This window comes from Cellulosimicrobium cellulans (assembly GCF_016907755.1).
Classification (GTDB): Bacteria; Actinomycetota; Actinomycetes; order Actinomycetales; family Cellulomonadaceae; genus Cellulosimicrobium; species Cellulosimicrobium cellulans_D.
The window spans coordinates 744,339-859,681 of record NZ_JAFBCN010000001.1 but is presented as its reverse complement, the minus strand read 5'-3'; the positions used below and the strand labels follow the sequence as shown (position 1 = coordinate 859,681).

Genomic DNA, 115,343 nt, shown 5'->3' with positions numbered 1-115,343 from the left:
CGCGACGCCGGCCTACCCCCGCAGAGGCAGCGTGAGGGTCGGGACGTCGCCCGGCTCACCGCGGTCGACCACGCGGACCGGGACGCCCCAGTCCTGCTGCGCGAGGTGGCACGCAGGGAAGACGTCCGGGTCGGGCTCGCCTTCCGGGCCGAGCGGGACGACGTCGCACGACGCCGCCCGCGCGGTCACGTGGAGCACGCCCTCGCGGACCTCCGGGTTGATGACGAGGTCGCGCCCGAGCTCGACGCCCGTCCCCTCCCCGGACAGCAGCAGCTCGGGCGGCGTCGCGCTCACGCGCAGCTCCGTCGACGGACCGAACCGGTCGTCGAGCTTCTGCCCCGGCGCCGGGACGAACGGCACGTCGAGCCACAGCGGCCCTGCCCCGATGTCGGTGACGGGCCGCTGGGTGCGGTGCGCGCCGCCGTCGAGCACCTCGCCCGCGAGCGACGCGGGGAGCGCGACGCGGGTCAGCCGGTGCGCGGCGGACTCGACCACGAGCAGGTGGGCCTGGGGCTCGCCGTCCGGCCCCTCGCCCACCTGCACGACGACGCCGCTCGGCTCCGCGAGGCCCGTCGCCAGGGTCGTGACCTCGCCGGCGAGACGAGTCCCGGAGGTGTCGTCCCCGACGCTCCCGGCCTCCCCGGCCGCGGGCGCGAACCGGCGCAGCGCGCCGTCGTAGGTGTCCGCGACGACGACGCTCCCGTCGGGCAGGGTCGCGACCCCGAGCGGGTGCTGCATCAGCGCCTGCTCGGCCGGGCCGTCGCGGTGGCCGAAGTCGAACAGCCCCTGCCCGACGGCGGTGCGCACCTCGACGCCCCCGCCGGGCGCCGGGGTCACGCGGCGCAGCGCGGACGTCTCCGAGTCCGCGACCCAGATCGCCCGGTCCGCACCGACGGCCAGCCCGGACGGCTGGGCGAACCAGGCCGACGCACCGGGCCCGTCTTCCAGCCCCTCGTTCATGGTCCCGGCGAGGTGCGTCATCGATCCCTGCTCGCCGTCGAACGCCCACAGCGTGTGGTTCCCCGCCATCGCCACGACGAACGCCGCGAGGTCCTGCGACCAGGCCACGTCCCAGGGTGACGAGAGGCGCACGTCGAGCGGCGCGTACTGCCCGCCCGCCTCGGCCGGACCGTGGCTCGTGACATCGGCACCCCGTCGACCCTCCCGCAGCACGACGTTCTCGACCCCGCCGACCATGAACTGCTCGCCCGTCCCCGCGACGGTCGTCACGTGGCCGTCGGCGAGGCGCACGCCGCGCAGGACGTGGTTCGCCGTGTCCGCGACGACGACGTCGTACTCGAGCCACGACCGCAGCTCGACAGGGACGAGGCACAGCCCGTTCGGCTCGGCGAACCGCGCGTCGTCGGGGCCGCCGTCGGCGAGCCCGCGCTCGCCGGACCCGATGCGCCGGACGAGCGTCTCGCCGTCGGGCAGGAGCTCGGCGAGCGCGTGGTGCCCGGCGTCCGCGACGAGGAGGTTGCCGCCGGGCAGCTCGATCGCCTTCGCGGGGAAGCGCAGCGTGCCCGACGTCGGCGCGGGCGGCACGTACGGGCCGTCGCCGCGGTGCAGCGCGCCCTTCGCCTCGTGCTCGGCGACGAGCTCGTCGACCAGGGCGGCGATCGCGGACGCGTGCCCCTCCCCCGCCATCTGCGCGACGACGTAGCCCTCGGGGTCGATGACGACGAGGGTCGGCCAGGCGCGCGCGGCGTAGGCCGACCAGGTGACGAGCTCGGGGTCGTCGAGGACGGGGTGATGCACCTCGTACCGCTCGACGGCGGCCGCGAGCGCCACCGGGTCCGCCTCGTGCTCGAACTTGGGCGAGTGCACGCCCACGATGACCAGCACGTCGCGGTGGGCCTCTTCGAGCTCGCGCAGCTCGTCGAGGACGTGCAGGCAGTTCACGCAGCAGAAGGTCCAGAAGTCGAGGATCACGACCTTCCCGCGCAGGTCCGCGAGGGTGACGGTCCGGCCGCCGGTGTTGAGCCAGCCACGCCCGACGAGCTCGGACGCGCGGACGCGGGGAAGTCGTTCGGTGGTCACACCCCCATTGTCGCGCGACCTCCGACCCTTGACCCACATACCCCTGGTGGGTATATTCGCCATCGTTCGATACCCCGCCGGGGTATCCGGGACGAGGAGGAACGCGATGAGCATCGTCGAGATCGAGTACCAGGTGACCGGCATGACCTGCGGGCACTGCGAGATGTCGGTGCGCGAAGAGGTCGGGCAGGTGCCCGGCGTGACCGCGATCGACGTCAGCGCCACCACCGGTCGGCTCGTCGTCACGGCCGACCAGCCCCTCGACGACGCCACGGTCGTGGCCGCGGTCGACGAGGCCGGGTACCAGGCGGTGCGGGTGCCATGAGAGCCCCCGCCCGGATCGGGCTGTACGCCGCGGGGCTCGGCGTCGTGTTCGTCGCCTCCGCAGCGGTCGCCGGGGCCGTCGTCCCCGAGGGAGCAGCCCCGGCACCGGCCGCCTCGCACGCCCCCGACCAGCACGTCGCCACGAGCGACGACCCCGAGCAGGAGAGCACGAGAGGAACGGACATGACGCGCGGACTGTCCCTGGAGCAGGACGGGTACACGCTGGGCCAGATCACGGCTCCCGGGAGCGTGGGCGAGGCCGGAGAGCTGGCCTTCACCCTGACCGACCCCGACGGCGGTCCCGTCACGGAGTTCGACGTCGCGCACGAGCAGCGTCTGCACCTCGTCGTCGTGCGCTCCGACGGCGCGCACTTCCGGCACGTCCATCCCGTGATGGACGCGGACGGGCGCTGGTCGATCCCGTGGGCCTGGGACGCCGCCGGGACGTACCGCGTCTACGCCGACGCCGCGCCCAGCGCGGGCGACGCCGTCACGCTGACCCGCACGGTCGACGTCGCGGGCGACCTCGCCCCGGCCCGCGACGCCGAGGTCTCCACCACCGCGTCGGTCGACGGGTACGACGTCGCGCTCGACGGGCAGCTCGAGGCCGGCACGGTCTCCCGGCTGACCGTCGAGGTCACCCGCGACGACGAGCCCGTCACGACGCTCGAGCCCTACCTCGGTGCCTACGGGCACCTCGTCGCGCTGCGCGACGGCGACCTCGCCTACCTGCACGCGCACCCCGAGGGCGCCGAGCCGGAGTCGGGGCAGACGTCGGGCCCGACCGTGTCGTTCGGCGTCGAGGCGCCGACCCCGGGCCGCTACCTGCTGTACCTCGACTTCCAGGTGGAGGGCGAGGTGCGCACCGCGGCGTTCGTCGTCGAGGCGGCGCCCGACAGCGGCCCCGCCCCCGCGTCACAGGACGCCCCCGCGACCGGTCACGACCCGGCGTCGCACGACCACTGATCACCCGTGAGCCCGGCAGCACGCCGCCGGGCCGGAAGGAGGACCTCATGACGGCACCGGCCGCCCCGACCCCGGGGACGTTCGTGGAGCTCGAGATCGGCGGGATGACGTGCGCCTCGTGCGCCATGCGGATCGAGAAGAAGCTCAACCGGCTCGAGGGCGTCACCGCGACCGTGAACTACGCGACGGAGAAGGCGAAGGTCACCGTCCCGGAGGGCGTCGACGCCGCCACGCTCATCGCCGAGGTCGAGAAGACGGGGTACACCGCCCAGCTCCCCCGCGTCGAGGACCCCGACGTCCCGGCAGCGGACGAGGCGGACGACGCCGACCCGGAGCTCACCGCGCTGCGGCAGCGCCTGGTCGGGGCCGTGGTGCTCTCGGTCCCGGTCATCGCGATGGCGATGGTCCCCGCGCTGCAGTTCACGTACTGGCAGTGGGCCAGCCTCGTGCTCGCCGCGCCCGTCGTGGTGTGGGCGGCCTGGCCGTTCCACCGCGCCGCGTGGACCAACCTGCGCCACGGCGCGGCGACGATGGACACCCTCATCTCCGTGGGGACCAGCGCCGCGTTCCTGTGGTCCCTCTACGCGCTGTTCCTCGGCACGGCCGGGGAGCCCGGCATGACGCACCCGTTCACGCTGTCCGTCGCCCCCACCGACGGCGCCGGGAACATCTACCTGGAGGTCGCGGCAGGCGTCACGACCTTCATCCTCGCCGGCCGCTACTTCGAGAAGCGGTCCAAGCGGCAGGCCGGCGCCGCGCTGCGGGCCCTGCTCGAGCTCGGGGCCAAGGACGTCGCGGTGCTGCGCGACGGCGCCGAGACCCGCGTCCCGATCACCGAGCTCGCCGTGGGCGACGAGTTCGTCGTGCGCCCCGGCGAGAAGATCGCCACGGACGGCACGGTCGTGGCCGGCACGTCCGCCGTCGACGCCTCGATGCTCACAGGCGAGTCCGTGCCCGTCGAGGTGGGCGAGGGCGACGCCGTCACCGGCGCGACCGTCAACGCGGGCGGGCGGCTGGTCGTGCGCGCGACGCGCGTCGGCGGCGACACGCAGCTCGCGCAGATGGCCCGGCTCGTCGAGGACGCCCAGTCCGGCAAGGCCCAGGTCCAGCGGCTGGCCGACCGCGTCTCGGCCGTCTTCGTCCCCGTCGCCATCGCGATCGCCGTCGGCACCCTCGGCGCGTGGCTCGGTGCGGGCGCGCCCGCCTCGGCCGCGTTCACCGCCGCGGTCGCGGTGCTCATCATCGCGTGCCCGTGCGCCCTCGGCCTCGCCACCCCGACGGCGCTGCTCGTCGGGACGGGGCGCGGCGCCCAGATGGGCGTCCTCATCAAGGGCCCCGAGGTGCTGGAGTCCACCCGCACCGTGGACACCGTGGTGCTCGACAAGACGGGCACCGTGACCACGGGCGTCATGACGCTGACCGACGTCGTCACCGGCCCCGGGGTCGACCGCGCCGAGCTCCTGCGCCTCGCCGGGGCGCTCGAGGACGCGTCCGAGCACCCGGTCGCCCGGGCGATCGCCCGGGGCGCCGCCCAGGAGGTGGGCCCGCTCCCCGCGCCCACGGAGTTCACCAACGTCGAGGGCAAGGGCGTGCAGGGCGTCGTCGACGGGCACGCCGTCCTCGTCGGCCGCGAGTCCCTCCTCGCCGAGTGGGCGCAGCACCTCCCGCGCGAGCTCGCCGACGCCAAGGCCCGCGCCGAGGAGCAGGGTGGCACGGCCGTCGTCGTCGGCTGGGACGGGCGCGCCCGCGGCGTCCTCGTGGTGGCCGACGCGGTCAAGCCCACGAGCGCCGAGGCGATCCGCCAGCTCCGCGCGCTCGGCCTCACCCCGGTGCTCCTCACCGGGGACAACGCGACCGTCGCCCGCCGGATCGCGGCCGAGGTCGGCATCGACGAGGTCATCGCCGAGGTCCTGCCGCGCGACAAGGTCGACGTCGTCAGCCGGCTCCAGGGCGAGGGCAAGGTCGTCGCGATGGTCGGCGACGGCGTGAACGACGCCGCGGCCCTCGCCCAGGCGGACCTGGGCCTCGCCATGGGGACGGGCACGGACGTCGCGATCGAGGCCGCCGACATCACGCTCGTGCGGGGCGACCTGCGCTCGGCTGCCGACGCGATCCGCCTCGCGCGGCGGACGCTCGGCACGATCAAGGTGAACCTGTTCTGGGCCTTCGCCTACAACGTCGCCGCGATCCCGCTGGCCGCGCTGGGCCTGCTCAACCCCATGCTCGCGGGCGCCGCGATGGCGTTCTCCAGCGTGTTCGTCGTGGGCAACAGCCTGCGCCTGCGGTCGTTCCGGAGCCGGGCCACGAGCCCGGACCCGACGGCCACCACCCTGACCGCGCCGGCGGCACGGCTCGCCGGCGTCTGACCGCACCGACCCTCAGGAGGACCCGCATGTGCCACCCCCAGGACGACGCCCCGTCGCACGTGGACGCCGAGCCGGCCGACGCCTGTCACGCCCACACCGCACCCCGGGTGGGCTCCGTGCCCGACGACGACGTCGCCGAGTGCCCCGTCATGCCCGGCAGCACGACCGTGAAGGCGCACGCCGAGGCGGCCGGGCTCGTCCGTGACCACGAGGGCGTCCGTTACTGGCTGTGCTGCTCGTCGTGCGGCCCGCGCTTCGACGCCGACCCGGCCCGCTACGCCCCCGCCTCGTGACCTGGTGACGACGGTGACGACGGTGACCCGGTGACGCACTGACCTCGGCCCGGTGCCGCCCTCGAGGGTGCGGCGCCGGGCCGCTGCCCGTGCGACGACCGGCACTGCCGCTCGGGCCGGGCTCGGGCTGGAGAGTGGCGGGGCTCAGACGCGCGACGCCGTGACGTCCCCGACGACGCGGACCTCGACCTCGACGCCGTCGACGGTCTCCGGGACGTCGACGTCGTCCGAGGTCACGTTCACGCGCAGCAGCCAGTCGTCGACGACCTCCTGTGCCCGCGGACCACGTACCGGCGCGCCCGACGCGTCGGCGCGGGCGATGCCGACGCCGGTCACACCGTCGAGGCCCGCCAGCTCGTCGCGGAGCGCGGCCTTGGCCTCGCGGGCTCGTTCGAGCGTCGCCACGGCGAACCACCTCCCGACCTCATTGTGCGCCCGTCGGAGCGTTCGCGGCAGGGCCAGGAGTCCTCGTCAGGCGATGTCACCCGAGCAGCGTCGCGCCCAGCCGCTCGAGCACGGTCCCGATCGGGTTGCAGTACGTGAGGCCCGTGCCGTTCGCGCCGCCCGTCTCCGACCCCGCGAACAGCAGCCCCAGCGCGACCCCGTCCTCCCGGTACACGAGCGACCCCGAGTCGCCGCCGCGCGAGAACGGCCCGTCGCCCGTCGACTCGACCTCGATCTGGTCGTCGAACCGCAGCGCGCCCAGGCCGTCGCCGTAGCCCACCACGACGTCGTCGAGCTCGATGGCCGTGACGCGACCTGACGTGACGCCGGTGGTGCGTCCGGACTTGCCGACCACCTCGCCGCCCAACGCGACCGCCGTGTCCGTGACCCGGCCGACGGGGTACTCCGGGTCCACCGCCGGGTCGTCGAGGAGCGCGACGGCGGCATCGACGGTCTGCGTGACGCCCGCCTCCAGCGGGACGAGCGCGGCGAGGGTCCCGACGCGGTCGTCGGGCGCGCTGCCGCCGTCGGCGGGGCCGGGCTGCACGACGACGTCCCCGACCCGCGCGGACGGCGACCCCGCGAGCACGTGCCAGTTCGAGAGCGCGTAGACCGACGCGACGTCCGCGCCCTCCACGGGCGGCTCGCCGAGGCGCACGAACGCGCCGAGCGTCCCGGCGGTGACGTCCACGTGGGCGATCGAGACGCCCGGACGCAGCGGCCGCACCCGCCCGGTCTCGCCGGTCGCGTACGCCGTGACGACCGGCGGCCGCAGGCCCGGCCCGCTCTCGCTCGCGCCGCCCCGACCGGCGGCGCCGGCGAGCGGGCGGATCCGCCCCGTCCGTCGCACGTCGACGGTGTCCCCCGCCTCCGAGGCGACCTTGCGCGCGATGCTGCGCGCGGTCGGCACCCCGAGCCGGTACCGGACCGCGATGGCGTACCCGCCGTCGTCGTGCGGGGCGAGGCCGATCGCGAGGGTGGGCGCGCGCACGACCTCCGCGGCGTCGGGCACGTCGCGCGCCTCGATCGCCGTGTCCGACCGGCCCGCCAGCCCCGACCGCTCCGCGAGCTCGCGCGCGTAGTCCGCGAGCTGCGACTTGATCTCCCGTGCCTTCTGCTGGTCCATCGGTGCACCGTCCCCTCGCCCGACGGGCGGCTCCCGCCGTCCGCGTCCTGCCGAGCGAGTCTGACGGCAGCCGCCCACACCCGCACCGCGCCACGCCGACGACCCGTCAGGCGCGCAGGAGCTGCTCCACGCGGACCGACCGGCGGCGGGCGACGACGAGCGTCGTCACCGCCACGGACGCGAGACCCCAGAGCACGAGTGCGACGGCGTCGCCCGCGCCCCCGGCCGCGCCCGGGTCGACGATCGACGTGAGGAGGCGGAGCGCCGAGCCCACGGGCAGCAGGTCGCGCAGGCTCGTGAGCGCGGCCGGGACGGTCGCAACGATGCCGGTGGCGACGAGGAGCACCGCGACGAGCAGGCTGATCGCCCGCCCCACGTTCCCGAGCAGCGCGGCGAGCGCCTGGTTGAGCGCGACGAAGACCACCGAGGCGAGCGCCCCGACCGCGAGCAATCCGACCCAGCCGCCCACGCTCGCCCCCTCGACCGCGGCGAGGACGCCGCCGATCACGAGGCCGGTCGCGGCCGCGATCCCCGCCGGCAGCGCGAGCGCTGCCAGGGCGAGCCGACCCGCGGTCCGCGTCGACCCGAGCAGCTTGGCGGGCACGGGCGGGAACGCGACGAAGACCGCGAGCGCGCCGAGCCACAGCGCGAGGACGGCGAACAGCGGGCCGGTCGACCCGGTGCCGAGGTCCTCGACGCCGGGCGCGGCCACCGGGTCCGCGACGACCGCCGAGAGGTTCTCGCGCTCGGCGTCCGTGTACGACGGGATCTGCTCCGTCGCGTCGCCGAGGCCCTGCGCCAGCTCGGTCGTGCCGTCCGCGAGCTGCCCGACGCCGCCCGCGAGGTCACCCGCACCCGTCGCCAGGTCCTGGGTCCCGGTCGCGAGCTGGTCCGCGCCCGACCCGAGCGCCCCGACGCCTGTCGCGAGCCCGTCCGCCCCCGTCGACAGCTCGCCGGCGCCGCCGGAGAGCTGCGCGGCGCCGTCGGCCACCTGGTCCGCGCCGGTCGCGAGCTGCCCGAGACCGGCCGAGAGGTCGCGTGCTCCTCCGGCGACGCCCGTCGCGCCGGTGGCGGCCTGCGCCGCCCCGCCGGCGAGCCGGTCCGCACCCTGCGCGGCCTGGTCTACCCCGGCCGCGAGGGCGTAGAGCCCGGTGGGCCCGTTCGCGCCCGACGGCGCCCCGGCCAGGGCGGCGTTCCCCGCCGCGACCTCGGCCGCACCGACCGCGAGCGGCCGCAGCGCGGCGAGCTGCTGGTCGAGCGCGACGCACGCGGGCGACGTCGGGTCCGCCGCGCACCCCGCCTGGACCTTCTGCTGCTCGAGCCCGGCGACGACCTGCGCGAGCCCGCCCGCGACGTCGCGCGAACCCGTCGCGAGCCGGGTCCCGAGCGCCGGGAGCGACGTGGACCCTCCGCCCGGGAGGGGGACGGCCGAGATCGAGTCGTCGAGCGTGCGGAGCCCGCCCGCAAGGTCGGACGCGCCGCCCGAGACGCCCGCGACGCCGTCGGCCAGTCCCTGGGCGCCGGTCGCGAGCGAGCCCGCGCCGGACGCGGACTGCGCGACCCCGTCCGCGACCTGCCGCGACCCGGTGGCGACGCCCCGCGCCCCGGTCGCGAGGTCGCCCGCGCCGGACGCGAGCCGGTCCGCGCCCGAGCCGAGCTCGCCGACGCCGGACGCGAGCGCCCCGGCACCGGTCGCGAGCTCGCCCGCGCCGGACGCGAGCTGCGTCGCCCCGTCGCTCGCCTGGGACGCGCCGTCGGCGAGCTGGTCGGCGCCGTCCGCGGCCTCGCCGAGCTGCTCGTTCAGGGTCGTGAAGCCGACAAGCACGCCGTCCACGTAGTTCTCGGTGAGCGTCGTGCCGAGCACGGACGTCGCGGTGGTCGTGACGATGCGCGCGAGCGCCTCGTCCACGACGCGCCCCCCGGGCGCCGTCTCGACGGTCAGCGTGGCCTGGGTCGCGTCGGACGCGTCGCCGCTGAACGACGTGGCCGCCGCGGAGAAGTCCTCGGGGATCGTCACGACGGCCGAGTACGTGCCGTCGGCCAGCCCGGACGCGGCGTCGGCGGCGTCGGTGATGACCCAGTCGTAGTTCGTCGTGCCGGGGTCGGGCTGGACGGCGACGGGCCCGGTGTCCGTCGAGGCGGCACCGCCGCTCACCAGCCCGGCCGTGAGCTGGCGACCCAGCGGGACGGTCTGGCCCTCGACCTCGACGGGCTCGTCGAGGTTGACGATCGCGGCCTTCACCGTGTCGAGCCGCTCCTGCGGGTCCCACAGCGCCCACAGCAGCAGGCCGAGCACCGCGAGCGGCAGCGCGACGGCGGCGGCCACGGTCCACGCGCGCCGGGCGTCGACGCGGCGCGTCCGGGAGGCGGCGGGCGGCGGCACGTCCGGGGTGATCGGGTCGGTCTGCGCCGTGTCGGGCGGGAAGACGCTCATGCGGGCACCTCCTCGGTGCGCGGGCCGACGGCGGACGCCGGGTCGGCGGGGGCGGGCACCGCGTGGGTGGGGTCGGGGGCGTGCAGGTCGAGCACCTGGGTCCCGGGTGGCGCGAGGTCGGTGGGTGCGGGCCCGACGGCGCCCAGGACGACCGCCGTGCCGCGCTCGGTGGCCTGCGCGAGCACCTCGGCCAGCGCCGCACGCTCCGCGGGGGACGTGACGGCGTCGGTTCCCACGACGGCGAGCAGCCGCGGGCCCTCGCGCAGCAGCGCGGCGACGCTCGACGCCGCGGGCACGCGGTGCGCGGCGGGCGCGGGGGCGTCGCCGGGCAGGGCCGCGACGTCGGCCGCGAGGTCGACGAGCGCGACCCGCCGGCGCACGCTCAGCGCGCGCTCGGGCAGGACGAGGCCCGTCACCTTGAGCGCGCCGGAGGCCGGCCTGAGCCGTCCCGCGAGCGCCAGCACGACCCCCGACACCGCCGCGGGCGACCTGCCGTGCACGACGAGCGACCCGCCGTCGGGCACGCGCACCGTGACCTGGTCCGCGAGGGGGCCCTGTGCCCCGGCGACCACGAGGTCGTGCGCGACGACCGCGTCCGTGCTGCCCGGCTCCGGCCAGTCCGCGAGCGCGAGCTCCTTGGACAGCCCCTCGCCCTCGACGTCGAACGACGGCAGCACCCGGTCGAGCCAGCGCGGCATCCACCACGCCTTGTCGCCGAGCATCGCCAGCACGGCGGGCACGAGCGTCATGCGCACGACGAACGCGTCGACGAGCACGCCCACGGCGAGTCCCAGCGCGATGGGCTTGAGGCTCATGTCGCCCTCGGGCACGAACGCCACGAACACCGCGAACATGATGACCGCCGCCGCGGTGACGACCTTCGCCGACGCCTGGAACCCCGTGAAGATCGACCGCCGCGCCTTCCCGGAGTGGACGTAGTCCTCCCGGATGCGCGCCACGAGGAACACCTCGTAGTCCATCGCGAGGCCGAACAGCACGCCCATGAGCACGATCGGCATGAACGAGATGACCGGGCCCAGGCGGGTGACGTTCAGCGCGTCCGCGAGGAACCCGTGCTCGAACACGAGCGTCACGACGCCGAACGCCGCGCCCACCGAGAACAGGTAGCCGAGCGTCGCCTTGATCGGCACCGCGATCGACCGGAACACCATCGTCAGCAGCACGAGCGACAGGCCCACGACGACGAACGCGAACGGCAGCAGCGCCGCCCCGAGCTTCGCCGAGACGTCGATCCCCACCGCCGTGAAGCCCGTGACCGCGAGGTCCACGCCGTACGCGTCGAGGAAGTGGTCGTGCTGCGCGCGGATCTCCGTGACGAGGTCCTTGGTCTCCGCCGAGTCCGGCGCGCCCGTCGGCACGACCTGCACGATGCCCGTGTCCGCGGTGAGGTTGGGCGTCGCGAGCGGGACGTCCGCCACGCCCGGCAGGCCCGCGATCTCGTCGCCCAGGTCGTTCATGAGCCCGACCGGGTCCGTCGACGTGACGATCGTGCCCGTGACGATGAGCGGCCCGTTGAAGCCGGGGCCGAAGTGCTCCGACACCAGGTCGTACGTCACGCGCGCCTGGTTGTCCTCGGGCAGCGTCCCCGCGTCGGGCAGCGCGAGCTGCAGGTCCCGCGCCGGCAGCGTCAGCAGCACGATCGCCGCGACGACGAGCCCGATCGTCAGCAGCGGGACCCGCGTGACGGTCCGCACCCACCCCGCGAAGAACCGGTTCCGGTGCGCTGTGGTCTCCGTCGAGTTCAAGGCGGCTGTGGTCGGGTCCGCGGCGGCTGCGCCCGAGGTGCTCGGGCTACCATCCGCATCGCTCGTTCCTCGCGATGCTCCCGGCTCTCGGTCGCGATCCTCCTGCGTTCGCAAGCTCACTCCGGAGTCTCGCTCGATCAGGCCCACCACGCCCTTCGCATCCTCGGGCGCAGCCGCCGCTCGTCCGGCCCGTCGCCCGGGCGGCTCGGTCGCCCCGGCCGACCCTCCGCCGTCCGCTCCCGCAACCGCACGCCGTCGCCCACGTCCACGACGACGCGGGGCCTTCGGGCGGAGCCGCTCGCCCGCGAACCCCAGCATGGCGGGCAGCAGCGTGATCGAGACCAGGACGGCGAGTCCGACGCCGACGGCGGCGGCGACGCCCATGACGGTGAGGAACGGGATGCCGGCGACGCCGAGGCCGACGAGCGCGATCATCACGGTGAGGCCGGCGAAGATGACGGCGGAGCCCGCCGTCGCGACGGAGCGGGCGGCGGCCTCCTCGACGCTCAGCCCGCTCGCGAGCTCGTCGCGGTGCCGCGACACGATGAACAGCGCGTAGTCGATGCCGACGGCGAGGCCGAGCATGACCGCGAGCATCGGCGTCGTGGAGTTGATCTGCGCGACGGCGGTCGCGGCGAACAGCAGGCCCATGGTGACGCCGACGCCCATCACGGCGTTGAGGAGCGGCAGCCCGGCGGCGACGAACGAGCCGAACGTGAGCACGAGCACGACCAGCGCGACGAGGAGGCCGAGGGCCTCGGTGACGGTGAGCGTGGGGAACTCGGTGCTGAAGAGCTGTCCGCCGAGCGCGGCCTGGGCGCCGTCGGGCAGGGCGGCGGCCAGGTCGTCGACGACGTCGCCGAGCGCGTCCTTCGTGGCGTCGGAGACCTCGCTCTGCCCCTCGTCGAGCTGGATCGTCATGAGCGTCGCGACGTCGTCGTCGCTGATCGACGCGGTCATGGTGTCGTCGTAGGGCGAGGTGACGGCGGCGACGCCGGCGACGTCGCCGAGCGCGGTGACGGCGTCCTCCACGGGTGCGCGGACGGCGTCGTCCTCGATGGTGGAACCGTCGGGTGCGACCACGATGACCTGGGCGGACGCGCCGCTGACCTGCGGGAACGTGGCGGCGAGGCGGTCCAGGGCGGCCTGGGACTCGGTGCCGGGGATCGTCACCTCGTCGTCGAGGCCCTGGCCGACGAGGCCGGCGAGCGCCCCCGCGAGGACGAGGATCCCGATCCATGCGGCGAGGACGAGCCGGCGCGCCCCGACCGCCCAGCGGCCGAGCGAGTACAGCGCTGAGGACACGAGCGGCCTCCTGGGGAGAGTGCAGACGGATTTCAGGATACGCCGCTGTATCCGATGCGCGACCGTATCGGATACACTCATGTATCGCAAGGCCGCCCGGTGCGGACGGCCCGTCCGACAGTGGGAGCATGTCCGGCGTGACCACCGACCTCGACCCGACCCGAGTCGATCGCGGCACGGAGAGCGAGACCCCGCTCTCCCCCCGCCGCGAGCGCACCCGCGAGCGCCTGCTGGACGCCGCCTACGGGCTGTTCGCCGAGCACGGCATCAACGGCACGTCGATCGAGGCCGTCTGCGAGGCGGCGGGCTTCACCCGCGGCGCCTTCTACTCGAACTTCGACACCAAGGAGTCGCTGTTCCTCGCCCTCACCGAGCGCGAGATCCGGATGCGGATGCGGAGCCTCGAGGCTGCCGTCGAGCACCTGCCGGACGACCCGGTGCGGGACGGGGTCATCGCCCCCGAGGCCATCGCGACGATCGTCGCGGCCGTCATGGCGGACCCCCGCGACGAGCGCCGGTGGTGCCTCATGAGCGCGGAGCTCGAGCTGCTCGCGCTGCGCGACCCGCAGGTCGCAGAGCGGTTCGCCGACCAGGAGGAGTCGTTCCGCACGGAGCTGGCCGACATCCTCACCCGCGTGCTCACGAGCGTCGGGATGCGCTTCGCCATCGACGCCGCCGCGGCCACGCGCGTGCTCATCAGCGCCTACACGTCCGCGGCCAGGGACGCGTTCCTCGCGCCCGACGGCGACGAGGCCGCGCAGCGCGCGCAGGCCGCGGACTGGCTGCCTGCGCTCGTCGGGCGGCTCGTCGAACCGGACCCCGGCGCGGCCTGACGCATCCCGCCGACGCCGCGCGACCCTGTGGGTGGCGCACGTCACACTGGCGCCATGACACTCACCTTCAGCGGCGCCGTGGTCGACTGCGCCGACCCCGCCGTCGTGGCGGACTTCTGGCAGGCCGCGCTCGGCTGGACGGGGCGCGAGACCGGACCGCACGGCGAGGCCGTGCTCTACCCGCGCGACGGCGAGACGGTGCTCGGCCCGCCGAGCCTCGTCTTCCAGCGGGTCCCCGAGGGCAAGGCCGTCAAGAACCGCGTGCACCTCGACTTCTCGTCGTCCGCCCAGGCCGCGGACGTCGCGCGGCTCGAGGGGCTCGGCGCGCGCCGCGTCGACGTCGGCCAGGGCGAGCAGGAGACGTTCGTCGTGATGGCGGACGTCGAGGGCAACGAGTTCTGCGTGCTGCGCGGGGACTGACGGTCCGCCGGCGACGTCACGCCGGGTCGGGGTCGTAGACCGCCGCCGCGCCGGCGGGCGGCTCGCCGACGTCCTCGACCGGGCGGGGCGCGTACGTCTGGGCCGTGAGGTCGGCGCGCTCGACGCGTTCGAGGCGGAACCAGCGGATCGCCTCGCGCGACCGGCACCACGCGACGAGGTACCAGCGCCCCTCGGTGTGCGCGAGCAGCACGGGCTCGACCCGGCGCGCCGAGGTCGCGCCCCGGCCGTCCCGGTAGCGGATCGCGAGCACGCGCGCCCCGGCCAGCGACTGCTCGACGGCGCGCAGCACCCCGAGGTGCGAGCGGGCGCGCCCGACGACGTCCCCGCCGCCGTCCGCGCCGTGCGACGTGCCGTCGTCACCGGGCGGCGCGGAGCTCGCCTCGTGCCGCACCCACACGCGCGCGGCGAGGGCCTCGGCCCGCGCGCGGTCGCCGGTCGCGAGCGCGTCCCACACCTTGCCCCGCGCGGCGAGCGCGTCGACCGCGAACGGGCTGCCCGGCGGGAGCGTCGCGAGCGCGACCGCGACGGCGACGGCCTGCCCGGGCGTGAAGTTCACCGGGGGCAGGGAGGCGCTCGGATCGAGCACGTAGCCGCCGCCGGGTCCCGCCTGCGCCCAGATCGTCAACCCGGCCTGCTGCAGCGCGGCGACGTCGCGCTTGATCGTCCGCTCGCTCACCTCGAGCGCTGCCGCGAGGCGCGGACCCGTCGTGCCGGTGCGCCCGGCCCGCCGCAGCTCCTCCGCGATCGCATAGAGACGCTCCGTCCTGTTCATCGGACGATGGTGACAGACAGGTGTCACCGATGCCCTGCGAGGGTGGGTCCATGAGCAACCACGACCCGAGCCAGCCCCTCCACGTCGTCCTCGTCCCCGGCTTCTGGCTGGGCGCCTGGGCGTGGGACGACGTCGTCCCCCACCTCGAGGCCGCCGGCCTCGTCCCGCACGCCGTCACGCTCCCGGGCATGGACCCGGGCGCGACCGCACAGGACCGCGCCCACGTCACGCGCGACGACCACGTGGACACGGTCGCGCGGCTCGTCGAAGGGCTCGACGGACGGGTCGTGCTCGTCGGCCACAGCGGCGGCGGGCCGGTCGTGCAGCAGGTCGCCGACCGCGACCCGGCCCGGATCGAGCGGATCGTGTACGTCGACACCGGCCCCCTCGTCGACGGTGCCGCGCTCTCCCCCGACCTCCCGGCAGAGGCGGCGGACCTCCCGCTGCCGGACTGGGAGGCGCTGGCCGAGGGCGGGTCGAGCCTCGACGGGCTGGACGACGCGGCGCTCGCGCGGTTCCGCGAGCGCGCGGTGCCGACGCCCGGCCCGGTCGCGCGTGGCCCGGTGCGCGTGACGAACCCGGCACGCCTGCGGGTCCCCGCGACCGCGGTCTGCTCGTCGATCCCTTCCGCGGTGCTCGCCGAGCTGGCAAACCCCGGCCCGCCGCTGCACACCGAGCTCGGCGAGCTCACCGACCTCACCTACGTCGACCTGCCCACCGGGCACTGGCCGATGTTCTCGCGCCCGCGCGACCTCGCGGCCGTCCTGGTCGACGCGGTCTCCTGACCGGCGCTCCTCGCAGCACGGTGCCCGTCGCGGGCCGGCCGCACGGTACGTGTCGTGCGGCCGGCCCGTGCGACCGGCATCACACGTTCTCCGGAAAAAAGTCACCGAACTCGCGTCACAGACGGGGACTTGTGCCGTCTTGTCGGGTGGAAGCGGTCACCAGGCCGCCCGAAGACCGACCGACGACGAGACGGACCATGCACGACACCCTGCCCTCCGCCCCCTCGCGCACCGAGGTGCGCACGGCCCTGCTCTGGGCCCTCGAGCACGACCGCGACGCCCTGCTGGAGCACCGCGAGACGACCCAGCACTGCGCGTGGGCCGCGGCCCGGGGTGCGGCCGACCGGCGCCTCGTGCGCCGCTGGCGCGCGGCGTTCGCCCCGCTCCCGTCCAGCGTCGCCTGACGCGAGACCCCCGGACCCGGACCGCACGCGCGCATCCGTCCGGGGGCACGCGGACGAACCCCGGACGAGAGGGCACGTCCGCCCCCTCGGGAGGAGGTCCCCATGTTCGCGTCGCTCGCCGCCGGATCCGGCGGGACGATCGGTGTCTCGGGGATCGGGAACGGCATGTCGCAGTGGTTCCTGATCTTCGGCGCGCTCATCATCACCGCGATCCTCGTCGGCTCGATCTACGAGCTCGGCAAGGCCGTGCACGACCGGCACGTCCACCAGCGCCGTCCGGTGCACCGCTGACGCCCGCCTGAGCACGGCCGCCCGCGCACCGTCACCACCGCCCCGAGCCCCCGCACCGCGCACCCGACCTCGCGTCCCGCGCCGCGGCGTCGGACACTGGGAGGAGGACGACGAGGACCGGTGACGCGATGGTCGGGACCGTGGCACGTGTCCCCCGCGCCGCGCAGGGCGCGAGGCGGGTCGAGCGCGCGCTCGACGGCGTCGCCGACGACGGCCGCGGGCTCGACCTTCCCGCCACGTACTCCCGCTGGGCCCCGCTCGTCCGGGCCGTCGTCGCGCGGCGCCTCGGCGACCCGTCCGACGCCGACGACGCGACCCAGCTCGTGTTCCTCGCCGCGTGGCGCTCGCGCGACCGGTTCGACCCGGCGCGGGGCGAGGTGCCCGTGTGGCTCCTGGGCATCGCGCGCCACGTCGCCGCCGACCTCCTCACGGCGCGGGCGCGCGAGGCCCGACGGCGCGAGGCCGCATCGCGGGGCCGTCCCGTGACGGCCGTCCCCGACCCGGCCGACGACGTCGCCGCGCGGGTCGACATGGAGGGGGCGCTGCGACGCCTGGCCCCCGAGCGGCGCCGGGTGGTGCGCCTGGTGTACGCGCAGGGCCGCACCCACGCCCAGGTCGCGGCCGAGACCGGCCTCCCCCTCGGCACGGTCAAGAGCCACGCGCGCCGCGGCCTGGCCCAGCTCCGCGCCAACCCCTGACCCGCCGAGAACGACGTTGCTGTCGGAATACGGCCGATGACGACAGCAACGTCGTGCTCGACAGCGCGGCACGTCGTTCTGGTCGGGCTGCAGATGTTCGTCACGTCGCCGCCGTGTGATGTGATCCAGATCACACAGATCCATGCCCGAGGCGTGTCGGGAGCGGGCCGTCGGTTCCGACCTCCCCGTGACGGCGCCGACGGGGCGCCGACCGACGAAAGGGAACGACCATGAGGTACATGCTGGTGAAGACGTACACCCAGGCGGCGCACTGCGACCTCCCGATCCACGAGTGGGCGCCGGAGGACATCGAGGCGCACATCGCGTTCCAGCGGGCGCTCGGCGAGCAGCTCGCGGCGTCGGGCGAGCTCGTCGACGCCCAGGGCCTGGCCGGGCCGGACCAGGCCGTCGTCGTCGTGTCCGACGGCCGCGCGGCCCCCGTCGTCACCGACGGCCCGTTCCCCGAGTCGAAGGAGTTCCTCGCGGGCTACTGGATCGTCGACGTCGACAGCCAGGACCGCGCGGTCGAGATCGCGGCGCAGGCGTCGGCCGCACCTGGCCCTGGAGGCGCCCCGATCGGCGAGTACATCGAGGTCCGCCAGGTCATGAGCGCACCCGCGTCCGAGCAGTGACCACCACGTCCCCCGAGCCGGTCGACGACCTGCTGCGGGACCTCCGGCCGCGCGTCCTCGGCCTCCTGGTCAGGCGCTGCGGCGACCTCGCCGACGCCGAGGACGCGCTGCAGGAGGCGCTGCTCGCGGCCGCGACCCGCTGGCCGGTGGACGGGCTCCCCGACGACCCGCGGGCCTGGCTCGCGCGCGTCGCGGAGCGCCGGCTCGTGGACACGGTCCGGGCCGACGTCGCGCGGCGCCGTCGGGAGGAGACGACGGCGCGGCGCGACCCGACGTCGGCGCGGCTCGCCCCGGCCGGGCTCACGGGCGCGGCCGGGGCCTCGCCGGCACCGGACGCGCCCGACGGGGTGCCGGGAGAGTGCGCCGACGGAGCGGGACCGGGCGACGTCGACGACTCGCTCACCCTCTTCTTCCTGTGCTGCCACCCCGACCTGCCGCCCGCCAGCGCCGTCGCGCTGACGCTGCGGACCGTCGGCGGGCTCACGACGGCGGAGATCGCCCGCGCGTTCGGCGTCCCCGAGGCGACCATGACGCAGCGCATCACGCGTGCGAAGCGCAGACTCGCCGCGCTCGACCGCCCGTTCGCGACACCGGGGCCCGGCGAGTGGGACGCGCGGCTCGCCGCCGTCCTGCGCGTGCTCTACGTCGTGTTCACCGAGGGTCACACCGCGACCTCGGGACCGTCACTGCGGCGCGCGGACCTGTCCGGCGAGGCGATCCGGCTGGCCCGCACGGTGCACACGCTGCTGCCGGACGACCCGGAGGTCGGCGGCCTGCTCGCGCTCATGCTCCTCACGGACGCCCGGCGCGACACCCGGACCGGTCCACGCGGCGAGCTCGTGCCGCTCGCCGAGCAGGACCGTTCCCGCTGGGACCGCACGGAGATCGTCGAGGGCGTCCGGATCGTCACCGCGACGCTCCCCCACGGGCTCGTCGGGTCGTACCAGGTGCAGGCGGCGGTCGCGGCGCTGCACGCGCAGGCGCCGAGCACGGACGCGACGGACTGGGAACGGGTCCTCGCGCTGTACTCGGTGCTGGAGCGCCTCGACCCGAGCCCGCACGTCACGCTCAACCGGGCGGTCGCGGTCGCGATGGTCGACGGCCCCCGCGCGGGCCTCGCCCTCCTCGCCGGCCTCGACGACGCCCTCGCGACGAGCCACCGCCTGCCCGCCGTGCGCGCGCACCTGCTGGAGCGGGCGGGAGAGACGCGCGCCGCCGTCGGGCAGTACGTGGCCGCCGCCGCGGCGACGCCGAGCCCCGCGGAGCGCGACTACCTCACGCTGCGCGCAGCCCGCCTCCGCACCCTCCCCTGACGCGTCCCCCAACACGTCCCCCTCAGGGCGTCGACCACGAGGTTGCTGTCGTCATCGAGCCGATATCGACAGCAACCCCGTGCTCGAGAGCGCGTGGACCCGTGCTCAGCCGAGCGTCGTCGGCAGCTCGGCGTCGCCCTCGCCCGGCGTGGCACCGAGCACGTGCTCGGCGAGGAACGCATGCACCACCTGGTACCAGACCTTCGCGTGCTGCGGCTGGAGGACCCAGTGGTTCTCGTCCGGGTAGAACAGGAACCGGTGGATCGTCTCGCCGTCGGCCCCGGCGGGCAGGCCCGACGACTCGAGCAGCTCGTACCAGAGCCGCAGCCCCTCGCCGATCGGGACGCGGTAGTCCTTGTCGCCGTGGATCACGAGCATCGGGGTCACGATGTCGCCCACGAACCGGTGCGGGCTGTTGTCGAGCGCCATCTCCGGCGTCATCTCGCGCGCCCAGTAGTACGCGTGGTCCGTCGTCGGGCCGAACTGGTCCAGCGCCCACAGGCTCGCGTGCGTGACGATCGCGCGGAAGCGGTCCGTGTGGCCCGCGACCCAGTTGGCCATGTACCCGCCGAACGACCCGCCCATCGCGGCCGTGCGCGACGCGTCGACCTCCGGACGCGCCTCCACCGCGTCGGTGATCGCGAGCAGGTCGGTGTACGGGGCCTTGCCCCACGCGCCCCACCCGCGCTGCACGAAGTCCTGCCCGTACCCCGTCGACAGCGCCGGGTCCGGCAGCAGCACCGCGTACCCGCGCGCGACCATCAGCCACGGGTTCCAGCGCCAGCTCCACGCGTTCCACGACCCGAGCGGGCCGCCGTGGATCCACAGCAGCAGCGGCGCCGGGTTCTCCGCCGACGCACCGTGCGGCAGGGCGAGCCAGCCGCGCACGCGCACGTCGTCCGCCGCGGCGGTCTCGACGTCGACGAGCGTGCCCGGGAGGTCGGGCGTCGCGACCGGGCCGCGCAGCGGCGTCGCGGGCACCGGGGTGCGGCCGCCCGCCTCGCCGGAGCCGAGGAACGCCCCGACGTCGATGCGCACCGGGTGCGACGGCTCGAGGTAGCTCGTGCGCAGCGCGTAGGCCGTGCGTCCGTCGGGCGCGACCTGCACGTCCGTGAAGACGGCGTCGGCGCTCGTCACGCGCTCGGCGGTGCCGTTCTCCGTCGCGCCGTCCGGGGAGAAGGCGACGAGGAAGACCGGCCCGCGGCCGTCGTCGTCGGCCGTGACGAGCAGGCCCGAGCCGTCGGGGAGCCAGCGCAGCGACGTCGGCCAGCGGTCCCAGTGCGGCACGAGCGTGCGCGGGGTCGCGTGGTTCTCGGCGCGCGTCGTCGCGGAGTCGTCGTGCACGGCGGGGACGTCCGCGGTCGACACCCCGGCCGGCCCGTCCGGCGCGTGCAGCGGCACGACGGCGAGGCTCTCCTCCGGCGCCTGGTGCGGCGTCGAGATCGTCTCGCGCACGAACGCGACCCACGCGCCGTCGGGCGAGATGCGCGGCCAGTGCGCCTCCGCGCTCGGCTCGTCGACGAGCGTGCGCCGTGCGCCCGTCGCGGTGTCGATCGCGACGAGCGTGTTGCGCACCTGCGGCCCGGGGCCGGCGACCTGCCAGGTCGTGACGAGGGTCGTGCCGTCGGCGGACAGGTCCGCGGAGTGGTCGTGCAGCGCACGGCCCGGGGCGCTCCCCTGCCCGACGCCGCGGGTCACGTCGTGCAGGTCGAGGAGCCGGGGGTCGTGGGCGGCTGCCTCCCGTCCGGCATCCTCGGCGGAGGACCCGGCCGGGTCCGGGAGCGGGTGCGCGGGCTCGTCCACGAGCGCCGTGAGGTCGCCGACGAACCGGTGCGCCTCGTCCGGGCCGCGGTCGTGGTCCCACTGGCGCACCGGGTACGCGCTGTGCAGGATCGCCGCGACCTTGGCGTCCTTGCGCGCGGACCGGAGCTCGGCGTCGTGCGCGAGGTCGCGCGCGCTCGGCAGCACCGACGCCGCGACCGAGACCACCGGCGCGTCCGTCGCGGCGAGCGGGCCGCTCACGCCCGCGGGCGCCGTTGCGACGACGCGCGCCTCGCCGCCCCCGGCCGGGAGCAGCCACAGCGCGGCCTTCGGGTCGTCGTCGGACCCGCCGTCCGGGTCGGGCCGTGCCGACGTGAACAGGACGTCACCCGCCCCCGTGAACGTCGCGCTCGACTCCCCCTTGGTGCTGCGCGTGAGCCGACGCGCCGGGGCCTCCCCCGCCGGGTCGACCTCCCACAGCGCGGTCCGGTACCCGGTGCGCTGCGGGTCGAGCGTCTGCACGGTCGTGACCAGGCGCGCCCCGTCGGGCGAGAGCGCGAGCCCCCCGACCCGAGGGATCGCGAGGTAGTGGTCGAGATCGTGGAACGGGGTCTCGGAGGGGCCGGAGATACCGGGCGTGGCGGCGTCGTTACTCACCCGTACGTCCTATCACGGCAGCGCCCCCCACCCCGACCTTGCCGAACACGAGGTTGCTGGCGTTCTGGGGCCCAGAACGCCAGCAACCTCGTCCTCGACACCGCGCAAGGTCGTGGTCGGGGCGCCCGCGCGCACCGAGGGCTCGGGCTGTCGTCCCCGGGGTACGCGGAACGGGGCCGTCCACAGGGCCCCGTTCCGTGATCGCTGTCCACAGCCTGCGCACCCCGCCGGTGCGCGGCCGGGCAGGCCTCTGGTCAGATCCGGAGGTGCGCACACTGACCACCGTCCCGACCGAGCTCCTCGTCCTCGCCGAGCATCAGGCGGGGCTCGTCTCCGCCTCCCAGTGCGACGCGCACGGGGTGAACGCGAACCGCCGCTCACGACTCGTCGACCAGGGCCGCTGGCGCCGACCCACGCGAGGGGTGTTCGAGGCGATGCCGGGGCTGGTCGCGCCATCGGACCCCCGGGTGCACGACCACCTTCGGCTCCGGGCCGCCTGGCTCGCGCTCCTCGCGTACGGACCCGAGGCGATCGCCGTCGGCCCGTGCGCGCTCGTCCTTCTCGGTGTCCAGGGGATCAGCACGCGCGTCGTGCCGCAGGCGACGCTCCCCGGGGCGCGGGGAGCGCTGCCGCGCGACGGGATCCGGCTGCGCCAGTTCGACGACGGGATGACCGTCGTCCAGGTCGCCGGCCGATTCGTCGCGAGCCCCGACTGGGCGCTGGCCCAGGCGGTCCCGGAGATGGGCCGGCGACGTGCCGTCGCGGCGATGGACAGCGCCGGCCACCTCGGGCTCCTCGACGCCGACGGCCTGGCTCGCGCCCACGACCTCGCCCGGGGGCGGCGGGGTGTCGCGCGGACGCACGCCTGGTGGGCCGAGTCGGACGCGCGGTCCGAGTCACCGCTCGAGACGTTCGCTCGCCTGGAGTGCGCGGACGTCGGGCTGGCACCCGACGACCTCCAGGTCGACGTGGTCGACGACGGCACGTTCGTCGGGCGCGGAGATCTCGGGTGGCGGCTGCCCCGGGGGCGGTGGCTGATCGGCGAGATGGACGGGACGGACGTCCACGGCTCGCCCGACGCGCTCCTGCGCGACCGCTCGCGTCAGAACGCGCTCGTGAGCCACGGCGGGGTGGAGGTTCTTCGCTTCACCGGTCGGGACCTGATGCAGCCCGGGACGAGCCGGCCGGGTCGCATGACGACGTCGCTGCGTCGCCACCTCGCACGAGCACGAGGCTCCGCGCTGTCGAACACGGGGTTGCTGTCGTGATCGGTCCGATAACGACAGCAAGGTCGTGTTCGGCGGGGAGGGGGGTCAGTCGTCGCGCTTCGACATCTCGGCGAGCATGGCGTTGTACTCCTGGAGCTCGGCGTCGCCGTCGCGGTCGGCCTGGCGGTCGCTCCGCCGGGCCTCGCGCTCGTCGGAGCGCGTCCACATGACCGCGACGACGATCGCGAGGATCAGCGTCGGGAGCTCGCCGATGCCCCAGGCCACGCCGCCGCCGCGCTGCTGGTCGGCGATCGCGCTCGGGCCCCACTCGCGGCCGAGCAGACCGAACCACTCCGGCACGAGCAGCACCTCGCCCGACGTCAGCGCGACGCCGAAGAACGCGTGGAACGCCATGGTCGCGAAGAGCAGGAGCAGCCGCTGCGGGTAGGGCGGGCGGTGCGGTCCGGGGTCGATCCCGACGAGCGCGTTGGCGAACAGGTACCCCGCGAGCGTGAAGTGCGCGAGCATCGCGAGGTGCCCGGCGTACGTCGTCAGGGCGTACTCGAACGCGGGCGTGTAGTAGAAGACGATCATCGAGCCGGCGAAGTTCACCGCGGCGACGATCGGGTTGGCGAAGAACTGGCCCACGCGCGACGTCACGATCGCGAGCACCCACTCGCGCGGCCCGCGCGACCCGTCCTTGCGCGGCGGCACGGCGCGCAGGAGCAGCGTCACGGGCGCTGCGAGCACGAGGAAGATCGGCACGACCATCGCGAGGATCATGTGCTGGACCATGTGCGCGCTGAACAGCACGTGGCCGTACATGGCCGGTCCGCCCGAGGTCACCCAGAAGAGGATGAGGATCCCGACGCACCAGGACACGGTGCGCCCTACGGACCACGAGTCGCCGCGCTTCGCGAGGCGGCGCACCCAGCGCAGGTAGACGACGAGCGCCGCGACGCACGCGAACGCGGGCAGCAGGTCCCAGCGCCACTCGGTGAACCAGCGCGCGAGCGTCGGCTCGGGCGGCAGCGCGTGCCCGGTCACCTGATACGCGGCGGAGGTGTCGAGCGGCTCCTCCTGCGGCACCGGCGGCGCGGTCGACCCGAGCGCGACGGCGACCCCGGACACCGCGCCCATGATCGCGAGCTCGACCGCGACGAGGCGCCAGAACAGCCAGCGCGTACCCTCGGCGGCGGCGCCCTTCGCGCCCGTGGGCGACGACGTCGCCGCCTTGCTCGACAAGCCGTTCGACGAGACCTTCGCCGCGGGCTTCGAGGAACCCTTCGACGACGCACCGCCGGCGCCCGGCCGCGCGACCGCCGTCGGGCCGGAGAGCCGCCGCACGACGAGCTCGCGGTGCGCGAACCCGACGGCACCGAGGACCAGCAGCAGGGCGAGCTTGGTGAGCAGGAGGATGCCGTAGTCGGTGGTCAGGCCCGCGAGCGTGTCGACGCGCAGGCTCGCGTTCGCGATGCCGGAGACGGCGACGGCGACGTAGCACCACAGCGCGATCGCGGAGTACCGCGCGACCGACGACGCGAAGTCGGCGCGTCCCAGCCCGCCGCGCACGCGCACGACGGCGAGCGTCCCCAGGCCGCCGACCCACAGCGCCGCCCCGGCCAGGTGGAGGAACATCGAGGAGACGGCGAGCTCGTGGCTCACGGCGCCCGCGGCGTGGCCCGTGTTCGCCTGCATCGCGATCGCGACGAGCGCGAGGGCAGCCGTCCACATCGCGCCCGTGGCACCGCGCACCGCGAGCGCGGCCGCGGACGTCAGCGCCGCGACGACGATGATCGCGAGGTAGTTGCGGCCCAGGCTGACCTGCGAGACGAAGAGGCCGAGCTGGTCGCCGAACGTCGGGCCCGTGATCGGCGTGCTCGAGATCGAGGAGTAGCGCAGCACGACCTGCACGACCGACAGCACGGCCCACGTCGCCGCCGCCGCGCCCGCGACCCCGAGCGCCTTGCGCACCGGCGTCCCGGCGGGCAGCACGCACGCCGCGAGGACGAGCGAGCCGAGCGTCAGCGCGACGGCGAGCTCGGTGAGGACCGTGACGACGGGCGTGCCGAGGCGCGCGAGCGCGCCGGGGTCGGGGAAGCCGGCCGGGACGGTGAACGCGGCCGAGAACGCGCCGGCGGCGAGCACCGCGACGACCGCGACGACGACGGCGAACGGTCCGGCGAGGACGAGCCACCACGGGTTCGCGGGTCGGGCGTCCGACGGCGCGCGGCGCAGGGCAGTCGTGGTCACCGGACCAGGGTAGCGAGCGCGCGGACCCCTCCGGTCATCGCCTGTGGACGACGGCGGTCACGACGCCCGCCCACCGCGTCAGGGCCGGGGCAGCCGGGCCATCCCGTAGACCCGCGTCGCGCGCACCCGCAGCACCTGGCGGCGGTCGGCGACCATCGCGCGCCGGAACTCCTCCCAGTCGGGGTGCTCGCTCCCGGAGGCGGCCCGGAACGTCTCGACGAGCTCGTCGGCGGCGGCGTCGTGCGGGTCCAGCGCGACGGCGCTCAGCTCGGCGTCGCCCTCGACGACGGCGTAGCTCCAGAAGTCCTCAGCGCTCACCTGGAGCGAGACGCGTGGGTCGCGCGCGGCGTTGCGCGTCTTGGCGCGGTCCGCGGTGACCGAGACGCGCGCGACGCCGGCGTCGGGGTCCCAGGCGTAGAGGACGTTGGAGAGCTGGGGGCGACCGTTCTTCTTGACCGTCGCGAGCACGCCCTGGTGGCGCGCGGCGAGGAGCGCGAGGAGCGCGGGCTCGCCGAGCCGGTCGGGGGCGGGGGCGGCGTCCGGGGCGGGTGCTCCCGCGGTGGTGGTGTCGGTCGTCCCGACGGCGTCGTGGCTCATGCCAGCCCAACCTCGCGGCGCCCTCGCGACATTCCCGACATGCCCGCGGACGGTCCCGGAGACGAGGCCGCGCGGAGACGGGGTGGGGACCTCTCCCCACCCGGGCCTGTGGACGACGCCCGGTCCGGCGACGGTCGCGCTGGCATACTGGGCCGGGTTCGCCGGGGGCTCGCGACGCTCCGTCCACCCCTCCGGCCGCGCACGGGACCACACACCCGCACGACCACGCACGACCCGGAGGACGATCGATGGCCGCAGGGCACGGCAGCATCTCGACGCAGGACCTCGACCGCGCGAGCCACCTGCTCAAGCGCGTCGGCCAGGTCTTCGACCAGCGCGTCGTCGGCCAGGACGCGCTGCGCACGGCGCTAGTCAGCTCCCTCCTCGCGGGCGGCCACATCCTGCTCGAGTCGGTGCCGGGGCTCGCCAAGACGACGGCGGCGCAGACGCTCGCGGCCGCGGTCGACGGCTCGTTCCACCGCATCCAGTGCACGCCGGACCTCATGCCGAACGACATCGTCGGCACGCAGATCTTCAACTACGCGACCGGCGAGTTCACGACCCAGCTCGGCCCCGTGCACGCCAACGTCGTGCTGCTCGACGAGATCAACCGCTCCTCGGCCAAGACGCAGTCGGCGATGCTCGAGGCGATGCAGGAGAAGCAGACGTCCATCGGCGGGGAGAACTTCGCGCTGCCCGACCCGTTCATGGTGCTCGCGACGCAGAACCCCATCGAGGAGGAGGGCACCTACGTGCTGCCCGAGGCCCAGATGGACCGCTTCCTCATGAAGGAGGTGCTCACCTACCCGACGCCGCCGCAGGAGCTCGAGATCCTGCAGCGCATCGCGACCGGGCAGATGACGCAGCCCCTCACCGCGCAGCCGATCTCGCTCGACGACGTCCGCTTCCTGCGCGGCCTCGTCGACGACGTGTACGTGGACGACTCGATCAAGCGGTACGTCGTCGACCTCATCAACACGACGCGGCTGTCCGGCCCGCGCCCGATCCCCGGGCTCGACCGCCACGTGCGCGTGGGCGCGTCGCCGCGCGGCGGCATCGCGCTCATGCGCGTGGGCCAGGCGCTCGCGATCCTCGCGGGCCGCGCGTACGTCATCCCGGACGACATCAAGGCCGTGCGCTACTCGGTCCTGCGGCACCGCCTCGTGCGCACGTTCGACGCGCTCGCCAACAACGTCCCGCCGGAGCAGCTCGTGGACGCCGTGTTCGACGCCGTCCCCACGCCCTGAGCGACCCCTCACCCTCTCGAGAGAGCACCACGTGCCCGACGTCTCCCGTCTCGCCCAGGTCCGGGCCCGGCTCGACCTGCCGGTCGCGCGCCGGGCGTCCGGCCTGCTCGAGGGACGGCACCGGTCGGTCTTCAAGGGGCACGGCCAGGACTTCGACGACCTGCACCTGTACGCGCCCGGCGAGGACGTCGGCGACATCGACTGGAAGTCGTCCGCGCGCGCGGGGCTGCCGATCATCCGCCGGTTCGTGCGCGAGTCGAACCTCAACCTCGTGCTCGTGGTCGACACCGGGCGCACGATGGGCGCGACCGCCCCGAGCGGCGAGACCAAGGCGGAGGTCGCGAGCTTCTGCTGCGCGCTCGTCGCCTACCTCGCGCGCGACCGCGGCGACCGGGTCGCGCTCGTCGCGGGCGACGCCCGGCGGCTCGTCCAGCTCCCGCCCCGCGCGAGCACGCAGGACCTCGAGGTGCTGCTGCGCACGGTGGAGGACCTGTGGCGTCCCGACGCGCCCGCGAGCGACCTGGGTCGGCCGCTGGACCGCGCCCGGTCCGCGTTCCGACGCCGTTCGCTGATCGTGGTCGTGACGGACGAGGCGCGGCCCGAGGCCGAGCACGAGCAGCTCCTGCGGTCGCTGCGCGTGCGCCACGAGGTCATGGTCGTCCAGGTCGCGGACCTCTCGCCCGTGAGCGCGGGCGTCGGGCCGCACGCCACGGGCGAGGTCGCGGACGTCGACGGGACGCTGCGCCTGCCGGCGTTCCTGCGCGGCCGGGCCGCGCTCGCCGAGCCCGCCGCCCAGGCCCTCGCCGCGCGGCGGGCCGAGGTGGCGGAGCGGCTGCGCGCGCTCCAGGTCGAGGGCGTGCTCGTCGAGGGGTCGGACGACGTCGTGCAGCGGTTCGTCGAGCTCCTGGGGAGGCAGAAGCGTGCCCGTCGATGAGCTCGTCGACCCCGTGGGCTACTCGGGGTGGTGGACCGTCCTGGGGATCGTGGCGATCCTCGCGGCGGCCGCCGTCGTGTTCCTCGTGATCTGGCTGACGCGCGCGAGCGCGGCGGAGAAGGCCGTGCCGCCCGTCGCGCCCCTGCTCCCCACCGGCCCCTACGACCCGTACGCCTCGCTGCGCGCCGAGTACGAGCGGCGGCTCGACGCCGTCGCGGAGCGGTTCCGCGCGGGCGAGCTCGACGAGCGGGCGCTGCACCTCGCGCTCTCGGCCGAGATGCGCGGCTTCGCGACCGGTCGGCTCGGGCAGGACGCGTCGTCCATGACACTCTCCGAGATCCAGCAGATCGGCGAGGCGGGGCGGCTCACCCAGGTCATCGCGCGGTACTACCGGCCGTCGTTCGCGGACCACGACAACGACCCCGCGGCGCGCGCGACCGACGCCGAGGACTCGATCGACCGCGCCCGATCGGTGGTGCGCGGATGGTGAGGCACGCGCTCGCGACGAGCGCCGTCGTGCCCGGACCCCAGGGCGCGTCGATCCTGTGGCCGTGGCTGTGGGTCGTGCTCGTCGCCGCCGTCCTCGCCGCGGGCGCGGTCGCCTGGTGGCTCGCCCGGCACCGCCGGAGGCGTGACGCCGACGCCGGCGTGCTGTGGGTCGCGAACTCCGAGTACCTCGCGCGCGTGCCGGCGTTCGCCGCGTGGGTGCGGCGCTACCGCGTGCTGCAGGGGCTCACGGCGGCGGGGCTGCTCGTCGCGGTCGTCGGCGCCGGGGCGGTGGCGGCGCGCCCGGTCGAGACGGACGTCGTGGTCGACCGCCTCGGCACGCGCGACATCGTGCTGTGCCTGGACGTGTCGGGCTCGATGATCGAGTACGACGGCGCCGTGCTCAAGGTGTTCCAGGAGCTCGTGGACAGCTTCGAGGGCGAGCGGATCGCGCTGTCGATCTTCAACTCGTCGTCGCGCACGGTCTTCCCCCTCACGGACGACTACACGCTCGTGCAGGAGGAGCTCCAGGGCGGCATCGACGCGCTCGACAAGGACCCGTCCACCTTCGACTACACGGGCGGGTCGGACGACGCGGAGATCCTCGAGTACGCGCAGTTCACCGCCGGGACGACGGCGAACCTCTCCGGGGCGAGCCTCATCGGCGACGGGCTCGCGAGCTGCGCGCTCCAGTTCGACGCGGAGGACACCGAGCGCTCGCGCTCGATCATCCTCGCGACCGACAACTACGTGTCCGGCGAGCCGATCTACACGCTCCCCCAGGCGGCCGACCTCGTCGCGTCGCGCGACATCACGCTGCACGGGATCTTCGGCGGCTCGCAGCGCTACGAGGGCACCCCGGAGGAGAGCGAGTACCGCAGCACGGTCGAGGACGGCGGCGGCCTCTACTTCCTCGCCGACGACCCGGCCGCGGTGCAGGGCATGGTCGACGACGTCGTCGCGCAGCAGGCGGTCGAGCTCGACGCGTCGCCCGAGGTGATCGTCACGGACCGGCCCGCGGGCTGGTTCCTCGTCGCGGTCCTCGGCGTCGCGCTGCTGCTCGTCGTCGCGTGGCGGGTGAAGGAGTGACGCGATGACTCTCGGAGGAGTGACGCTGCAGCCGCTCGTGCCCGTGTGGGCGCTCGCGCTGCTCGTCCTGCCCCTGCTCGGCCTGGCCGTGTGGCAGGCGGTCGTGGCCGGACGCCCCGGGCCCGACGGCGCCCCGCGCCCGGGTGCCCCGCGCGCGGCCTGGCTGCGCCGCGCCGGAGCGGTGGTCCTGCTCGGGATCATCGGGCTCGCGCCGTCGGTCGCGTCGACGGACCGCGACACGTCGGTCGCGAACGTCGACATGTTCTTCGTCGTCGACCGCACCGGGTCCATGGCGGCCGAGGACTACGGGCCCGAGGGAGGCCAGGAGCGGCTCGACGGCGTGCGGCACGACATCAGGAGCCTCACCGAGGCGATCCCGGGCGCCCGGTACTCGATCATCTCGTTCGACTCGCAGGCCTCGCGCCAGCTCCCCCTGACGACCGACGCGCGCGCGATCACGTCGTGGGCGGACACGTTCCACCGCGAGATCACGCGGTACTCGCAGGGCTCGCTCACGGACCGGCCCCTCGACGAGCTGCGCTCCGCGCTCCAGGGGTCCGCCGAGCAGCACCCGGCGAACGTGCGCCTCGTCTTCTTCCTCACCGACGGCGAGCAGACGGCGGAGGGCGAGCCGCGGTCGTTCGCCGACCTGGCGCCGCTCGTCGACGGCGGCGCCGTGCTCGGCTACGGCACGGCCGAGGGCGGCCGCATGAAGGAGTACGACCCGGACGTCGAGCCCGAGGAGGCGGAGTACATCATCGACTGGTCGCAGCCGAGCCAGGACGGCGAGCCCGTGGAGGCGCTGTCCGTGCTCGACGAGGAGTCGCTCACCGCGCTCGCCGACCAGCTCGGCGTGCCCTACGTGCACCGGCAGGAGCCGTCGGAGACGGCGTCGCTCGTCGCGGGCGTCGACCCGCAGCAGGTCGCGGCGGACGGCCGGCGCGACGTCACGGCGTACCGCCCGGTCGTCTGGCCGTTCGCGCTCGCGCTCGTCGCGCTGCTCGGCCTCGAGGCGTGGTTCTGGTCGCGCTCGGCCAGCCGCTCGCTCGTGCGCCCGACGACGGCCCGGGCGTCGGCGACCGGCGGACCCGCGCCCGGCCCGGGCGCAGGGGAACCGGGGGCGCACGGCGACGGCGACCGGTCGCCGTCGGGCACCCCCACGGCGGACCGGGTGGAGGTGCGTCGATGACCTGGCCCTCTCCCCCGACGCCCCCGACGGGGCGGCGGAAGCCGCGCCCGACGGGTGTCGCGGCGCTGCGCGCCGCGCGGCTGCGCCGGCGCACCTGGTGGCTCGTCGGGACGCTGCCCGTCGTGCTCGCGCTCGTCGTCCTCGGGGTCAAGCTGGCGCTCCTCGCGCCGATCGCCGCGACGGCCAAGGACCGCTACGAGGCCGGGGAGGCGACGACCGCGGCGGACTACTACGGGATCCAGCGGACCTTCAACATCGTCGAGCCGTGGAAGGCGCACTTCAACCACGGGACCGCGCTCGCGCGCTCCGAGGACTCGTGGGCGCTGTACGACGCGATCACGTCCCTCGACCGCGCGTACGACCTCGCGGAGCACGAGACGCCCGAGGAACGCTGCATGATCCAGACGAACCTGTCGCTCGCCTACGAGATCCAGGGCGACGGCGACATGGAGTACGCGGACGGCAAGGCGGCGGAGCTCGCGCTCGTCGAGGAGGCCATCGCCGCCCGCGACGCGGGGCTGCCGTACGACGAGGAGGTCCTCGACCCGTACGGCGACGGGAGCGAGGAGCCCGACCCGGAGGAGCTGCGCCAGGACGTCCAGGACTGGTACGAGTACGCCGAGCAGGAGTACGCGACCGCCGAGCAGGTCCGCGGCTGGCCCGACTGCGGGGAGTCCGAGCAGACCCCTGAGCAGGAGCAGCAGAACGAGGCCGCGCAGCAGCGCCTCCAGGACAAGCAGCAGCAGGCGCAGGACTCCCAGCCTGAGAACCAGGGCGGCGGCGACACCCAGGAGGGCGAGGGCTCCGAGGGCGACGAGCAGTCCGAGGCCTCGGGAGGCGAGGGCTCCGAGGGCGGGGACCAGCAGAGCCAGGCCGAGCGCGAGGAGCAGCAGCGCCAGGAGGAGCTCCAGCAGCAGGGCTCGGAGGCGCGCGACGAGCAGGAGCGCCTCGAGCAGGAGTACCGCGACCTCTACGGCGACCAGCCCGGCACCGGGACCGACCCGGGCGACGGCAGCGGGAGCGGCACCAAGAACTGGTGACCACCCGGCCGCACCCGTGCCGCCCGCGCCCACGCCACCCGGTGCGGCGGGCCGGCGCCCGCCCGGGCGGACGTCACCCCGCGGCGGCGAGCCGGAGGTGGACGGGCGCGCGCAGACCGAGGTTCTCGCGCAGCGTCGTGCCGGGGTAGCGGGTGCGGTACACGCCCCGTTCCTGGAGCTCGGGCACCAGCCGGTCGACGACGTCGTCGAACCCGTCCGGGACCGACTGCGGCGTGAGGTTGATGCCGTCGAGCTCCCCGGCCCGCACCGCCGCCGCCAGCCGGTCCGCGACCGACGACGGCGTCCCGACGAACGCGGCCGCGGCGTGCAGCGAGTCGACGAGGCCGCGCACGGTCAGTCCCTGCTCGGCGCTGAGGCGGCGCCACGCGGCCGCGGTCTCCACGGGGTTGTCGCGGCTGTTGACGACGCCGTGGGTGCGCGTCTGCTCGGCCGAGACGGGATCCACGTCGGGCAGCGGGCCGTCGGGGTCGAGCCACGAGAGGTCGCGCCCCCACACCGCCTCGACCACCGCGACGACCATGCGGTCCGTCCAGGTCCGGCGGTGGAACCACTCCGCCTTCTCCCGCGCCTCCGCCGCGGTGTCTCCCAGGGTGATGCTCGCCGCGGGGAAGATCCGCAGGTCGTCCGCGGGGCGTCCGTGCGCGACGAGCCGACGGCGCAGGTCGGCGGCGAACGCGGCCGCCGCCTCGGGCTCGAGGTACCGCGAGAAGATGCCCTCGGCGTGCCGGGCGGCGAAGTCGCGGCCCTCGTCGGACTCGCCCGCCTGGAAGATCACGGGAGCACCCTGCGCCGACGGGGGCAGGGTCGCGGTCGCGACGACGTCGTGGTGCGTGCCCGTGCGGCGCACCGTCACCCCGCGGTCGGCGTCCCACAGGGCGTGGACGAGCGCGAGGTGCTCCTCGGCCGAGCGGTAGCGCTCGGAGCGCGGCAGGTAGCCGCCGCGACGGAAGTTCGCCCCGGTCCAGGCGTCGTTCGTCGTGACGACGTTCCAGCCCGCGCGCCCGCCGCTGAGCCGGTCGACCGTGGCGACCCGCGCCGCGAGGTCCGCCGGGGCGGCGAACGTCGTGTTGAGCGTGGCGACGAACCCGAGGTGCTGCGTGCGGGCGGCGAGGTGCGCGAAGAGGACGAGCTGGTCCGGGCGCCCGGTCACGACCGTGTCGTTGACCCGCCCGAGGTGCTCGCGCAACCGCTGGCTGTCGCCGAGGAACATGGCCGAGAACAGCCCGCGCTCGGCCGCGCGAGCGAGCGCGGCATAGGTCTCGGCGTCGTAGTAGGTCGTCGGGTCGGCGACGGACGTCCAGTCGTAGTGCGGGCCGAACGGGAAGAACGCCGCGAGGTGCAGCTCGCGGCGGGGCCTGCCGGTGGCCGAGGGGGCCGTCGGTGCGCTCATCGTCGTGCTCCGATCGTCGTGGCGGCGTGGCCGGTCCGGCCCACCGGGCGCTCCAGCCCGAGCTGGTCGCGCAGCGTCCTGCCAGGGCCGGGCGGCGGGGCGGTCAGTCCCCGTGCACGGAGCGTCTCCAGGACCTGCCCGACGGCGGCCCCCGCCTCGTCCGACCGGTCCGGCACGAGGCGGACGACCAGCGGGGAGGGGCGCGTCCGCTCGTCCGGTGCGACGAGGGACGCGTCCGCCCCGGCGACGCGGCCGACGACCTCGACGGCACGATCCGGCTCGCCGGTGACCGCGACGTCGACGAGCACGGGCCCACCGGCGAGGTCGACGACCGCCGGTTCGCCGACCACGGTGACGTCGCGGGCCCCCGCAGGGAGCCACCGCGCCTCGGCGAGGACCGGGACCTGGCCCTGCGGAGGCCGTGGCAGGAGCGCCGGGCCCTTGACGGCGAACCGCTGCCCGACGAAGTCGACGTGGCGGACCCGCTCGGCGTCGAGGAAGCGGCCGGTCGCACGGTCGGCGACGAGCGCGCCGTCGGCCCACGAGTCCCAGAGGAGCCGGGCGGCCTCGACCACCTCGGCCACGTCCTGCGCGAGCGCGGACGCGTCGTCGAACCCGACGGGCTCGGTGCCGTGCGCGCGGGCGTGGGCGGCGTCGTCGACCATGTCGAGCCACCACCCGGCGCGGCCGCGGGAGACGCGGTCGAGGCTGGAGAGCTGGTTGGACAGGTGGAACGGCTCCGCGTGCACGGGGTTGACGACGGCGACGAGCCCGACGCGCTCGGTCCACGCCGCCGCGAAGGCGGCGGCCTCGACGGCGGTGAGCCCGCCGTCCGACCCGGGCGCGAAGGTCAGCGCGTGCACGCCCGCGCCCTCCAGCGCGGCGACGCGCGCCCGCAGGCTCTCGGCGTCGTCGTGCTCCCCCGTGTCGACGTGCACTGCCACCAGCACGTCCGTGACCGGCACTTCCGTGACCATCTGCTCCCCCGTCCGAGGCCTGTGGATCAGGACGCGCCGCGGGAGACGACCACCCTGCGAGACGGTGGCCGGGACCCGCGAACGCGCCGGATGGTAGCCCGTACCCTCGGCGACCGTGACCACACCTGAGGATCTGTCCATCCTTCGAGCGCTCCACTCGACGCCGTCGCGCCGCTACCTCTCGCCGGACGCGGTGCCGGACGACGTGCTCGACGCGATCCTCGACGCTGCGGTCCGCGGCCCCAGCGGGGGCAACCGCCAGCAGTGGGCCTGGGTCGTCGTGACGGACCCGGCCACCAAGGCGCAGATCGCCGAGTGGTACCGCGAGGGGTGGCGCGCCGCGTACGGGGACCGCCGCGACGCCGTCCTCGGGGCCGCGACCGACGACGCGGGCGTGAGCGACGCGGGCTTCCGCGCCGTCGAGCACCTGGCCCTGCACCTGGAGGAGGCGCCGGTGTGGGTCGTGCCGGTGCTGCGGAACGCGGCGGGATCGACGGACCCCCGGCTCGGCGCCTCGATCTACGGCGCGGTGCAGAACCTCGTGCTCGCCGCCCGGGCCTACGGGCTCGGGACGACGCTCACGACCTTCCACACGGTCCGCGAGCGCGACGTCGCCGCGCTCCTCGGCCTGCCCGGCGACGCGCTGACGATGGGCCTGGTCCCGCTCGGCTACCCGGCGCGCGGGCGCTGGTCCGAGCCGCGCCGTCGGCCCCTCGCGGAGGTCGTCCACCGGGACCGGTGGGAGGGCTGAGCGCACCTGGAAGAGGCGCGCGCCCGCGAGCGTTCGCCCGGGAGGACACGCACGGCCGGACGACCGTGACGACGGCACTGACGACGACACGCACCCGGGCGACCGGGCGAGGAGGAGCACGATGACCGCGACGAGCACGACGCCCGACGCCACCGGCGTCGACGACGCCGCCCTGGACAACCCGTCGTGGAGCGCCCTCACCGGCGCCCACGCGCACCTCGCCGAGGGCGACGACCTCGCGCGCCGCTACCCGGCCGACGTCTCGCCCATCACGGGCGTGCGCTCGTGGGACGAGCCCGGGGTGTGGGACGCGATCGCGACGCTCGTCGGGCCGGGCGGACGCTTCTCGGCGCCGCCCCAGGGCGTCGACCTGCCGACGGGCTGGACGCTCGAGGCCCGCGTGGAGGGGGTCCAGCTCGTCGAGACCGGGCGTCTGGTCACCCGTCCCGACCCGGAGGCCGTCGTGCTCGGCGCGGCCGACGTGCCGGACATGCTCGCGCTCGTCGAGCGCAGCCGCCCCGGGCCGTTCGAGGCGCGCACCTACCTGCTCGGGCGCTACGTCGGGTTCCGGGACGACGCCGGCCGGCTCGTCGCGATGGCGGGCGAGCGCCTGCACCCCGCGGGCTGGACGGAGATCAGCGCCGTGACGACCGACGCCGCGCACCGGGGACGCGGCCTCGCGTCGCGCCTCGTCCGCGACGTCGCGTTCCACGTGCAGGAGCGGGGCGACCGAGCGTTCCTGCACGCCGCGGCCGAGAACACTGTCGCGATCGGCGTGTACGAGCGGCTGGGGTTCGCGCTGCGCCGGCGCACGAGCTTCGGGTCGCTGCTCGCGCCGGCCTGACGTCCGGCGCTCAGTCCTCGATCCCCTCCACGAGCAGGGTCCGCGGGCCCGGGCCCTCGTCGGCGAGCGCGTCGTGCGGGTTGACGAGGACGCACCTGCGCAGCGACAGGCACCCGCAGCCGATGCAGTCCGTGAGGTGGTCGCGCAGGCGCGTGAGCTGCTCGATGCGCGCGTCGAGGTCGGCGTGCCACCCCGCCGAGAGGCGGTGCCAGTCCTTGGCGGTGGGCGTCCGGTCGCCAGGCAGCGTCGCGAGCGCGGCGCGGATGCGCGCGAGCGGGATGCCGACGCGCTGGGACGCGCGCACGAACGCGACCCGGCGCAGCGTCTCGCGCGCGAAGCGCCGCTGGTTGCCGGGGGTCCGGCGGCTCGTGATGAGCCCCTCGCGCTCGTAGAAGTGCAGCGCGGACACCGCGACGCCGCTGCGCGCGGCGAGCTGGCCGACGGTGAGCTCGTCGCTCGGGGACGGGACGTCGTCGGGCACGCGGGCTCCTCGGCGGACCGGCTGCGACGGTGGTCCGCCGCAGATGCTTGACCTCAACATTTGTTGAGGTTCGAGACTAGCAGGGCGCGCCCGGACCGGGTCGCGTGCCGCCGCTCCGGCGCGGCCCCGTCGCCACAGAAGGAGCCCCCGTGGACGCCATCCGCCTGCACGCGTTCGGACCACCCGAGAACCTCGTCCTCGACCAGGTCCCCGACCCCGTCCCCGGGCCGGGCGAGGTCCTCGTCGCAGTCCGGGCGCACGGCGTCCACCTGCTCGACACGACCCTGCGCCGGGGCGAGGCCGCGGGCGGCCCCCTCCCGCTGCCCGCCCTGCCCACGATCCCGGGACGCGAGGTCGCCGGGGTCGTGGACGTCGTCGGGCCCGGGGTCGACGCCGCGTGGCGCGGCCGCCGCGTCGCCGCCCACCTGGGTGCCACCCCCGACGGCGGCGGGTACGCGCGGCTCGCCGTCGTCCCCGTCGGTGCGCTGCACCGCGTCCCCGACCACGTCACCGCGCCCGACGCGCTCGCCATGATCGGGACCGGCCGCACCGCCGTCGGCATCCTCGACCTCGCCGAGATCACCGCGTCCGACACCGTGGTCGTCACGGCCGCAGCCGGCGGTCTCGGCACGCTCCTCGTGCAGAGCGCGCTCGCGGCCGGGGCACGCGTCGTCGGGCTCGCGGGCGGTCCCGAGAAGGTCGCGCTCGTGCGCTCGCTCGCCCGGGAGCCGCATGCCGAGCGGCTCGTCGTGATCGACTACCGGGCCGACGCCTGGCTCGACGCGGCGCGGGCCGTCGTCGGGCAGCACGCCCCCGACGGGGCGACCGTCCTGCTCGACGGCGTGGGTGGCGACCCGGGGACGGCCGCGGCCACGCTCGTCGCGCCGGGCGGGCGGCTCGTGCTCTTCGGATGGTCGTCGGGCGAGGGCAACCGCGCGGCGGACGACCCCGGCGACGGCGGCCCCGAGGTGCGGTGGGCCGTCGGGCCACAGGCACGCCCGTGGGGCGACCTCTTCACCCTGCAGGAGCGCGCGCTCGCGCTCGCCGCAGACGGGACGTGGCACGTCGTCACGCACCAGGTGCCTCTCGCCGAGGCCGCCCGCGCGCACCGCGAGCTCGAGGAGCGCGCGACGACCGGGAAGGTCGTGCTCGTATGACGCGCGCCCACGGCTCGGCGACCTCCGCCCCCGCCGGCGCGGACACGCTCCCGCCCGCGCCCGGACCCGACGCCGCGCCGCCGCACGACGACGCGCCCCTCGTCCCCGAGGACCGTCCCCCCACCCTGCCGGCCGCGACCCAGCGGGTCGTCATGTCCGGGATGTTCGCGCTCGTGCTCCTCGGGGCGTTCGAGGCGCTGGCCGTCGCGACCGCCATGCCCACGGTCGCGTCCGCGCTCGACGGCCTCTCCCTCTACGCCGTCGCCTTCGCCGGGACCATCGCGGCGAGCGTGGTCGGGATGGTCGTCGGCGGCCGCTGGGGCGACCGTTCGGGTCCGGCGGCGCCGCTGCTCGTCGGCGTCGGCCTGTTCCTCGTCGGTCTGCTCGTCGCGGGGCTCGCACCCACCATGGAGGTGTTCGTCGCCGGGCGCGTGCTCCAGGGGCTCGGCTCCGGGACCTACCTCGTGGCGCTGTACGTCCTCGTGGCGCGCGTCTACCCCGAGGACCGGCGGCCCCGCGTCTTCGCCGCGTTCGCCGCGGCGTGGATGGTCCCGTCGATCGTCGGCCCCGCGATCGCCGGGATCGTCGTGCAACACGCAGGCTGGCGCTGGGTCTTCCTCGCCGTGCCGGTCCTCGCCATCCCTGCGCTCGCCCTCATGTGGCCCGGTCTGCGAGCCGTGTCCGCGGCGGCCGCGCCCCGGGAGGCGACCGGCGCCGCGCCCGCCGACCGGGCGACCGGTCGCGCGCCCCTGTGGTGGGCGGTCGTCGCGGCGGCAGGGGTCGGGCTCCTGCACGTCGCGGGCCAGCACGACGGGCTGCTGCTCGCCGTGCTGCTCGTCGTCGCGCTCGGCGTGATCGCCGCCGCCGTCCCCCGCCTGCTCCCGCGCGGGACCACCCGCGCGGCGTCGGGACTGCCCGCGGTGATCGCGATCGGCGCGCTCATCGGCGCGGCCTTCACGGGGACCGAGGTGCTGCTGCCGCTCCTCCTGTCGCACGAGCGCGGCCTGTCCCCCGCCGCGGCGGGCGCGGTGCTGACGTTCGGGGCGGTCGGGTGGTCGGCTGCCGCCTGGGTGCGCGGGCACGCACGCTGGGCCTGGCCGCACGTCGCGTACGTGCGGCTCGGGACGGCGCTCATCACCCTCGGCGTCGGCGGCGTCATGCTGCTGGCCCTGCCCGGCGTGCCGACGATCGTCGGCATGCTCGCCTGGACGGTCGCCGGCACGGGGATGGGCTTCGTCAGCCCCACGGTCTCGGTCCTCACCCTGGAGCTGTCCGCGGTGCGGCAGCAGGGCGCCAACAGCTCGGCCCTCCAGGTCGCGAACGCCCTGGCCGCCGCCGTGGCGCTCGCGATCACCGGCTCCCTGCTGTGGGCGCTGCGCGACGCGCTGGGCCTCGGCGCCTACGTCGTGTGCTTCGGGATCACCGCCGCGGTCGCGCTCACGGCGTTCCTCGTCGCGCCCCGAACCCGACCGGCCCCGGCGGGGTAGGACGCGGGTCGCCGACGCAGGCCAGGGCCCTGCTCGGGCGACCCGGGTCCTCCCTCAGCGGGCGAGGGTGGACGCGGCGGCGGCGTAGCGGTCGAGGACGATCGCCGTGAGGCGGGGGTCGGGCGCGAGCGGGGCGGTGACGACGTCGCCGCCCGCCTCGAGGACGCGGTCGTAGAAGAAGCCCGGCGCGAGCAGGTAGGCCGCGACGACGACGCGCCCGCCGGGGGCGAGGTCGGCGCGGGCGGTGGCGACGGCGTCGGGCACGGAGGGCTGCGCCATGGCGCCGTAGCCCACCGTGACGGGGTGGGGGACGCGCTCGCGGAGCCGGGCGGCGAGCTCCTCGACGTCGCGCGCGGCGCCGGGGCGGCTGGACCCCGCGGCGGCGAGCACGACGGCGTCGCCCGGGCGCACGCCGGCCTCGGCGAGCCGCTCGGCGAGGAGGTCGGCGAGCCGCGGGTCGGGACCCAGCGGCGAACCCGCCGCCGCACGACCGCTGCCGGGGCCGCGGTCCTCGACCGCCGCCGCGACGTCGACGCTCACGTGGAACCCGGCGGACAGCAGGAGCGGCACGACGACCGCGTCGCCCGGCTGCGCGCCGTCCGCCGCGGAGCCGTCCGCGACGCCCGCCGCGGAACCGTGCGGGTCGCCTACGGCCGCGGTCGGGGAGACGACCGACGTCACGACGTCCGCGACCTCGGGTTGCTGCACGTCGACGAACGCCTCGCGGACGTCGAGGTCGGGGCGCGCGGCGCGCACGTCCTCGAGGAGCGCGCGGATCACGTCGCGCCCCGTGAGGTCGCTCGTGCCGTGCGAGCAGCCGATCAGCACGGGCGCGGCGCCGGGCCTCCCGCCGTCCGCAGCCCTCGAACCGGGGTCGGACGACGCCCTCGGGCCGGACGGCGCCCCCGAAGGAAAGGCCAGGATCTCCGCGCTCATGCGAGCTCCAATCGGTATCCGCGCTTGACGACGGTCCTGACGAGGTCGCGCCGCCCGGTCGCCTCGCGCAGGCGGGCCACGGCGACCTCGGCCGCGTGGGGGTCGCGCGAGTCGCCGGGCAGGACGTCGAGCACGTCGTCGCGCGTGACGACCTCGCCGCGGCGCGCGGCGAGGAGGCGCAGCACCTCGAGGCTGCTGGGCGAGAGGGGCAGCACCTCGCCGTCGAGCACGGCAACGCGCGAGCGGATCTGGAGCGCGCCGGCGACGGTCGCGAGCGCGACGGTCTCGGCCTGCTCGTAGTGCGCGACGAGCGTGCGCACGAGGGCACCGAGCCGCCCGCGCTCGGGCTGGAGCGGCGTGACCCCGCGGTGCTCCAGCGGCTTCGCGGTGATCGGCCCGACGGCCGCCGCGACCATGGACCCGTCCTGGAACCGCGACACGACGAGCCGCCCGACACCGTGCTCCTCCGCCGCGCTCAGCCACGCCTCGGCGCCGGGCGCGGAGGTGAACACGACGGCGTCGATCTCGCCGACCGCCGCGGCCTCGACGGACGCGCGCAGCGCCTCGGGGTCGGGCGGCGGCCCCCACCGGTAGACGACGAGGCTCGCGACCTCGGCACCGGCCTCGGCGAAGACGACGTCGAGGCCGTCTGCCCCGGCGCCGTGGTGCTGGACGGCGATGCGCAGCCCGGCGACGCCCTCGCCGAGCAGCACGTCGGCGATCTCGGCCGACGTCTCGGACTCGGCGACCCAGTCGGCCGTGAGCCCGGCGGCCTGGATCGCGCCGCGCGCCTTGGGCCCGCGCGCGACGATCCGCGCGTCGGCGAGGACCTCGAGCAGGCGGTCGGCGAGGCCGTGCGCGTCGGCGGCCTCGACCCAGGAGCGGAAGCCGATGCCGGTGGTGACGACGACGACGTCCGGCGGGTGCTCGACGAGGTCGCGCGTCCCCGCGAGGAGCTGCTCGTCGTCGGCGTGCGGGATCATGCTCAGCGCGGGCGCGTGACGGACCTCGGCACCCCGGCGCTGGAGGGCGGCGGCGAGCTCGCTCTTGCGGCGGTCCGCGGTGACGAGCACCGTGCAGCCGGCCATGACCTGGCCGAGGGCGGGTCGGTCGCCGCCGGTGTCGGACGCGAGATCGACCCGAGCGTCCGAGATCGACCTTCCGGGTGTCGACGTCGCGACGCGCGGGTCGATCTCGGTGCTGCCGGTGCCGGTCACGCGACCGTCGCCGGGTCGAGCCGTCCCTCGGCGGCGACGTCCCCCACCACGATGATCGCCGGGGCCCGGACCCCGACCTGGGCGGCGCGCTCCACGACCTCGCCGAGCGGGGCCCGCGTGACGCGCTGGCGCGGCGTCGAGCCGCTCTCCACGATCGCGACGGGCAGCGCGGGGTCGGCCCCGGCGCCGAGCGCCTGGGCCGTGATGCGTGCGAGCTGCGAGACACCCATGAGGACCACCAGCGTAGCCGTGCGGTCGCGCACCCCGGCGAGCGCGGCGTCGTCGAGGCCGTCGTGCCCGCTGATCACGTGGAACGCGGCGACCGTCCCCCGGTGCGTGAGCGGGATGCCCGCGAGCGCCGGCACGCTTAGCGCGCTCGACACGCCCGGCACGACGTCCACCGGGACGCCTGCCTCCCGGCACGCGATGACCTCCTCGCCGCCGCGCCCGTAGACGAACGGGTCGCCGCCCTTGAGCCGCACGACCCGCCGCCCGCGCTGCGCCTGCTCCACGAGGATCGCGTTGATCTCGTGCTGCGGGACGGGGTGGTTCCCGGGCGTCTTGCCGACGTCGATGACCTCCACGCCCGGCGCGAGCTCGTCGAGCACGTCGACCGGTCCGAGCCGGTCGGCGACGACGACGTCCGCCTCCGCGAGCGCCCGGCGCCCCCGGACGGTGAGCAGGTCGACGGCGCCCGGTCCGCCACCGACGAGCGTCACGCTCCCGAGCCCGCCGGACGCCGGGCGGTGGCGCCGCTGGTCGGCGCCACCGGAGCGCAGGTGCTCGGCGATCGCGTCGCGGACGGCGCGGGCGCGCCGCGGGTCCGCACCGCCGTCGCGCCGCCGATCCGCAACGCCGTCAGCGGCTCGTCGCTCCCGCGCGCGACGGTCTGCTGACAGGCGCGCCGGGGGGACGTCCGTGACGACCCCGACGAGCACGTCACCGCTGTGGGTCGTCGCGGGGGTGCGCGCGGTGCCCTCGTGCGCGGCTCCGGCGTTGACGCACCAGGTGCGTCGGGCCGCGGCCCACGCGGCGACGTCGCGGTTGGTCCCCGAGTCGTCGGTGGCGGCGAGCACGAGCCACGCGTCCGCGACGTCGGACTCGCGCACCTCGCGCGGCGCCCAGGTGACGCCCCCTCCGCGGAGTGCGGGGTCGCTGTCGTCCCGAGGACGGATCGACGACAGATACCCCGCACCCAGCGAGGCGGCGACGAGGTCGCGCAGGTCCTCGCAGACCTGGGGCGCGACGACGCGGACGTGCGCGCCGTCGTCGGCCATCGCCCGGGCGCGGCGGGCCGCGACGGGGCCACCGCCCGCGACCAGGACCGTGCGCCCGGCGAGGTCGAGGCCGAGCAGCGTGGTCACGCCGCACCGTCCGTGGCCTCGACGCCGGCGGAGGGGCGGCGGGCCCCCACGTGCACGACGCCGTCGCGCACCTCCGCGGGCCACGTCACCAGGTCCGGGGCGAGGCCCTGGACGGGCACGTACCCGGCGGCCTCGAGGCAGCGGCCGGTCGCGAGGTCGAAGACCTGCTTGTACATGGGCCCCGCGACCGTGGGCACGCCGCCGCGCGTCCCGACGATGCCGCGCGACATGACGTTCGCGCCGGAGTACGGGTCGCGCTGCTGCACGACGCGCACCGTGTCGTCCGGGAGGCGGAACAGCGCGACCTGCACGCCGCCCACGAGGGCGGCGGCACCGCGCTCGACGAGGAGCTCGCGCAGGAGGCACACGCGCTCCCACTCCGTGGTCTCCGCCGCCACCGGGCCGGCCTGCTCTGCTGACACGACGCTCATCGACGGACCTCCAGGGTCGTGCCGGCGATCACCACGGGGCCGGCGGGGACGGTGGCGAGACCCGCGGCGCGGGCCTCCTCCAGGGCGGCGCGCTCGTCCGTCGTCGCGGGCCGGATCTGGCCGCGCTCGGTGACGTACGCGAGGTCGGGGTCCGGCTCGGCGGGCGCGTTGACGAACGAGCCGAAGCGGCGCAGCTTCTCCGGGTCCTCCAGGACCGCGCGCCACTCGTCCTCGTAGTCGCCGACGTGGCGGGCCATCGCGGCGTCGAGGTCCGCGCCGAGGCCGAGCGAGTCCTCGACGATCACCTCGCGGATCGCGTCGAGACCACCCTCGTAGTCCTCGACCCACGTGGCCGTGCGCTGCAGGCGGTCCGCCGTGCGGACGTAGTACATGAGGAAGCGGTCGATGGTGCGGACGAGCGCCTCGTCGTCCAGGTCCTCGGCGAGGAGCTGCGCGTGCCGGGGCGTGAACCCGCCGTTGCCGCCCACGTACACGTTCCAGCCCTTGTCCGTCGCGATGACGCCGACGTCCTTGCCGCGCGCCTCCGCGCACTCGCGCGCGCACCCGGAGACCCCGAGCTTGATCTTGTGCGGCGAGCGCAGCCCGCGGTAGCGCAGCTCGAGCTCGACGGCCATGCCGACCGAGTCCTGCACGCCGAACCGGCACCACGTGGACCCGACGCACGACTTCACCGTGCGCAGCGACTTGCCGTACGCGTGCCCGGACTCGAACCCGTGCTCGACGAGCCGGCGCCAGATGTGCGGGAGCTGCTCGATGCGCGCGCCGAACATGTCGATGCGCTGGCCGCCGGTGATCTTCGTGTAGAGCCCGAAGTCCTTGGCGACCTGGCCGATGACGAGCAGGCCGTCGGGCGTGATCTCGCCGCCGGGGATGCGCGGGACGACGGAGTACGTGCCGTCCTTCTGCATGTTCGCCATGACGTGGTCGTTGGTGTCCTGCAGCGTCGCCTGCTCGCCGTCGAGGATGTGCCCGTTGCCGAGCGACGCGAGGATCGACGCGATCGTGGGCTTGCAGATGTCGCAGCCGCGCCCGGCGTCACGGACGAGCACGGCGCCCTGCGTGTCGGTGACCGGTTCGGGAACCCGACCGAACCGCCCCACGATCTCGCTGAACGTGTGCAGGTCCGCGACGCGCACGGCGTCGAAGAGCTGCGCGCGCGAGAGGTCGAAGTGCTCGCACAGCGCGTTCGAGACCTCGACGCCCGCCCGGGCGAGCTCGGTCGTCGTGATCTTCTTGACGAGCGGGAGGCACGACCCGCAGCTCGTCCCGGCCTTGGTGCACGCCTTGACGCCCGCGAGGTCGGTGCACCCGTGCTCCGTCACCGCGCCGCGGATCGTGCCCGCGCTGACGTTGTTGCACGAGCAGACCGTGGCGTCGTCGGGCAGCTCGAGGCTCGGCGCCCCGCCCCCGGACCCCTCGGGGAGCAGGAACAGCCCCGGGTCGCCCGGCAGCTCGGTGCCCAGCATCGGCCGCAGCGACGCGTACGGCGCCGCGTCGCCCACGAACACGCCGCCCAGAAGCGTGCGCGCGTCGTCGGACAGGACGAGCTTCTTGTAGACGCCCGCGACGGGGTCCGCCCACACGAGCTCCATCGCGCCCTCGGTGCGGCCGAACGCGTCGCCGAAGCTCGCGACGTCGACCCCCTGGAGCTTGAGCTTGGTCGCCGTGTCCGCGCCGGGGAACGTCGCCTCGCCGCCGAGCAGGCGGTCCGCGACGACCTCCGCCATGGCGTAGCCCGGGGCGACGAGGCCGATGCAGCGACCCTCGATGCACGCGACCTCGCCGATCGCCCAGACGTGCGGGTCCTCGGTGCGGCACGCGAGGTCCACGACCGCCCCGCCGCGCTCGCCGACCTCCAGGCCCGCCGCACGCGCGAGCTCGTCGCGCGGCCGCACGCCCGTCGCCATGACGACGACGTCCACGTCGAGCCGCCCGCCGTCGACGAAGTCCAGCCGGCCCACGTGGCCCGTCTTGCGGGAGACCTTCATCTCCTTGGTCCCGGTGCTGCAGCGCACCGCGATGCCCATGCCGTTGATGAGGCGCTTGAGCGCCTCGCCGCCGCCCAGGTCGATCTGCGCGTCCATCAGGTGCGTGCCGAACTGGATGACCGTGGCCTGCGCGCCGAGCGCCTTGAGCGCGCCCGCGGCCTCCAGGCCCAGGAGCCCGCCGCCGATGACGGCGCCGCGCACGGGCCGCTCCCAGCCGCCCTCCGTCGTGGCGTCGCGGCGCTTCTCCTCGACCCAGCCCCGCAGCGCCGCGACGTCGTCGATCGTGCGGTAGACGAACACGCCGGGCAGCTCGTTGCCGGGGATCGGGGGGCGCGCGGCGTTCGACCCGGTCGCGAGGACGAGCTCGTCGTACGCGTGCACGCGCCCGAGCCGGTCGGTGACGGTCTTCGCGTCGCGGTCGATCGACGTCACCGCGCAGTCGCGGTGCAGCGTGACCAGCGGGTCGTCCCACAGCGCCGGGTCGCCGAGCGTGAGCTCGTCGGCGTCGCGGGCCGAGAAGTAGCTCGTCAGGGCGACGCGGTCGTAGGGCTTGCGCGGCTCCTCGGCAAAGAGCGAGACGCGCCACACGCCGCCGGTGTCGCGCGCGCGCAACGCCTCGACGAGCCGCTGCGCGACCATGCCGCCACCGACGACGACGAGGTGCCGGGGCGCACCGGGTGCCGGGGCGGGGGCGGGATCGGTCTGAGGTCCGGTCACGGCGGGCTCCTGGGGGGCGTCGGGGCGGGTCGGTCACCGTCCGCGGGGTACGACGAGAGCGAGGAGAGTTCCCGGGAAGGTGCTGACGACGCTACGGACGGGCGGTTTCGCGACCGTGCCCCGTCCGTTGCCCGTCCGTAACGGTGTTCTCACCCGGACCCGCACCCCCGTGTGAGGTCGGCGGAGCGGTGCGAGATCGGCAGGGCTTGCCGACCTCACGCGCCGAGGCCGGCGCGCGCCGGAGTCGCCTCGGCCTGCGGCTGGTCCGGGTCGGCGTGCGCGAGCCAGTCGACCAGCCCGCACACGACGTCCTTGCAGCCGCCGCAGCCCGTCGTCGCGCGCGTGGCCCGCGCGACGTCGTCCACGCTGCGGGCGCCGTCGTGCCAGCACCCGACGACGTCGCCCTTGGTCACGCCGTTGCACGTGCAGACGGTCGTGCGGTCGGGCATGTGGGTCGGGGACGACGCCGGCGCGGGGGCCTGCGCGACCGGGCGCAGCAGCAGGTGGGCGGGGTCCGCGGGGACCGGGACCCGACGGGTGTACGTCGCCGTGAGGTCGGCGCCCACCTCGGGCGCGCCGACGCAGGTCGCGCCCACGAGCAGCCCGTCCGCGACCACGACCTCGACGTGCCGACCCGACGCGGGGTCGCTCAGCGTCACGGAGCGGTGCGCGGGGTCGGGCGCCCGGCGCTCGCCGCACACGCCCATCGTCACGATCTCCAGCCCCGCCGCCTTCACGCGCACGACGTCGGTCCCGGCCCGCGGGCGCTCGTCCGCACCGGGGTTCCCGGGCCCAGCAGGACGCGGACGACCCGTGGACCCGGGTCGCGCAAGGCGGGCGGCGCCCCCGGGACGGTCCTGCGCCGACGGCCCGGGCGACTCCCCGACCGGGCGTGCGACGACGTTCATGGCGAGGCGGAACGCCATGCTCGGCCGACCGGCGTCCGCCCCGAGGCGGACTCGCGGTCGGACCGGCGCCGCCCCCTGCGCGGCGCCCGGCCTCCCGGCGTCGCCCCGGTGGATCGTGACCGCGAGCCGCTCCGCGAGGTGGTCCGCGAGCCGGCGCGACTGGTCCCAGCCCTGCGCGATCAGCCCGGTGCCGCCCTCGGGCGGCTGCGCGCAGTCGCCGATCGCGAACACCTGCGGGTCGTCGGGGCTCGCCAGGTCGGGCCCGACGACGACCCCCCGGTCGACCGTGAGGCCCGCCGCGCGCGCGAGCCCGGCCTCGGGCACGGTGCCGCACGCGAGCACGAGCAGGTCGGCCTCGAGCTCGACAAGGCGCGTCGCGTCGACCGCCGCCCCGGCGCCACCACCCGGGCGGGCCGGCGGGCCGGCGGGCGCCCCGCCGTCGGGCACGCGGAGCGTCACGCCGCGCACGGAGCCCGCTCCGACGACGACGCGCTCGGTGCGCGCGCGGGTCCAGGTCCGCACGCCGAGCCCCGCGAGGCCCCGCGCGACGACGCCGCCTGCAGCACCGTCGAGCTGGCGGTCCATGACGCTCCCGCCCCCGTGCACGAGGCTCACCGCGACGCCACGACGTGCGAGCCCGCACGCGACCTCGAGCCCGAGCACGCCCGCCCCGACGACCACGGCGTGCCGGGCGTTGAGCGACGCCGCGACGATCTCGCGCGCGTCGTCGAGCGTGCGCAGCGCGTGCGCGCCGCGGGGCAGGCCGCCCGGGAGGTCCCTCAGGCCCGGCAGGTCGGGGACCCGCGCGGCCGCACCGGTCGCGAGGACGACGACGTCGTACGGGTGCGCGCCCTCGCCCGTGACGACGCGGCGCGCGGTGCGGTCGATCGCGATGGCCTCGGTGCCGCGCCGGACGGTCACGCGCGCGTCGTCGGTGCCGGGCAGCCCGATCGCCGCGACGTCGACCTTGCCCGCCACGACCTCGCTGAGCAGCACGCGGTTGTACGGCTCGTACTCCTCGGCCCCGAGCACGGTGACATCGACGGCCGCCGTCCCCGCAGAGGCCCCGCACCGCGCCACGAGGTCGCTCGCGAACCGCGACCCGACCATGCCGTTGCCGACCACGACGACCCGCGTCATGCGCCCACCTCCTGCACCTCGGGCGCGCGCCGCACGTCCACGGCGCACACCTTGAACTCGGGCATGCCCGAGACGGGGTCGGTCGCGTCGGTCGTGACGCGGTTGACGCTGCCCTCCCCGCTCCAGTGGAAGGGCATGAAGACGGTGTCCGGCCGGATCCGGTCGGTCCACCGCGCGACCGCCTCGATCGCGCCGCGGCGTGTCGTGAGACGGGCGCGGTCGCCGTCGCCGACCCCGAGCCGCACGCCCAGGACCGGGTGCAGCTCGACGAACGGCGCCGGCACGAGCCGGTCGAGCTCGGGCACGCGGCGTGTCTGCGCGCCCGACTGGTAGTGCTGCAGCACGCGGCCGGTGACGAGGTAGAGCGGGGCGTCGGGGCGCACGTCGTCGCTCGGCCCGACGTGGTCGACCGCGACCATCCGCGCCCGCCCGTCCGGGGTCGCGAACCGGTCGAGGAACAGCCGCGGTGTCCCCGGGTGCGGCACGCCGGCCTGCCCCGCGTCGGACGCGCCCGACGGGACGGGCCAGAAGAGCCCCGGACCGCCGTCGTCCTCGTCCGCGTCGAGACGCGCGTGGCTCAACCCCGAGTAGTCGGCCACGCCGCCCGCGGACGCGCGCGCGAGCTCGTCGAAGACGACGGCGGGATCCGTCGGGAAGGAGACCGACGAGCCCAGGCGACGCGCGAGCTCCGCGAGGATCCACAGCTCCGAGCGCGCCTCGCCGGGCGCGTCGACGGCACGACGGCGCCGGATGACGCGCCCCTCGAGCGACGTCATGGTGCCCTCCTCCTCGGCCCACTGCGTCACGGGCAGCACGACGTCGGCGAGGAGCGCCGTCTCCGACGGCACGAGGTCGCACACCACGAGCAGGTCGAGGGCGCGCAGGTTCGCGGTCACCCGGTCCGCGTCCGGCGCGCTGACCACGACGTTCGACCCGTGCACGAGCAGCGCGCGCGGGCGCCCGTCCTCGGCGGAGGTGGTGCCCGCGCCGCCCGGTCCTGGCCGGGCGCCGAGCGAGCGCAGCAGCTCGACGGCGGGCATCCCCGGGCCGGGGATCGTCGCCGGGTCCACGCCCCAGACGCCCGCGACGTGCGCGCGTGCCGCCGGGTCGTCGATCTTGCGGTAGCCCGGGAGCTGGTCGGCCTTCTGCCCGTGCTCGCGCCCGCCCTGACCGTTCCCCTGGCCGGTGATCGCGCCGTACCCGGAGCCGACGCGGCCCGGCAGCCCGAGCGCGAGCGCGAGGTTGATCGCCGCCGTCACCGTCGCGGTGCCCTGCGACGACTGCTCGACGCCGCGCCCGGTGAGCACGTACGCGCCCGCGCCGCCGTGGGCGGGCGACGCGGCCGCGAGCAGCCGCGCGACGTGCCGCAGCCTCTCGGCCGGGACCCCGCATACCGTCTCCGCGCGCTCGGGCCACCAGGCCGTGACGGAGCGCCGGACGTCGTCGAACCCCGTCGTCCGCCCGTCCAGGTACGCGGCGTCCGCGAGCCCCTCCGTGACCACGACGTGCAGCAGCGCGAGCAGCACGACGAGGTCGGTGCCGGGCACGGGCTGGAGGTGCACGCCCTGGTCGCCCACCGGCCCCGCACCCGGAGGCGGGACCACGCGACCGGGCGAGCGTCCGTCGTCGGGCACGCTGGCGCGTTGCCCGACGACGTCCCCCGGCTCGCCCGTGAGCGCCGCCGTCGCGCTGCGGCGCGGGTCCACGACGACGAGCCCGCCGCGCGAGCGCACGCCCGCGAGGTGCTGGACCGACGGCGGCATGGTCTCCGCGAGGTTCGAGCCGAGCAGGAGCACCGCGTCCGCGCCGCCGAGGTCGGCGAGGGGGAACGGGAACCCGCGGTCGGCGCCGAACGCGCGGTTCGCGCCCGCCGCCGCCGAAGCCATGCAGAAGCGCCCGTTGTAGTCGATGTTCGCGGTGCGCAGCACGGTGCGCGCGAACTTGCCGAGCGCGTACGCCTTCTCGTTCGTCAGGCCGCCACCGCCGAAGATCGCGACCGCGTCCCGGCCGTGCCCGGCCTGGACGCGCGCGATCCCTGCGGTCACGACGTCCAGCGCCTCGTCCCACGACGCCGGGCGGAGCTCGCCGTCGGCCCCGCGCAGCAGCGGGGTCGTGATCCGGTCGGTCGCGCGGAGGACCGTCGCGCTCGTCCAGCCCTTCTGGCACAGCCCGCCCCGGTTGGTCGGGAAGTCGCGCGGGGCGACGGTGACCGGGATCGGTCCCGCGCCAGGTGTCAGGGACATGCCGCACTGCAACGCGCAGTAGGGGCAGTGCGTGTCCACGCTCAGATCCCGGCCGACGCGAGCGCCGACCCCTTGCGCAGGTACACGGCCCAGGCGACGACCGCCATGACCGCGTACATCCCGATGAACGTCCACAGGGCGGGGACGAGCGAGCCCGCGAGGCTCGTCGAGGCGGCGAAGCCGCGCGGGATGAGGAAGCCGCCGAACGCCCCGATCGCCCCCGCGATCCCGATGCACCCGGCCGCGGCCTTGCGGGCGCGGGCCCGGGCCTCGTCGAGCGCCGCCGCGTCGACCGCCGTCGGTCCGTCGAGCGCGCCGCCCGGGACGGCGCTCGCCTGGAAGACGGCCGGGATCATGCGGTACGTCGAGCCGTTGCCGATGCCCGTCGCGACGAACAGGACGAGGAACGACGCGAAGAACAGGCCGAAGCTGTGCGACTGCAGCGCCTGGATCGCGCCGAACGCCCCGAGCGCCATCACGCCGTACGAGGCGATCGTGACGCGCGTCCCACCCACCCGGTCCGCGATGACGCCGCCGAGGGGCCGCGTCACCGAGCCGACGAGCGCGCCGAGGAACGCGATCGAGAGCGTCACCTCGGGGAACTGGCCCTTGAGCAGCATGGGGAACGCCCCGGCGTACCCGATGAACGACCCGAACGTCCCGATGTAGAGGAACGAGATGATCCACGTGTGCTTGTTCCGCGTCGCGGCGGCGAACGACTTCGGGTCCGCCTTCGCGGTGGACAGGTTGTCCATGAACCGCCACGCGAGGAACGCCGCGAGCAGGATGAACGGGATCATCATGAGACCCGCGCGCTCGAGCGCGACCCCCGCCCCGGCGACGATGACGAGCGGCACCGCGAGCTGGACGACCGCCGTCCCCAGGTTGCCGCCCGCGGCGTTGAGGCCCAGCGCCTTGCCCTTCTCCCGCTCCGGGTAGAAGAACGAGATGTTCGCCATCGACGAGGCGAAGTTGCCGCCGCCGAAGCCCGCGAGCGCCGCGACCGCGAGCATGACGCCGAACGGCGTCCCCGGGTCCTGCACCGCGACCGCGAGCGCCGCCGTCGGGAGCAGGAGCAGGAGCGCCGAGACCACGGTCCAGTTGCGGCCGCCGAACAGCGGCACCGCGAACGTGTACGGGATGCGCAGCGTCGCGCCGACGAGGCTCGGCACGGCGATGAGCCAGAACTGCTGGTCGACCGTGAACGTGAACCCGGCGGCGGGGAGCTGCGGCACGACGATCGACCACAGCGCCCAGACCGCGAAGCCGAGGAACTCCGCGAACACCGAGATCCACAGGTTGCGCGTCGCGACCTTCCGGCCGCCGTCGCGCCAGAACGTCGGGTCCTCCGGGTCCCAGCGGTCGATCCAGCGTCCCGAGCGGTGGGTCGGGGCGGTCGCCGTGCGGCCGGCCGTCGAGGCGGCGGTCGGCACGACGGCGGTCGCGGCCCCGGGCGCGGAGGCCGCGACGGTCGAGGTGGTCGACGTGCCGGAGGGGTGCTCTGCGGACTGCTCACCCTCGTGGGTGGTGGGGCTCGTGGGCGCGGACATGGCGGCTCCTTCAGCAGGTCCCGGTCAGTACCGAGGACGCTAGGAACGCCGTGTTTCCCCCGCGCGCGGCCGTCGTTAAGCCCGTGTGAGGTCTTCCGCACACTCGCACCCCACGACCTGTGAGCGCCCGCCGCCGCGAGGGAGAGCCCCGGTCGCGCGAGGGAGAGCCCTGGTCGCGCGACCAGGGCTCTCCCTCGGCGGTCGGTCAGCCCCAGACGAGGCCGCGGGCCGGGTCCTCGAGCACCTTCGCGACGTCGGCCAGCACGCGCGCGCCGAGCTCGCCGTCGACGAGGCGGTGGTCGAAGCTCAGGGCGAGCTGCGTGACCCAGCGCTTCTTGATCTTGCCCTTGTGGACCCAGGGCTGCTCGCGGATCGCGCCGAACGCGAGGATCGCGGCCTCGCCCGGGTTGAGGATCGGCGTGCCGGTGTCGATGCCGAACACGCCCACGTTCGTGATCGTGATGGTGCCGTCGGCCATGTCGGAGGGCGACGTGCGGCCCGCCCGCGCGGTCGCGGTGAGGTCCGCGATCTCGCCCGCGAGGCCGTGCAGGTCGAGGCGGTGCGCGTCCTTGATGTTCGGCACGACGAGCCCGCGCGGCGTCGCCGCCGCGATCCCCAGGTTCACGTAGTGCTTGTAGACGATCTCCTGCGCGGCGTCGTCCCAGCTCGCGTTGATCTCCGGGTGGCGGCGCACGGCGAGGAGCAGCGCCTTGGCGGTGACGAGCAGCGGGGTGACGCGCACGTCGGTGAACTCGCGGTCCTCGCGCAGGGTGTGCACGAGCCGCATGGTCTTGGTGACGTCGACGGTGTGGAAGACGGTGACGTGCGGGGCGGTGAACGCGCTCGTGACCATCGCCTCGGCCGTGCGCTTGCGCACCGACTTCACGGGCACGCGCGTCTGGCGCCCGTCGGGGGTGACGGCGCCGGTCGCGAGCCACGGCTGGTCGTCGTCGGCGTACGTCGCCAGCGGCTTCGCCTTCGCCTGCTCGTGGTACGCCTGCACGTCCTCGCGCGTGACGATCCCGCCCGGCCCGGTGCCGGCGACGCTCGCGAGGTCGACACCGAGGTCCTTCGCGAGCTTGCGCACCGGCGGCTTGGCGAGCACGGGCAGGTGCACGTGCCCCACGGCGCCGCTCGCCGTCGAGCCGTCAGCACCTCGTCGTGCGATACCGCGAGCATCTGCTGACAGTTCTGCAGGCCGGGAGTTGTCAGCGACTGGTCGCGCCATGCCGCGAGCATCCGCTGACGACTCCGCGGGGGCGCCGCGGCGACGACGGCGGGCCGTGCCCGGCTCGACGGTGCCGTAGCCGACGAGCACCGAGCCGGACCCGCCCGCCGCCGCCGGTGCGTCGGACACCGCGGGCGCCGCGGCGTCGTCGGCGACAGGACCTGCCGCGGGCGAGGCGGGCGCCGAGGGCGCGCCCTCGCCGTCGGGCACCACGCCGGCGGGCGCGCTCGGCGCCGGCGCCGCACCGGACGGGTCGGTGTCCACGACGATGATCGGCACGCCGACCTCGACCGTCGTCCCCTCGGGCGCGAGGATCTCCGTGACGACGCCCGTGTACGGCGACGGGAGCTCGACGAGCGACTTGGCCGTCTCGATCTCGACGATCGTCTGGTTGACCGTCACGGCGTCGCCGACGGCGACGTGCCACTGCACGATCTCGGCCTCGGTGAGGCCCTCGCCCGCGTCGGGGAGGTTGAACTTCTCGAAGGTGGGCACTGCGTGGTCCTCCTGGTGGTCCCGGTCGGCGCTGTCGAGGTCGCTACGGTCGCGTCAGAACGCGAACGCGCGGTCGACGGCGTCGAGCACGCGGTCGAGGCTCGGCAGGTAGTCGTGCTCGATCTTGGCGACGGGGTACGGGGTGTGGAAGCCGCCGACGCGCAGCACCGGCGCCTCGAGCGAGTAGAAGCACTCCTCCGTCACCCGCGCCGCGACCTCGGCGCCGGAGCCCAGGTAGGTCGGGGCCTCGTGCACGACGACGCAGCGCCCGGTCCGGCGCACGGACTCCACCACGGTCGCGGTGTCGAGCGGGGAGATGCTGCGCAGGTCCACGACCTCGATGCTGCGGCCCTCCTGCTCGGCCGCCGCGGCGACGCGCAGGGCGGTCGCGACCGTCGGGCCGTAGGCGACGAGCGTGAGGTCGGTGCCCGCGCGCACGACGCGGGCGCGGTCGAGCACGGTCGCGCCCTCGCCGCGCCCGGTGGTCTCGACGGGACCCTTCTCCCAGTAGCGGCCCTTGGGCTCGAAGAACAGCACCGGGTCGGGCGAGGCGATGGCCTCCTGGATCATCGTGAACGCGTCCTGCGGCGTGGACGGCGACACGACGCGCAGGCCGGCGGTGTGCGCGAACAGCGCCTCCGGGCTCTCGCTGTGGTGCTCGACGGCGCCGATCCCGCCGCCGTACGGCACGCGGATCACGACGGGCACCTGCAGCGTCCCGCCCGAGCGGTAGCCCATCTTCGCGAGCTGCGTCGTGATCTGGTCGTACGCGGGGAAGATGAAGCCGTCGAACTGGATCTCGCACACGGGCCGGTAGCCGCGCAGCGCGAGGCCGATCGCGGTGCCGAGGATGCCCGACTCCGCGAGCGGGGTGTCGACCACCCGGTCCTCGCCGAAGTCCTTCTGCAGCCCGTCCGTCACGCGGAACACGCCGCCGAGCGCGCCGATGTCCTCGCCCATGAGCAGGACCTTCGGATCGGTCTCGAGCGACCGGCGCAGGCCCTCGTTGATCGCGCGGGCGAGGGTCAGGGTCTTGTTGTCGCTCATCGGGCCACCTCCGCGGCCGGCTGCTCGAAGGACTGCTGGTAGTCGGCGAACCACGCCTTCTCGCGCTCGACCACGGCGTTCGGGGTCGCGTACACGTGGTCGAACATGGTCGACGGGTCGGGCGCGGCCAGCGCGCGGACCTCGTCGCGCAGCCGCTCGCCGAGCGCGTCGGCCTCGGCCGCGACGTCGGCGGCGAACGCGTCGTCCCACGCGTCCTCGGCGCGGAGCAGGTTCTCGAGCCGGTCGATCGGGTCGCGACGGCGCCAGTACTCCTCCTGGGCCCGCGAGCGGTACTTGGTCGGGTCGTCCGACGTCGTGTGCGCGCCCATGCGGTACGTGAACGCCTCGACGAACGTCGGGCCGCCACCGGTGCGCGCCCGCTCGAGCGCCTCCGCCGTCACGGCGTAGCACGCGAGGACGTCGTTGCCGTCGACCCGCACGCTCGGGACGCCGAACCCGCCACCGCGGCGGTAGAGCGGCACGCGGGACTGCTTGGTCGTCGGCTCGGAGATGGCCCACTGGTTGTTCTGGCAGAAGAACACGACGGGCGCGTTGTTCACCGCGGCGAACACGAGCGCCTCGTTGACGTCGCCCTGCGACGTCGCCCCGTCGCCGAAGTACGTGACGACGGCCGCGTCGCGCTCCGGGTCGCCCGACCCGACGAGGCCGTCGCGCTGGACGCCCATCGCGTACCCGGTCGCGTGCAGCGTGTGCGACCCGATGACGAGCGTGTACAGGTGCACGTTGTGCTCCGTCGGGTCCCACCCGCCGTGGTCGACGCCGCGGAAGAGGCGCAGGCGCGCCGTCGGGTCGATGCCGCGCACGTGCGAGACGCCGTGCTCGCGGTAGGACGGGAAGACGTAGTCCTGCGGGGCGAGCGCGCGGCCGGAGCCGATCTGCGCGGCCTCCTGGCCCTTCGACTGCGCGAACAGGCCGAGCTCGCCCTGCCGCTGGAGCGACGTCGCCTCGTCGTCGAAGCGGCGCGTGAGCACCATGTCGCGGTAGAGGCCGCGCAGGGCGGCGGCGTCGAGGTGGGCGACGCGCTCGCGGTAGCCGTCCGTCTCGGGGGTCGTGACGCGGGCGCCGGCCGGCGTCACGAGCTGGAGCAGGGGGGCGTCGTCGGGACCGCCGGCGACGTCGGGGAGGTCGGGGGGCGTGCTCGCGCCGTCCCGCGCGGTGGTGCTCGCGTCGTTCTCGGTCACGCGACTCTCCTTCGGTGCGGCCCGGCCGTGCGGCCGGCCCGCTCGGGGGCAGGAGGCGCCCGATCGGGGCGCCGTCGGAACCTACGTCTCCGTAGCCTACGCAAGCGTAGGCTACGACACCGTAGGTTCGGCTGCCGACGTGTCGCCCAACATCCGTCGCGGCGGGCTGTAGGGAACCTCCAATCCCCACCGGACGGCCCCCGCGCCGGCGGGGGCCCGCCCTACCGCGGGTACGCGCCGCCCGCGCGCAGCGCGTCGCGCTCGCGCAGCACGGGCCAGCGCGAGAACGCGAAGACCAGGAACATGACGACGTTGAGGATCGGCACGAGGCCGACGAGGATCCACCAGCCCGAGTAGCCGGCCTTCTGGATGATCCGGATGTAGGCGATGAAGAAGATCACCGCCACCGCGAGGTAGACGACCAGCGCGGCGGTGCCGAAGGCCCACCCGTACTCGTCCACGAACTGGTCGTACTCGACGTTGTCCATGAACGCGAGTGTTCTCGCGCCGTCGGCGCCCGGCAACAGGGACCGCTCGGCACCGGTCCGGGACGGACGGCCTCAGAGCCAGGTGGCGCTCACCCGGAGGAAGAGGTCCGTCGCCTCCGGCTCCCCGACGCTCACGCGCAGGCCCTCGCCCGCGAACGGACGCACGATCGCCCCGCCGGCGCGCGCCTCCTCGGCGCGCTGCATGGTCCGCTCGCCCAGGTCGAACCACACGAAGTTCGCCTGCGACTCCGGCAGCACCCAGCCCTGGTCGCGCAGGCCCTCGACGAGGCGCGCACGGTCGGCGACGAGGTGCTCGACCCGCTGCAGCAGCTCGTCGCGCGCCGCGAGCGACGCGATGGCTGCGCGCTGCGCGACGTGGGAGACGCCGAACGGCGTCGACACCGCGCGGATCCCTGCCGCGAGCCGCGGGCGTGCGACGGCGTAGCCCACGCGCAGGCCGGCCAGGCCGTACGCCTTGGAGAAGGTCCGCAGCAGGACGACGTTCGGGTGCTGCGCGTACACGGCGAGGCCGTCCGGCGCCTCGGGGTCGCGCACGAACTCGAGGTACGCCTCGTCGAGCACGACCAGCACGTCCGACGGCACGGCCGCGAGGAACGTCTCGAGCTCCTCGCGGTGCACGACCGGGCCGGTCGGGTTGTTGGGCGTGCACACCAGCACGACGCGCGTGCGCCCGGTGATCGCCGCGGCCATCGCGGGCAGGTCGAGCCGACCGACGTCCGCCCCCGTCCGCAGCGGCACCTGGACCGACGTCCCGCCCGCGACCGCGACCGCGATCGGGTACGCCTCGAACGAGCGCCACGGGTACACGACCTCGTCGCCCGGCTCGACGACGGTCTGCAGCACGTGCGCGAGCACCGCGACCGAGCCGTTGCCCACGACGACCTCGTCGGCGTCGACGCCCAGGTCGTCCGCGAGCGCCTCGGTGAGCTCGGTCGCGTACATGTCCGGGTAGCGGTTCACGTCCGCGGCGGCGTCGGCGATCGCCGCGACGACCGACGGCAGCGGCGGGTACGGGTTCTCGTTGGAGGAGAGCTTGAACGCCGCCGCGCCCGGGGCGACGCGGGCCCCGGGGACGTAGGCCGGCAGCGCGGCGACGGCGGGACGCAAGGGGACGCGGGGTTCGTGGGCCACGGTCCTCGATCATGCCACCTGCCCGTGCGGATCCCCGCGGCGCACCGGCCCGCACCGTGCCTGCGCCCGGTCCGGATGGCAGGATGCCCGGTATGAGCTTCGTCGTCCGCGTCCTCGTCACCGGCCTCGCGATCTGGCTCACGAGCCTGTTCATCGACGAGCACTTCCAGATCGTCGGCTCCGACACCGCCGGCGGACAGGTCGTCATCATCCTCGTGGTGGCGCTGCTCTACTCGCTGGTGAACGCCGTCATCAAGCCGATCGTGCAGATCTTGTCCATCCCTCTCTACATCCTCACGCTGGGGCTGTTCTCGCTCGTCGTCAACGCGCTGATGCTCATGCTCACCGCGTGGATCACGGAGCAGACGGACTGGGGCATCCGCATCGTCGGCGGGTTCTGGTGGGCCCTGCTCGCGGCCCTCATCATCGGGCTCATCAACTTCGCGGTGTCCGCCGTCGTGCCGAAGGCCCAGGAGCGCTGACCCCGGCCACCCCGGTCCGCGAGGGCCGGCGTCGCTACCGAGCGTCATCGTCGCCTCCCCCGCCGTCCGGGCCCGGCGCGGTGAGATCACCGGGCCCCGGAGCACCCGTGGCCGGGATCCCCGGCAGCCCGGGCGACGGCGACCCCGGCGTCGGTATCCCCGGCAACGGCACCCCGGGCGCGCCCGGGAACGGCGTGCCCGGCGCCCACGGGAGCGTGAGCGACCGCGGCACCGCCAGGTCCCCGATGCAGACCGTGGTGTCCGGGTCGGGCACCAGCCGCGCCTCGTAGACGAGGGGCTCCGCCGCCTCCCCGTCGAGCAGCCGCTCTATGTCGTCCAGGTGCTCCTCGAGCCCCCGGTCGCCCACCTCGACCGCGGTGTCCAGCACCTCCTGGTGGAAGTGCACGCTGTGCGGGACCTCGAGCGGGGGGCCGCCGTCCGGTGCCGGCAGGACGCCGGTGACCGTGACCCTGTCGGGCGTCGCGGGGTTCTCGGCGCCGTCGGCGTCCGAGACGCCCTCACCCTGCGTCTCGATGTGCGTGGCCTTGATCCCCGGCGGGAGGCCGTGGTTGGACACGGGGGACCCCGCGGTCATGACATGGCGCACGCTGTACGTGCCGACGCTCGCCGCCGCGACCGTCGTCGCGACCATGCCGCCCTGGCTGTGCCCGACGAGCACGACGTCGTCGCCCGGCCCGATCCCGGCCTGCCGCATCGCCTCCATCGTGGCGCGCACGCTGTCGGCCTGGGCCCGCACCGCGAGGTCGTCGTCCGCGAGGTCGTAGTTGGACGTCATGTTGAAGACGGTGCGGAGGTTGGTCCTCGAGATCTGCGTGCCGGGGATGGCGACGACCCAGGTCGGCGTCCCGTCGTCCTTGACGATCTTCTGGATGCTCAGCGTCGAGTCCGTGTCGAGCGCCGACACCGCGCCGAGGGCCGAGCGCATGTCGGTGGGCGTCGGCAGCGCGCGGCCCGTGCCGACCAGTCGGACCTCGGGATCGGGGAGGAACCGGTCCCGCAACGGCTGCATGAACCCGCGCAGCACGGACGCGGCGTTGCCGGCGGTAGGCATCTGGTACCAGGCGCGGTCGTCGTCGGCCAGACCGATCACGCGGCTCAGCGCGCGGATCGTGGCAGCGTGGAACGCCCCTCCGGTGGAGGCGAACGCGCCCGGCGAAGGCCGACCGAGGAGGAGGGAGCGCAGGAACCCGACGGATCCCGCGCTCAGGACGAGGCCGAGCCCGGCCGCGGCGGCCCCGGTCGGGCTCATGCCGCCCCCGACCAGCAGCGCGAGGTCCTGCCACAGGGCAGCCGCGGCAGCGTCCCCGTCGTCGTACACACGGACAGCCTGGTGCAGTCGCGCCGCGAGGAAGCGCAGGCCTCCCGCCTGCTGCTCCGCGACACCGATCGCGAGGTCGAACGCCTCGAGCGCGGCGGCGCGCGCGGCGCGTACCTCGGCCGACCAGCACGGCGTGGCGTGAACGTTCCAGCCCGTCGTGGCCAGGAGCGGGGCCGGCGCCGCGAAGCGACCCCCGAACGACGTGGGGCTCGCGGTCGCGACCTCCACGGAGTCCCGCGCGTCCCGGAGCGCGGCCACGGTCGCGGCGACGAGATCCGCCCGGGCGCCCAGGGCCACCGCCTGCGCGACGACCGCCGCCGTCTCGACCGTGGTCGCCTCCGTGCCACCGCGCACCACGACCACGGGTGCCGGGCGGGGGCCGCTCACGGCACGCCCGCCGCGGCGAGCTCGGCTCGGATCCGCGTCACCTCGGCCTCGGCGAGGACGGTGAGCGCGTCGAGGCGCAGCAGGCAGCTGTCGAGCAGCATGCCGAGCCGGAGCAGCCCGGCGCGCCGCTCGGTCGCGGCGTCGTCGTACGACGCGCGCGCACGGCCCGCCCACGGGAGGTCCGGCGCGACGAGCGCGGCACCCGCCCGCGCGACGTCGTCCTGAGCGGTGAGGACCCGGGTCCGGGCGAGCGACACGCCGAACGGCGCGGCGACGCACGGCGGGGGCGGCGGCGACGAGGAGGACATGGCGAGGACCGTACGCAGCGGCGCGCACCGCCCGTCCCGATCGAGGACGACCTGTGGACGGGCCGCTCGAACGAGGGTCCTGGGGACGGCCACGACCCGCCCGACACCGACAGGTCGCTCGCCCGCCCGGGACCGCATGCCCGTACTGCGGGAGGCGCGGGCCGCCGTCGGGCACGCGTGGGAGAATCAGGGGCGTGCCCGAGAACCCTGCCGCAGACGCCCCTGCCCGCGTGTCGCTCGCCGAGGTGACCCCGCCGATCGCGCTCGGCCCGCTCGACGGTCGCTACCGCGCCGCGGTCGCCCCGCTCGTCGACCACCTCAGCGAGGCCGCGCTCAACCGCGAGCGCCTCCACGTGGAGGTCGAGTGGCTGATCACGCTGTGCAACGGCGTCCAGGCGGTCGACGAGAACGCGGTCCGCCCGGTCGTGCCGGGCGCCCCCCAGCTCTCCGACGCGGAGGTCGCGTACCTGCGTCAGATCCCCGCGACGTTCGGCGGCGAGGAGATCGCCGAGCTCGCCGCGATCGAGCGCGAGACGGTGCACGACGTCAAGGCCGTCGAGTACTTCGTCAAGCGCCGCCTCGCCGCCGCCCCCGAGTCCCTGGGCGGGGAGACCGTGCTGCCCGGCGTCGGCGAGCTCGTGCACTTCGCGTGCACGAGCGAGGACGTCAACAACCTGTCGTACGCGCTCATGGTGCGCGGCGCCGTCGAGCGGGTGTGGCTGCCCGCCGCGACGGCGCTCGCCGACCAGCTCGCGGACATGGCGCGCGACCTCGCCGACGTGCCGATGCTCTCGCGCACGCACGGCCAGCCCGCGACGCCGACGACGCTCGGCAAGGAGCTCGCCGTCCTCGCGCACCGCCTGCGCCGCCAGCTCCGCCGCATCGGCGCCGCGGAGTACCTGGGCAAGCTCAACGGCGCGACGGGCACCTACGGCGCGCACACCGTCGCGGTCCCGGGCGTGGACTGGCCGTCGGTCTCGAAGCACTTCGTCGAGGGCCTGGGGCTCACGTGGAACCCGCTGACGACGCAGATCGAGTCGCACGACTGGCAGGCCGAGCTGTACGCCGACGTCGCGCGGTTCAACCGCATCCTCCACAACCTCGCGACCGACGTGTGGACCTACATCTCCCTCGGGTTCTTCACGCAGATCCCCGTCCCCGGCGCCACCGGGTCGTCGACCATGCCGCACAAGGTCAACCCGATCCGGTTCGAGAACGCCGAGGCGAACCTCGAGATCTCCTCCGCGCTGCTCGACACGCTCGGCGCGACGCTCGTCACCTCACGCCTCCAGCGCGACCTCACGGACTCGACGACGCAGCGCAACGTCGGCCCCGCGTTCGGCCACTCGCTCCTCGCGATCGACAACGTGCGCCGCGGCCTCAAGGCCCTCGCCGCGAACGCCGACCTCATGGCGGCGGACCTCGACGAGAACTGGGAGGTGCTCGGCGAGCCCATCCAGTCCGCCATGCGCGCGGCGTCGGTCGCGGGCGTCCCCGGCATGGAGAACCCTTACGAGCGGCTCAAGGACCTCACGCGCGGCCAGCGCGTCGACGCCGCGCGCCTGCGCGAGTTCGTCGCCGGCCTCGGCCTGCCCGACGACGTCGCGCAGCGCCTCGCGAACCTCACCCCGGCCACCTACACGGGCCTGGCGGCCGACTTGGTGTCGGCCTACCTGGACTGACAAGACCAGCGCCGAACACGGGGTTGCTGTCGTTATCCGGCCGATAACGACAGCAACCCCGTTGTCGTCCGCGGGCAAGGTCGTGCTCGACGACGCGGGTCAGACGGCGGTCGGCTCGCCCGGGTGCGGCGCGCCCGGCCCCGGCGCCGCTCCCGTCGCGGCGAGCAGCGCGCGGTGCGAGGCCCGCGCCTCGGAGAGCTCGTCGAGACGGTTGACGGCCCAGCGCAGCACGAGCGTCACGGCGGTCGTGAGCCCGAGCAGCGCGAGGACGTTGCCGAGGTCCGCCGTCTGGAGGCTCACGGTGCCGGACCAGAAGAAGGACGAGCGGCTCAGCAGGATCGCGAGCGCGAGCCCGCCGAGCACCGGGACCGCCTGCCGGGTCCGGCGCCACAGCAGGGCGGCGCCGAGGAGCAGGACGACCGGTGCGGCGAGCGCGGGGAGCGTCCACGAGCTCAGGGCGACGCCCGACCACCACGGCACGCCCAGATGCGCCGCGTCGGAGAAGGCCGCGGCGACGAAGGCGCCGAGGACGAGCGCCATGGCGCCGGCCGTCGCCGCCCGGAGCGCCACCGGCTCGGCGCCGACCCAGCACGTCCGTCGCGCGGCGAGCACTCCCGCGTACGCGACGAGCGCGAGAACCCACGGTGCGTCGAGGTACGCGGCATAGGCGCTGCCCGCCGCGACCGACACGACGAGCGCCGCCACACCCGCCCCGGCGGCGAGCACCGCGACCACGAGGCCGACGCGTCGCGCGCCGACGAGAGCGAGTGCGACCGCTACGACCCACAGGGCCCACATCAGCGCGGTCGGGACGGTCGCCACGAGCGGCGCGTGGCCGTCCGGGCCCAGCATCGCCCGGACGATCGCGGCAGCGAACGCGAGGACCCGCGCCGCCATGATCGCGAGCACGGCCGGGAGCAGCACGAACAGCAGCCCGGTCGCCGCCCGTCGTCGGCGCGGCGTCGACCCCAGCGGCGCGAGCAGCCACTCGCGGGCTGCGGCACGCACCAGGTCCGCCCGCTCGGCGCGGGTCGGGCGCGACTGCCCCGGCTGCGCGCCGTCGAGCAGGTGGCCGAGCATCTCGGCCTCGTGCGCCCGCCGGTAGGTGTACGGGAAGAGCCGCAGGAGGCGGCGGTAGTCCCGCACGAGCACGGGAGGGACCAGCGGGTCCGCGACCGAGGCCGGGGCGTCTGCCGCGGTCATGCGGCGACCGCCGTGCCCGAGCCCGACGCGGCCAGGAGCGCGCGGTGCGCGGCCCGCGACGCGGCGAGCTCGTCGAGGCGGTTGACCACCCACCGGGCCACGAGCGTGACGAGGGCCGACAGCGCGACCACCCCGAGCACGTTGCCCAGGTTCACGACCGTGGTGTCGAGCGCGCCCGACCAGAAGACGTCCGAACCGCTGAGGAACAGTGCGGTGAAGACCCCGGCCAGCACGGGAGCGGCCTGCCGCACGGGGCGGACCGCCACCAGCAGCACCGCCACCCCCACGAGGATCACGACCTCCGCCGCCAGCGTGAAGGGGTAGGCCGGGGCGGTGACCCAGACGCCCTCGTCCGCGACGGTCGTCGCACTTCGTGGCACGGAGACCGCGAGCGACACCGCCGTCAGCCAGAGCGCGGCGACACCCGCGCGCGCCCCCAGGACGGGCCCCGTCTGCCGCGCCCGAGCGGCGACGGCCCCGAGGGAAGCCAGGAGGGCGACGACCCACCCGACCTCCCGGAACGCGTCGAACGCGCGCTCCGCCGCGACGAGCGAGCCGACCGCGACGACGCCCGCCGCGGCGGCGAGCGCGGCGAGCACGAGCCCTGTCCGTCGCAGGCGCGCGGCCAGGGCCACGACCGACCCGGCCCACAGCAGCCAGGCCGGGGCGAGGGGCACCGCGACGAGCGCCGTCGCGACGGCCAGCCACACCGGCGCCACCTCCCGCGCCGGCTCGTTCCCCAGAGCGAGGCCGACGCGCAGGAGGTCCTGCGACGCGGGAGCGGCGAGCACCGCCGTCAGCGCGACGAGCACGACGACGGCCGCCGCGGCACGCTGCCGCTCGCTCGGGCCCAGGGGCGCGAGGGTCCACTCGCGTGCGGCGGCGCGCAGCAGGTCCCACCGCTCGGCGCGGGTCGGGCGCGACTGCCCTGGCCGGGTGCCGTCGAGCAGGTGGCCGAGCATCTCGGCCTCGTGCGCCCGCCGGTACGTGTACGGGAAGAGCCGCAGGAGGCGGCGGTAGTCCCGCACGAGCACCGGGGTGACGAGCACCGTCGCTCCGGGCTCCGCCGTCGGGCTCGCTGCGGCCGGCACGTCGGTCCCGTCGCCCGCGGCACGGGGGCGGCGCTCGCGGTCCGCGCTCATGCCAGCACCGCCCCGCCGTCGGCGAGGCCTCCCGCGACGCCGCGGGCGGGGCGTGCCGCGGCGCCGTCGCGCACCACCGCGGACGCGCGACGGCGGGCACCGAGGCGTTCGAGCGCGCGGCGCGCCTGGGCCTCGGCGCGCTCGGCCTCGGCGGCGAGGCGCGAGCCGCCCTCGGTGGTGAGCCGGTAGTAGCGGCGCAGGCGCGAGTCGACGACCTCCTCGTGGTCCACCTCGACGAGCCCGGCGGCGACGAGCCGGTCGATCGCGCCGTAGAGCGTCCCGGCGCGCAGCGTCACGCGGCCGTCGGAGCTGGACTCGACGTCCTGCGCGATGCCGTACCCGTGCAGGGGCCCGGCCGCGAGCGCGGACAGGACGAGGAACGCGGGTTCCTGGAGAGGTTTGGATGCCATGGCGACGAACATACCCTTGTCACGAAGCCATGGCACCCGACGCGCCGGGACGAAACGTTTCGCACCCTGATCACGGCTCCCCGCCGGTCCCTACCGTGGTGACGTCCTGACCCCGAGGCGACGGAGCCCCGATCATGAGAGTCCACTCCCCCACCCGTCCCGGACGGCACCGTGCCGCGCCGCTCGTCGCCGCGCTCGCGACCCTCGCGACGCTGGGCGCCACGGCGACCGTCGGCGCGGCGCTCGCGACGTCCAGCGCGGCCGCGCCCTCCGCTGCGTGCACGGTCGACTACCGCATCACGAGCTCGTGGTCGGGCGGCTTCCAGGCCGACGTCACCGTCACGAACCTGGGCGCCCCGCGCTCGGGCTGGGAGCTGGCCTGGGACCTGCCGACGGGCGAGGGCATCAGCCAGCTCTGGAACGGCACGCTCGCGCGCGACGGCGGCCGGATCACCGTGGGCGACGTCGGCTGGAACGCGTCGCTCGCCACGGGCGGCAGCGCCTCCTTCGGCCTCGTGGGCACGGCCGCGGCCGCCCCGGCCGTGCCCGCGAGCTTCACGCTCGACGGCGTCGCGTGCGGCGGCGACGCCCCGCCCGACCCCACCGACCCGCCGGACCCCACCGACCCGCCCGAGACGCCGGACGACGTGACGTTCCACGTGGACGAGACGAACCAGGCGTGGGAGGCCTGGCAGGCGGCGTCGGGCACGGACCGGGACCTGCTCGCGAAGATCGCGCTCACGCCGCAGTCGACGTGGGTCACCGACGCGGACGCGCAGGTGTCGCGCGCGAAGGTCGCCGCGTTCACGAGCGCGGCCGCGGCCGAGGGCGCGACGCCGCTCCTGACGATCTACGCGATCCCCGGCCGCGACTGCGGCTCGCACTCGGGCGGCGGCACCGCCGAGGCGGCGTACCGGAGCTGGGTCCAGACGGTCGCGTCGGGCATCGTCGGCGAGCCGTGGGTCGTCCTCGAGCCCGACGCCCTCGCCCAGCTCGGCGACTGCTCCGGCCAGGGTGACCGCGTGGGCATGCTGCGCGACGCGGCGCGCATCCTGACCGACGCCGGAGCACGCGTCTACGTCGACGCGGGCCACTCCGCGTGGCTGAGCCCGGCGACCGCCGCGGCCCGCCTCCAGCAGGTGGGCCTCGACGACGCCGTCGGGTTCGCGCTCAACACGTCGAACTACCGCACGACGGCCGAGTCGCGAGCGTACGGCGAGCAGGTCGCGGCGCTGCTCGGCGGGGACGTGTCGTTCGTCGTCGACACGTCGCGCAACGGCAACGGGAGCGACGGCGAGTGGTGCAACCCGCGGGGTCGCGCGCTCGGCGACCAGCCGGGCGCGGTCGACGACGGCACGCACCTCGACGCCCTGCTGTGGGTCAAGCTGCCGGGCGAGAGCGACGGGTCGTGCAACGGCGGGCCGCCCGCCGGACAGTGGTGGCAGGAGGTCGCGCTCGAGCTGGCGCGCAACGCGTCCTGGTGACCCGACGCCGTCGAGCATGACCCTGCTCGCCCTCGAGCACGACATTGCTGCCGTTATCGCCCGGATAACGGCAGCAATGTCGTGTTCGGCGTCAGACCGGGCGGGAACGGGCCGCGACGAGCAGGGTTCGCCGGTTGGTGTGACGATCGTCTGTGCCGGGTCCCGCCCGGCACGATCGTCCTTCGCCGGAACTGGGGCCGCGCGAGGGGCAGGCCCGACGGCGCGTGGCTCGCTGGGTGCGCCACGCGCCGTCGGGGGTCCTCGCCGTCGTGTCGTCGGCGCCCGGGCGGCGCCGCGGAGACCGCACGCCGGAGATGGCACAGTGGGGGCGTGACGTCGCACGACCTTCCCCGCACCGACCCGCCCGCCCCCGAGCCCGCCGCGCTGCCGCCGCTGCGCACCGTCGGCTGGGTGAACGTCCGCGACGGGCGCCTGCTCGCCGTCCGCACGACCGGCAAGGACCGCTTCTTCATGCCGGGCGGCAAGGTCGAGCCCGGCGAGTCGGACGCCGAGGCGCTGGTGCGCGAGATCCACGAGGAGCTGGGCGTGCGCCTCGACCCGACGTCGGTCCGGCCCGCATTCGTCGCCGAGGCACCCGGGCACGGCCTCGGCGGTCGGGTCGTGCGCATGCACTGCCTGTACGCCGAGCCGGTCCCCGGGTCCCCCGAGCCGGCGCCGAACGCCGAGATCGCCGAGCTCGCGTGGCTCACGCCGGCCGACGCGCACCGCGTCCCGCCGGCCGGCCGGATCGTCCTCGACCGGCTCGCCGGGGTCCTCTCCGCCTGATCGCGAGCAGCGTCCCGCCGCGGACGCCGGCTCCTCATGGGGACCTCGCCCCATGGTCCGGGCAAGACGCGACGGCGCCCGCCCGCGTACGCTCCGGGGGCACGATCCGCAGCGACAGAGGGACGACCATGGGGTTCTACGGTGCCGACATCGGCGAGCTGCGCGCGCTCGCGCAGAGCCTCACGACGGCGTCCGAGGCGCTGACCACGACGCGCAGCACGCTCGACTCGACCGTGAGCGGCTCCCGCTGGGCCGGACCCGACGGCGACGAGCTCCGCGGCCGCTGGTCCGCCGAGCTGGGCCCCGCGCTGGCCGCCGCGACCGCGACGCTGCGGGACGCGGCGGACAAGGTGCGCAAGAACGCCGACCAGCAGGAGAGCGCCAGCTCCGACGGCACGGGCGGCCCGGGCGGGGGCGGCAGCGGCGGTCCCGGCGGCGGACCCGGCTCCGGCGGTGGCCCCGGCGGGGGCGGCGGGTCCGGCTCGGGCGACGAGAGCCCGGGTGGACCGAAGGTCACGGTGAAGGGCGACCACGAGTCCGGCACGGACAACGGGAGCCTGGGCAACCCCGCGACCGAGGGCACCGACGCGAAGGTCGGGATCGGGGTGACCCACGACCCGGAGAGCGGCGAGACCACGTACTCGGGCAGCGGCTCGCTCTCCGACTGGATGAAGACGACGAACGGGTCGAAGATCTCGTTCGGCGTCAACGGCGGCGCGGAGTACACGGTCGGGGAGAAGTCGGAGGACGGCTTCACCACGTACACGTCCAAGTCCGACGTCTCGATCGGCGTCGAGGGCGGCGTCGACAAGGGCGGCACGGGCGTCAGCGGCGGGTACACGACCGGCGTCACGTCCGCGTACACGGTCAAGGTGCCCAACGACGCGGGCGTCACCGACCCCGGGAGCATCAACCCGTTCGACCCGCGGAGCATGCCGGTCGGCTCGTCCGTCACGATGGACGGCGGCAGCTACGCGGAGACCGAGCTCAACGCGGCGTTCCGCCACATCGCCGTCGAGTCGTCCGTGAAGGACGCGAGCGGCGTGACGAGCCTTATCGAGCGCACGGGCGACGACACGGTGCGCGTGACCGCGGGCCCCACCGAGGCCATCGCGAACCACGCAGGCCTCGGCCTCGACTTCGACGCCGTGAAGGTCATGCTCGGCAACACGACGTCGCTCGACGGCGCGTCGCTGCGCAGCGCGGAGTTCGACCTGTCGACGCCGGAGGGCCAGGCCGCGTACGACACGTACCTCGTCACGGGCGAGATCCCCGCCGACCCGTCGACCGGGATCTCCGGGACGACGAAGATCGAGCGCGTCGAGTTCGACTCGACGTCGACCGTCGGCTTCGACACCCCCGTCGGCGGGGCCGAGTGGGAGATCGGCAAGAACACGGGCTCGCTCGTCGCGACGACCAACCCCGACGGCAGCACCGAGCAGCTCCTCACCGCGACGTACGGCGACCGCGGCGACTTCCGCATGTCGCAGGCGTTCGACGCGTCGGGGACGGAGGACGTGTCCGCGCGCACGTACTCGTTCGACGTCACCGCGGACGACATGTCCTCGCAGTACTTCAACACGAAGGACTTCTCGGGCTTCTCCCCGTCGAGCGAGGTGTCGTCCGGGCAGCAGGTGACGATGACCCTCACGGAGTCCCAGATGAACCGCCTCGCGGACAGCGTGCGCACGGCGGTCGAGAACGACAGCCTGGGCATGCAGACGCGCATGATCGTCACGGACTACGACATGAAGCCGCTCACGGACCCGTACCAGCTCGCGACCAGCCTCGCCCGCGCGGCGGACTCCGACCTCGAGCTCGTCATGATGATCTCCGAGATCAACGCCGCGGGCGACGGCTCCGCGACCGACCGCTCGGCCGCCCGGTTCCCCGGCACCGTCACGGTCGGGAACTGATCGACCGCGAGGTCCGGGCACCGGGGCCTCCCGGCGGCGTAGGGTCGCGGGGTGGGTGCCGCGCCGTTCCTCGCCGCGACGCTGCCGGTCCTGGACCTCGCGGTCGCGTCGGTCGCCGCCGTGCGCGACGCCGCGGCCCGCGCGGGCGGGTTCGACGCCGGCCCGCCCCCTGACCCCGAGCGCGTCGCCGCGGCGTTCGCGAGCGACCGGCTGCTCCGCGTCGACGGCGCCCCGGTGGACGGCTTCGCCCCGCTCTCGGGCTTCTTCCGGACCGCGGACGGCTGGGTTCGCACGCACGCGAACTACCCGCACCACCGCGCGCGGCTGCTCACCCTCCTCGACCTGCCCGCGTCGGCGGACGGGACGGCGACGCGCGGCGCCGTCGTCGCCGCCCTCGCCACGCAGTCGGCCCAGGACGTCGAGGACCGCGCGGCACGGTGTGGCGCGATCGCCGTGCGCGTCCGCACCGAGGACGCGTGGCGCGCGTCCGCGCCCGGCCGGGCGACGGCGTCGGACCCACCGGTGCGCACGGTCGTGCGCGAGGACGCCGCGCCCGCGCGCCCGCTCGGGTCCGGGCCGCGCCCGCTCGCCGGGCTCCGGGTGCTCGACCTCACGCGTGTCATCGCGGGCCCGGTCGCGACGCGTACGCTCGCCCTGCTCGGCGCGGACGTGCTGCGCGTCGACCCGCCGGGGCTGCCGGAGATCGAGGTCCAGCACCTCGACACGGGACAGGGCAAGCGGTCGGCGCTGCTCGACCTCGCGACGCGCGACGGCCTCGCCCGCGCCCAGGGCCTGCTCGACGAGGCCGACGTGCTGGTGACCGGCTACCGCCCGGGCGCGATCGAGGCGTTCGGCCTGAGGCTCCCGTCCGGTGCCGTGCACGCGCGCGTCAGCGCGTGGGGCGACGACGGCCCGTGGGCCGGGCGGCGCGGCTTCGACTCGATCGTCCAGGCGGTGAGCGGGATCGCGCTCGTGGAGGGGTCGCGGGACGGCACCGCGTGCGCTCCCGAGGACGCCGCGCCCGGCGCCCTGCCCGCCCAGGCGCTCGACCACGCGACGGGCTACCTCGTCGCGGCCGCGGTGGTCGAGGCGCTCACCGACCGCACGACCGACGGCCGCGGGCGCGAGGTCGACGGCGCGCTCGCCCGGACCGCCCGCGCCCTGCTCGCCGCACCGGGCCGCGACCCCGCGCACGCCGCGCCGCACGTGCCCGGGGCGGGCTGCGTCGTCGACCACCCCGCGCGCCTGGACGGACGGGACGTCGCGGCGACGACGACGCGCCCCGCGCTCGACCGTCTCGCGGGCGCTCCGCTCGACGACTACCCCGCCCCGGCCCGGCCGTGGGGTGCGGACGCGCCGCGGTGGGCGGCGTGAGAGTCGAGCCCGAGGTCGCGGTCCGCCGCCTGCGGCGGGCGCGCGCCTACATGGACGTGACGTTCCGTCAGCCGCCGACCGCCGCTCGTACGGCGTCGAGGCCGTGCTCGCCGACGACTCGGGCGACGGGTTCAGCCCCACGGAAGGCCCCACGTCCCGGCCCCGCTGACCGGGCTACTGCTTGGCCATCGCGATCCGCATCCGTTCCTCCGGGCTCACGAGGTGGTCGTGGCTGTCCGTGCCGACGTCGAGCACGACGCGGTGCAGGCGCCCGGTGAAGCGGCTCGTGCGCGTCGTGTAGTCCGGGGAGACGCAGGTCCCGGACTCGTAGCCGATGTCCGTGGTCTCGTCGGCCGAGAACACCATGGGCTGGGTCGCCTCGACCCGGCCCCGGCCCACCGGGGCGTCGTCGTGGAAGAGGGTGACGTCCCCGCCCTTGGCGAGCCCTCCGCCGTCGTACGCGAACTCCATGCGGATGGCGTGGCTCCCGGCGGGGACCGGCTCGTCCGCGACGGCGGTGAACAGCTGGATCCCGAGGACGTTGTAGGTGAAGGTGAGCCGGCCCTCGTGCACGTACAGGCTCCAGCCGCCGAACCGGCCGCCCTGGGCGATGATCACGCCCTCGGCGCCGGTGCTCGGCACCTCGACGTCCGCCGAGACGGAGAACGACCGGTTCTTCATGCTCACGACGCTGTTCTCCGACAGTCGTCCCATGCCCGGGTAGAAGACCTGCGACGTCCCCCGGATGAGCGTCGGTCGACCGGCCATCGACGGTTCGAGGCGCTCCGACGTCCGATCGTCCATCGGGAGGACGTTGTACTTCGTGGCCTCGATGAGCCACAGGCGCTGGAGCCTCGCGAGGACGTCCGGGTGCTCGGCGGCGAGGTCGTGCGCCTGGCTGAAGTCGCGGGACCCGTCGTAGAGCTCCCACACGTCGTCGTCGAACGCAGGGAGCTCGCCGCCGACCATCACCCACGGCGTGCGGTGCTTGGTGACGGCGCTCCAGCCCCGGTGGTAGATCCCGCGGTTGGCGAACATCTCGAAGTACTGCAGGTCGTGCCGCTCCGGGGCGTCGGCCTCGTCGAGCGCGTACAGCATGCTCGTCCCCTCCATCGGCGACTGCTGCACCCCGTTGACCACCGTCGGCTCGGGCAGACCCGCCGCCTCGAGGATGGTCGGCGCGATGTCGACGACGTGGGTGAACTGCGAGCGCAGGCCACCCTTCTCGGCGATGCGGCTCGGCCAGTGCACGATCGTCCCGTTGCGGGTGCCGCCCCAGTGCGACGCGACCTGCTTGGTCCACTGGAAGGGCGTGTCCATCGCCCACGCCCACCCGACGGCGTAGTGGTTGTACGAGCTGGGCGAGCCGAGCTCGTCCATCTTCGAGCGCATGAAGTCCGGCGTCTCGAGGGCGGCCATGCCGTTGAAGTTCGCCATCTCGTTGAACGCGCCGTTGAGCGTCCCCTCGGCCGACGCACCGTTGTCGCCGACGATGTAGTACACGAGCGTGTCGTCGAGGACTCCCAGCTCCTCGAGCGTGTCGATCAGTCGTCCCACGTGGTGGTCGGTGTGCTCGAGAAACCCGGCGTAGACCTCCATCTGACGCGCGAGCACGGGCTTGAGCTCGTCCGGCATGTCGTCCCACGCGGGGATCTCGTCGTGCCGCACGGTGAGCTCGGCGTCCTGCGGGACGACGCCCAGCTCCTTCTGCCGCGCGAACGTGTGCTCGCGCTGGACGTCCCACCCGTCGTCGAACGCGCCGCGGTACTTCTCGACCCACTCAGGAGGCACGTGGTGCGGGGCGTGGGTCGCGCCCGGGGCGAGGTAGACGAAGAAGGGCCGGTCCGGCATGAGCGCCTTCTGCTGGCGTACCCACACCGTGGCGTGGTCCACGAGGTCCTCGGTGAGGTGGTACCCCTCCTCGGGCGTCGCCGGCGGCTCGACCGGGGTCGTGCCGTCGTACAGCGCCGGGTCCCACTGGTTGTTCTCGCCACCGATGAACCCGTAGAACGTCTCGAAGCCACCGCCACCCGTGGGCCAGGCGTCGAACGGGCCCAGCGGCGACGACTGCCACACCGGAACCTCGTGGCACTTGCCGAACTGCGCCGTCGAGTATCCGTTGAGCCGCAGTGTCAGCGCGAGGGGCGCCTTGGTGTTGGGTCGCACCGAGCTGTTGCCCGGCGCCGAGGTCGCGGTCTCCGTGATGCTGCCCATGCCGACCGAGTGGTGGTTGCGACCGGTGAGCAGCGCCTGCCGCGTCGGAGCGCACAGCGCCGTGGTGTGGAAGCGGTTGAAGCGGAGCCCGCCCGCGGCAAGACGCTCTGCCGTCGGCGTGCTGCAGGGCCCGCCGAACGCGCTCGACGCGCCGAAGCCGACGTCGTCGAGGAGGATCACGACGACGTTGGGTGCACCCTCCGGCGGCAGCAGCGGCTCGATCGGGGGGTAGGAGGTCTCGGGGTCCTTCGCGTCGTACGTGGTGAGGCCGCTCGGCGGCCGGTCCGGGATCGGGAGCATCGCGCGGGCGTGCCGGTCGGGGCGCATGGGCCCTCCACTCGGTCGGGTCGGACGGACGCCTCCGACGCTAGGGGCGCGGTCGCCGTCCCACATCACCCAGATGGAGTGAGAGGTCGGCCCCGGACCGGACGTCCGACACCGAGGACCTCAGCTGTGGTCGAGGCGGCGCAGGATCGCGCCCTCGCGCAGCGCCCACGGGCAGATCTCGACCTCGTCGACGCCGAGCGCGCGCATCGTCTCGACGGCGACGACACCGCCCGCGACGATCTGGAACGTGCGCTCCGGCGTGATGCCGGGCAGGGCGGTGCGCCCCTCCGCCGTGATGCGCGCGAGCCGCGGCACCCAGTCGGCGAGCTGCGAGCGGCGCATGCGCCACCGGTCGTCCGGGCCGACGGACTCGGTCTGCATGCCCGCGAGGCGCGCGAGCGAGCGGAACGTCTTGGACGTGGCCACGACGTGGTCGGGCGCGGGCAGCGCCCGGAAGGCCTCGACGGTGGGGGCGAGCGTCGCGCGCACGTGCTCGCGCAGTGCCTCGACGTGCTCGGGGGCGGGCGGGTCGTCGGGCAGGAACGCCATCGTCATGCGCCCGGCGCCGAGCGGCACGGAGGCCGCGAGGTCGGGCTCCTCGTCGACGCCGGACGCGATCTCGAGCGAGCCGCCGCCGATGTCGAGGACGAGGAGGCGGCCCGCGGCCCAGCCGTGCCACCGCCGCGCGGCGAGGAACGTCAGGCGCGACTCGTCCTCGCCGGAGAGCACGCGCACCGGCTGGCCGACGCGCTCGCCGATCGCGGCGAGCACCTCGGGCCCGTTGGTCGCGTCGCGCAGGGCCGACGTCGCCATGGGCAGCATCTCGTCGACGCCGGACTCACGGGCGAGCGCCATCGCGTCGTCGACCGCCGTGAGCATCGCGGCGACGCCCTCGGGCGACAGCGACCCGTCGGGCTGGAGGTAGCGCATGATGCGCACGACGGTCCGCGCGCCCGCCGCCTGCACGGGGCGCGCCGCGTACGCGGCGTCCACGACGGCGAGGTGCACGGTGTTCGAGCCGATGTCGAGGACGCCCAGGCGCGTGGTGGTGCTCACGCGCCGAGCCTAGCGGCGAGGGCCGCCGTCGGGCGGGTTGCCCGACGACGGCCCTCGTGCGGGAGCGCGCGCTCCCTGTCGCGACCGGACCGCGGGTCAGCCGCAGTCGAGCGCCTCGTACGCGGCGTCGACGTGGGACACCGTGCCGTCCGCGGCGACGACGGTCACGGTCGCCGTGCCCGCCTCGACGGACGTGGTGCGCGTCGTGAACGACTGGTAGGCGTTCTTGCCCGGCTGGACGTGCCGGACCGTGCGCTCGCCGAACGGCGTCGTGAGGGTGACGTCGACGGGCTCGTCGGCCGTGCTGGTCGCGCGGACCGCGACGAACGCCCGGCCCCCGAGGCAGCGCGCGCTCGCCTCGACGGTCACCGGCGCGGGCGGGGCCGCCGCGGAGACCGACGGGATGCGGTCGGCCGCCCCGGTGCCCCACGTGAGGCCCGCGCTCGTGTCGGCGAGGTCGAAGTCGAGCGTGCCGCCGTCCTGGAGCGCCGCGACGTCGAGCCAGGCCGCGGTGTGCGCGGCGCCGTCGACCTCGAGGCCCGCGACGTAGCTCGGGAGCTTCTCGTTCGCGCCCGCCGCGTCGATCTGCAGGGTCGCCCCGGCGTCGGTCGTGAGCGTCGCGGCCTGCACCTTGGGCGCGTTGAGCGCGAGGATGCCGGACCCCGGCATGACGGGCTCGAAGCCGAGCGACGCCATGACGTACCAGGCGGCGAGCGTGCCGAGGTCGTCGTTGCCCACGCCGCCGCCGGGGGTGTCCGGGAAGCGGTTGAGGTTCGCGGCGAGCACGTCGTTCGTCTTCCACGGCTGCCCGACGTACCCGTAGAGCCACGCGTTCGTGATGGTCGGCTCGTTGCCCGGGTTGTAGCGGATCGTCGTGTAGTACGAGCTGCCGCCCTTGGCCCATGTGCTCGGCGAGACGCCGGGGTTCGCGGCGAGCGCCGGCTGGTCGAAGTAGTAGTCGAGACGCTCGACGAAGCCGTCCTCGCCGCCCATGACCTCCTGGAGACCCGTGACGTCCTGCGGCACCATCCACTGGTACTGCCACGGCACGCCCTCGTGGAAGCCGGAGCGCGTGACGTCGGTCAGCTCGGGGAGCGTGACGAACTCGCCCGTCGGACGCTTCGCGTTGACCATGCCCTGGAAGCCGCCCGAGAGCTGGACGTCCGGGTTCCACAGGTTGCGCCAGTTGCGGCCCTTGTCGAGGAACGCCTGGCCGCCGTCACGGCCGGTGCGCTCCGCCGCGGCGCCGAGGCTCGCGTCGGCGAGCGCGAGCTCGAGCGTGGCCGAGCCGCCGTGGCGGTACTCCTCGAACTGGCCGCCGAGGCCGCCCTCGTTCTCGGGGTAGAACGGCACGTGGCCGTGCTCGGCGTAGAACTCGGTGCTGCGGCGACCGACCGACGCGACGTCCGACGGGGGCGTCGTGGTCGCGTTCTCCACGAGGTAGCCCCACAGCTCGTCGGCGATGTCGTCGGGGACGGTGCCGAGCGCGAAGTTCTCCGCGAGCCACGGCGTGACGGGGTCGCCCGCCATGATGTTCGTCTCCAGCGCGCCGAGCGACCAGCGCGGGAGCCAGCCGCCCTCGACGCGGTGCTGGTACATCGAGCGCACGATGTCCTGCGCGCGCTCGGGCAGGAGCAGCGCGTGCAGCGTCGCCTGGGTGCGGTACGTGTCCCAGAGCGAGAAGTTCTGGTAGTAGTCCCAGCCGTCGGCCTGGTGGACCTCGAGGTCGGTACCGCGGTACTGCCCGTCGACGTCGCTGCCGATCGTCGGGGACAGCAGGGTCTTGTAGAGCTGGGTGTAGAAGACGCGGCGCTGGTCGGGCGACGCGTCGATCGCGGCGCGGCCGAGCTCGGCGTTCCACGCGTCGCGGGCTTCCTCGCGCACGGTGTCGAACGCGACCTGGCCGCCCTCCGCGGTGGCCTCCGCGTCGCGGTTGGCGCGCGCGCCGTCGACGCTCACGAAGGACACGCCGACGCTCACCTCGACGTCGCGGTCGCTCGTCGTGTCGAACACCGCGACGGCGCCGTTGTTGCCCTGCGCGACCTCGCTCGTCGTGGAGCCGGCGACGTACCGCGCGTCGGTCCCCCACGTGCCGCTCGACGCGACCGGCCGGTCGAACGTCGCGCTGAAGAAGTACCGCTGCTTGTCCGGCGTGCCACCGCAGAACCCGCCGTTGTCGACCCAGCCCTCGAGCGTGCGGTCGTCGACCCACGTCACCGAGCTCGCGCCGGCGTCGCGCAGCGTCTGGCCCACGTTGAAGGACAGGTGCGACGTCGTCGAGGCGGGGAACGTGTAGCGGTGCGCGCCGACGCGCGTGGTCGCGCTGAGCTCGGCGCGCACGTCGTTCGCGAGCGTCACCTCGTAGAACCCGGCGGACGCGTGCTCGGTGTTCTTCTGGTCCTTGATGGCGATGAAGGAGCGCGACGTGCGCGGCATCGCGCTCGTGTCCGGCGTGACGAGCAGCTCGCCCGCCGCGGGGCAGCCCGCGCTGTTGACGTGCCGGTGGCTGAAGCCCCACACGCGCCCGGCGTTCGTGCTGTACGACGTCGAGGCGTAGGAGTTCGTGTTGTCCGGGCTGAGCTGGACCATGCCGAACGGCACGGTCGCGCCCGGGTAGGCGTTGCCCTCGCTCTCGGTGCCGACGAACGGGTTGACCTCGAGCGTGAGGTCGTCGCCCGCGGTCGCGGTGACGGTGCCCTCGGTGCCGGGGGCGGCGCCCGCGGCGGCGGGCAGCAGCGTGCCCGGCGCGACGGCGAGCGCGAGCCCGGCGGCGAGCAGGGCGAGTCGTGGTCGTCTCATGCCATGTCCTCTTCGACGTGCGACCGGGCTGCGTCGCCCGGGGTGCCCCGGGTCCGTCGGCCAGGTGCCGCCCGGGCCGCTCGTGGCGGGGCGACGGTGCTCCTGGTCGACGACGGGCGTCCGCCGGTCACTCTCTCCCGGCGATGACTGCGCTGTCAATTGCATGCCCGGGCGAACGACCAGGTCGACCGTGAAGGGGTGCCGGCAGCCGAACCCGGGGTGGCTCCTCAGCGCGCAGCAGGTGTGGGGAGCGACCCCGGGCTCGTCGGCCGTGCGGTGGTCGCCGCCTCGTCGGCGAGCGCCTGCGCGTCCGCGACGACGGCGCGCTCCTCCGCCTGGGCGGCCGCGACGGCCTCGGCCCGGGCCTCGACGATCGCGCGGTGCAGGTCGGCGTGGACGCGGCGTCGCACGGCGCGCGCGATCTCGTCGGACTCGTCCGGCTCCACCGGGTCGCCGTCCGCCTCGCGCAGCGCGACGACGTCCGCGACCTCGAGCGCGACGCGCCGCTCCGCGTCGGCGAGCAGCGCGACGACGGCCGTGTCCGCCGCGCGGCCGAGCCGCGTCTCCTCGAACGCGCGCGTCGCGTCGTCCACGATCGCGCGGGCCTGCACGACGAGCTCCGACGCGATGGACGGCGAGTGCGCGGCGAGCGTCGCGAGGTCGTAGAGCAGCACGCCCTCGACGTCCGCGACGCGCGGGTCGACGTCGCGGTGCAGCGCGAGGTCGAGCACGACGGTCGGCCGGGCCTCGGGCTCGTCGCCCGCCCGGACGGCGGCGCGCTCGCGCGCCCGGACCACCGCGGCGGCGTCGAGCACGTGCTCGATGGCCTGCTCGCGGCGGGCCGCGGCCGGGCCGTCGTCGCCGACGAGCGCGCGGCCCCGCGCCCCGCTGCACGACACGACGAGGTCCGCGTCCTCCAGCGCCGCGACGAGGTCCGTCACGGCCTCGACCCCGCGCGCGGCGGCGAACTCCTCCGCGCGGCCGGACTGCGAGTAGACGCGCACGTCGTCGCACCCGAGCGCACGCAGCGCTGCGAGGCTCGCGCCCGCGTACGACCCCGTCCCGATGAGGACGGTCCGCACCTGGTGCCACGGGGGCAGCTCGGCCGCCGCCAGGTCGAGGCCCAGTGCGACCACCGAGCGGCCCGCGCCGCCGAGCGTCGTCTGCGTGCTGACCTTCTTCGACGTGCGCGACGCCGTCTGGAACAGGAGCTCGAGCGTGGAGGAGGTGACGCCGTCGGCGTGCGCGGTCTCCAGGGCGCGCTTCACCTGGCCGGCGATCTCGCGCTCCCCCACGACCATCGAGTCCAGACCCGACGCGACGGCGAACAGGTGCTCGGCGACCTCGGTCCCGGCGCGCGTGCGGAACGACGCGAGCGCCTCGGCCGGGGCGACGCCCGACGCGTCGGCGACCATGCGCGCGACGTGCTCGGTCGCGTGCTGCACGCCCGTCCCGTCGAGGGGTGCGTCCACGTCGAGGTACAGCTCGAACCGGTTGCACGTCGCGAGGACGACGGCACCGGTGATCACGTCGCACGCCGCGACCGCGGAGCCGCCGATCGAGTGGGCCCCGGTGGAGAGTCGTTCCAGGGCGTCGAGGTCGAGCTCGTGGTGGCTGGCCGTGAGGGAGAGAAGAGCCACAGTGCCTCCGATTTAATCATTCCACCGGGAGGGAGGCAGAATCGGTAGCTGTGATTCCTGTCGCCCTTTCCCCGGGCCATCCCCTGACCGACGGCCGCACGGACCGTTCGCCGCTCGTGCAGGCACTGCGCGCGGGCACGACGGGAAATCGCCCGGAAATCACACCGGTGTGGTTCATGCGCCAGGCGGGCCGCTCGCTGCCCGAGTACCGCGCGGCCCGCGAGGGCGTGAGCATGCTCGACTCGTGCCTGCGCCCCGACCTCGCGTCGGAGATCACGCTCCAGCCGGTGCGCCGCCACGGCGTGGACGCGGGGATCTTCTTCTCCGACATCGTCGTGCCGCTGCGGCTCGCGGGCGTCGAGGTCGACATCGCGCCGGGCGTCGGCCCGGTCATGGGCCAGGCGTACCGGACGCCCGACGACGTCGCACGCCTGGTGGAGACCGAGCTCACCGAGGAGTCGCTCGCCCCGATCCGGGAGGCCGTCGCGCTGACCGTCGACGCGCTCGGCACGACCCCGCTCATCGGGTTCGCCGGGGCCCCGTTCACGCTCGCGGCCTACCTCGTCGAGGGGCGCCCGTCGCGCGACCACCTCGCGGCCCGCACGCTGCTGCGCGGCGACCCGGAGACGTGGCAGCGCCTCGTCGACTGGGCCGCCGACCTCACCGGCACGTTCCTGCGGACGCAGGTCGAGGCGGGCGCGAGCGCCGCCCAGCTCTTCGACTCGTGGGCGGGCTCGCTCTCGCGCGCGGACTACGCGGCGGGCGCCGCCCCGGCGAGCACGCGCGCGCTCACCCACGTCGCCGACCTCGGCGTGCCGGTCGTGCACTTCGGCACCGGCACGGAGCACCTGCTCCCCGCGATGCGCGACGCCGTCACCGCGGCCGGGGTGCGGGACGTGGCCGTGGGCGTCGACTACCGCACGCCGCTCGACGACGCCGCCCGGCTCCTCGCCGACGGCCACGCGCCCGTCCCGGTCCAGGGCAACGTCGACCCCGCGCTGCTCGCCGCGCCGTGGGACGTGCTCGAGGCGCACGTGCGCGACGTCGTGCGCCGCGGACGCACCGCGCCCGGGCACGTGGTGAACCTCGGGCACGGCGTGCCGCCGGACACCGACCCGGACGTCCTCACGCGTGTCGTCGGCCTGGTCCACGCGCTCGGCGCAGACTGGACGGGACAGGACGACGCGCACGAGGAGGCGACCCGACGGTGAGCACCGAGCCGACGACGTCCCGCACCTCCCCCGGGGCCGTCCCCGAGGGGGTGGACGCGGTCGTCGTCGGCGCGGGGGTCGCGGGCCTCACCGCGGCCCGGTCCTTGCGCGAGCAGGGGCTGCGCGTCGTCGTGCTGGAGGCTGCGGACGTCCCCGGCGGGCCGGTCCGCGGCGGCGACCTGCCCGGCCTCGACGGCGTGCGCGTCGACCTCGGCGCCGAGTCCTTCGCGGCCCGCGGCACGGCCGTCGGCGACCTGGTCTCCGCGCTCGGCCTCGACGTCGTCGAGCCGTCGGGCGCGGGCGCCTGGGGCTACGCCGCCGGCCGCGCCTACCCGCTGCCCCGCGCGGGCGTGCTCGGGATCCCGGCCCAGCCGTGGTCTCGCGACGTCCGCCGCGCGGTCGGGGTCGGCGGGGCGCTGCGCGCGAGCCTCGACCGCGTCCTGCCCCGCCGCTTCACCGACCTGCGCACGCTCGAGACGTTCGCGCGCTCGCGCATGGGGACGCGCGTCACGGAACGCCTCGTCTCGCCCGTCGCCGCAGGGGTCCACTCGGCGCCGCTCGACCGGCTGGACGTCGCCGCCGTCGCGCCAGGGCTCCGCGAGGCGTTCGAGCGCGAGGGGTCGCTCGCGCGGGCCGTCGCGTCGCTGCGCGCGCTCGCCCCGGCAGGCTCGGCCGTGCGCGGCATCGACGGCGGCATGCACCGGCTCGTCGAGGAGCTCGCCGCCGGGACCGACGTCCGCGTGCAGCACGAGGTCACGGACGTCGCCCGCAGGGACGCGAGCCGTTCCGACGAGGGCCCCCGCCCCGGCGCCTGGGTCGTGCGGGCGCAGACGCCGGACGGGCCGGTCGAGCTCGCGGCGCCGCGCCTCGTCGTGACGACCCCGGCGCTCGTGGACGCGCTCGGCCCGCTCGTCGGCACCGCGGCGGACCTGCTGCCCGACCCGGAGCCCGGCGCGGACGTCCGCCTCGTCACGCTCCTCCTCCGCGCTCCCGAGCTCGACGACGCGCCGCGCGGGACCGGCCTGCTCGTCGCCCCGCCGCACCGGGACGCGGGCCGCGCCGTGCCGCCGTCGGACGTCGAGGCCAAGGCGCTGACCCACTCGACCGCCAAGTGGCCGTGGCTGCGCGACCGCGTGCGCGCCACCGTCGGACCGGGCCACCACGTGGTGCGACTCAGCTACGGCCGCATCGGCGCGACGACGGAGCCCGACCTCGACCGCGTCGTCACCGACGCCTCCCGGCTCTTCGGCGTGGACCTGCACGGCCGCGTGCTCGGGCACGTCGTGACGCGCTGGAACGGCGCGCTGCCCCCGCCCACCCCCGCGTTCCGGCGCGAGGTGGCGGCGTTCGTCGCCCGGGTCGACGCCGTCCCCGGGCTCGGCGTGACCGGGGGCTGGATCGCCGGGACGGGGCTCGCGGCGATCGTCGGACACGCCCAGGAATGTGCGCGCGGCCTCGCCGGCGTGGAGTGAGGCAATCCTGAGCGGAATCCCGAGAAAGGGGAACGGCAATTCCTCAGGAATTGTCCTGACGTATTGTCGGAACGTTCCTGACCGAGCGTCAGGACCACGTCACTCCGGCGGGCATTTCCCCCGTCGTGACGTGCGCATTTCCGCGCACCGCCGAAGTGGGGAGAGACTGGGACCGTGAGCCCTGCAGGTACCCCTCCCCTCCGCGTGGGCACGCGCGGCAGCGCCCTCGCCACCACCCAGACCGGCCACGTCGCCCGACGCCTCGAAGAGCTGACCGGCCGCGACGTCGAGATCGTGCGCATCCGCACCGACGGCGACGTCCTCACCGGGTCGCTCGCCCAGATGGGCGGTACCGGCGTGTTCGTCACCGCGCTGCGCGAGGCGCTGCTCGACGGGCGGTGCGACGTCGCCGTCCACTCCCTCAAGGACCTCCCGACCGAGCCCGCCCCCGGGCTGACCGTCGTCACGCCGGAGCGCGAGAACCCGCGCGACGTGCTGTGCGCGCGCGGCGGCCTCACCATCGCGACGCTCCCGCGCGCGGCGCGCGTCGGCACCGGGTCACCCCGGCGCGCTGCGCAGCTCCGCTCCGTCCGGCCGGACCTCGACGTCGTCGACATCCGCGGCAACGTCGACACCCGCCTCGCCCGGGCGCTCGGCCCGGACGCCGACCTCGACGCCGTCGTGCTCGCCTACGCGGGGCTCGCGCGGCTCGGCCGGCTCGACGCGGTGTCCGAGGTCGTCGACACCGCGATCATGGCGCCCGCCGCCGGGCAGGGTGCCCTCGCGGTGGAGGTGCGCACGACGTCGCTCGACGACCCCGTGCTCGCGCGCGCCCTCCACGACCTCGACCACGAGCCGACGCGCCTCGCCGTGCTCGCCGAGCGGTCGCTCCTCGCGCGCCTCGAGGCCGGCTGCGCCGCGCCGGTCGGCGCGCACGCCCTGGTCGAGGACGGCGAGATCGTGCTGACCGCCGTCGTCGCCCGGGTCGACGGCGTCGAGCAGCTCACGCACTCGGGCCGCACCACCGTGCCGGTCGGCGCGACGTCGCAGGACGCGCGGGACGACGCCGCCCGCGCGCTCGGCGTGCGCGTCGCCGACGCGCTCCTCGCCGACGGCGCCGCCCGCCTCGCCCCGCTCCGCGAGACGGGCTCCGGGCCCGGGGGGCGAGCAGCGACGGTCGAGCCGGTGACGGCCCCCGCCGCCGACGCCGTCCCGTCGCCCGACCGCGCCGTCGAGACCGCGCGCGAGCAGCTCCGCGACGGCGGCTACCGCGGCGAGGACGGATGACCCCGGGCCCCCTGCGCGACCCGTCGCGCGGCCCCGCGCCCGTCGTCCCGCCCCCGCCGGAGCGGCCGACCCCGCACGGCGACGCCGAGACCGCCGGCCCGGCGTCGGCCCCGCACGCCGCGAGCGCGACGCTCGCCGGGCGCACGGTCCTCGTCCCGCGTGCTCCCGAGCGCGCCGCCGGGCTCGCGGCGACGCTCCGTCACGCCGGTGCGCGCGTCCTCGTCAGCCCCGCGATCGAGCGCGCCCGGGTCGAGGACGCCGCCCCCGTGGACGGCGCCGTCGCCCGCCTCGCGCACGGCGACTTCGCCTGGGTCGTCGTGACGAGCGTCAACGCGATCGACGAGCTCGTCGCGAGCGCCGCCCGCCAGGGCGTCGACCTGAGTGACGCCGCCCGTCGGTCCCGCTGGGCCGCCGTCGGGCCCGCCACCCGCCGTGCCCTCGAAGCCGTCGGCATCCAGGTCGACCTCGAGCCGACCGAGAACTCCGCCCGCGGCCTCGTCGCCGCCTTCACGACCCTCGCCTCGACCGACCACGCCTCTACCTCGGCCAACCCGGGCTCTCCCTCGGCGGACCAGGGCTCTCCCTCGCGAGGTAGAGGCGTGGTGCTGCTCCCGCAAGGGGACCTCGCCGCGCCGACGATGCACGACGGCCTGCACGACCTGGGCTACGTCCCGCACGTCGTCACCGTCTACCGCACCGTCACGCACGCGCTCGCGCCGGAGGTCGTCGCGGCGTGGCGCGCGGGCGAGGTGGACGCCGTCGTGCTGACGTCGGGGAGCGTCGCGCGCGAGGTCGCCCGGCAGCTCGGTCCGCGCGACGACGTGGCGGGCGTCGCGATCGGCGACCCGACCGCCCGGACGGCGCGCGCCGTCGGGCTGCGGCTCGACGTCGTGGCGGAGCGCCCGACCGACGCCGCGCTCGCCGCCGCCGTGGATGCGGCCCTGACCACCGCCCTGTCGGGCGACCCGGCCGCACCCCAGGCTGCCGACCCGACCGGCGCCGTCGACCCGACCGACGAAGGAGACCCCTCGTGACCCACTTGCCTGCCGGGCACCACCGGCCGCGCCGCCTGCGCACGAGCCCGCGCGTGCGCCGGCTCGTCACCGAGACGCGCGTGCACGCGTCGGACCTGATGCTGCCGCTGTTCGTCAAGGAGGGCCTCGACGCGCCGCGCCCGATCTCGTCGATGCCGGGCGTCGTGCAGCACACAGAGACGACGCTCGCGGACGCGGTGCGCGCCGCCGCACGCGCCGGGGTCGGCGGCGTCATGCTGTTCGGCATCCCCGCCGAGCGCGACGCGACCGGGACGCAGGCCGACGCCGAGGACGGGATCCTGCAGCGCGGCATCCGGATCGCGGTCGAGGCGGCGCGCGAGCACGCGAACGGAGGGCCGGTCGTCATGGCGGACACGTGCCTCGACGAGTTCACCGACCACGGGCACTGCGGCGTGCTCACCACCGGCCGCGACGGGTCCGCGGTCGTGGACAACGACGCGACGCTCGACCGCTATGCGTCGATGGCCGTCGCGCAGGCGCGCGCGGGCGCGGACGTCGTGGCGCCGTCGGGCATGATGGACGGCCAGGTCGGCGTGATCCGCGAGGCGCTGGACGCCGCGGGGTTCGACGACGTGGGCATCCTCGCCTACTCCGCGAAGTACGCGAGCGCGTTCTACGGGCCGTTCCGGGAGGCCGTGGACTCGGCGCTCCAGGGCGACCGCCGCACGTACCAGATGGACGCGGGCAACGCGCGCGAGGGTCTGCGCGAGGCCGACCTCGACCTCGCCGAGGGCGCGGACATGGTCATGGTCAAGCCCGCGGGCTCGTACCTGGACGTGCTCGCCGCGGTCGCGGAGATGTCGCCGGTGCCCGTCGCGGCGTACCAGGTGTCGGGCGAGTACGCGATGATCGAGGCCGCCGCCGCGAACGGCTGGATCGACCGGCGCGGCGCGATCACGGAGTCGGTGCTGGGCATCAAGCGCGCCGGCGCGGACGTGATCCTCACCTACTGGGCGACGGAGCTCGCGGGCTGGCTGGACGAGAACGACGGAAGGACGCGGGCATGACGGACACCGGAGGCTTCGGGACGGCCGAGGCGGTCCAGGCGGAGAACGCGGCGCTGTTCGGTGCGCCGGGCGCGGGCGGGGCGGACAACCACGCCGCGTTCGTGCGCGCGCAGGGCGTGCTGCCGGGCGGCGTCAGCTCGCCGGTCCGCGCCTACGGGTCGGTGGGGGGCGACCCGCGGTTCCTCGCCTCGGCCCGGGGCCCGTACGTCACCGACGTCGCGGGGCGCGAGTACGTCGACCTCGTGTGCTCGTGGGGCCCGGCGCTGCTGGGGCACGCGCAGCCCGACGTCGTCGCGGCGGTCCAGGAGGCCGCGGCGCGCGGGCTGTCGTTCGGCGCCCCGACGCTCGGCGAGGTCGAGCTCGCGGAGGAGATCCGCCGCCGGGTGCCCGCCGCGGAGCGCGTGCGCCTCGTCTCGACCGGCACCGAGGCGACGATGACCGCGATCCGGCTCGCGCGCGGCGTGACCGGGCGCGACGTCGTCGTGAAGTTCGCCGGCTGCTACCACGGGCACGTGGACGCGCTGCTCGCGGAGGCGGGCTCGGGCGTCGCGACGCTCGCCCTGCCCGGCTCGGCCGGGGTCACGGAGGCGACGGCGGCCGAGACGCTCGTGCTCCCGTACAACGACCTCGCGGCGGTCGAGGCGGCGTTCGCGGAGCGCGGCTCCGAGATCGCGGCCGTCATCACCGAGGCGTCGCCCGCGAACATGGGCGTCGTACCGCCCGCGGAGGGCTTCAACGAGGGACTGCGCCGCATCACCGCCGCGCACGGCGCGCTGCTGGTCCTCGACGAGGTGCTCACGGGCTTCCGCGTCGGGCCGAGCGGCTGGTGGGGGCTGGAGAACGCGGTGCTGCGCGGCCAGGGCGCGGACGGCTACACGCCCGACCTGTTCACGTTCGGCAAGGTCGTGGGCGGCGGGATGCCGGTCGCCGCGGTCGGCGGCCCGGCGGCGGTCATGGACCAGCTCGCACCCCTCGGCCCCGTCTACCAGGCGGGCACGCTGTCCGGGAACCCGGTCGCCGTCGCGGCCGGCCTCGCGACGCTGCGCCTCGCCGACGACGCGGTGTACGCGCGCGTGGACGAGGTCGCGGGCGTGCTCTCGTCGGCCGTGGGCTCGGCGCTCGACGCCGCGGGGGTCCCGCACCGCGTGCAGCGTGCGGGTTCGCTGTTCTCCGTCTTCTTCGGCGACCTCGCCGCGAGCGCGGGCGTGCGCGACTACGCGCAGGCCCAGGCGCAGGAGACCTTCCGGTACCGCGCGTTCTTCCACGCGATGCTCGACGCGGGCGTGAGCCTCCCGCCGTCGGTGTTCGAGGCGTGGTTCGTCTCCGCCGCCCACGACGACGCCGCCGTCTCCCGCATCCTCGACGCCTTCCCCGCGGCCGCCCGCGCCGCCGCGGACGCGGCCCCGGCCTGACCGCCCGGGGCCCCGCCCACCCCCCCGGACGCCGAACACGACGTTGGTGTCGTCATCCCTCGGATAACGACACCAACGTCGTATTCGACCGCGCTGGACCGTGTGCTCGGCCGCGCAGGGGCGCGCGGGGGGGCGCAGCGTCAGTACGTCGCGGCCTGCCCCGCCTGCCTGCCGAGCGAGCGGATCTGGACGCCGAACGCGATGAGCATGACGCCCCAGAGGATCGCGAAGATCGCGAGGATCCAGACGATCGAGACCAGCCCGGCGTCGACGTTGAACAGCACGAGCAGACCGAAGACGAGACCCAGGAGGCCGGCGAAGACGCCCCAGCCCCATCCGCTGCCGGGCACCTTGCGCAGGTCGAGGCTCGCGACGGTCTGGAACAGGCCGTAGACGACGGCCCAGAAGCCGACGATCCACGTGAGGACGACCGCGGTCTTGCCCGGCCAGACGAGCAGCACGATGCCGACGGCGAGGCTGAGGACGCCCATGGTCACGAGGAACGCGGTGCCGCTGCCGGTGCCGCGGCGCCGGATGCCCTCGATGATCTCGACGAGGCCGTCGACGACCGCGAAGATGCCGATGACCCAGATGATCACGGCCGCGGTCTTGTCCGGCCACGCCAGGGCGACGATGCCGAAGAGGATGGCGAGCACCCCGCGGAGCACTGGCCAGTACCAGACCTGCTTCGCGGTGCTGGAGAAGGCGGTGAGGATCGGGTCCTGCGTCGTCATGGTCACTCCCCGTGCTAGGTGACGGGCCGGCTCACCGGCGGCCTGGGGCCTGTGTCGCCTCCCGCTTCGCCTCCATGGAACACCCAGAAATCCCGCGTGTCGCGGCGAAGCGCGCGTTTCGCCCGCTCGTGCGGGACGGTCACGCTCGCGCGGGTCGCGGCGCGAGGGCCGGCGCGGGTGCGCGCCGCCGTCGACCCGACCAGATCACGAGGGCGGCCAGCGCGAGCACGGCCGTGAACGCGAGGACCGGGCCCGCGAAGAACGGGCCGATCCGCTTGTCCGCCACGACCGCGTAGGTCGGCGCGTACGCGACGTCGGCACCGGCCGGCCCGAACGCGAAGTCGGAGACGATCTCCGTCCCCGGGTCGGTGAAGACCTGCTCGTGCGACGTGACGAAGCTGCCGGCGGCGAGGAGCTCGGCGAGCTCGTCGGAGCCCACCGACGCCGGGTCGACGCGGCCCGCGAACCGCACCGTCGGCTCGGTCGCGGCAGCGGTCGCGTCCGTGCGGTCGACCCGGTGGTCGGCCAGGACGTACGTGCGCGTGCTCTGGGTGTCGTCGGCGACGGCGGACATGCGCATGGGGTAGACGAGCGAACCGCTCGCGAACGTGACGCGCAGGGGCTGCAGCGTCCCGTCGAACGCGGCCGCCTCCTCCGGCGCGAGCCGGGCGGCGACGAACGACCAGCCCTCGTTCACGTACGGCACGAGCGCAGTCTGGATCGACTCGGGGAGCTGGAACCCCCGCTCCGTGAGCCACGCCCCGAGCGCACCCGGGTCGGTCGCGCCGAGCGTCGTGACGTCGAGCGGGCCGAGCCGCACCTCGTCGAGCACCGCGACCCCCGCCGGCGCGCCGGCGCCGTCGCTCCCGGCCGCGCCGAACCCCAGCTCGGGCCACCACCGGTAGTCGGAGACGACGGCGCGGGGTTGCGTGAGGTCGTCGAGCTCGCGGAAGACCTTCGGGTCCGCGAGCGCGACCTCGGCCGGCGCGGGGGTGGGCAGCAGCAGCCCGACCTCCGGGGCGTTGGACAGCGCGTCGAGCTCCAGCAGCATCGTCTCGGTCGTCCCGTCCCACTGGAGCACGGCCGTCTCCTGCGAGACCGACGTGTCGTACGCGGGCCCGTCGACGAGACCGCCGCACGCGCACGCGCCCGCCGACGGTGCCGCGACGACGCCCGCGCCCGCGAGCGCGAGCGCGACCGCCGCTGCGCGGACCGCCCGTCCTGCTCCCGCTCCCCTGCTCATGCTTGGGAGGCTAGGGGGGCGCCAGGGGCCTCGCGCGGCGAGCGCCGCAATCGTGATGAGGCCGTGACAGCAGCGTGACCCGCCGAGCCCCCGCGACCGGCCCGAGACCCGCCGTCGGGCAGGAGCCGGGGACGGCGTCAGGCGACCGCCGCGCTCACTCCGAGGTGCACGAGGATGCCGAGGACGACGGCCCACGCCGTGACCGCGACGACCCCCCAGGTGAAGACGCGGGCGCGCGGCGCACCGAACCCGACCATGGCGGCTGCGGTGACGTGGCTCGGCAGCAGCAGGGGCCCGAGAAGACTGACGCCGGGCACGCCGTACCGGTCGAACACCTTCCGCATCCGCTGCTGCTTGGGCGACTGCGCGGCGGCTCGTCCGCGCGTGACGCCCGAGCGGGCGGCACCGATGAGCCAGACGACGAGCGCGAGGGCGATCGCGTTGCCCACCACGGCGGCGACGATCGCGACGACGGGGTTCACCCCCGCGACGACCCCGAGGATCGCCGCCCCCTCGGCCTCGACGTAGGGGATCGCGCCCGCGAGCAGGACCCCGACCCAGCGCAGCAGGGGCGGAAGACCCTGGGTGAGCTCCTGGAGCCCGGTGACGATGTCGGTCATGGTGCGCCTCTCGTTGTGGGTGCCTCCAGCCTCTCGGCGGCGCGGGCGCGTCGACAGTGCGCCCGCTCACCGGAGGACGTGGGACCGTCACCGCGCAGGCATGACAGGTGTCACGACCCTCGTCGTCGGGCGACAGGGACCGGCGTACCCTTGGGGGGTATCCATCCGTTACCCTGGTGGGGTATAAGACGACGATCGCCCGCGGTCACGGCACCGCGCCCTGGACGAGGAGGAGAGCATGACCGACACCACAGAGGCCCCCGCCGTCGCGCACGAGCACGCGGCCCACACCGGTCCGCACGGCTACGCGTCCGACAAGGAGGCGTACCTCAAGCGCATGCGCCGCATCGAGGGCCAGGTGCGCGGCATCGCGCGCATGATCGACGAGGACGTCTACTGCATCGACATCCTCACGCAGGTCTCCGCCGTCACGAAGGCGCTGCAGGCCGTGAGCATCGGCCTCGTCGAGGACCACCTCGGCCACTGCGTCGTCGACGCGGCCCGCCAGTCCGAGGAGGAGGGCGCGGCCAAGGTCAAGGAGGCCGCCGACGCCATCGCCCGCCTCGTCCGCAGCTGACCCACCCCACCACCGAGGAGCACCATGAGCACCGTCACCACCCTGGGCGTCACCGGCATGACCTGCGGCAACTGCGTCGCGCACGTCACCAAGGACCTCGAGGCCGTCGCCGGCGTCGAGAACGTGAGCGTCGAGCTGCGCGTCGGCGGCGCGTCCGAGGTCACGGTCTTCTCCGACGACCCGCTCGACGAGGCCGCGCTGCGCGAGGCCGTGGACGAGGCCGGCTACGAGGTCGCGACGGTCGAGGTCCAGGAGGACGCGCTCGCCGCCCAGTACGCCGAGCAGGCCGCCGAGAAGCAGGAGGCGCACGCGTGCGCGTGCGGCTGCGGCACGGCGCCGAGCACGTCCACGGGCGACGCCGTCCCCGCGACGAAGACCTACGACCTCCAGGTCCCGCCCCGCTCCTGACCCGCGCGCGACCTGTCAGCACCCGGTCGCGGCATCACGCGACCTCCTGCTGACAGCGCCACTCCCGGGTGACCTGTCAGCAGGTGGTCGCCGTATCGCGCGAGCGGTCGCTGACAGGTCGCACCGCCCCGGTGCCCGACGCCGGGGCGTGCCTCGTCCGCACGAGGTCGCCTCCGCCGTCGGGCACCACCCACGGGCCGACCGTCGCCACCTCGACACGGCCCCGCGCCGCCCGTCCCCACCCGCTCGGGCGCGCACGCCGCGACGTCCGACACCACGGACCGCCGTCGGTGGCCTCCGTCAGAGCACCCGTCGAGGAGTCACCCGCATGACCGCCCAGCCCGCGCCCACCCCGACGACCGCCGACCCGCCGGGCGACGTCGTCGACGGTCGACCGTTCGCCGAGGTCGACCTCGCGATCGAGGGCATGACGTGCGCGTCCTGCGTCGCACGCGTCGAGAAGCGCCTCAACCGCGTCGACGGCGTCACCGCTACCGTCAACCTCCCGCTCGAGAGCGCGCACGTCGTCCTCGCCGCCGACGTCACCGACGCCGACCTCGTCGCTGCCGTCGAGAAAGCCGGCTACGCCGCCCGCGTCACCACACGGCGTGATCTCGCCCCCGTGGGCGAGGGTTCTCCCTCGCGGCACCACGGTTCTCCTCCGGCACACCAGGGGCCTACCTCGGCGGACCCCGGCTCTACCTCGGCGGACGGCGGGGAGTCCATCGTCGAGGCGACCGAGCGGCGGGACGATGCGAACGGCGTGGCAGGCCTGACCGAGCGAGACCCCAGGGCGAGCGCGGGAACGCAGGAGGATCGCGACCGAGTGGCAGGAGGTGCCCGAGGAACGAGGGCTCCGGACGGTGGCCCGAGCACCTCCGGCCACCCCGCCGGCGGACCCGACCGAGGCGCCGTGCTGCGGCAACGTCTCCGCGTCGCGGCGGTGCTGACCGTGCCGGTCGTCGCGCTGTCGATGGTCCCGGCGCTGCAGTTCACGGGCTGGCAGTGGGTCGTCGCGGCGCTCGCGCTGCCGGTCGTCACGTGGGGCGCGTGGCCGTTCCACACGGCGGCGTTCCGGGCCGCGCGGCACGGCGCGTCGACGATGGACACGCTGGTCTCGCTCGGGGTGGTCGCGGCGACGCTGTGGTCGCTGTGGGCGCTCCTGCTCGGCGGCGCGGGCGAGCTGGGGATGCGGATGCAGCCGACGCTGATCCCGTCCCGGGACGCGATGGGCACGCCGGAGCTGTACTTCGAGGTCGCGGCCGTCGTCACGACGTTCCTGCTCGCCGGCCGGTACGCGGAGCACCGGTCCAAGCGACGCGCGGGCGACGCGCTGCGGTCCCTGCTGGAGCTGGGCGCCAAGGACGCTGAGCGGGTCGTGCTCGGCCCGGACGGCTCTCCCCGCACGGGTGCCGACGGCGCGCGGGTCACCGAGCGCGTCCCGGTCGCGGACCTCGCGGCCGGGGACGTGTTCGTCGTGCGGCCGGGCGAGAAGGTCGCGACGGACGGCGTGGTGCTGGAGGGCTCGAGCGCGGTCGACACGTCGCTGCTCACGGGTGAGCCGGTGCCGGTCGACGTCGGCCCGGGCGACGACGTGACGGGCGCGACGGTCAACGCGGCGGGCGCGCTGCTGGTCCGGGCGACGCGCGTGGGCGAGGAGACGACGCTCGCGCAGATCGGGCGGCTCGTCACGCAGGCGCAGACGGGCAAGGCGCCGGTGCAGCGGCTCGCGGACCGGATCTCGGCGGTGTTCGTGCCGGTCGTGCTGGTGCTCGCGGTCGCGACGTTCGTCGGCTGGCTGCTCGCCGGGGCGGGCACGCAGTTCGCGTTCACCGCCGCCGTCGCGGTGCTCATCATCGCGTGCCCGTGCGCGCTCGGCCTGGCGACGCCGACGGCCCTGCTCGTCGGCACCGGCCGGGGTGCGCAGCTCGGCGTGCTCATCAAGGGCCCGGAGATCCTCGAGTCGACGCGGCGCGTGGACACCGTCGTGCTCGACAAGACGGGGACCGTCACCCAGGGCGCGATGGCGCTCGAGGCGGTCGTGACGCCGTCGGGCACCGTGCCGCTCGACACGTTGTCAGCGGACGGTCGCGCTCCGGCGCGACGAGACGCTGACAGGTCGCGCCGGGAGGTCGACGACGCGCGCGACGCCCTGCGGCACGCGGGCGCGGTCGAGGCGCTGAGCGAGCACCCGATCGCCCGGGCGGTCGCCGAGGCCGCGCGCCGGACGGCCGCATCGTCCTCGAACGGCGGGGACGCCCCGGTGGGGGCCGACGGCGTCATGATCGGCTCGCTGCAGGCGTTCGACTTCCGGAGCGAACCGGGCGGCGGGGTCGAGGCCGTCGTCCGCACCGCGCACTCCGGGCTCTCCCTGGGCGACGGCGGCGGGCTCACCGCGCGGCGCGTGCTCGTCGGGCAGCCGTCGTGGCTCGCGCACGAGGGCGTCTCGCCCGACCCGGCGCTCGACGGCGCGTTCGCGGCCGCCGAGGCGTCGGGGGCGAGCGCCGTCGTCGTCGCGTGGGACGGCCGGGCGCGCGCGGTGCTCGTTCTGCGCGACCCCGTGAAGCCGACGTCTGCCGAGGCGGTGCGCGAGCTGACAGACCTCGGCCTGCGGCCCTACCTGCTCACGGGCGACGGCGAGGGCGCGGCCCGCGAGGCGGCGCGCGCCGTCGGGATCGCGGAGTCGGACGTCGTCGCGCGCGTGCTCCCGGACCAGAAGGTCGACGTCGTCGCGCGGCTCCAGCGCGAGGGACGGGTCGTCGCGATGGTCGGGGACGGCGTGAACGACGCCGCCGCGCTCGCGACGGCGGACCTCGGGCTCGCGATGGGCACGGGGACGGACGTCGCGATCGAGGCGAGCGACCTCACGCTCGTGCGCGGGGACCTCCGCAGCGCGGCGACGGCGATCCGGCTCTCGCGCCGGACCCTGCGGATCATCCAGCAGAACCTGTTCTGGGCGTTCGCCTACAACGTGGCGGCGATCCCGCTCGCGGCGGCGGGCCTGCTCAACCCGATGATCGCGGGGGCGGCGATGGCCGCGAGCTCGGTGCTCGTCGTCGGGAACTCGCTGCGCCTGCGCCGCGCCGCCTGACCCGGCCCGCGCCGTCGCCGTCGCCGTCGCCGACCACGACGTTCGTCGCCGTCGAGCACGACGTTGCTGTCGTTATCCGCGGGATAACGACAGCAACGTCGTGTTCGGCACCGGGGGGTCAGCGGAAGCGGCGGCCCTCGTCGCGGCGGTAGGCGCCGACCGCGAGGGCGGCGAAGACCACCGTCCAGCCGAGGAGCACGAACCAGGCGCCCCCGTACGCCGGCTCGCCCGTGAGCGCCTGGACGAGCAGGTCACGGCCCGCGCGCGTCGGCGTGGCCATGGAGATGGCGTCCAGCCACGGGGGGAAGAGGAACGGCGGGAGGAACAGGCCGCCGGCGAACGCGAGCGGGAAGAGGATCACCTGCACGACCGGCAGCGCCGCCTTCGCGGACAGCGAGTAGCCGATCGCCATGCCGAGCAGCACGAACGGCACGGACACGAGCAGGACCGTCCCGACCCCCGCGAGGAGCTGGCTCCACGTGACGCTCGCGTCGGTGAACAGCCAGCCGATGAGGATGAGCGGGACGAGCCCGAACAGCGAGAAGACGCCGCCGTTGAGCACGCGCGCCGCCATGCGCGGCGTCGGGCCCGCCGGGAGCGAGCGCACGAACGGGTCGAACGGGAGCTGCCGGTCCTCCGCGACACCGAGCCCGTAGGTGAACAGGCTCGCCGAGCAGATCGCGAACAGGCCGAGCGACGCGACGGCCGTGGTCGCGGCCACGGGGTTGCCCGCGACCTCCTTCTGCGGCACGACGAAGAAGAACATCGCGAGCGCCGGGAACAGCAGGTTCCCCAGCACGGCGACCGGCACGCGCACGGTCTCGAGGAACTGGTACTTGAGGTGCAGCCAGGTCAGGCGCAGCGGCCCGGGAAGGGCCTTGGCGGGCGCGCCGCCCGGGAGGGTCGTGGTGGTCATCGTGCCCGTGCCTCCGTGGTCGGGGTCGCGTCGCGCGCGACCATCTGCTCGAACGCCTCCTCGAGGCTCGCGCCCCGGATCTCGAGGTCGTGGAAGTCGACGCCCGAGGTGACGAGCTCGCGCACGAGCGCGTCGGCGTCGGGCGTGTAGAGCTCCTGGCGGCCGTCGCCGAGGCGGTCGGACCGCACGACGCCGGGCCGGTCGGCGAGGTCCGAGGGCGACCCGACGACGACCCGCCGCAGCGACACGCGGCGCAGGATCGCGTCGAGCGAGGCGTCGGCCTTGACCACGCCCTGGTCGATGACGACGACGCGCTCCGCGAGCGCCTGCACCTCCTCCAGGTAGTGGCTGGTCAGGAGCACCGTCCCGCCGTCGGCGTGGTACGCGCGGATCGCGTCCCACAGGGCCTGGCGGGCGCTCACGTCGAGGCCCGTCGTCGGCTCGTCGAGCAGGACGACGCGCGGCCGGCCCACGAGGGAAAGCGCGACGGCGAGGCGGCGCTTCTGCCCGCCGGACATCGCTCCCGTCTGGCGGCCCGCGAGCTCGGTGAGCCCGAACTGGTCGAGCAGCTCCGCCGTCGGGACGGGGTCCGGGTAGTGGCCGGCGACGAAGTCGACGACCTCGCGGACCTTGAGCGTCGCGGGCAGGCCGGTCTCCTGGGGCGTGAGGCCGAGCGCGGCGCGGCTGCGCGCGTCCCGCGGGTCGCCGCCGAGCAGGCGGACCGTCCCGGCGTCGGGCCGGCGCTGCCCGCTGATCAGCGACAGCAGGGTCGACTTGCCGGCGCCGTTGGGGCCGAGCAGGCCGACGAGCTCGCCCGCCCCGACGGTCAGGGACACGTCGTCGAGCGCGACGACCGTGCCGAAGCGGCGGGTGACGTGGTCGACGGCGACGACCGGTCGGGCGGGGTCGGTGGCCGACACCGCGGGTTCGGTCGTGACGGCCCGGGAGGCTCTGGTGCTCGGGGCGTGGTCGGTGCTCATCCTGCGGCTCCCTTCAGGAGCGTGTTCAGGGCGGTCGTGTAGTCCTCGAAGGCGACACGGCCGCGGGCGGTGAGAGCGAGGTAGGTGGCCGGGGTGCGGCCCTCGTGGGTCTTGGTGACGGACACGTAGCCCGCGTCCTCGAGCTTGCGCAGGTGGGTGGAGAGGTTCCCGGCGGTCATGTCGAGGAGCTTCTGCAGCTTGGGGAAGGACAGCTCGTCCCCGGTCGGGAGGGTCGCGAGCGTCGCGACGACGCGCAGCCGCGCCGGGGCGTGGATGACGGGGTCGAGCTCGGTGTCAGGCATCGGCCGCGCCCTCCCCCGCCACCCGGGCGGGCGGGGCGCCGGCGGCGAGGCGGCGCCGTCGGACCTTGAGGACGTGCTCGACCACGGCCATGACGAGGAAGCCGCCGCCGCCCAGCGCACCCATGACGAGGTACGTGAGCGGGAGGCCGGCGATCGTCGCGACCCCGGCCACCAGGAGGATCCAGACCCCGACGACGTAGAGCCGCTGCTCGCAGAACGCGACGCCGCCCCCGAGGTAGAGCAGGCCGACGACGACGCACGCGAACGCGTTGCTGGCCAGCGCCATGACCTCCTCCGACGCCCCGGCACGGGCGAGCCCGCCGAGGACGAACCCGTAGGAGACGAAGCCGAGGGTCCACGACCAGCCGTACATCGTCCCCTGCCGGGCACTGACGCCACGGGTGCCGACCGTCCGCGTGACGGTGTGGACGATCGTGAACGCGATGGCCGCGGCGATGAGGCTGAAGAAGACCCAGAACGCCCACGGCTCGGGCTGGGCGCCCGCCATGCTCCCCGTCCCCGCGCCGCCGTGCACGGCGCTCGCCCAGAGGCACAGGTAGCCGACGAGCCAGGCGACCCCCCACGCGAGGAAGAGCAGCCGCGCGTCGGGCTCGGTCGCGTCCCGCGCGCGGTCCTGCTGCTCACGGATGAGGCGGAGCGTCTCGGCGACGTCGAGCGCCGGCTCGTCCGGCTCGGCCACCCCGTCGCGGGGATCGTCGCCGTGGTCCGTCGTCATGGTGTCCTCTCGAGGTCCTGAAAACTACTTTGCACTGCAAACCTGTTTGTAGGTTGCCACGGTGACGCCGGTCGCGCAACCCCCTTCTTGCCCCTCGGCGGCAGGCGCGGGCGTGCTCGGCGACGGGAAGGGTGGGCGGAGGTCGCTCGACCGCGCCGTAATGTGATATCACTTTGCTATACACGACGTGCGCGGCCCCGGCCGCAGGAGAGGACGGACACCGTGACCGAGAGCGCAGCACCCCCGCAGGAGTCCGTCGGCGGCGAGCCGACCGGCCGTCCCGTCGGCCACGACGGCACGCGGGTCGACGTCACCGAGCAGCCCGCGTGGTCGCTCGGTGCCGGTGGCGGCGGCCTGGTGATCCTGCTCCTCCTCGCCTCCTTCGGCGCGTCGGTGCCCCTGTTCGCGACCGGCACCCCGGGCGGTGTCGTGCTGGGCGTCGTCGCGATCCTGCTGGGGTTCTTCCTGCTCACGATGGTCAAGGTCATCAACCCCGGGCAGACGCTCGTCGTCCAGTTCTTCGGCCGGTACCTCGGGACCATCCGGCGCACCGGGCTGGTCGCCACCGTGCCGCTCTCGTCGCGCAAGCGCGTGTCCGTCCGCGTCCGCAACTTCGAGACCAGCGAGCTCAAGGTCAACGACGCCGACGGCAACCCGATCAACATCGCGGCGATCATCGTCTGGCAGGTCGCCGACACCGCGAAGGCGTCCTTCGCCGTCGAGGACTACCAGGACTTCGTCCGCGTCCAGGCGGAGTCCGCGCTGCGCCACGTCGCGATGTCGCACCCCTACGACGACGCCGAGGCCGGCGAGCAGTCGCTGCGCGGGGCCACCGAGGTCGTGTCGGCGGAGATCGCGGCCGAGGTCGCGGCGCGCGTCGTCGTGGCGGGCGTCGAGGTCATCGAGGCCCGCATCTCCAACCTCGCCTACGCCCCGGAGATCGCCCAGGCGATGCTCCAGCGCCAGCAGGCCGGCGCGATCATCGCGGCGCGGTCGCGCATCGTCGAGGGCGCGGTGTCCATGGTCGAGGACGCGCTCTCGCGTCTCGAGGCCGAGGACATCGTCACGCTCGACGACGAGCGCCGCGCGACCATGGTCTCCAACCTCCTCGTGGTGCTGTGCGGCGACAGCCGCGTGACGCCCGTCGTCAACACGGGGTCCCTGTACCAGTGACGCCCGTCGGGCCCACGCCGCCCGAGAAGCGCGACGCGCCCGACGACGGCGACCGGCCGTCGTCGGGCCGCGGCGTCCGCGCGGGCGGGGAGCCTGCCACGCCGGAGGGCGACGCGCCCCCGCAGGCCGAGCAGCCGGCGTCGGGCACGGGCACGGGGCGAGCGCAGCGCCCGCAGCGCAAGTCGGTGCTCCTGCGCCTGGACCCCGCCGTGCACGACGCGCTCGCGCGCTGGGCCGGCGACGACCTGCGCAGCGTCAACGCGCAGATCGAGATGCTGCTGCGCCGCGCGCTGGATGATGCCGGCCGCCTCCCCCGCGACGTCCGCCCACCCCGAGGCCCGGGCCGCCCACGCACCCCCTGACCCCCGAACCCCCCGACCCGCCGAGCACGAGGTTGCTGTCGTTCTGGGGCCGAGAACGACAGCAACCTCGTGGTCGACGCGGAGCAGGTCCGTGGTCGGCGGACAGCGGGCGTCCAGGCGACGTCGAGGCCGCTCCCGGCGTCCGGTGCTATAACCGGACGGTGCCCGACCTGACCGCGTCCACCCCCGCGACCGCGCCCGAGCCGCTGCCCGCGCCCGGCCCGACGGCGGCCCCGACCAGGGGCGACGCCGTCGCCGTCGACGCGCACGACCGCCCGGACCGGGCGACGCGACGACGGATCGGCGCGGAGATCTGGATCGTCCTCGGCCTGAGCCTGGGCAAGTCGGCGGTCTACGCGATCATCAACATCCTCGCGCGGCTCACCGCCGGGACGCCGCTCGGCGAGCAGTCCGCGAGCCTCAACGTCAGCCGGTCCGCGCGGCCGTACCTCGATCTCACGTACCAGCTCGCCGGGATCTTCTTCGCGGTGCTGCCCGTCGCTCTCGCGCTGTACCTGCTCAGCGCGCGCGGCCGCTCGGCCGTCCGGGCGATCGGGCTCGACGGCGCCCGGCCCCTGCGCGACGTCGGGTGGGGGTTCGCGCTCGCCGCGGCCATCGGGATCCCCGGTCTCGGTTTCTACGCGCTGGGCCGCCTCCTGGGCATCACGGTCGAGGTGCAGGCGTCGGCGCTCAACGCCGCGTGGTGGACCGTGCCCGTGCTGATCCTCGCCGCCCTCCAGAACGGGCTGCTCGAGGAGGTCATCGCGGTCGGCTACCTGTTCGAGCGCACGCGCGACCTCGGCTGGGGCCGCGTGAAGTTCGTCGTGTGGAGCTCGCTGCTGCGCGGGTCCTACCACCTGTACCAGGGGTTCGGCCCGTTCGTGGGGAACGTCGTCATGGGCGTCGTCTTCTCGTGGTTCTACACGTCCCGCTGGGGCAGGCACCGCGTCATGCCCCTCGTCATCGCCCACACGCTGCTCGACGTCGTCGCGTTCGTCGGGTACGCGCTCCTCCCCCTGGAGTGGAAGCAGTCGCTCGGCCTCGCCTGACCGCGGACCCGTCGAGCGGAATCCCCGGTCCGGCGAGGCCTCGGCGCCGCGTGACGCTCAGAAGGGGGACATGCGCAGGATCGACTGCGACATGACGACGAAGAACGTGACGAACCCGAGGAAGACGAGCGAGAAGACGATCCGGCCGACCTGCCCACCCGCGCCGAGGCGCTCACCGACGGGTGCCGCGCAGCGGGTCGGGTCGGCCGGGTCATAGATCACCCTGACCTCGCTCCCGGACCGGTCCAGCATCCCCACGTCGGAGAACGACGGCACCGCGCGGACCCAGCGACCGTCCGCCGTCGTGAACTCGATCGTCTCGACGACCCGCGAGCTCGTCTCCCGGTCGGACCCGCTCCCGCGCGACGAGTGCTGGACGTGCGCCGCGACGACCAGCCCGTACGTCGTCTGCCCCGTCCGCTGGAGCGAGCGGACACCGGCGAGGCCGCGCAGCGCCCCGAACAGCGTCCACAGGCCTGCGGCCCCGAGGAACAGCGGCACGATGATGAACAGGACGCTCACGGGCGGGTCCCCCTCGGGTCGACGGCGGGGACGATGCTAGCGGCCGGGACGCCGCGCCCGGGGCGTCGGCCACGGACGGCGCACCGCCCCCCGTTCAGGCGATCCCGAAGGCCCCGGTCTCCAGGTCGATCAGGTGCGTCTCGCGGTTGCCGTAGTCGACGCCCCACGTGGGCGTCGACAGCTCCAGGTAGTGCGGCGTGAAGTCGCCCTCCAGCGAGTCGACCATCGCCTCCGACGTCCCGCCGAGGTGGTCGTCCGCCCAGGGGCTCTCCCCCTCCGCGAACCCGGTCCACTCCTCGTCCCACGGCGAGACCCAGCCGGTCTCCTCGCGGCCCGGGGCGGCGCCTGCGTTCGGGTCGTCGACCCTCGGGACGAGGTAGGCCCACCGGGTGGCCGCCATGTCCTCGCCGCGACGCGAGCCCCGGGGCGGGTCCCAGGCGTTCTCCCCCTCGTCCGTCGCGACGTGCTCACCCGGTCGACGGGTGTCGGGCGGGGCTGCGGTCGGACCGGCCGCGAGCTCCGGCTCGGTCAGCCAGACCAGGGCGAAGCGCTGGCCGATGATGTCGCTGAGCACGAGCGCCTGCGGGTGCTCCCGAGCCGCGCGCAGGTCGACCACGAACGGGTCCTCCGGGTCGCTCGCGTCGTGCTCGACGGCGAACTGCCCTTCGCCGAGGAAGTACGCCACCCCCGGGAACCCGGGGCCCCGCCGCTGGTACTCGACCGGCAGCCGCAGCGTGACGGCGTGCCGCATCGGCAGCCCGGTGCTCGGGCTCCGCGGCCAGGTCCGCGGCTCGATCCCCGGGCCGTCGTCGCCGATCCACCCCCAGGCCGCCTCGCCCCAGGGAGCGACGGGCGGCGGCTTCAGGTCCGCCGTCCCGACCGGTGACCCGTCCACCGCGTCCTGCGGGGTGAGGCCGAAGAGGATGTCGTACGCCGTGACCACCGGGGCTCCTCGCATCGACGGATGAGGGTCACATGCTAGGGCAGCCGTCCCTCACCGTCCGGCCCGTCCCGCTCCGGCTCCTGCCGTGGCGCCGGCTCCGGCGTCGGTCCCGGCGACGGCGCCGCGCTCGGGCCGTGCTGCGCCGTCGTGCCGGTGGCCGTCGGCGGCGCGACGCCCGGGTGGGCGGCAGGCGCGCCGAGCACGGACCCGCCCGTCACGACGACGCCCGCCGCGACGGCCTGCGCGCGCAGGTCCGCGAGCTCGCGCGCGACCGCGCGGACCGCGAAGCCCGACACGACGTGGATCGCCCCGGTCACGAACGCGTAGAGCGCGAACACGACGGTGACGAGCCGCAGCACGTCGAAGGCGTCGAGCGGCCGCGTGACGAGCAGGACCCCGAACAGCACCGAGACGATCCCGACCGCGAGCATCCACGCCCAGCCCAGGTCACGGTTGCGGACGAGCGCGGCCGCCCCGGCGATCGTCGTGATGCCGAGCACGAGCACCCACACGGCGAGCACGTAGTAGAGCGCGGTCGCGGTGAGGTCCGGCCAGAGCGCCACGACGACGCCGAACACGACGTTGACGCCCGCCTGCGCGAGCCACCACGCCGACCCGACCTGCCGGCGGTGCACGAACCCCTGCACGGCGACGAGCACGCCGTCGGCCACGAGGAACGCGCCGAGCACGACCCGCAGCGTCCCGAGCTGCTCCAGCGGCTCGATCATGAGGAGGAGGCCGAGGACGACGAGGAGGGTCCCCCGCACCACGGGCAGCCACCACACCTTGCGGAAGGGGTTGCGCTCCTGGCCGTTCGCGTCCGGAGCCGCGGAGTCGTCCGGACGGTCGGGGCCGCCCGCGGCGCCGCGCTCCGTCGTCGTGCCACGTGCCATGCCGACCTCCCAGGTCCGTCGCTCCGCCCATGCTAGGGAGGCCTTGCTCACACCCGCCCGCCGAGCGGGTGCCACGAGCCGTCCAGCATGCGGGCGAACGGGGCGAATCACCCGGAGGAATCGGCCAAATACCGCGCCTGCGCGAGGGCCCCGACCTAGACTCGCTCGCATGGCCTCCCCCGCCCCCGAGCCGACCGAGCGCGACGCTCCCCACGTCGGCGCGGTCGTCGAGGTCGGTTCGCTCGCCCGGTCCGAGCAGGCGGAGACCCGTCCCCAGACCGGTGCGCTCGAGGCCCTGCTCGCGCGCCGGGGTCACGACGACGCGGGGACCGTCCGCGTCGTCGACACGGCCGAGCAACGCGTCCGGCACCCGATCGACCTCGTCAACCTCGTGCTGTGCGCGGTAGGCGTCGTCGTCGTCCTGCTCATGTCCGTGTACGCGCACGGCACGACGGCCGGGGTCGCGGAGGACGTCCGCAACTTCTCCGACCTGCTCGCGCGCATCCTGTTCGTCCCCGTGCAGGTGCTCGAGGGCCTCATCACGCTGTTCGTCCCGATCGCCGTCCTCACCGAGCTGGGCGTCCGCCGGCTCGGGCGCCAGGTCGTCGAGTCGATCGTCGCCGCCGCGCTCGGCCTGCTCCTCGGCGTGCTCGTCGTGCTCGCGCTGCGCACCTGGGGGTCGGACGAGCTCATCCGCGGGCTCTCGGTCTTCACGCAGGGCGAGTGGCGGCTCACGGTCCCGGGCTACGTCGCCGCGATCGGCGGCCTCCTCACCGCGGCGGGCACGCGGACGCGGCGCCGCACCGTGAAGTGGTCGTGGAACCTGCTGTTCGTCGCGATCGGCGTCGTGCTCATCACCGGCCAGGTCTCGCTCCCCGGCATCCTCATCACGCTGCTGCTCGGGCGCATCGCCGGGCTCACCGTGCGCTACGTCTCGGGCGTGCGCAGCGAGCGGGCCTACGGGCCCGACCTCGTGTCCGGGGTGCGGCGCGCCGGGTTCTCCCCCACGGCACTGGTCCGCGTGCGGGACGTCACCGACGACGAGGAGCTCGCCGAGGCGGCCGAGGACCCCATCACGGAGGTCGACGCCGAGGGACGTATCACCGCCGAGGTGCACGTCGGTGTCCTGCGCGCCCCCGGGGCCACGGAGGACGCCGGCACCGTCCTCACCGCGGACGCCGCCCTCGCCGCGCAGCACCTCGGGGCGGCGCCCGCTGCCGACGAGGGCACGCAGCGGCGCGGGACGAACGGACGCGCGCCCGCGACGGACGCGCAGGACGCGCCCTCCGACCCCGCCGCCATCGCCCTGGCCCGCGCGGGCGACAACCGCGTCTACGCGATGCTCGCGGAGGACGGCGTGCGCAGGGACGTCGTCGTGCTCGACGGCGACCGGCAGGTCGTCGGCTTCCTCACCCGGTTCTGGCGGTCGCTGCGCCTGCGCGGCAGCGAGGGCCGCGCGGCCATCTCGCTGCGCGCCGCCGCCGAGCGCACGGCGCTGCTGTCCTACGCCGCGCGCGCGGCCGGCGTCCGCACGCCGCGCCTGCTCGGCGTCGCGGAGTCGGACGACTCGATGGTGCTCGTCCAGGAGCACGCGACCGGCGCCGTCTCCCTGCGCGACCTCACCGTGGAGGACCTCACCGACTCGGTGCTCAACGAGGCGTGGCGCCAGCTCCGGCTCGCCCACTCGGCGGGCATCGCGCACCGCGCCCTGACGTCCGACGTCATGCTCGTCTCCCGCGAGCCCGCGACGGGCGCGCCGCAGGTCTGGCTCACCGGGTGGGAGCAGGGCGACATCGCGTCGTCCGAGCTCGCGCGTCGCATGGATCTCGCCCAGATGGTCGCGCTCCTCGCGCTGCGCGTCGGGGCGAGCCGTGCCGTCGAGTCCGCGGTGAGCGTCCTGCCCGACGACGACATCGCCGCCATCGGCCCGCTGCTCCAGTCCGTCGCGCTGCCCCCCAGCACGCGCGAGGAGATCCGGCAGAACAAGGAGCTCCTCAAGGAGCTGCGCGCGGCGCTCGTGGAACGTCTGCCGGAGGCGGACGTCGAGCCGCAGCGCATCACGCGGTTCGGCGCGCGCACGGTGCTCACGATCGCGCTCGTGATCGCCGCGGTGACGGCCCTGGTCACCTCGTTCAACTTCGAGCAGATCGCCGAGGCGGTGACCGAGGCGAACCCGTGGTGGGCGGTGCTGTCGTTCGTGCTCGGCATCCTCACGTGGCTCGGCGCGGCGCTCACGCTCACCGCCTTCTCGCCGAAGCGGCTGCCGTTCTGGCGGGTCAACCTGACCCAGGCGGCCGGCTCCTACGTCGCGCTCGCCGCGCCCGCCGGCATCGGCCCGGCGGCGCTCAACCTGCGCCTCCTCACCCGGCGTGGCATCTCGACCCCCATGGCCGTGGCCACCGTCGCGCTCGTCCAGGTGTCGCAGTTCGTCGTGACGATCCTCATCCTGGTGGTCCTGTCGATCTTCACCGGGGAGGGCGGTCTCGTCCAGCTCCCGTCGACGACGGTCCTCCTCGCGATCGGCGGCGTCGCGCTGGCCGTCCTCGCGACGCTGCTCGTGCCGGCCGTGCGAGCCTGGGCGCTCGCCAAGATCCGGCCGACGATCCAGCAGGTGTGGCCCCGCCTGTCGGAGATGCTGGGCCAGCCGGGACGCCTCGCGATCGGGTTCGCCGGCAACATCATCATGACGCTCGGCTACGTGCTCGCCTTCGACGCGGCGCTCGCCGCGTTCGGGCAGGAGCTCGACCTGGTCGACGTCGCCGTGATCTACCTGGTGGGCAACGCCGCGGGGGCGGCCGTGCCGACCCCGGGCGGCCTCGGCACGATCGAGCTCGCGCTCACCGCCGGCCTCACGGCCGCCGGGGTCCCCGTCGCGCTCGCCACGTCGGCCACGCTCCTCTTCCGCGTCGCGACCTACTGGGCGCGGATCCCGATCGGGTGGGTCGCGATGCGGTACCTGCAGAAGCAGGGCGACCTGTAGCCGCCGCGCGTCGGACCGGCGTCGTCAGCCCTGCGGGGCGTCGGCGACCTTGACGTCGACGTGGTACTTCGTCCCGTCGACGTCGGAGAGCGTGACGGTCGTGTCGTAGACGTTCCCGGACGCAGGGTCGGTGAGCTCGCAGTCGACGACCTCGCCGTCCACCAGGTCGACGTTCCCCTCGCCGCAGTCGACGTCGGCCTCGCCGATCTCGGCCAGCGCGCCCTCGGCGTCCTCCGCGATCTTCGAGGCCGGCACGGTGAGGTTCGCGTTGACCGAGCACGCGGCGAGCGCGACGGCGCACAGCGCGACGACGGGTGCGAGGACGGCGGTACGGACGGTGGTGCGGCGCATGGTTCCCCCTGGGGTCGGAGCGGACGGCGCCCCGATCCTCGCGGACCCGGCGCCCGCGGCGCCACCTCGCGCGATGGTGAGAACTCCCCGCCGGTCCCGCGTCGGGCACGACGCGCGCCGACCGGGTCGAGGCTCGCCCGCCCGGGGACGTTGGACCCGGGACGACGAGGCCGGCCCCCGATAGGCTCGCCGCGCACCCGCCGTCGGCTCCGGCCGCGCGGGCGCCCACGATGCTCGACGAGGTGAGGAGCCCGCACGTGAGGATCGGTGTCCCCCGCGAGGTGAGGGACGGGGAGCGGCTGGTCGCCGCGACCCCGCGCACGGTCGAGCGCCTGCGGGCACTCGGGTACGAGGTGGTCGTCGAGCACGACGCCGGCGCGGGGGCCACGTTCTCCGACGCCGCGTACGAGGCGGCCGGGGCGGGCGTGGTGGACGCCGCGACCGCGTGGGGCGCCGACGTCGTCACGGCGGTGAACGCGCCGACCGACGCCCAGGTGTCCCTCCTGCGACCGGGCGCGACGCTCGTCGCGATGCTCGGGCCCGCGAACGACCCCGACCTCGTGCAGCGCCTCGCGGCGCACGGCGTGACGGCGCTCGCGCTCGACGCCGTGCCCCGCATCTCGCGCGCGCAGGCCCTCGACGTGCTGAGCACGCTGTCCAACGTCGCGGGGTACCGCGCGGTCGTCGAGGCGGCGGGCGAGTACGGCGGCATGTTCGCCGGGCAGGTCACGGCCGCGGGCAAGACGGCGCCCGCGAAGGTCTTCGTCATCGGCGGCGGCGTCGCGGGGCTCGCCGCGGTCGGCGCGGCGGCGAGCCTGGGCGCGCAGGTGCGCGCGTTCGACGTGCGCTCCGAGGCGGCCGAGCAGATCGAGTCCATGGGCGGCACGGCCGTGCGCGAGCCTGCCGCGCAGCAGGGCATGTCCGCCGACGGCTACGCGAAGCCGCTCACGCCCGAGCAGGAGGCCGCGGCCCTCGCGGTGTACGCGCGCGAGGCCGCCGAGGCGGACGTCGTCGTCACGACCGCGCTCGTGCGCGGCCGCGCGCCGCGGACCCTCACGGCCGAGGCCGTGGCGGGGATGCGTCCGGGGAGCGTCGTCGTGGACCTCGCGGCCTCGGGCGGCGGGAACTGCGCGCTCACGGTGCCCGGCGAGCGGGTCGTGACGGAGAACGGCGTCGTGGTCGTCGGCTGGACCGACCTCGCCGGGCGCCTGCCGCAGCACACGTCGCAGCTCCTCGGGACGAACGTCGTGCACCTGCTCGAGCTGCTCACGCCGGGCAAGGACGGCGAGCTCGCGCTCGACCTCGACGACCCGGTCCAGCGCGGCATGACCGTCGCGCGCGAGGGCGAGGTGCTGTGGCCGCCGCCGCCCGTCGCGGTGAGCGCGGCACAGGCACCGGGGTCGACCGCGCCACCACCCGACCCCGCGCTGGAGGCCGCGGCGCACGAGCGGGCCGCCGCGGAGGCGGCGTCGGCCGCGAGCCTGCGCCGCCGCCGTCGGACCGTGGGCGCCGCGCTCGCCGCGGTGCTCGTGACGCTCGCGCTGTCGTTCGCGCCGCCGTCGCTCGTCGGGCACGTCACGGTGTTCACGCTCGCGGTGATCGTCGGGTACTACGTGATCTCGAACGTCACGCACTCGCTCCACACGCCGCTCATGGCCCAGACCAACGCGATCTCCGGCATCATCCTCGTCGGCGCGCTCCTGCAGATCGGCTCGGACGACTGGGTGGTCACGACGCTCGCGCTGCTCGCCGCGACGGTGGCGAGCATCAACATCTTCGGTGGCTTCCTCGTGGCGAACCGCATGATCCGCATGTTCCGCAAGGACGTCCCGGCGCGCGCGCAGGGGGTGGCCCGATGACCGCGACGTCCGTCGCCCAGGCGGTCTACGTCCTCGCCGCCGTCCTCTTCGTCCTCAGCCTCGCGGGGCTGTCCAAGCAGGAGTCCGCGCGCCGCGGCAACCTGCTCGGCATGGTCGGGATGGTCCTCGCGCTCGCCGCGACGATCGTCCTCGCGCTCGGCACGAGCGCCCGGCCGGTGCTCACGACGGCGCTGCTCATCGCGCTCGTGCTCCTCGTGGGCGCGGCGGTCGGGACGTGGCGCGCGCGCCGCGTCGAGATGACGCAGATGCCCGAGCTCATCGCGATCCTGCACAGCTTCGTCGGCGCCGCGGCCGCGCTGGTCGGCTTCAACTCCTACCTGACCGCCCACGCCGCCGGCGCCGACGACGTCGCGCACCTCGTCGAGGTCTCGCTCGGCGTGCTCGTGGGCGCGGTGACGTTCACCGGCTCCGTCGTCGCGTTCCTCAAGCTGTCCGGGCGCACGCGCTCGGCCCCGCTCCAGCTCCCGGGCCGCAACCTGCTCAACCTCGCGGCGCTCCTCGTGAGCGTCGGGCTCGTGGTGTGGTTCGTCGTCGCGCCGTCGATCTGGCCCCTGCTCCTGCTCACGGTCGTGTCGCTCGCGCTCGGCTGGCACCTCGTCGCGTCGATCGGCGGCGGCGACATGCCCGTCGTCGTGTCGATGCTCAACTCGTACTCCGGCTGGGCCGCCGCCGCGGCGGGCTTCATGCTCGGCAACGACCTGCTCATCGTCACGGGCGCGCTCGTCGGGTCCTCCGGTGCGATTCTCAGCTACATCATGTGCAAGGCAATGAACCGGTCGTTCGTGTCCGTCATCCTCGGCGGGTTCGGGGCCGAGGAGGGCGCTGCCCCCGCCGGGGGCGGCGAGGGTCCGCAGGGCGAGCACCGCGAGGTGAGCGCCGACGAGGTCGCGGCCCTTCTGCGCGACGCCCGCAGCGTCGTCATCACCCCCGGCTACGGCATGGCGGTCGCCAAGGCGCAGTACCCCGTCGCGGAGCTCGTCGAGCTCCTGCGCGACGGCGGCGCGGACGTCCGGTTCGGGGTGCACCCGGTCGCGGGCCGCCTGCCCGGGCACATGAACGTCCTGCTCGCCGAGGCGCGCGTCCCGTACGACATCGTGCTGGAGATGGACGAGATCAACGACGACCTGGCGGGCACGGACGTCGTGCTCGTCATCGGCGCGAACGACACGGTGAACCCGGCCGCGCTCGACGACCCCGGCTCCCCCATCGCGGGCATGCCCGTGCTGCACGTGTGGGAGGCCGGGCAGGTCGTCGTCTTCAAGCGCTCGATGGCGGCCGGCTACGCCGGCGTGCAGAACCCGCTGTTCTTCCGCGAGAACACGGGCATGCTCTTCGGGGACGCGAAGCAGCGGGTCGAGGACATCGTGGCAGCGCTGCGCGTCGGCTGACCGGCCGACGTCCTCGACCGCGGGGCGTGTTGCGCGCTCGCGCGGCGCTCCGGGCCGCCCGGCTGCCTAGAGCGCTCGCTCGAGCGCGCCCGTCAGCGCGACGGGAGTGACCTCCAGGCGGTCGAGGCGCCAGCCGTCCTCGGTGCGTCGCGCGCCGTAGCGGTGGACGGCGGCCGCGATCGACTCGGTCGCATCGTCGACGACGAACACGGCGAGGTCGTGCGCGCGCACCGTCGCGGAGTCGCCGTCGATCTCGACGACGAGGTTTCCCTTGTGGTGCAGGGTGCGGGCGTAGCCGTCGTGGCCGCGTCGCACGAGCGCGACGAGCGCGTCGAGGCCCCGTGACTCGCCGCGCAGCGAGCTGACGACGACGTCGTCGGTGAAGAGCCGGTCGGTCTCGTCGTACCGGCGCTCGTCGATCCACAGGCTGTGGCGGGCGACGAGGTCGGCCAGCTCGGCACGGTCGGCGAGCTCGCGAACGAGCGTCTCGGTCGTGGTCATGTCCCCTCCTCATATCGTAAGAGCGTCTAACGTTCGCTCCTCTCACGAAACCTAGATCGTTAGATCGACTAACGCAAGGGGTAGGATCAGGCCGTGGACACCGAGGACGACCTCCGCTTCGACCGCGGCGACCAGACGCCGGCGCGGCTCACGGGACAGCTCTCCCGCCTCGTCGGCATGACCGCGGCCCAGACCCGCCGCGTCGCCGGAGACGCCCTGCGGGCCGTCGGCGCGCACAAGGACCACTTCGTCGTGCTCGCCGCCCTCGCCGAGCTCGGCCCCGCGAGCCAGTCGGCCCTGTCGGACCGCACGAGGGTCTACCGCAGCGACCTCGTCGCCGTCCTCAACGAGCTCGGCGCCGGAGGCTGGGTCGAGCGGACCCCCGACCCGGCGGACAAGCGCCGCAACGTCGTGTCGATCACGCCCGCAGGAGAGCGCCGCCTCGACGAGCTGGACGCGATCCTCGCGGGGGTCAACGACCGGGTCATGGCGCCGCTCTCCCCGGCTGAGCGGGCGCAGCTCTTCGACCTCCTCGGGCGCGTCAACGCGCACCTCGCCGCCGGTGCCGACCGCCCCTGAGAGGGCTCAGCCGAGCACGCGCTCGCGGGCGTGGCCGAACGTGAGCGACGGGAGCGTCTCGAGCTCACCGTGCGCCGCGACGTAGTCCTTGAGGTCGCCCCGGAAGACGACGCGGCCCGGCAGGTCGAGCAGCGTCTGCGGCCGCACCTGCCACCGCTCGACGCCGAGGTCGCACACCCCGGCGCCGTGCAGCACGTGGTAGACGAACTCGGAGCAGAAGAACCGGTCCTCCGCCTCGTGGCCGCGGCCGAAGCGGGCGCCGACGAGCCCGCGCACGTTGTAGGAGAACGCGTGCGAGTCCAGCAGGAACTCGGTGATCCGCACCCGGATCGCCTCGTGCTGCTCCGGCGTCACGGGGACCGCGAGCACGACCCCGGGCACGACGTCCATGCCGCGGTACAGGCCGTCGTCGAACCGCTCGCGCCGGAAGCACCCGACGAACGGGTTCCCGGCCCGACGTCGCCCGAAGCTGAACATGAGGTCGAGCCCCGGGTCGAGCGCCAGGGCCGAGTGCGTGAACTCGTCGCGGGTCGCCAGCGCGATGGTCCGGGACAGGACCGTACGGCTGCGGGACAGGACGACGTAGACGTTCACGCGAGTGACCATACGATGCCCGAGCCCGCAAGTGGAACGGCCCGCGGGGGTATTTTGTCCGGTCAGCCCGCCGCGAGCGCTCCGACGACCTGCTCGGCGAGCTGCGGGGGGAACTGCGCGGCGGCGTCGCGCACGTCGAACCCGAGGTCCTCGGCGAGCGCGAACGCCCGGCCGGCGCGGGCAGGGTCGGGCAGCGACCCGTCCCCCGTGAGCATCATGACCCCCGCCGTGAAGGCCGCGCGCCCGTTGCCCCGGTCGCCCGCCGCGAGGTAGAGCTCCAGGGCGCGCGTGGAGTCCCGGGGACGACCACGGCCCGTCGCGTGCTCCGCCGCCAGGTTGTAGAGCGCGCGGGGGTGGCCGGCGTCGGCGGCCTGCTCGAGGAAGGCTCGCGAGCGTGCCTCGTCCACCGGCGCGCCCTGGCCCGTCGCGGTGAGGACGGACAGCTCGAACAGCGCGTCGGCGTTCCCACGACGCGCCGCCTCCTCGTGGTCGGCGACGGCCGCCGTGGCGTCCTGCGCGAACCCGTAGCCGTTGTAGCGCATCCATCCGCGCAGCACGTGCGCCCCACCGTCGGGGTCGTCCTCGGCGAGCCGGTCGACCCGCTCGGCCGCCTCCGCGGCGAGCGGCAGGCGGCGGAAGTACGCCTCGCGCACCCACGACGTCGCCGCCTCGCGCGACACCGCGTCGGCCCCGCCCGCGTCGGCCCGGCGGTACGTCTCGACGAGCACCTGCTCCGCGTCGCCCGGCAGCAGGCCGATCACGTGCTCGTTGCGGACGAACGCGTCGCGCAGCCCGTGCGCCGCGGCCAGTGCGCGCTCCCGGCTCACAGCGCGGTCGTCGAGCACCTCGCGCGCCGCCTCGTAGGCGACGCTGCCGCGCGGGCGGGGCGCGCCCGACGTCGGAACCCCCTCCGCGGTCGCGCTCGCCGACGCGTCACCCGCCGAGGAGGCTGCCGGGGCGTCGCCTGTCCCCGTGCCCGCCGCCGGAGCGGGTGCGCCGGTCGCCGTCCCGTGCTGCGCCGCAGCGGCCGCCTTCGCCGCGTCCCGCGCGTCGGCGTCCCAGACGAGCTCGCCGTCCGGGTTCCAGATCTGGTTCGTCCGGTTCTTCGCCCACACCGCCCGGAAGCCCTCGGGGAGCGAGAGGTAGCGCACGAGGTGCGGCGCCCGGCGGTACAGCTCGTGCGCGGGCACGGGGAGGAGCCCGCCGCGGGGCTGCGCGGCGATCGACTTCACGACCCACCCCGACGCGCCGTCGCCCACCGGCCGGGTGCGCTCGACGAACATCTCCGGGGCGTCGTACACGTCGTTGTAGACCAGCACGGTCTCCGTGAAGCGCGTGCTCTTCGAGCCGACCTTGCAGAACGCGACCATCTCGCGCTGCTGCCGGTACGTGTCGAGCATCGGGTCGACGTCCCACGTGAGCGTCGAGATCCCGTCCTTCGTGAGGTCCGTGACGGCGACGCGCAGGTCGTCGCCCGACGCCGAGAGGACGACCCACCAGAAGCCGTGCCAGACCTGGTAGCCCGTCACGACCTTCTCCGCGGGGAGCGTCGCGACCCAGTCCAGGAACGACTGCGCCGTCGGGGCGAGGAACGGCGTCGTCTGCGTCCACACGCGGCGGCCCGTGGCCGACCGGACGTCGAGCACGACCTGCGCGGGCACCGTCGTCGGCGTCCCGTCCGCCCACCAGCGCACGGCGTCCGCCGCGGGCGGCGGCCACGCGGTGCGACCGTTGGCGACCGGGTCCAGCGCGAGCACGTCCTCCCCGTCGAAGTACGCGACGTACCAGTGACCCGGCCCGTGCGCGCGGTCCACGCCGACGACGACGAAGGCGCCCTTGCCGCGGGCGCGCAGCCGGTCCGCGATCTCGTCCGGCGTCGTCTGCTCGAACGCGCCGCCGACGAGCTCCGCGAGCTCCGCCTCGCTCGGGCCGGTGGGCGTCGCGGGCTGCGCCGGGTCGCCGCGCAGGATCCCGACCATCGAGGCCACCGCCGACGCCGCGTGGTTCACCGGCAGGGTCGCGGCGTTCGCGTCGTTGCGGTGACCCGCGTGGAACGCCTCCACCAGCTGGGCCTGCGTGAAGCACGACTCCCGTACGTACGCGGACCCGTCGAACCCGACGATCGCCTGCGCCCCGCCGCGGCCCGGGGTCCAGACGTGGAACCCGCCCGGGACGACCTTGTGGAGCCGCGCGACCGTCGCGACGTCGACGCCGAGGAGCGACGCGGCGCGGTCGGCGAGGTGCGGGAACCCCTCGGTCCAGTGCTGGTCCTGCGGGTCCGGGGCGTTCACGTCGGTCACGGGGAGAGGCTATGCGGCAGGCCCGACGCGCCGCACCGCCCCGGCATGGGGACCGGTCCCCATGGCCGGTGTCGGCCGGCGTCGGCCGGTGTCGACCAGGTGCCGGCTCAACGCAGTCAGGCGCCCGCCCGGCGCAGCACGGCCTCCGCGTGACGCAGCACGGGGCCGTCGACCATCCGGCCGTCGTGCGTGAAGACCGCGTCCGGTCCGCCAGGGTTCGCGGCCGCCGCGTCGAGCACGGCGCGTGCTGCCTCCACCTGGTCCGGCGTCGGGGCGTAGGCCGCGCGGATCACGGGGACGTGGCTCGGGTGGATGCACGCCGTCGCGGCGAACCCCGACGCGGCGGCGTCCTCTGCCTCGGCCCGCAGCCCGTCGAGGTCGCCGACGTCGACGTGCACCGCGTCGACCGCGGCCTTGCCCGCCGCACCGGCCGCGAGGAGAACCGCCGACCGCGCGTGCCGCGCGACGTCGCGGTACGAGCCGTCAGGGCGTCGGCTCGACGTCCCGCCGAGAGACGCGACGAGGTCCTCCGCACCCCACATCAGCGCGACGACCTCGGGCCGCCGGGCGAGCTCCGGCGCCGCGACGACGCCCGACGCCGTCTCGCACAGCGCGAGGACCCGGACGCCCGGGAGGGTGGCCGCGAGCGCGCCGAGCGACCCCAGCAGCTCCGGCCCGGCCTTGGCGACCATGACCGTCCGTAGCCGCGTGTCCGCGAGCGCCGCGACGTCGAGCGCGTGCTCCGGCGTCCCGACGGCGTTGACCCGCACGACCGTCCGCGCCGGGTCGAGCGTCGCGGACGCCTCGACGACCGCGCGCCGGGCGGCGTCCTTCGAGGCCGCGGCGACGGCGTCCTCCAGGTCGAGGATGACGGCGTCGGCGCGGTCGGCGGCCTTGCCGAACCGGTCGGGCCGGTCGCCGGGGCAGAACAGCAGCGCCGGCCCGAGTCCGAACCCGTCGCTCACCACGCGCTCTCCTCGTCGCCGCGCTCGAGAACGGGCTCGTGGTGCGGATGCTCCCCCTCGGTGCCGAACCCGGGCTTGGTGGGCACGTCGGGCTCGGCCTGCCCGGCAACCCCGGGTTCGGCAGGTGGGGGGTGACCCGTCGCCCCGGGAGCGGCCCCGCGGTCCGGTGACGCGTCGCCGTCGGGCGCCGCCTCGTGGGCGGCGCGGGTCCAGAAGAGCGCGGTGCGGACGGCGCGCGCGACGAGGACGCCGTCCTGGTTGAGGCCGCGGTGCTCCAGCGTGACGACGCCCTGGCCCGGGCGCGACGCCGACAGCCGCTTCTCGACCACCTCCGTCTCCGCGTAGAGCGTGTCGCCGTGGAACAGCGGCTTCGGGAACTCGACCTCGCGGAAGCCGAGGTTCGCGACGATCGTGCCCTGCGTGACCTGCCCGACCGACAGCCCCACGAGCGTGGAGAGCGTCATCATCGAGTTCACGAGCCGCTGCCCGAACGGCTGCGTCGCGGCCCACGCGGCGTCGAGGTGCAGCGCCTGGTGGTTCATCGTGAGCGTGGAGAAGACGACGTCGTCCGCCTCCGTGAGCGTGCGGCCGGGCCGGTGGCGGTACACCACGCCCGTCTCCAGCTCGTCGTAGTACAGGCCCCGCTGGACCACCTCGCGCATGCTGCTCCTCCCTCGTCCTGGACCGCCCGCCTGCTGCCGTCCGCCGAGAACGACGTCCCCCGCCGTCGACCACGACGTTGCTGTCGGAATGGCTGCCAGAACGACAGCAACGTCGTGTTCGGCAGCCTGGGTTAACCCTCTAGGCCCAGGCTCCTCGCGATGATCATCAGCTGCACCTCGGTGGTGCCCTCGCCGACCTCGAGGACCTTGGCGTCGCGGTAGTGCCGCGCGACCGGGTTCTCGTTGAGGAAGCCGTAGCCGCCGAAGATCTGCGACGCGTCGCGCGCGTTCGCCATCGCCGCCTCGCCGCCGACGAGCTTCGCGACCGACGCCTCCGCCTTGAACGGCTTGCCCGCGACGAGCTTGTGGGCGGCGTCGAGCCACGCGAGCCGCGCCGTGTGGACACGGGCCTGCATGCGCGCGAGCGTGAACGCGACGTGCTGGTTCTCGCCGATCGACCGCCCGAAGACGACCCGTTCCTTCGCGTACCGCAGCGCCTCCTCGAGGCAGCCCTGCGCGGCACCGGTCGCCAGCGCGGCGAACGCGATGCGGCCCTCGTCGAGCGCGCGCAAGAAGTTCGCGTACCCGCGGCCGCGCTCGCCGAGCAGGTTGCCTCCCGGGACCCGGACGTCGGTGAGCGTGAGGGGGTGCGTGTCGGAGGTGTGCCACCCGACCTTGTCGTACGCCGGCCCGACCTCCAGCCCGGGCGTCCCCGCCGGCACGATGATGCTCGACAGCTCCTTGCGCACCTCGCCGTCCTGGCTGACGTGCTCGCCCGTGACGGCCGTGATGGTCACGAGGCTCGTGATCGGCGTCCCCGAGTTGGTGATGAACTGCTTGGACCCGTCGATCACCCACTCGTCGCCGTCGAGCCGCGCGGTGGTGCGCGTGCCGCCCGCGTCCGAGCCGGCGTCGGCCTCCGTGAGCCCGAACGCCGCGAGCGCCCGCCCGGCGAGGAGGTCGGGCAGCCAGCGCTCCTGCTGCTCGCGCGAGCCGTGCCGGAAGATCGGCACGATCCCCAGCCCGACGCCCGCCTCGAGCGTCACCGCGATGGACTGGTCGACGCGCGCGAGCGCCTCCACGGCGAGGCACAACGACACGTAGTCCTTGCCCTGGCCACCGATCTCGCGCGGGAACGGGAGCCCGAACAGCCCCAGCTCCCCCATCTGCTCGATGATCTCCATCGGCAGGCGGCGCTCGGTGTCGTACCGGTAGGCGGCGGGCGCGACGACGCTGTCCGCGAAGTCGCGCACCACCTGGCTGAGCTTCCGCTGCTCGTCGTCGAGCAGGACGTCGGCCTCGATCATGATGCTCCCTGGGTGTCGGGTTGCGGGACCGGGTCGGCGGGTTGTGCCGCGCCGGAGTCGTGGGGGTGGACGACGGCGACCACCTGGTCCCGGCGCACGAGGTCGCCGGGGCGCACGCGCACGTCGGCGACGCCGTCGTGCGGGGCGAGGAGCGGGTGCTCCATCTTCATGGCCTCGACCGTCACGAGGACGGCCCCGGCGGCGACCGGCTCGCCGTCCGCGACGGCCGTCACGACCGTGCCCGGCATCGCGGCGCGCACCTCGGGATCCGTCGCGCCGGGCGCGTCGTCCCGGGCCCGACGGCGCTCGTCCCGCGCCCGCGCGGCGCGCTGCTCCCGGCTCGGCGCGGCCAGCGCGACGGTCCGCCCGTCGCGCCACAGCCACACCGTCGCGGGCTCGCCGTCGGCGGGCGGCACGTCGAGCGCGAGCCGCACCCGCTCCCGGACGCCGTCCACGGTGAGCCACCACGCGCCGTCGCCCCCGCGGTCGCGCTCGATCGACGCCCGCACCTCACGCGGTCGCGCGGCGCCGGGTCCCCACCCGCCGTCGGTGTCGCGCGCCGGCGGACACTGCATGACGGCGTCCCGCGCCGACCCGGAGACCCGCACCTCGTGCACATCCCCGGCGGCATCGACGAGCACGACCTGCCGCGCGGCAGCGGCCGCGTTGAGCCGCCACCCGTCACGCACCCGCCACGGATCGGCCTCAGAGATCCCCGCTCCCCCGCCGAGCATCGGGTTACTGCCCATCTCGTCCTCCGGACGGGCCACAACCCCATGCTCGGCGAGCGCAACCGCGACGAGGAACAGTGCCGCGGCCACGAGCTCGACCCGCCCGACGCCGTCGGGCGGCGAGCCGACCTCCGCAGCAAAGGGGCGGGGGGTGTGCGCGCCGTCGTGGTCGGCGGGTGAGCCGACCGCGGAGGTGAGGAGTCGGGGGGTGTGCGCGCCGTCGTGGTCGGCGGGTGAGCCGACCGCGGAGGTGAGGAGTCGGGGGGTGTGCGCGCCGTCGTGGTCGGCGGGTGAGCCGACCGCGGAGGTGAGGGGTCGGGGGGTGTGCGCGCCGTCGTGGCTGGGTCTGGCGGGAGCGCCCGAGGAACGAGGGCGCGGATGGTAGACGGCGCGCACACCCCCCGGCCCCTCGCCGGACCCGAGCACAGGCCCCGAACCGGAAGACACGAGCCGGTCGATCAGCCCCGTGTCCAGCCGCCCCGCCCGGACATCGGGATCCGCGAGCAACGACCGCAAGAACGCCGTGTTCGTCTCGACCCCCAGCACGACGGTCCGCGCGAGCAGCCCGTCGAGCCGGTCGACGGCCTCGTCACGCGTCTCACCCCACGCGACGGCCTTCGCGAGCATGGGGTCGTAGTACCCACTCACGACGGCACCGGCGGCGATCCCCGAGTCGAGGCGCAGCGGCGAGGCGCCGGGACCGGCGGGGACGCCGTCGTCGTCGTAGACCAGGACCGAGCCGGTCGCCGGGAGGAACCCGCGCTCGGGCGACTCGGCGTAGAGGCGCGCCTCGACGGCGTGGCCGCGCAGCACGACGTCGTCCTGGGCGATCCCGAGCGGCGCGCCGGCCGCGACGCGGAGCTGGAGCTCGACGAGGTCGAGGCCGGTGACCATCTCGGTGACGGGGTGCTCGACCTGCAGGCGCGTGTTCATCTCGATGAAGAAGAACGCGTCGGGGTCCGCGGCGGGGACGAGGAACTCGACCGTCCCGGCGCCGACGTACCCGACGGACCGCGCGACCTCGCACGCGGCCTCACCCATCCGGGCGCGCTGCGCGGGAGTGAGGAGCGGCGACGGCGCCTCCTCCACGACCTTCTGGTGGCGGCGCTGGAGCGAGCACTCGCGCTCGCCGAGGTGGACCACGGTCCCGTGGGTGTCGGCGAGCACCTGCACCTCGATGTGGCGCGGCGCCTCGACGAGCCGTTCGAGCAGCAGCGTGTCGTCGCCGAACGACGACCCGGCGACGCGACGCGCGGACGCGAGCGCACCGGACAGGTCGTCGGCCGTCCGCACGACGACCATGCCCTTGCCCCCGCCCCCGGCGGACGGCTTGACGAGCAGCGGGAACCCGACGCCGCGCGCGGCGGCCAGCAGGTCGTCGTCGGGCATCCCGGGCTCGCCCGCGCCGGGCACGACCGGCACGCCCCGGGCGCCGACGATGCGCTTGGCGGCGAGCTTGTCCGCCATCGCCTCGAGCGCGTCGACGCCCGGCCCGACGAACGCGATGCCCGCGCGCTCGCACGCGCGGGCGAGCGCAGGGTTCTCGGACAGGAAGCCGTAGCCGGGGTGGACCGCCTCGGCGCCGGTCGCGACGGCCGCGGCGACGACGGCATCGACGTCGAGGTAGCTCTGCG

The 115,343-nt window shown here is 75.2% G+C and carries 96 protein-coding genes and 1 pseudogene (1 of these 97 only partly in view); 45 read left to right on the top strand and 52 right to left on the bottom strand.

The window, feature by feature from the left end:
• Positions 1-12: 12 nt before the first annotated feature.
• On the bottom strand, positions 13-2,079 hold the full coding sequence (locus JOE63_RS03710) for an NHL domain-containing thioredoxin family protein (RefSeq protein ID WP_204539250.1): 2,067 nt from the start codon (positions 2,077-2,079) through the stop codon (positions 13-15).
• Positions 2,080-2,146: 67 nt separating this feature from the next.
• Here JOE63_RS03710 and JOE63_RS03705 point away from each other — a divergent pair, with 67 nt between their 5' ends.
• From JOE63_RS03705 to JOE63_RS03690, 4 genes are read left to right on the top strand one after another with little or no spacing between them, the layout of a single operon-like run.
• Positions 2,147-2,365: a heavy-metal-associated domain-containing protein gene (locus JOE63_RS03705; RefSeq protein WP_087470795.1), complete on the top strand. Its 219-nt coding sequence runs from the start codon at positions 2,147-2,149 to the stop codon at positions 2,363-2,365.
• Positions 2,362-3,330 carry a heavy metal-binding domain-containing protein gene (locus JOE63_RS03700; protein WP_087470794.1) on the top strand — a complete coding sequence of 323 codons (969 nt, stop codon included), beginning with the start codon at positions 2,362-2,364 and terminating at the stop codon, positions 3,328-3,330. The genes JOE63_RS03705 and JOE63_RS03700 overlap by 4 nt, the downstream gene beginning before the upstream one ends.
• Positions 3,331-3,377: 47 nt before the next feature.
• The gene (locus JOE63_RS03695; protein WP_204539247.1) at positions 3,378-5,696 is read left to right on the top strand and encodes a heavy metal translocating P-type ATPase; all 2,319 of its coding nucleotides are present in this window, start codon (positions 3,378-3,380) and stop codon (positions 5,694-5,696) included.
• A gap of 26 nt (positions 5,697-5,722) precedes the next feature.
• Complete coding sequence (locus JOE63_RS03690; RefSeq protein WP_239576607.1) at positions 5,723-5,989, top strand: hypothetical protein; 267 nt, start codon at positions 5,723-5,725, stop codon at positions 5,987-5,989.
• Positions 5,990-6,133: 144 nt separating this feature from the next.
• On the opposite strand, the gene JOE63_RS03685 is transcribed toward JOE63_RS03690, so the two are convergent.
• The 4 genes from JOE63_RS03685 to JOE63_RS03670 form a co-directional block, all read right to left on the bottom strand.
• Positions 6,134-6,394, bottom strand: coding sequence for a hypothetical protein (locus JOE63_RS03685; protein WP_087470792.1), 261 nt, complete (start codon positions 6,392-6,394; stop codon positions 6,134-6,136).
• A gap of 76 nt (positions 6,395-6,470) precedes the next feature.
• Positions 6,471-7,559 (bottom strand): hypothetical protein, encoded by a 1,089-nt coding sequence (locus JOE63_RS03680; protein ID WP_087470791.1) that lies wholly within the window; start codon positions 7,557-7,559, stop codon positions 6,471-6,473.
• A gap of 106 nt (positions 7,560-7,665) precedes the next feature.
• Positions 7,666-9,993, bottom strand: a complete 2,328-nt coding sequence (locus JOE63_RS03675; protein WP_204539244.1) for a YhgE/Pip domain-containing protein — start codon at positions 9,991-9,993, stop codon at positions 7,666-7,668.
• A complete protein-coding gene (locus JOE63_RS03670; RefSeq protein WP_307839920.1) occupies positions 9,990-13,064 on the bottom strand; it encodes an MMPL family transporter in 3,075 nt (1,024 codons plus the stop codon). The genes JOE63_RS03675 and JOE63_RS03670 overlap by 4 nt, the downstream gene beginning before the upstream one ends.
• 128 nt (positions 13,065-13,192) lie before the next feature.
• Between JOE63_RS03670 and JOE63_RS03665 the strand changes: the two genes are divergently transcribed.
• Together JOE63_RS03665 and JOE63_RS03660 are read left to right on the top strand one after the other, a co-directional pair.
• The gene (locus JOE63_RS03665; RefSeq protein ID WP_087470788.1) at positions 13,193-13,897 is read left to right on the top strand and encodes a TetR/AcrR family transcriptional regulator; all 705 of its coding nucleotides are present in this window, start codon (positions 13,193-13,195) and stop codon (positions 13,895-13,897) included.
• A gap of 54 nt (positions 13,898-13,951) precedes the next feature.
• The gene (locus tag JOE63_RS03660) at positions 13,952-14,317 is read left to right on the top strand and encodes a VOC family protein (protein WP_204539236.1); all 366 of its coding nucleotides are present in this window, start codon (positions 13,952-13,954) and stop codon (positions 14,315-14,317) included.
• A 16-nt stretch (positions 14,318-14,333) separates the two neighbouring features.
• Here the strand turns inward: JOE63_RS03660 and JOE63_RS03655 are convergent, their stop codons facing one another.
• A complete protein-coding gene (locus tag JOE63_RS03655; RefSeq protein WP_087470786.1) occupies positions 14,334-15,110 on the bottom strand; it encodes a helix-turn-helix transcriptional regulator in 777 nt (258 codons plus the stop codon).
• 50 nt (positions 15,111-15,160) lie between these two features.
• On the opposite strand from JOE63_RS03655, the gene JOE63_RS03650 reads away from it, so the two are divergent.
• The 6 genes from JOE63_RS03650 (at position 15,161) to JOE63_RS03625 (ending at position 19,233) form a co-directional block, all read left to right on the top strand.
• Positions 15,161-15,895, top strand: a complete 735-nt coding sequence (locus JOE63_RS03650) for an alpha/beta fold hydrolase (RefSeq protein ID WP_204539232.1) — start codon at positions 15,161-15,163, stop codon at positions 15,893-15,895.
• Between the two features lie 197 nt (positions 15,896-16,092).
• The gene (locus JOE63_RS03645; RefSeq protein WP_087470784.1) at positions 16,093-16,299 is read left to right on the top strand and encodes a hypothetical protein; all 207 of its coding nucleotides are present in this window, start codon (positions 16,093-16,095) and stop codon (positions 16,297-16,299) included.
• A gap of 102 nt (positions 16,300-16,401) precedes the next feature.
• Positions 16,402-16,590, top strand: a complete 189-nt coding sequence (locus tag JOE63_RS03640) for a hypothetical protein (protein ID WP_087470783.1) — start codon at positions 16,402-16,404, stop codon at positions 16,588-16,590.
• A 140-nt stretch (positions 16,591-16,730) separates the two neighbouring features.
• Complete coding sequence (locus JOE63_RS03635; RefSeq protein ID WP_204539228.1) at positions 16,731-17,288, top strand: RNA polymerase sigma factor; 558 nt, start codon at positions 16,731-16,733, stop codon at positions 17,286-17,288.
• A 230-nt stretch (positions 17,289-17,518) separates the two neighbouring features.
• Positions 17,519-17,920 (top strand): YciI family protein, encoded by a 402-nt coding sequence (locus JOE63_RS03630; protein WP_087470781.1) that lies wholly within the window; start codon positions 17,519-17,521, stop codon positions 17,918-17,920.
• On the top strand, positions 17,917-19,233 hold the full coding sequence (locus JOE63_RS03625) for an RNA polymerase sigma factor (protein WP_204539227.1): 1,317 nt from the start codon (positions 17,917-17,919) through the stop codon (positions 19,231-19,233). Before JOE63_RS03630 ends, JOE63_RS03625 begins: the two co-directional genes overlap by 4 nt.
• A 105-nt stretch (positions 19,234-19,338) precedes the next feature.
• Here JOE63_RS03625 and JOE63_RS03620 read toward each other — a convergent pair whose 3' ends face one another.
• A complete protein-coding gene (locus tag JOE63_RS03620; protein WP_204539225.1) occupies positions 19,339-21,651 on the bottom strand; it encodes a S9 family peptidase in 2,313 nt (770 codons plus the stop codon).
• A gap of 266 nt (positions 21,652-21,917) precedes the next feature.
• On the opposite strand from JOE63_RS03620, the gene JOE63_RS03615 reads away from it, so the two are divergent.
• On the top strand, positions 21,918-22,919 hold the full coding sequence (locus tag JOE63_RS03615; RefSeq protein ID WP_204539224.1) for a type IV toxin-antitoxin system AbiEi family antitoxin domain-containing protein: 1,002 nt from the start codon (positions 21,918-21,920) through the stop codon (positions 22,917-22,919).
• A 45-nt stretch (positions 22,920-22,964) separates the two neighbouring features.
• On the opposite strand, the gene JOE63_RS03610 is transcribed toward JOE63_RS03615, so the two are convergent.
• Together JOE63_RS03610 and JOE63_RS03605 are read right to left on the bottom strand one after the other, a co-directional pair.
• Positions 22,965-25,112, bottom strand: coding sequence for a cytochrome c oxidase assembly protein (locus JOE63_RS03610; protein WP_307839919.1), 2,148 nt, complete (start codon positions 25,110-25,112; stop codon positions 22,965-22,967).
• Between the two features lie 78 nt (positions 25,113-25,190).
• Positions 25,191-25,709: a PPOX class F420-dependent oxidoreductase gene (locus JOE63_RS03605; RefSeq protein WP_204539221.1), complete on the bottom strand. Its 519-nt coding sequence runs from the start codon at positions 25,707-25,709 to the stop codon at positions 25,191-25,193.
• A gap of 248 nt (positions 25,710-25,957) precedes the next feature.
• On the opposite strand from JOE63_RS03605, the gene JOE63_RS03600 reads away from it, so the two are divergent.
• From JOE63_RS03600 to JOE63_RS03575, 6 genes are read left to right on the top strand one after another with little or no spacing between them, the layout of a single operon-like run.
• Positions 25,958-26,956 (top strand): AAA family ATPase, encoded by a 999-nt coding sequence (locus tag JOE63_RS03600; protein WP_047231854.1) that lies wholly within the window; start codon positions 25,958-25,960, stop codon positions 26,954-26,956.
• 31 nt (positions 26,957-26,987) lie between these two features.
• A complete protein-coding gene (locus tag JOE63_RS03595) occupies positions 26,988-27,890 on the top strand; it encodes a DUF58 domain-containing protein (RefSeq protein WP_087470777.1) in 903 nt (300 codons plus the stop codon).
• Positions 27,877-28,380, top strand: a complete 504-nt coding sequence (locus JOE63_RS03590; protein WP_087470776.1) for a hypothetical protein — start codon at positions 27,877-27,879, stop codon at positions 28,378-28,380. Before JOE63_RS03595 ends, JOE63_RS03590 begins: the two co-directional genes overlap by 14 nt.
• Before the next feature lie 26 nt (positions 28,381-28,406).
• The gene (locus JOE63_RS03585) at positions 28,407-29,465 is read left to right on the top strand and encodes a vWA domain-containing protein (RefSeq protein ID WP_204539218.1); all 1,059 of its coding nucleotides are present in this window, start codon (positions 28,407-28,409) and stop codon (positions 29,463-29,465) included.
• A gap of 4 nt (positions 29,466-29,469) precedes the next feature.
• Positions 29,470-30,654 (top strand): vWA domain-containing protein, encoded by a 1,185-nt coding sequence (locus tag JOE63_RS03580; RefSeq protein ID WP_204539216.1) that lies wholly within the window; start codon positions 29,470-29,472, stop codon positions 30,652-30,654.
• Positions 30,651-31,694 (top strand): hypothetical protein, encoded by a 1,044-nt coding sequence (locus JOE63_RS03575; RefSeq protein WP_204539213.1) that lies wholly within the window; start codon positions 30,651-30,653, stop codon positions 31,692-31,694. The genes JOE63_RS03580 and JOE63_RS03575 overlap by 4 nt, the downstream gene beginning before the upstream one ends.
• 73 nt (positions 31,695-31,767) lie before the next feature.
• Here JOE63_RS03575 and JOE63_RS03570 read toward each other — a convergent pair whose 3' ends face one another.
• Positions 31,768-33,105: an LLM class flavin-dependent oxidoreductase gene (locus JOE63_RS03570; RefSeq protein WP_204539210.1), complete on the bottom strand. Its 1,338-nt coding sequence runs from the start codon at positions 33,103-33,105 to the stop codon at positions 31,768-31,770.
• Positions 33,102-34,082, bottom strand: a complete 981-nt coding sequence (locus JOE63_RS03565) for an LLM class flavin-dependent oxidoreductase (protein ID WP_204539207.1) — start codon at positions 34,080-34,082, stop codon at positions 33,102-33,104. Before JOE63_RS03565 ends, JOE63_RS03570 begins: the two co-directional genes overlap by 4 nt.
• A 115-nt stretch (positions 34,083-34,197) precedes the next feature.
• Here JOE63_RS03565 and JOE63_RS03560 point away from each other — a divergent pair, with 115 nt between their 5' ends.
• Both JOE63_RS03560 and JOE63_RS03555 read left to right on the top strand, forming a co-directional pair.
• The gene (locus JOE63_RS03560; RefSeq protein ID WP_087470770.1) at positions 34,198-34,833 is read left to right on the top strand and encodes a nitroreductase family protein; all 636 of its coding nucleotides are present in this window, start codon (positions 34,198-34,200) and stop codon (positions 34,831-34,833) included.
• A gap of 121 nt (positions 34,834-34,954) precedes the next feature.
• The gene (locus JOE63_RS03555; RefSeq protein ID WP_204539204.1) at positions 34,955-35,677 is read left to right on the top strand and encodes a GNAT family N-acetyltransferase; all 723 of its coding nucleotides are present in this window, start codon (positions 34,955-34,957) and stop codon (positions 35,675-35,677) included.
• Positions 35,678-35,687: 10 nt separating this feature from the next.
• On the opposite strand, the gene soxR is transcribed toward JOE63_RS03555, so the two are convergent.
• Positions 35,688-36,158, bottom strand: a complete 471-nt coding sequence (gene soxR, locus JOE63_RS03550) for a redox-sensitive transcriptional activator SoxR (protein ID WP_244286351.1) — start codon at positions 36,156-36,158, stop codon at positions 35,688-35,690.
• 149 nt (positions 36,159-36,307) lie between these two features.
• On the opposite strand from soxR, the gene JOE63_RS03545 reads away from it, so the two are divergent.
• Positions 36,308-37,315: an alcohol dehydrogenase catalytic domain-containing protein gene (locus tag JOE63_RS03545; protein WP_204539197.1), complete on the top strand. Its 1,008-nt coding sequence runs from the start codon at positions 36,308-36,310 to the stop codon at positions 37,313-37,315.
• A complete protein-coding gene (locus JOE63_RS03540) occupies positions 37,312-38,802 on the top strand; it encodes an MFS transporter (protein WP_204539193.1) in 1,491 nt (496 codons plus the stop codon). Before JOE63_RS03545 ends, JOE63_RS03540 begins: the two co-directional genes overlap by 4 nt.
• 54 nt (positions 38,803-38,856) lie before the next feature.
• Here JOE63_RS03540 and JOE63_RS03535 read toward each other — a convergent pair whose 3' ends face one another.
• From JOE63_RS03535 to hisC, 13 genes are all read right to left on the bottom strand, one after another.
• The gene (locus JOE63_RS03535) at positions 38,857-39,738 is read right to left on the bottom strand and encodes a sirohydrochlorin chelatase (protein WP_204539190.1); all 882 of its coding nucleotides are present in this window, start codon (positions 39,736-39,738) and stop codon (positions 38,857-38,859) included.
• Positions 39,735-40,826: a uroporphyrinogen-III synthase gene (locus JOE63_RS03530; protein ID WP_204543423.1), complete on the bottom strand. Its 1,092-nt coding sequence runs from the start codon at positions 40,824-40,826 to the stop codon at positions 39,735-39,737. Before JOE63_RS03530 ends, JOE63_RS03535 begins: the two co-directional genes overlap by 4 nt.
• Before the next feature lie 125 nt (positions 40,827-40,951).
• Entirely contained in the window at positions 40,952-42,319 is a 1,368-nt protein-coding gene (gene cobA / locus JOE63_RS03525; RefSeq protein WP_204539187.1) for a uroporphyrinogen-III C-methyltransferase, read from the bottom strand.
• On the bottom strand, positions 42,316-42,750 hold the full coding sequence (gene nirD, locus JOE63_RS03520) for a nitrite reductase small subunit NirD (RefSeq protein ID WP_204539184.1): 435 nt from the start codon (positions 42,748-42,750) through the stop codon (positions 42,316-42,318). The genes cobA and nirD overlap by 4 nt, the downstream gene beginning before the upstream one ends.
• The gene (gene nirB / locus JOE63_RS03515) at positions 42,747-45,398 is read right to left on the bottom strand and encodes a nitrite reductase large subunit NirB (RefSeq protein ID WP_204543421.1); all 2,652 of its coding nucleotides are present in this window, start codon (positions 45,396-45,398) and stop codon (positions 42,747-42,749) included. Before nirB ends, nirD begins: the two co-directional genes overlap by 4 nt.
• Positions 45,399-45,691: 293 nt before the next feature.
• Entirely contained in the window at positions 45,692-47,524 is a 1,833-nt protein-coding gene (locus tag JOE63_RS03510; RefSeq protein ID WP_204539180.1) for an FAD-dependent oxidoreductase, read from the bottom strand.
• Complete coding sequence (locus tag JOE63_RS03505) at positions 47,521-49,767, bottom strand: molybdopterin oxidoreductase family protein (RefSeq protein ID WP_239576604.1); 2,247 nt, start codon at positions 49,765-49,767, stop codon at positions 47,521-47,523. The genes JOE63_RS03510 and JOE63_RS03505 overlap by 4 nt, the downstream gene beginning before the upstream one ends.
• A gap of 41 nt (positions 49,768-49,808) precedes the next feature.
• Entirely contained in the window at positions 49,809-51,317 is a 1,509-nt protein-coding gene (locus tag JOE63_RS03500) for an MFS transporter (RefSeq protein ID WP_204539177.1), read from the bottom strand.
• A 205-nt stretch (positions 51,318-51,522) separates the two neighbouring features.
• Positions 51,523-53,040 (bottom strand): dihydrolipoamide acetyltransferase family protein, encoded by a 1,518-nt coding sequence (locus tag JOE63_RS03495; protein WP_204539174.1) that lies wholly within the window; start codon positions 53,038-53,040, stop codon positions 51,523-51,525.
• Positions 53,041-53,094: 54 nt separating this feature from the next.
• Positions 53,095-54,087 carry an alpha-ketoacid dehydrogenase subunit beta gene (locus JOE63_RS03490; RefSeq protein WP_204539171.1) on the bottom strand — a complete coding sequence of 331 codons (993 nt, stop codon included), beginning with the start codon at positions 54,085-54,087 and terminating at the stop codon, positions 53,095-53,097.
• Positions 54,084-55,289 carry a pyruvate dehydrogenase (acetyl-transferring) E1 component subunit alpha gene (pdhA, locus tag JOE63_RS03485; protein WP_204539169.1) on the bottom strand — a complete coding sequence of 402 codons (1,206 nt, stop codon included), beginning with the start codon at positions 55,287-55,289 and terminating at the stop codon, positions 54,084-54,086. The genes JOE63_RS03490 and pdhA overlap by 4 nt, the downstream gene beginning before the upstream one ends.
• A gap of 221 nt (positions 55,290-55,510) precedes the next feature.
• Entirely contained in the window at positions 55,511-55,777 is a 267-nt protein-coding gene (locus JOE63_RS03480) for a DUF805 domain-containing protein (RefSeq protein WP_204539164.1), read from the bottom strand.
• Between the two features lie 72 nt (positions 55,778-55,849).
• The gene (hisC, locus tag JOE63_RS03475; protein ID WP_087470758.1) at positions 55,850-56,929 is read right to left on the bottom strand and encodes a histidinol-phosphate transaminase; all 1,080 of its coding nucleotides are present in this window, start codon (positions 56,927-56,929) and stop codon (positions 55,850-55,852) included.
• 92 nt (positions 56,930-57,021) lie between these two features.
• Between hisC and JOE63_RS03470 the strand changes: the two genes are divergently transcribed.
• Complete coding sequence (locus tag JOE63_RS03470; RefSeq protein WP_087470757.1) at positions 57,022-57,411, top strand: phage holin family protein; 390 nt, start codon at positions 57,022-57,024, stop codon at positions 57,409-57,411.
• 34 nt (positions 57,412-57,445) lie between these two features.
• Here JOE63_RS03470 and JOE63_RS03465 read toward each other — a convergent pair whose 3' ends face one another.
• Together JOE63_RS03465 and JOE63_RS03460 are read right to left on the bottom strand one after the other, a co-directional pair.
• Complete coding sequence (locus JOE63_RS03465; RefSeq protein WP_204539161.1) at positions 57,446-59,137, bottom strand: esterase/lipase family protein; 1,692 nt, start codon at positions 59,135-59,137, stop codon at positions 57,446-57,448.
• A complete protein-coding gene (locus tag JOE63_RS03460) occupies positions 59,134-59,445 on the bottom strand; it encodes a hypothetical protein (protein WP_087470755.1) in 312 nt (103 codons plus the stop codon). The genes JOE63_RS03465 and JOE63_RS03460 overlap by 4 nt, the downstream gene beginning before the upstream one ends.
• A 194-nt stretch (positions 59,446-59,639) precedes the next feature.
• On the opposite strand from JOE63_RS03460, the gene purB reads away from it, so the two are divergent.
• Complete coding sequence (gene purB / locus JOE63_RS03455) at positions 59,640-61,127, top strand: adenylosuccinate lyase (RefSeq protein ID WP_204539157.1); 1,488 nt, start codon at positions 59,640-59,642, stop codon at positions 61,125-61,127.
• Positions 61,128-61,226: 99 nt separating this feature from the next.
• Here the strand turns inward: purB and JOE63_RS03450 are convergent, their stop codons facing one another.
• Genes JOE63_RS03450 through JOE63_RS03440 form a run of 3 tightly spaced genes read right to left on the bottom strand, consistent with a single transcriptional unit; the run spans position 61,227 to position 63,882 of the window.
• Positions 61,227-62,330 (bottom strand): hypothetical protein, encoded by a 1,104-nt coding sequence (locus tag JOE63_RS03450; protein WP_204539154.1) that lies wholly within the window; start codon positions 62,328-62,330, stop codon positions 61,227-61,229.
• Positions 62,327-63,472, bottom strand: a complete 1,146-nt coding sequence (locus tag JOE63_RS03445; protein ID WP_204539151.1) for a hypothetical protein — start codon at positions 63,470-63,472, stop codon at positions 62,327-62,329. Before JOE63_RS03445 ends, JOE63_RS03450 begins: the two co-directional genes overlap by 4 nt.
• Positions 63,469-63,882 carry a PadR family transcriptional regulator gene (locus JOE63_RS03440; protein WP_204539148.1) on the bottom strand — a complete coding sequence of 138 codons (414 nt, stop codon included), beginning with the start codon at positions 63,880-63,882 and terminating at the stop codon, positions 63,469-63,471. The genes JOE63_RS03445 and JOE63_RS03440 overlap by 4 nt, the downstream gene beginning before the upstream one ends.
• 134 nt (positions 63,883-64,016) lie before the next feature.
• On the opposite strand from JOE63_RS03440, the gene JOE63_RS03435 reads away from it, so the two are divergent.
• The 4 genes from JOE63_RS03435 to JOE63_RS03420 all read left to right on the top strand — a co-directional run bounded on the left by JOE63_RS03435 (position 64,017) and on the right by JOE63_RS03420 (position 69,442).
• Positions 64,017-65,366, top strand: coding sequence for a glycoside hydrolase family 6 protein (locus tag JOE63_RS03435; RefSeq protein WP_204539145.1), 1,350 nt, complete (start codon positions 64,017-64,019; stop codon positions 65,364-65,366).
• A 330-nt stretch (positions 65,367-65,696) separates the two neighbouring features.
• Positions 65,697-66,152, top strand: coding sequence for an NUDIX hydrolase (locus tag JOE63_RS03430; protein ID WP_307839917.1), 456 nt, complete (start codon positions 65,697-65,699; stop codon positions 66,150-66,152).
• 128 nt (positions 66,153-66,280) lie between these two features.
• Positions 66,281-68,068, top strand: coding sequence for a hypothetical protein (locus tag JOE63_RS03425; RefSeq protein ID WP_204539142.1), 1,788 nt, complete (start codon positions 66,281-66,283; stop codon positions 68,066-68,068).
• Between the two features lie 51 nt (positions 68,069-68,119).
• On the top strand, positions 68,120-69,442 hold the full coding sequence (locus JOE63_RS03420) for a CoA transferase (RefSeq protein WP_204539139.1): 1,323 nt from the start codon (positions 68,120-68,122) through the stop codon (positions 69,440-69,442).
• 174 nt (positions 69,443-69,616) lie between these two features.
• Here JOE63_RS03420 and JOE63_RS03415 read toward each other — a convergent pair whose 3' ends face one another.
• The 4 genes from JOE63_RS03415 to JOE63_RS03400 form a co-directional block, all read right to left on the bottom strand.
• Complete coding sequence (locus tag JOE63_RS03415; RefSeq protein WP_204539135.1) at positions 69,617-71,983, bottom strand: arylsulfatase; 2,367 nt, start codon at positions 71,981-71,983, stop codon at positions 69,617-69,619.
• 120 nt (positions 71,984-72,103) lie between these two features.
• Positions 72,104-73,039: a Ppx/GppA phosphatase family protein gene (locus JOE63_RS03410; RefSeq protein WP_244286349.1), complete on the bottom strand. Its 936-nt coding sequence runs from the start codon at positions 73,037-73,039 to the stop codon at positions 72,104-72,106.
• Between the two features lie 96 nt (positions 73,040-73,135).
• Positions 73,136-75,838 (bottom strand): GH92 family glycosyl hydrolase, encoded by a 2,703-nt coding sequence (locus JOE63_RS03405; protein ID WP_204539132.1) that lies wholly within the window; start codon positions 75,836-75,838, stop codon positions 73,136-73,138.
• Between the two features lie 227 nt (positions 75,839-76,065).
• Complete coding sequence (locus tag JOE63_RS03400; protein WP_204539129.1) at positions 76,066-77,478, bottom strand: glutamyl-tRNA reductase; 1,413 nt, start codon at positions 77,476-77,478, stop codon at positions 76,066-76,068.
• A gap of 50 nt (positions 77,479-77,528) precedes the next feature.
• Between JOE63_RS03400 and hemE the strand changes: the two genes are divergently transcribed.
• From hemE to hemL, 6 genes are all read left to right on the top strand, one after another.
• Positions 77,529-78,689 (top strand): uroporphyrinogen decarboxylase, encoded by a 1,161-nt coding sequence (hemE, locus tag JOE63_RS03395; RefSeq protein ID WP_204539126.1) that lies wholly within the window; start codon positions 77,529-77,531, stop codon positions 78,687-78,689.
• Complete coding sequence (locus tag JOE63_RS03390; protein ID WP_204539123.1) at positions 78,686-80,161, top strand: protoporphyrinogen/coproporphyrinogen oxidase; 1,476 nt, start codon at positions 78,686-78,688, stop codon at positions 80,159-80,161. Before hemE ends, JOE63_RS03390 begins: the two co-directional genes overlap by 4 nt.
• A 174-nt stretch (positions 80,162-80,335) precedes the next feature.
• Positions 80,336-81,448 (top strand): hydroxymethylbilane synthase, encoded by a 1,113-nt coding sequence (gene hemC, locus JOE63_RS03385; RefSeq protein ID WP_204539120.1) that lies wholly within the window; start codon positions 80,336-80,338, stop codon positions 81,446-81,448.
• Positions 81,445-82,482: a uroporphyrinogen-III synthase gene (locus JOE63_RS03380; RefSeq protein WP_204539117.1), complete on the top strand. Its 1,038-nt coding sequence runs from the start codon at positions 81,445-81,447 to the stop codon at positions 82,480-82,482. The genes hemC and JOE63_RS03380 overlap by 4 nt, the downstream gene beginning before the upstream one ends.
• A complete protein-coding gene (gene hemB, locus JOE63_RS03375; protein WP_244286348.1) occupies positions 82,479-83,510 on the top strand; it encodes a porphobilinogen synthase in 1,032 nt (343 codons plus the stop codon). Before JOE63_RS03380 ends, hemB begins: the two co-directional genes overlap by 4 nt.
• On the top strand, positions 83,507-84,922 hold the full coding sequence (gene hemL / locus JOE63_RS03370) for a glutamate-1-semialdehyde 2,1-aminomutase (protein WP_087470740.1): 1,416 nt from the start codon (positions 83,507-83,509) through the stop codon (positions 84,920-84,922). The genes hemB and hemL overlap by 4 nt, the downstream gene beginning before the upstream one ends.
• A gap of 140 nt (positions 84,923-85,062) precedes the next feature.
• Here hemL and JOE63_RS03365 read toward each other — a convergent pair whose 3' ends face one another.
• The 3 genes from JOE63_RS03365 to JOE63_RS03355 form a co-directional block, all read right to left on the bottom strand.
• Complete coding sequence (locus tag JOE63_RS03365; RefSeq protein ID WP_157759551.1) at positions 85,063-85,656, bottom strand: HdeD family acid-resistance protein; 594 nt, start codon at positions 85,654-85,656, stop codon at positions 85,063-85,065.
• A gap of 139 nt (positions 85,657-85,795) precedes the next feature.
• The gene (locus tag JOE63_RS03360) at positions 85,796-86,899 is read right to left on the bottom strand and encodes a DUF2330 domain-containing protein (protein WP_204539114.1); all 1,104 of its coding nucleotides are present in this window, start codon (positions 86,897-86,899) and stop codon (positions 85,796-85,798) included.
• A gap of 137 nt (positions 86,900-87,036) precedes the next feature.
• The gene (locus JOE63_RS03355) at positions 87,037-87,519 is read right to left on the bottom strand and encodes a hypothetical protein (protein WP_087470737.1); all 483 of its coding nucleotides are present in this window, start codon (positions 87,517-87,519) and stop codon (positions 87,037-87,039) included.
• A 238-nt stretch (positions 87,520-87,757) separates the two neighbouring features.
• Here JOE63_RS03355 and JOE63_RS03350 point away from each other — a divergent pair, with 238 nt between their 5' ends.
• From JOE63_RS03350 to JOE63_RS03340, 3 genes are all read left to right on the top strand, one after another.
• A complete protein-coding gene (locus JOE63_RS03350; protein WP_087470736.1) occupies positions 87,758-88,096 on the top strand; it encodes a metal-sensitive transcriptional regulator in 339 nt (112 codons plus the stop codon).
• 24 nt (positions 88,097-88,120) lie between these two features.
• Positions 88,121-88,504: a heavy-metal-associated domain-containing protein gene (locus tag JOE63_RS03345; RefSeq protein ID WP_204539111.1), complete on the top strand. Its 384-nt coding sequence runs from the start codon at positions 88,121-88,123 to the stop codon at positions 88,502-88,504.
• Between the two features lie 328 nt (positions 88,505-88,832).
• Complete coding sequence (locus JOE63_RS03340) at positions 88,833-91,595, top strand: heavy metal translocating P-type ATPase (RefSeq protein ID WP_204539108.1); 2,763 nt, start codon at positions 88,833-88,835, stop codon at positions 91,593-91,595.
• A gap of 118 nt (positions 91,596-91,713) precedes the next feature.
• Here the strand turns inward: JOE63_RS03340 and JOE63_RS03335 are convergent, their stop codons facing one another.
• Genes JOE63_RS03335 through JOE63_RS03320 form a run of 4 tightly spaced genes read right to left on the bottom strand, consistent with a single transcriptional unit; the run spans position 91,714 to position 94,529 of the window.
• Positions 91,714-92,511, bottom strand: a complete 798-nt coding sequence (locus tag JOE63_RS03335; RefSeq protein ID WP_204539105.1) for an ABC transporter permease — start codon at positions 92,509-92,511, stop codon at positions 91,714-91,716.
• The gene (locus tag JOE63_RS03330; RefSeq protein ID WP_204539102.1) at positions 92,508-93,491 is read right to left on the bottom strand and encodes an ABC transporter ATP-binding protein; all 984 of its coding nucleotides are present in this window, start codon (positions 93,489-93,491) and stop codon (positions 92,508-92,510) included. The genes JOE63_RS03335 and JOE63_RS03330 overlap by 4 nt, the downstream gene beginning before the upstream one ends.
• Positions 93,488-93,793, bottom strand: a complete 306-nt coding sequence (locus tag JOE63_RS03325; RefSeq protein WP_087470732.1) for a transcriptional regulator — start codon at positions 93,791-93,793, stop codon at positions 93,488-93,490. The genes JOE63_RS03330 and JOE63_RS03325 overlap by 4 nt, the downstream gene beginning before the upstream one ends.
• Complete coding sequence (locus JOE63_RS03320) at positions 93,786-94,529, bottom strand: hypothetical protein (protein ID WP_204539099.1); 744 nt, start codon at positions 94,527-94,529, stop codon at positions 93,786-93,788. The genes JOE63_RS03325 and JOE63_RS03320 overlap by 8 nt, the downstream gene beginning before the upstream one ends.
• A 222-nt stretch (positions 94,530-94,751) precedes the next feature.
• Between JOE63_RS03320 and JOE63_RS03315 the strand changes: the two genes are divergently transcribed.
• The 3 genes from JOE63_RS03315 to JOE63_RS03305 all read left to right on the top strand — a co-directional run bounded on the left by JOE63_RS03315 (position 94,752) and on the right by JOE63_RS03305 (position 97,113).
• Positions 94,752-95,702, top strand: a complete 951-nt coding sequence (locus tag JOE63_RS03315; protein WP_204539096.1) for an SPFH domain-containing protein — start codon at positions 94,752-94,754, stop codon at positions 95,700-95,702.
• The gene (locus JOE63_RS03310; RefSeq protein ID WP_204543901.1) at positions 95,699-96,064 is read left to right on the top strand and encodes a hypothetical protein; all 366 of its coding nucleotides are present in this window, start codon (positions 95,699-95,701) and stop codon (positions 96,062-96,064) included. Before JOE63_RS03315 ends, JOE63_RS03310 begins: the two co-directional genes overlap by 4 nt.
• A gap of 161 nt (positions 96,065-96,225) precedes the next feature.
• Complete coding sequence (locus JOE63_RS03305; protein ID WP_374058989.1) at positions 96,226-97,113, top strand: CPBP family intramembrane glutamic endopeptidase; 888 nt, start codon at positions 96,226-96,228, stop codon at positions 97,111-97,113.
• Positions 97,114-97,170: 57 nt separating this feature from the next.
• Here the strand turns inward: JOE63_RS03305 and JOE63_RS03300 are convergent, their stop codons facing one another.
• The 3 genes from JOE63_RS03300 to JOE63_RS03290 all read right to left on the bottom strand — a co-directional run bounded on the left by JOE63_RS03300 (position 97,171) and on the right by JOE63_RS03290 (position 99,471).
• A complete protein-coding gene (locus JOE63_RS03300) occupies positions 97,171-97,635 on the bottom strand; it encodes a DUF3592 domain-containing protein (RefSeq protein WP_204539094.1) in 465 nt (154 codons plus the stop codon).
• Positions 97,636-97,729: 94 nt separating this feature from the next.
• Positions 97,730-98,578, bottom strand: coding sequence for a hypothetical protein (locus tag JOE63_RS03295; RefSeq protein ID WP_204539091.1), 849 nt, complete (start codon positions 98,576-98,578; stop codon positions 97,730-97,732).
• Positions 98,579-98,613: 35 nt separating this feature from the next.
• On the bottom strand, positions 98,614-99,471 hold the full coding sequence (locus JOE63_RS03290) for an HdeD family acid-resistance protein (RefSeq protein WP_204539089.1): 858 nt from the start codon (positions 99,469-99,471) through the stop codon (positions 98,614-98,616).
• 169 nt (positions 99,472-99,640) lie between these two features.
• On the opposite strand from JOE63_RS03290, the gene JOE63_RS03285 reads away from it, so the two are divergent.
• The gene (locus tag JOE63_RS03285; RefSeq protein WP_204539086.1) at positions 99,641-102,451 is read left to right on the top strand and encodes a flippase-like domain-containing protein; all 2,811 of its coding nucleotides are present in this window, start codon (positions 99,641-99,643) and stop codon (positions 102,449-102,451) included.
• 24 nt (positions 102,452-102,475) lie between these two features.
• Here JOE63_RS03285 and JOE63_RS03280 read toward each other — a convergent pair whose 3' ends face one another.
• Complete coding sequence (locus JOE63_RS03280; protein WP_204539083.1) at positions 102,476-102,802, bottom strand: hypothetical protein; 327 nt, start codon at positions 102,800-102,802, stop codon at positions 102,476-102,478.
• A 257-nt stretch (positions 102,803-103,059) separates the two neighbouring features.
• Here JOE63_RS03280 and JOE63_RS03275 point away from each other — a divergent pair, with 257 nt between their 5' ends.
• Entirely contained in the window at positions 103,060-104,661 is a 1,602-nt protein-coding gene (locus JOE63_RS03275) for a Re/Si-specific NAD(P)(+) transhydrogenase subunit alpha (RefSeq protein ID WP_087472684.1), read from the top strand.
• Positions 104,658-106,070, top strand: a complete 1,413-nt coding sequence (gene pntB, locus JOE63_RS03270) for a Re/Si-specific NAD(P)(+) transhydrogenase subunit beta (protein ID WP_204539081.1) — start codon at positions 104,658-104,660, stop codon at positions 106,068-106,070. The genes JOE63_RS03275 and pntB overlap by 4 nt, the downstream gene beginning before the upstream one ends.
• A gap of 66 nt (positions 106,071-106,136) precedes the next feature.
• Here pntB and JOE63_RS03265 read toward each other — a convergent pair whose 3' ends face one another.
• Positions 106,137-106,571: a nuclear transport factor 2 family protein gene (locus JOE63_RS03265; RefSeq protein WP_087470718.1), complete on the bottom strand. Its 435-nt coding sequence runs from the start codon at positions 106,569-106,571 to the stop codon at positions 106,137-106,139.
• Positions 106,572-106,664: 93 nt separating this feature from the next.
• On the opposite strand from JOE63_RS03265, the gene JOE63_RS03260 reads away from it, so the two are divergent.
• The gene (locus JOE63_RS03260; protein WP_204539078.1) at positions 106,665-107,150 is read left to right on the top strand and encodes a MarR family winged helix-turn-helix transcriptional regulator; all 486 of its coding nucleotides are present in this window, start codon (positions 106,665-106,667) and stop codon (positions 107,148-107,150) included.
• A 6-nt stretch (positions 107,151-107,156) separates the two neighbouring features.
• On the opposite strand, the gene JOE63_RS03255 is transcribed toward JOE63_RS03260, so the two are convergent.
• The 6 genes and pseudogenes from JOE63_RS03255 to JOE63_RS20820 form a co-directional block, all read right to left on the bottom strand.
• A complete protein-coding gene (locus tag JOE63_RS03255) occupies positions 107,157-107,744 on the bottom strand; it encodes a hypothetical protein (protein ID WP_087470716.1) in 588 nt (195 codons plus the stop codon).
• A gap of 62 nt (positions 107,745-107,806) precedes the next feature.
• Positions 107,807-110,044, bottom strand: coding sequence for a tetratricopeptide repeat protein (locus tag JOE63_RS03250; protein ID WP_087470715.1), 2,238 nt, complete (start codon positions 110,042-110,044; stop codon positions 107,807-107,809).
• 116 nt (positions 110,045-110,160) lie between these two features.
• On the bottom strand, positions 110,161-111,009 hold the full coding sequence (locus tag JOE63_RS03245) for an HpcH/HpaI aldolase/citrate lyase family protein (RefSeq protein WP_204539075.1): 849 nt from the start codon (positions 111,007-111,009) through the stop codon (positions 110,161-110,163).
• 179 nt (positions 111,010-111,188) lie between these two features.
• Positions 111,189-111,671 (bottom strand): annotated as a pseudogene (locus tag JOE63_RS03240) (MaoC family dehydratase); the annotation flags it as partial.
• 131 nt (positions 111,672-111,802) lie between these two features.
• The gene (locus JOE63_RS03235) at positions 111,803-112,978 is read right to left on the bottom strand and encodes an acyl-CoA dehydrogenase family protein (RefSeq protein WP_087470714.1); all 1,176 of its coding nucleotides are present in this window, start codon (positions 112,976-112,978) and stop codon (positions 111,803-111,805) included.
• Positions 112,975-115,343 carry the 3' portion of an ATP-binding protein gene (locus JOE63_RS20820; protein ID WP_239576603.1) on the bottom strand. It continues 268 nt past the right edge of the window, so 2,369 of the gene's 2,637 nt are visible here — the last part of the coding sequence; the start codon falls outside the window, past its right edge — the gene reads right to left on this strand; the stop codon is at positions 112,975-112,977. The genes JOE63_RS03235 and JOE63_RS20820 overlap by 4 nt, the downstream gene beginning before the upstream one ends.

Coding starts and splice junctions, on each gene's coding strand:
- JOE63_RS03710 (WP_204539250.1), bottom strand. CDS start 2,079: ATGTGGGTCAAGGGTCGGAGGTCGCGCGACAATGGGGGTGTGACCACC.
- JOE63_RS03705 (WP_087470795.1), top strand. CDS start 2,147: ATGAGCATCGTCGAGATCGAGTACCAGGTGACCGGCATGACCTGCGGG.
- JOE63_RS03700 (WP_087470794.1), top strand. CDS start 2,362: ATGAGAGCCCCCGCCCGGATCGGGCTGTACGCCGCGGGGCTCGGCGTC.
- JOE63_RS03695 (WP_204539247.1), top strand. CDS start 3,378: ATGACGGCACCGGCCGCCCCGACCCCGGGGACGTTCGTGGAGCTCGAG.
- JOE63_RS03690 (WP_239576607.1), top strand. CDS start 5,723: ATGTGCCACCCCCAGGACGACGCCCCGTCGCACGTGGACGCCGAGCCG.
- JOE63_RS03680 (WP_087470791.1), bottom strand. CDS start 7,559: ATGGACCAGCAGAAGGCACGGGAGATCAAGTCGCAGCTCGCGGACTAC.
- JOE63_RS03675 (WP_204539244.1), bottom strand. CDS start 9,993: ATGAGCGTCTTCCCGCCCGACACGGCGCAGACCGACCCGATCACCCCG.
- JOE63_RS03665 (WP_087470788.1), top strand. CDS start 13,193: ATGTCCGGCGTGACCACCGACCTCGACCCGACCCGAGTCGATCGCGGC.
- JOE63_RS03660 (WP_204539236.1), top strand. CDS start 13,952: ATGACACTCACCTTCAGCGGCGCCGTGGTCGACTGCGCCGACCCCGCC.
- JOE63_RS03655 (WP_087470786.1), bottom strand. CDS start 15,110: ATGAACAGGACGGAGCGTCTCTATGCGATCGCGGAGGAGCTGCGGCGG.
- JOE63_RS03650 (WP_204539232.1), top strand. CDS start 15,161: ATGAGCAACCACGACCCGAGCCAGCCCCTCCACGTCGTCCTCGTCCCC.
- JOE63_RS03645 (WP_087470784.1), top strand. CDS start 16,093: ATGCACGACACCCTGCCCTCCGCCCCCTCGCGCACCGAGGTGCGCACG.
- JOE63_RS03640 (WP_087470783.1), top strand. CDS start 16,402: ATGTTCGCGTCGCTCGCCGCCGGATCCGGCGGGACGATCGGTGTCTCG.
- JOE63_RS03630 (WP_087470781.1), top strand. CDS start 17,519: ATGAGGTACATGCTGGTGAAGACGTACACCCAGGCGGCGCACTGCGAC.
- JOE63_RS03605 (WP_204539221.1), bottom strand. CDS start 25,709: ATGAGCCACGACGCCGTCGGGACGACCGACACCACCACCGCGGGAGCA.
- JOE63_RS03600 (WP_047231854.1), top strand. CDS start 25,958: ATGGCCGCAGGGCACGGCAGCATCTCGACGCAGGACCTCGACCGCGCG.
- JOE63_RS03580 (WP_204539216.1), top strand. CDS start 29,470: ATGACTCTCGGAGGAGTGACGCTGCAGCCGCTCGTGCCCGTGTGGGCG.
- JOE63_RS03575 (WP_204539213.1), top strand. CDS start 30,651: ATGACCTGGCCCTCTCCCCCGACGCCCCCGACGGGGCGGCGGAAGCCG.
- JOE63_RS03570 (WP_204539210.1), bottom strand. CDS start 33,105: ATGAGCGCACCGACGGCCCCCTCGGCCACCGGCAGGCCCCGCCGCGAG.
- JOE63_RS03565 (WP_204539207.1), bottom strand. CDS start 34,082: ATGGTCACGGAAGTGCCGGTCACGGACGTGCTGGTGGCAGTGCACGTC.
- JOE63_RS03555 (WP_204539204.1), top strand. CDS start 34,955: ATGACCGCGACGAGCACGACGCCCGACGCCACCGGCGTCGACGACGCC.
- JOE63_RS03540 (WP_204539193.1), top strand. CDS start 37,312: ATGACGCGCGCCCACGGCTCGGCGACCTCCGCCCCCGCCGGCGCGGAC.
- JOE63_RS03535 (WP_204539190.1), bottom strand. CDS start 39,738: ATGAGCGCGGAGATCCTGGCCTTTCCTTCGGGGGCGCCGTCCGGCCCG.
- JOE63_RS03530 (WP_204543423.1), bottom strand. CDS start 40,826: ATGGCCGGCTGCACGGTGCTCGTCACCGCGGACCGCCGCAAGAGCGAG.
- nirD (WP_204539184.1), bottom strand. CDS start 42,750: ATGAGCGTCGTGTCAGCAGAGCAGGCCGGCCCGGTGGCGGCGGAGACC.
- nirB (WP_204543421.1), bottom strand. CDS start 45,398: ATGGTCGCGCAGCGGCTCGTCGAGGCGTTGCGCGCGCGCGACACCGGC.
- JOE63_RS03510 (WP_204539180.1), bottom strand. CDS start 47,524: ATGACGCGGGTCGTCGTGGTCGGCAACGGCATGGTCGGGTCGCGGTTC.
- JOE63_RS03505 (WP_239576604.1), bottom strand. CDS start 49,767: ATGTCCCTGACACCTGGCGCGGGACCGATCCCGGTCACCGTCGCCCCG.
- JOE63_RS03500 (WP_204539177.1), bottom strand. CDS start 51,317: ATGTCCGCGCCCACGAGCCCCACCACCCACGAGGGTGAGCAGTCCGCA.
- JOE63_RS03490 (WP_204539171.1), bottom strand. CDS start 54,087: ATGAGCGACAACAAGACCCTGACCCTCGCCCGCGCGATCAACGAGGGC.
- JOE63_RS03480 (WP_204539164.1), bottom strand. CDS start 55,777: ATGGACAACGTCGAGTACGACCAGTTCGTGGACGAGTACGGGTGGGCC.
- JOE63_RS03470 (WP_087470757.1), top strand. CDS start 57,022: ATGAGCTTCGTCGTCCGCGTCCTCGTCACCGGCCTCGCGATCTGGCTC.
- JOE63_RS03460 (WP_087470755.1), bottom strand. CDS start 59,445: ATGTCCTCCTCGTCGCCGCCGCCCCCGCCGTGCGTCGCCGCGCCGTTC.
- JOE63_RS03450 (WP_204539154.1), bottom strand. CDS start 62,330: ATGACCGCGGCAGACGCCCCGGCCTCGGTCGCGGACCCGCTGGTCCCT.
- JOE63_RS03445 (WP_204539151.1), bottom strand. CDS start 63,472: ATGAGCGCGGACCGCGAGCGCCGCCCCCGTGCCGCGGGCGACGGGACC.
- JOE63_RS03440 (WP_204539148.1), bottom strand. CDS start 63,882: ATGGCATCCAAACCTCTCCAGGAACCCGCGTTCCTCGTCCTGTCCGCG.
- JOE63_RS03435 (WP_204539145.1), top strand. CDS start 64,017: ATGAGAGTCCACTCCCCCACCCGTCCCGGACGGCACCGTGCCGCGCCG.
- JOE63_RS03425 (WP_204539142.1), top strand. CDS start 66,281: ATGGGGTTCTACGGTGCCGACATCGGCGAGCTGCGCGCGCTCGCGCAG.
- JOE63_RS03415 (WP_204539135.1), bottom strand. CDS start 71,983: ATGCGCCCCGACCGGCACGCCCGCGCGATGCTCCCGATCCCGGACCGG.
- JOE63_RS03405 (WP_204539132.1), bottom strand. CDS start 75,838: ATGAGACGACCACGACTCGCCCTGCTCGCCGCCGGGCTCGCGCTCGCC.
- JOE63_RS03380 (WP_204539117.1), top strand. CDS start 81,445: ATGACCCCGGGCCCCCTGCGCGACCCGTCGCGCGGCCCCGCGCCCGTC.
- hemL (WP_087470740.1), top strand. CDS start 83,507: ATGACGGACACCGGAGGCTTCGGGACGGCCGAGGCGGTCCAGGCGGAG.
- JOE63_RS03365 (WP_157759551.1), bottom strand. CDS start 85,656: ATGACGACGCAGGACCCGATCCTCACCGCCTTCTCCAGCACCGCGAAG.
- JOE63_RS03360 (WP_204539114.1), bottom strand. CDS start 86,899: ATGAGCAGGGGAGCGGGAGCAGGACGGGCGGTCCGCGCAGCGGCGGTC.
- JOE63_RS03355 (WP_087470737.1), bottom strand. CDS start 87,519: ATGACCGACATCGTCACCGGGCTCCAGGAGCTCACCCAGGGTCTTCCG.
- JOE63_RS03350 (WP_087470736.1), top strand. CDS start 87,758: ATGACCGACACCACAGAGGCCCCCGCCGTCGCGCACGAGCACGCGGCC.
- JOE63_RS03345 (WP_204539111.1), top strand. CDS start 88,121: ATGAGCACCGTCACCACCCTGGGCGTCACCGGCATGACCTGCGGCAAC.
- JOE63_RS03340 (WP_204539108.1), top strand. CDS start 88,833: ATGACCGCCCAGCCCGCGCCCACCCCGACGACCGCCGACCCGCCGGGC.
- JOE63_RS03335 (WP_204539105.1), bottom strand. CDS start 92,511: ATGACCACCACGACCCTCCCGGGCGGCGCGCCCGCCAAGGCCCTTCCC.
- JOE63_RS03330 (WP_204539102.1), bottom strand. CDS start 93,491: ATGAGCACCGACCACGCCCCGAGCACCAGAGCCTCCCGGGCCGTCACG.
- JOE63_RS03325 (WP_087470732.1), bottom strand. CDS start 93,793: ATGCCTGACACCGAGCTCGACCCCGTCATCCACGCCCCGGCGCGGCTG.
- JOE63_RS03320 (WP_204539099.1), bottom strand. CDS start 94,529: ATGACGACGGACCACGGCGACGATCCCCGCGACGGGGTGGCCGAGCCG.
- JOE63_RS03290 (WP_204539089.1), bottom strand. CDS start 99,471: ATGGCACGTGGCACGACGACGGAGCGCGGCGCCGCGGGCGGCCCCGAC.
- JOE63_RS03285 (WP_204539086.1), top strand. CDS start 99,641: ATGGCCTCCCCCGCCCCCGAGCCGACCGAGCGCGACGCTCCCCACGTC.
- JOE63_RS03280 (WP_204539083.1), bottom strand. CDS start 102,802: ATGCGCCGCACCACCGTCCGTACCGCCGTCCTCGCACCCGTCGTCGCG.
- pntB (WP_204539081.1), top strand. CDS start 104,658: ATGACCGCGACGTCCGTCGCCCAGGCGGTCTACGTCCTCGCCGCCGTC.
- JOE63_RS03265 (WP_087470718.1), bottom strand. CDS start 106,571: ATGACCACGACCGAGACGCTCGTTCGCGAGCTCGCCGACCGTGCCGAG.
- JOE63_RS03235 (WP_087470714.1), bottom strand. CDS start 112,978: ATGATCGAGGCCGACGTCCTGCTCGACGACGAGCAGCGGAAGCTCAGC.